Source organism: Arenibacter sp. F26102, assembly GCF_023015865.1.
Taxonomy (GTDB): domain Bacteria; phylum Bacteroidota; class Bacteroidia; order Flavobacteriales; family Flavobacteriaceae; genus Arenibacter.
Genome location: NZ_JALKBC010000011.1, coordinates 57,672 through 173,014, shown reverse-complemented (window position 1 = coordinate 173,014; position 115,343 = coordinate 57,672). Strand labels below are relative to the sequence as shown.

The 115,343-nt window shown below is 38.8% G+C and carries 83 protein-coding genes (2 of these 83 cut by a window edge); 48 read left to right on the top strand and 35 right to left on the bottom strand.

Annotation, left to right across the window (positions count from 1 at the left end):
* Nucleotides 1-511, bottom strand: partial view of a substrate-binding domain-containing protein gene (locus MWU78_RS15955; RefSeq protein WP_246999514.1) — the 5' end (the start) only. It extends 581 nt beyond the left edge of the window; only the first 511 of its 1,092 coding nucleotides appear in the window; it begins with the start codon at nt 509-511; the stop codon falls past the left edge of the window.
* Between the two features lie 380 nt (nt 512-891).
* Between MWU78_RS15955 and MWU78_RS15950 the strand changes: the two genes are divergently transcribed.
* The 3 genes from MWU78_RS15950 to MWU78_RS15940 all read left to right on the top strand — a co-directional run bounded on the left by MWU78_RS15950 (nt 892) and on the right by MWU78_RS15940 (nt 6,060).
* On the top strand, nt 892-3,096 hold the full coding sequence (locus tag MWU78_RS15950; RefSeq protein ID WP_246999512.1) for an acetylxylan esterase: 2,205 nt from the start codon (nt 892-894) through the stop codon (nt 3,094-3,096).
* A 102-nt stretch (nt 3,097-3,198) separates the two neighbouring features.
* Entirely contained in the window at nt 3,199-4,560 is a 1,362-nt protein-coding gene (locus tag MWU78_RS15945) for a Gfo/Idh/MocA family oxidoreductase (protein WP_246999510.1), read from the top strand.
* 471 nt (nt 4,561-5,031) lie between these two features.
* Nucleotides 5,032-6,060 carry a prolyl oligopeptidase family serine peptidase gene (locus tag MWU78_RS15940; protein ID WP_246999507.1) on the top strand — a complete coding sequence of 343 codons (1,029 nt, stop codon included), beginning with the start codon at nt 5,032-5,034 and terminating at the stop codon, nt 6,058-6,060.
* Between the two features lie 582 nt (nt 6,061-6,642).
* Here the strand turns inward: MWU78_RS15940 and MWU78_RS15935 are convergent.
* From MWU78_RS15935 to MWU78_RS15900, 8 genes are all read right to left on the bottom strand, one after another.
* Nucleotides 6,643-9,777, bottom strand: coding sequence for a DUF5107 domain-containing protein (locus MWU78_RS15935; protein ID WP_246999505.1), 3,135 nt, complete (start codon nt 9,775-9,777; stop codon nt 6,643-6,645).
* Complete coding sequence (locus MWU78_RS15930; protein WP_246999503.1) at nt 9,777-10,262, bottom strand: hypothetical protein; 486 nt, start codon at nt 10,260-10,262, stop codon at nt 9,777-9,779. Before MWU78_RS15930 ends, MWU78_RS15935 begins: the two co-directional genes overlap by 1 nt.
* Before the next feature lie 119 nt (nt 10,263-10,381).
* Nucleotides 10,382-11,893, bottom strand: coding sequence for a DUF4832 domain-containing protein (locus MWU78_RS15925; RefSeq protein WP_246999501.1), 1,512 nt, complete (start codon nt 11,891-11,893; stop codon nt 10,382-10,384).
* Between the two features lie 542 nt (nt 11,894-12,435).
* Nucleotides 12,436-13,839, bottom strand: coding sequence for an aryl-sulfate sulfotransferase (locus MWU78_RS15920; RefSeq protein WP_246999499.1), 1,404 nt, complete (start codon nt 13,837-13,839; stop codon nt 12,436-12,438).
* A 142-nt stretch (nt 13,840-13,981) separates the two neighbouring features.
* Nucleotides 13,982-15,490 (bottom strand): RagB/SusD family nutrient uptake outer membrane protein, encoded by a 1,509-nt coding sequence (locus MWU78_RS15915; RefSeq protein WP_246999498.1) that lies wholly within the window; start codon nt 15,488-15,490, stop codon nt 13,982-13,984.
* A 32-nt stretch (nt 15,491-15,522) separates the two neighbouring features.
* Entirely contained in the window at nt 15,523-18,879 is a 3,357-nt protein-coding gene (locus MWU78_RS15910) for a TonB-dependent receptor (RefSeq protein WP_246999496.1), read from the bottom strand.
* Between the two features lie 114 nt (nt 18,880-18,993).
* The gene (locus MWU78_RS15905) at nt 18,994-20,154 is read right to left on the bottom strand and encodes a FecR family protein (protein WP_246999489.1); all 1,161 of its coding nucleotides are present in this window, start codon (nt 20,152-20,154) and stop codon (nt 18,994-18,996) included.
* Between the two features lie 91 nt (nt 20,155-20,245).
* Complete coding sequence (locus tag MWU78_RS15900; protein WP_246999487.1) at nt 20,246-20,806, bottom strand: RNA polymerase sigma-70 factor; 561 nt, start codon at nt 20,804-20,806, stop codon at nt 20,246-20,248.
* Nucleotides 20,807-20,982: 176 nt separating this feature from the next.
* On the opposite strand from MWU78_RS15900, the gene cysQ reads away from it, so the two are divergent.
* Both cysQ and cysC read left to right on the top strand, forming a co-directional pair.
* Nucleotides 20,983-21,816, top strand: a complete 834-nt coding sequence (cysQ, locus tag MWU78_RS15895; protein WP_246999485.1) for a 3'(2'),5'-bisphosphate nucleotidase CysQ — start codon at nt 20,983-20,985, stop codon at nt 21,814-21,816.
* Nucleotides 21,801-22,406, top strand: a complete 606-nt coding sequence (cysC, locus tag MWU78_RS15890) for an adenylyl-sulfate kinase (RefSeq protein ID WP_246999483.1) — start codon at nt 21,801-21,803, stop codon at nt 22,404-22,406. Before cysQ ends, cysC begins: the two co-directional genes overlap by 16 nt.
* Nucleotides 22,407-22,500: 94 nt before the next feature.
* Here the strand turns inward: cysC and MWU78_RS15885 are convergent, their stop codons facing one another.
* The 3 genes from MWU78_RS15885 to MWU78_RS15875 all read right to left on the bottom strand — a co-directional run bounded on the left by MWU78_RS15885 (nt 22,501) and on the right by MWU78_RS15875 (nt 25,227).
* Nucleotides 22,501-23,514: a sulfotransferase gene (locus MWU78_RS15885; protein WP_246999481.1), complete on the bottom strand. Its 1,014-nt coding sequence runs from the start codon at nt 23,512-23,514 to the stop codon at nt 22,501-22,503.
* Nucleotides 23,511-24,728 carry a chromate efflux transporter gene (gene chrA, locus MWU78_RS15880; RefSeq protein ID WP_246999473.1) on the bottom strand — a complete coding sequence of 406 codons (1,218 nt, stop codon included), beginning with the start codon at nt 24,726-24,728 and terminating at the stop codon, nt 23,511-23,513. The genes MWU78_RS15885 and chrA overlap by 4 nt, the downstream gene beginning before the upstream one ends.
* Before the next feature lie 253 nt (nt 24,729-24,981).
* Nucleotides 24,982-25,227 carry a hypothetical protein gene (locus tag MWU78_RS15875; protein ID WP_246999471.1) on the bottom strand — a complete coding sequence of 82 codons (246 nt, stop codon included), beginning with the start codon at nt 25,225-25,227 and terminating at the stop codon, nt 24,982-24,984.
* A gap of 56 nt (nt 25,228-25,283) precedes the next feature.
* On the opposite strand from MWU78_RS15875, the gene MWU78_RS15870 reads away from it, so the two are divergent.
* The 4 genes from MWU78_RS15870 (at nt 25,284) to MWU78_RS15855 (ending at nt 29,843) form a co-directional block, all read left to right on the top strand.
* Nucleotides 25,284-26,222, top strand: a complete 939-nt coding sequence (locus MWU78_RS15870) for an alpha/beta hydrolase (RefSeq protein ID WP_246999470.1) — start codon at nt 25,284-25,286, stop codon at nt 26,220-26,222.
* A gap of 492 nt (nt 26,223-26,714) precedes the next feature.
* Nucleotides 26,715-27,371 (top strand): DNA alkylation repair protein, encoded by a 657-nt coding sequence (locus MWU78_RS15865; RefSeq protein ID WP_246999469.1) that lies wholly within the window; start codon nt 26,715-26,717, stop codon nt 27,369-27,371.
* A 79-nt stretch (nt 27,372-27,450) separates the two neighbouring features.
* Nucleotides 27,451-28,959 carry an alkaline phosphatase D family protein gene (locus MWU78_RS15860; protein ID WP_246999468.1) on the top strand — a complete coding sequence of 503 codons (1,509 nt, stop codon included), beginning with the start codon at nt 27,451-27,453 and terminating at the stop codon, nt 28,957-28,959.
* Between the two features lie 53 nt (nt 28,960-29,012).
* Nucleotides 29,013-29,843, top strand: coding sequence for an alpha/beta hydrolase-fold protein (locus tag MWU78_RS15855; protein WP_246999467.1), 831 nt, complete (start codon nt 29,013-29,015; stop codon nt 29,841-29,843).
* A 114-nt stretch (nt 29,844-29,957) separates the two neighbouring features.
* On the opposite strand, the gene MWU78_RS15850 is transcribed toward MWU78_RS15855, so the two are convergent.
* From MWU78_RS15850 to MWU78_RS15840, 3 genes are all read right to left on the bottom strand, one after another.
* Nucleotides 29,958-30,176, bottom strand: coding sequence for a hypothetical protein (locus tag MWU78_RS15850; protein ID WP_246999466.1), 219 nt, complete (start codon nt 30,174-30,176; stop codon nt 29,958-29,960).
* Nucleotides 30,176-30,751, bottom strand: coding sequence for a hypothetical protein (locus MWU78_RS15845; RefSeq protein WP_246999465.1), 576 nt, complete (start codon nt 30,749-30,751; stop codon nt 30,176-30,178). The genes MWU78_RS15850 and MWU78_RS15845 overlap by 1 nt, the downstream gene beginning before the upstream one ends.
* 574 nt (nt 30,752-31,325) lie before the next feature.
* The gene (locus tag MWU78_RS15840) at nt 31,326-32,237 is read right to left on the bottom strand and encodes an NAD(P)/FAD-dependent oxidoreductase (protein WP_246999463.1); all 912 of its coding nucleotides are present in this window, start codon (nt 32,235-32,237) and stop codon (nt 31,326-31,328) included.
* Nucleotides 32,238-32,895: 658 nt separating this feature from the next.
* Between MWU78_RS15840 and MWU78_RS15835 the strand changes: the two genes are divergently transcribed.
* The 6 genes from MWU78_RS15835 (at nt 32,896) to MWU78_RS15810 (ending at nt 41,664) form a co-directional block, all read left to right on the top strand.
* Complete coding sequence (locus MWU78_RS15835) at nt 32,896-33,732, top strand: hypothetical protein (RefSeq protein WP_246999461.1); 837 nt, start codon at nt 32,896-32,898, stop codon at nt 33,730-33,732.
* Nucleotides 33,729-35,399 carry a metallophosphoesterase gene (locus tag MWU78_RS15830; RefSeq protein WP_246999460.1) on the top strand — a complete coding sequence of 557 codons (1,671 nt, stop codon included), beginning with the start codon at nt 33,729-33,731 and terminating at the stop codon, nt 35,397-35,399. The genes MWU78_RS15835 and MWU78_RS15830 overlap by 4 nt, the downstream gene beginning before the upstream one ends.
* Before the next feature lie 127 nt (nt 35,400-35,526).
* Nucleotides 35,527-37,404, top strand: coding sequence for a cytochrome c peroxidase (locus MWU78_RS15825; RefSeq protein WP_246999459.1), 1,878 nt, complete (start codon nt 35,527-35,529; stop codon nt 37,402-37,404).
* A gap of 305 nt (nt 37,405-37,709) precedes the next feature.
* Nucleotides 37,710-39,701 (top strand): beta-galactosidase, encoded by a 1,992-nt coding sequence (locus MWU78_RS15820; protein WP_246999457.1) that lies wholly within the window; start codon nt 37,710-37,712, stop codon nt 39,699-39,701.
* A gap of 223 nt (nt 39,702-39,924) precedes the next feature.
* Complete coding sequence (gene mgrA / locus MWU78_RS15815) at nt 39,925-40,941, top strand: L-glyceraldehyde 3-phosphate reductase (protein WP_246999455.1); 1,017 nt, start codon at nt 39,925-39,927, stop codon at nt 40,939-40,941.
* Nucleotides 40,942-40,983: 42 nt separating this feature from the next.
* A complete protein-coding gene (locus MWU78_RS15810; protein ID WP_246999452.1) occupies nt 40,984-41,664 on the top strand; it encodes an FAD-binding oxidoreductase in 681 nt (226 codons plus the stop codon).
* A 98-nt stretch (nt 41,665-41,762) separates the two neighbouring features.
* Here MWU78_RS15810 and katG read toward each other — a convergent pair whose 3' ends face one another.
* On the bottom strand, nt 41,763-44,018 hold the full coding sequence (gene katG / locus MWU78_RS15805) for a catalase/peroxidase HPI (RefSeq protein WP_246999450.1): 2,256 nt from the start codon (nt 44,016-44,018) through the stop codon (nt 41,763-41,765).
* Between the two features lie 457 nt (nt 44,019-44,475).
* Between katG and MWU78_RS15800 the strand changes: the two genes are divergently transcribed.
* The 6 genes from MWU78_RS15800 (at nt 44,476) to MWU78_RS15775 (ending at nt 49,974) form a co-directional block, all read left to right on the top strand.
* Nucleotides 44,476-44,913, top strand: coding sequence for a class I SAM-dependent methyltransferase (locus MWU78_RS15800; RefSeq protein ID WP_348647098.1), 438 nt, complete (start codon nt 44,476-44,478; stop codon nt 44,911-44,913).
* A gap of 311 nt (nt 44,914-45,224) precedes the next feature.
* Entirely contained in the window at nt 45,225-46,718 is a 1,494-nt protein-coding gene (locus tag MWU78_RS15795; protein WP_246999449.1) for a YfcC family protein, read from the top strand.
* 186 nt (nt 46,719-46,904) lie between these two features.
* A complete protein-coding gene (locus MWU78_RS15790) occupies nt 46,905-47,321 on the top strand; it encodes an SRPBCC family protein (protein ID WP_246999448.1) in 417 nt (138 codons plus the stop codon).
* 143 nt (nt 47,322-47,464) lie between these two features.
* Nucleotides 47,465-48,001 (top strand): GNAT family N-acetyltransferase, encoded by a 537-nt coding sequence (locus MWU78_RS15785; protein ID WP_246999447.1) that lies wholly within the window; start codon nt 47,465-47,467, stop codon nt 47,999-48,001.
* 72 nt (nt 48,002-48,073) lie between these two features.
* The gene (locus tag MWU78_RS15780; RefSeq protein ID WP_246999446.1) at nt 48,074-48,931 is read left to right on the top strand and encodes a sugar phosphate isomerase/epimerase; all 858 of its coding nucleotides are present in this window, start codon (nt 48,074-48,076) and stop codon (nt 48,929-48,931) included.
* A gap of 35 nt (nt 48,932-48,966) precedes the next feature.
* The gene (locus MWU78_RS15775) at nt 48,967-49,974 is read left to right on the top strand and encodes a phosphotriesterase (RefSeq protein WP_246999445.1); all 1,008 of its coding nucleotides are present in this window, start codon (nt 48,967-48,969) and stop codon (nt 49,972-49,974) included.
* A 104-nt stretch (nt 49,975-50,078) separates the two neighbouring features.
* Here MWU78_RS15775 and MWU78_RS15770 read toward each other — a convergent pair whose 3' ends face one another.
* The 4 genes from MWU78_RS15770 to MWU78_RS15755 all read right to left on the bottom strand — a co-directional run bounded on the left by MWU78_RS15770 (nt 50,079) and on the right by MWU78_RS15755 (nt 53,769).
* The gene (locus tag MWU78_RS15770; RefSeq protein ID WP_246999444.1) at nt 50,079-51,563 is read right to left on the bottom strand and encodes a cryptochrome/photolyase family protein; all 1,485 of its coding nucleotides are present in this window, start codon (nt 51,561-51,563) and stop codon (nt 50,079-50,081) included.
* Nucleotides 51,550-51,696, bottom strand: a complete 147-nt coding sequence (locus tag MWU78_RS15765; protein WP_246999554.1) for a DUF2256 domain-containing protein — start codon at nt 51,694-51,696, stop codon at nt 51,550-51,552. The genes MWU78_RS15770 and MWU78_RS15765 overlap by 14 nt, the downstream gene beginning before the upstream one ends.
* A 183-nt stretch (nt 51,697-51,879) precedes the next feature.
* Complete coding sequence (locus MWU78_RS15760) at nt 51,880-52,968, bottom strand: FAD-binding domain-containing protein (RefSeq protein ID WP_246999443.1); 1,089 nt, start codon at nt 52,966-52,968, stop codon at nt 51,880-51,882.
* 57 nt (nt 52,969-53,025) lie between these two features.
* Entirely contained in the window at nt 53,026-53,769 is a 744-nt protein-coding gene (locus MWU78_RS15755; protein WP_246999441.1) for an SOS response-associated peptidase family protein, read from the bottom strand.
* A gap of 107 nt (nt 53,770-53,876) precedes the next feature.
* Between MWU78_RS15755 and MWU78_RS15750 the strand changes: the two genes are divergently transcribed.
* From MWU78_RS15750 to MWU78_RS15740, 3 genes are all read left to right on the top strand, one after another.
* Complete coding sequence (locus MWU78_RS15750) at nt 53,877-54,134, top strand: hypothetical protein (protein ID WP_246999439.1); 258 nt, start codon at nt 53,877-53,879, stop codon at nt 54,132-54,134.
* A gap of 633 nt (nt 54,135-54,767) precedes the next feature.
* Complete coding sequence (locus MWU78_RS15745) at nt 54,768-56,228, top strand: hypothetical protein (protein ID WP_246999437.1); 1,461 nt, start codon at nt 54,768-54,770, stop codon at nt 56,226-56,228.
* A 959-nt stretch (nt 56,229-57,187) separates the two neighbouring features.
* On the top strand, nt 57,188-58,426 hold the full coding sequence (locus tag MWU78_RS15740) for a PAS domain-containing sensor histidine kinase (protein ID WP_246999434.1): 1,239 nt from the start codon (nt 57,188-57,190) through the stop codon (nt 58,424-58,426).
* A gap of 226 nt (nt 58,427-58,652) precedes the next feature.
* Here MWU78_RS15740 and MWU78_RS15735 read toward each other — a convergent pair whose 3' ends face one another.
* From MWU78_RS15735 to MWU78_RS15720, 4 genes are all read right to left on the bottom strand, one after another.
* The gene (locus MWU78_RS15735) at nt 58,653-59,381 is read right to left on the bottom strand and encodes a head GIN domain-containing protein (protein WP_246999432.1); all 729 of its coding nucleotides are present in this window, start codon (nt 59,379-59,381) and stop codon (nt 58,653-58,655) included.
* A gap of 501 nt (nt 59,382-59,882) precedes the next feature.
* On the bottom strand, nt 59,883-61,976 hold the full coding sequence (locus MWU78_RS15730; protein WP_246999430.1) for a right-handed parallel beta-helix repeat-containing protein: 2,094 nt from the start codon (nt 61,974-61,976) through the stop codon (nt 59,883-59,885).
* A 124-nt stretch (nt 61,977-62,100) separates the two neighbouring features.
* Complete coding sequence (locus MWU78_RS15725; RefSeq protein ID WP_246999428.1) at nt 62,101-62,733, bottom strand: response regulator transcription factor; 633 nt, start codon at nt 62,731-62,733, stop codon at nt 62,101-62,103.
* Nucleotides 62,734-62,804: 71 nt separating this feature from the next.
* Nucleotides 62,805-65,861 (bottom strand): two-component regulator propeller domain-containing protein, encoded by a 3,057-nt coding sequence (locus MWU78_RS15720; RefSeq protein ID WP_246999426.1) that lies wholly within the window; start codon nt 65,859-65,861, stop codon nt 62,805-62,807.
* Nucleotides 65,862-66,434: 573 nt separating this feature from the next.
* Between MWU78_RS15720 and MWU78_RS15715 the strand changes: the two genes are divergently transcribed.
* Complete coding sequence (locus MWU78_RS15715) at nt 66,435-67,874, top strand: S41 family peptidase (RefSeq protein ID WP_246999424.1); 1,440 nt, start codon at nt 66,435-66,437, stop codon at nt 67,872-67,874.
* 40 nt (nt 67,875-67,914) lie between these two features.
* Here MWU78_RS15715 and MWU78_RS15710 read toward each other — a convergent pair whose 3' ends face one another.
* A complete protein-coding gene (locus MWU78_RS15710) occupies nt 67,915-71,367 on the bottom strand; it encodes a PAS domain S-box protein (protein WP_246999422.1) in 3,453 nt (1,150 codons plus the stop codon).
* A gap of 637 nt (nt 71,368-72,004) precedes the next feature.
* Here MWU78_RS15710 and MWU78_RS15705 point away from each other — a divergent pair.
* From MWU78_RS15705 to MWU78_RS15665, 9 genes are all read left to right on the top strand, one after another.
* Complete coding sequence (locus MWU78_RS15705) at nt 72,005-72,544, top strand: dihydrofolate reductase family protein (protein ID WP_246999420.1); 540 nt, start codon at nt 72,005-72,007, stop codon at nt 72,542-72,544.
* 106 nt (nt 72,545-72,650) lie between these two features.
* A complete protein-coding gene (locus MWU78_RS15700; protein ID WP_246999418.1) occupies nt 72,651-73,532 on the top strand; it encodes a hypothetical protein in 882 nt (293 codons plus the stop codon).
* Between the two features lie 206 nt (nt 73,533-73,738).
* Entirely contained in the window at nt 73,739-74,584 is an 846-nt protein-coding gene (locus tag MWU78_RS15695; protein ID WP_246999416.1) for an alpha/beta hydrolase, read from the top strand.
* A gap of 67 nt (nt 74,585-74,651) precedes the next feature.
* Entirely contained in the window at nt 74,652-74,978 is a 327-nt protein-coding gene (locus MWU78_RS15690; protein ID WP_246999414.1) for a multidrug efflux SMR transporter, read from the top strand.
* Between the two features lie 577 nt (nt 74,979-75,555).
* Nucleotides 75,556-76,491, top strand: a complete 936-nt coding sequence (locus tag MWU78_RS15685; protein WP_246999412.1) for an SGNH/GDSL hydrolase family protein — start codon at nt 75,556-75,558, stop codon at nt 76,489-76,491.
* Nucleotides 76,492-76,515: 24 nt separating this feature from the next.
* Nucleotides 76,516-77,004: a YqiA/YcfP family alpha/beta fold hydrolase gene (locus MWU78_RS15680; protein ID WP_246999411.1), complete on the top strand. Its 489-nt coding sequence runs from the start codon at nt 76,516-76,518 to the stop codon at nt 77,002-77,004.
* A gap of 158 nt (nt 77,005-77,162) precedes the next feature.
* A complete protein-coding gene (locus MWU78_RS22590) occupies nt 77,163-78,536 on the top strand; it encodes an exonuclease domain-containing protein (RefSeq protein ID WP_246999409.1) in 1,374 nt (457 codons plus the stop codon).
* A 293-nt stretch (nt 78,537-78,829) separates the two neighbouring features.
* A complete protein-coding gene (locus tag MWU78_RS15670; protein WP_246999407.1) occupies nt 78,830-79,849 on the top strand; it encodes a zinc-binding dehydrogenase in 1,020 nt (339 codons plus the stop codon).
* Nucleotides 79,850-79,868: 19 nt separating this feature from the next.
* The gene (locus MWU78_RS15665; RefSeq protein WP_246999405.1) at nt 79,869-80,753 is read left to right on the top strand and encodes an SDR family NAD(P)-dependent oxidoreductase; all 885 of its coding nucleotides are present in this window, start codon (nt 79,869-79,871) and stop codon (nt 80,751-80,753) included.
* A gap of 137 nt (nt 80,754-80,890) precedes the next feature.
* Here the strand turns inward: MWU78_RS15665 and MWU78_RS15660 are convergent, their stop codons facing one another.
* The 5 genes from MWU78_RS15660 to MWU78_RS15640 all read right to left on the bottom strand — a co-directional run bounded on the left by MWU78_RS15660 (nt 80,891) and on the right by MWU78_RS15640 (nt 86,656).
* Nucleotides 80,891-81,493 carry a c-type cytochrome gene (locus MWU78_RS15660; RefSeq protein ID WP_246999403.1) on the bottom strand — a complete coding sequence of 201 codons (603 nt, stop codon included), beginning with the start codon at nt 81,491-81,493 and terminating at the stop codon, nt 80,891-80,893.
* 426 nt (nt 81,494-81,919) lie between these two features.
* Entirely contained in the window at nt 81,920-83,056 is a 1,137-nt protein-coding gene (locus MWU78_RS15655; RefSeq protein WP_246999401.1) for a hypothetical protein, read from the bottom strand.
* A 32-nt stretch (nt 83,057-83,088) separates the two neighbouring features.
* Nucleotides 83,089-83,931, bottom strand: a complete 843-nt coding sequence (locus MWU78_RS15650; RefSeq protein WP_246999399.1) for a sugar phosphate isomerase/epimerase — start codon at nt 83,929-83,931, stop codon at nt 83,089-83,091.
* Nucleotides 83,932-83,951: 20 nt separating this feature from the next.
* On the bottom strand, nt 83,952-85,220 hold the full coding sequence (locus tag MWU78_RS15645; RefSeq protein ID WP_246999397.1) for an MFS transporter: 1,269 nt from the start codon (nt 85,218-85,220) through the stop codon (nt 83,952-83,954).
* 551 nt (nt 85,221-85,771) lie between these two features.
* Nucleotides 85,772-86,656: an AraC family transcriptional regulator gene (locus MWU78_RS15640; RefSeq protein WP_246999395.1), complete on the bottom strand. Its 885-nt coding sequence runs from the start codon at nt 86,654-86,656 to the stop codon at nt 85,772-85,774.
* Nucleotides 86,657-87,038: 382 nt separating this feature from the next.
* On the opposite strand from MWU78_RS15640, the gene MWU78_RS15635 reads away from it, so the two are divergent.
* The 8 genes from MWU78_RS15635 to MWU78_RS15600 all read left to right on the top strand — a co-directional run bounded on the left by MWU78_RS15635 (nt 87,039) and on the right by MWU78_RS15600 (nt 97,388).
* Nucleotides 87,039-88,124, top strand: coding sequence for a ThuA domain-containing protein (locus tag MWU78_RS15635; RefSeq protein WP_246999393.1), 1,086 nt, complete (start codon nt 87,039-87,041; stop codon nt 88,122-88,124).
* A 23-nt stretch (nt 88,125-88,147) separates the two neighbouring features.
* Complete coding sequence (locus MWU78_RS15630) at nt 88,148-89,197, top strand: TIM barrel protein (protein ID WP_246999391.1); 1,050 nt, start codon at nt 88,148-88,150, stop codon at nt 89,195-89,197.
* Nucleotides 89,198-89,260: 63 nt separating this feature from the next.
* Nucleotides 89,261-90,415 carry a Gfo/Idh/MocA family oxidoreductase gene (locus MWU78_RS15625; RefSeq protein ID WP_187582994.1) on the top strand — a complete coding sequence of 385 codons (1,155 nt, stop codon included), beginning with the start codon at nt 89,261-89,263 and terminating at the stop codon, nt 90,413-90,415.
* A gap of 95 nt (nt 90,416-90,510) precedes the next feature.
* Nucleotides 90,511-91,623, top strand: coding sequence for an alcohol dehydrogenase catalytic domain-containing protein (locus MWU78_RS15620; RefSeq protein ID WP_246999390.1), 1,113 nt, complete (start codon nt 90,511-90,513; stop codon nt 91,621-91,623).
* Between the two features lie 62 nt (nt 91,624-91,685).
* A complete protein-coding gene (locus tag MWU78_RS15615; RefSeq protein WP_246999387.1) occupies nt 91,686-92,705 on the top strand; it encodes an NAD(P)-dependent oxidoreductase in 1,020 nt (339 codons plus the stop codon).
* Entirely contained in the window at nt 92,702-93,673 is a 972-nt protein-coding gene (locus tag MWU78_RS15610) for a Gfo/Idh/MocA family oxidoreductase (protein WP_246999385.1), read from the top strand. Before MWU78_RS15615 ends, MWU78_RS15610 begins: the two co-directional genes overlap by 4 nt.
* A 13-nt stretch (nt 93,674-93,686) precedes the next feature.
* The gene (locus MWU78_RS15605) at nt 93,687-96,896 is read left to right on the top strand and encodes a PVC-type heme-binding CxxCH protein (RefSeq protein ID WP_246999383.1); all 3,210 of its coding nucleotides are present in this window, start codon (nt 93,687-93,689) and stop codon (nt 96,894-96,896) included.
* 285 nt (nt 96,897-97,181) lie between these two features.
* On the top strand, nt 97,182-97,388 hold the full coding sequence (locus MWU78_RS15600; RefSeq protein ID WP_187583002.1) for a hypothetical protein: 207 nt from the start codon (nt 97,182-97,184) through the stop codon (nt 97,386-97,388).
* A 297-nt stretch (nt 97,389-97,685) separates the two neighbouring features.
* Here the strand turns inward: MWU78_RS15600 and MWU78_RS15595 are convergent, their stop codons facing one another.
* The 5 genes from MWU78_RS15595 to MWU78_RS15575 form a co-directional block, all read right to left on the bottom strand.
* Nucleotides 97,686-99,194, bottom strand: a complete 1,509-nt coding sequence (locus tag MWU78_RS15595) for a parallel beta-helix domain-containing protein (RefSeq protein WP_246999382.1) — start codon at nt 99,192-99,194, stop codon at nt 97,686-97,688.
* 20 nt (nt 99,195-99,214) lie between these two features.
* Entirely contained in the window at nt 99,215-100,414 is a 1,200-nt protein-coding gene (locus MWU78_RS15590) for a cytochrome c peroxidase (RefSeq protein WP_246999381.1), read from the bottom strand.
* A gap of 138 nt (nt 100,415-100,552) precedes the next feature.
* Nucleotides 100,553-101,404, bottom strand: coding sequence for a LytTR family transcriptional regulator DNA-binding domain-containing protein (locus MWU78_RS15585; protein ID WP_246999380.1), 852 nt, complete (start codon nt 101,402-101,404; stop codon nt 100,553-100,555).
* A 278-nt stretch (nt 101,405-101,682) separates the two neighbouring features.
* Complete coding sequence (gene dnaE / locus MWU78_RS15580; RefSeq protein ID WP_246999379.1) at nt 101,683-104,691, bottom strand: DNA polymerase III subunit alpha; 3,009 nt, start codon at nt 104,689-104,691, stop codon at nt 101,683-101,685.
* 393 nt (nt 104,692-105,084) lie between these two features.
* The gene (locus tag MWU78_RS15575; protein ID WP_246999378.1) at nt 105,085-107,790 is read right to left on the bottom strand and encodes a putative LPS assembly protein LptD; all 2,706 of its coding nucleotides are present in this window, start codon (nt 107,788-107,790) and stop codon (nt 105,085-105,087) included.
* 129 nt (nt 107,791-107,919) lie between these two features.
* Between MWU78_RS15575 and MWU78_RS15570 the strand changes: the two genes are divergently transcribed.
* From MWU78_RS15570 to MWU78_RS15545, 6 genes are all read left to right on the top strand, one after another.
* Complete coding sequence (locus tag MWU78_RS15570; RefSeq protein WP_246999375.1) at nt 107,920-109,230, top strand: N-acetylmuramoyl-L-alanine amidase; 1,311 nt, start codon at nt 107,920-107,922, stop codon at nt 109,228-109,230.
* Between the two features lie 56 nt (nt 109,231-109,286).
* Nucleotides 109,287-110,243, top strand: a complete 957-nt coding sequence (locus tag MWU78_RS15565) for an MlaD family protein (protein WP_246999374.1) — start codon at nt 109,287-109,289, stop codon at nt 110,241-110,243.
* Nucleotides 110,244-110,254: 11 nt separating this feature from the next.
* Nucleotides 110,255-111,580, top strand: coding sequence for a (Fe-S)-binding protein (locus MWU78_RS15560; protein ID WP_246999372.1), 1,326 nt, complete (start codon nt 110,255-110,257; stop codon nt 111,578-111,580).
* A 16-nt stretch (nt 111,581-111,596) separates the two neighbouring features.
* Nucleotides 111,597-112,388 carry a (Fe-S)-binding protein gene (locus tag MWU78_RS15555; RefSeq protein ID WP_246999371.1) on the top strand — a complete coding sequence of 264 codons (792 nt, stop codon included), beginning with the start codon at nt 111,597-111,599 and terminating at the stop codon, nt 112,386-112,388.
* Between the two features lie 181 nt (nt 112,389-112,569).
* Complete coding sequence (locus MWU78_RS15550) at nt 112,570-113,052, top strand: ABC transporter ATPase (protein WP_187583022.1); 483 nt, start codon at nt 112,570-112,572, stop codon at nt 113,050-113,052.
* A 103-nt stretch (nt 113,053-113,155) separates the two neighbouring features.
* Nucleotides 113,156-115,343: the 5' portion of a glycoside hydrolase family 3 N-terminal domain-containing protein gene (locus MWU78_RS15545; protein WP_246999553.1), read on the top strand. 725 nt of this gene lie beyond the right edge of the window; the window shows 2,188 of its 2,913 coding nt (coding positions 1-2,188); the start codon lies at nt 113,156-113,158; its stop codon lies beyond the right edge, outside the window.

The following is a 115,343-nucleotide window of genomic DNA, read 5'->3' as shown; positions in this document are numbered from 1 at the left end:
GCCCTATATAGCAGAGGTTTTTTTGGTTTGGGATGAATGCATCAATAAAAATATAAGGGATCTTTTTCTCTTCAAGCTTTTTAATGAACAAAATGCTCTCTTCTTCAAAAAGTGGAGCTAATATAACTCCATCAGGTTGCATTTCTAGAACAGCCAACGTTTTTTTGGAGTAACTCGATTCTTCAAACGGATCATAGTCAAACGAATGGTGCGTGATACCATAATCTTTATAATCAGCCGCAGTTTGCTCAATGCCATCTTTAGGGAGTGTCCAGTAGCCTTGTGTGGACGAAGGTCGTGGTAAAAGGCTGCAAATGCGGTACTGTTTACCTAATGCCAACGTGCTTGCCAAAAAATTCGGATTAAAATCAAGTATTTCAATCGCCTCCATTATTTTTTTTCTTTTGGCCGTCGAAACATGCCCCCTGTTGTGGATAACTCTGTCAACGGTTCCTACGGAAACATTTACATAGTTGGCAATGTCTTGAATAGTAGTTTTTTTTGTTTTCACCACGAATTTTATTTTAATACTGAATGAATTTATTAGTGTGTGGGCACACAAAAGTATTATATTTTATCAATATAAACCCTTATAAATCATAATTATTTCAATAAAATAGATTTTTTTTACAAAATTTGTGTGCCCACACATTTTTTTTGTATGTTTGGGCAATCGATGGCATTTACTGGAGAAGATTGCGTGTAGGTTGATTGGATTGATAATTTAAATTATAATAAAAATGGAAAATCCATTTCCTATCAAGGATATCAGTAATAATGGCGATGTAGTAAGGAAGTAATTATGCTTTTGCTTGAAGGGATAAAAGGCAATGCATAGTGCTTATAGAGTACAAAAAAAATACCATTTCAATATTTCATTTACAAAAACCTATGAATAGGAAACAGTTACAAATTAATAAACATACAAATTTCATTAAAGTCATTTTAACGCTATCATTGGTCATATTGCTTGCAGGTGGTGAAGTGAGGGCGCAGGATGATCTTGATTTGTTCCAAAATAATAATTGGATTCATTTCAGTGATGCCCCCAACTCATTATATCATCATCTTGCTGGGCAGGCATACAGTCTTCTTGATAAGCTAGCTGGTGATGTGGCCGGAATACGTTCATTGTCCGATAGGAAGGAAAGGCTAAATGAAACTCTGATTGATGTCATGGGGCCTTTCCCGGAAAGAACCCCTTTAAATGCGAAAGTTTTAAGAACCATCGATAAGGATGATTACAGGGTTGAGCATATTGTTTATGAGTCACAGCCCGGATTTTATGTTACCTCCTCCATGTTTATCCCCGATGGCTTAAAGGGCAAGGCACCAGTTGTGATTTACGCCAGTGGTCATACGCAGGACGGCTATAGAAGGCCAAAATACCAGCATATAATACTGAATCTTGTGAAAAAAGGATTTATCGTGTTTGCTTTTGATCCTGTTGGCCAGGGTGAGCGTTTTGAGTATTACGATTCTGAAACCGGCAAGTCTTCCGGAGGCGATCCTTCAAAAGAACATTCTTATTCTGGGGCTCAGGCTTTTATAACAGGAAGCTCCCTAGCTCGCTATATGATTTGGGATGGCATCAGGGCGGTGGACTATCTACTTACCAGACCAGAGGTGGATCCTGCCAAAATAGGGATAACAGGACGTTCGGGCGGAGGAACGCAATCTGCTTATATCGCTGCGTTTGACGAACGTATTTATGCTGCCGCTCCAAGTAATTATATTACCAATTTCACAAGGTTACTTCAGTCTGTAGGACCTCAGGATGCTGAGCAGAACCTGCCCGATGCAATCGCACGTGGAATAGATCATGCTGATTTGTTGCTTGTCCGGGCTCCTAAACCTGTCTTAATGTTAACAACCACCAATGACTACTTTAGCATTCAAGGGGCCAGAGAGACGGCAAAAGAGGTGTCGACCATATATGAAGCCTATGGTAAGGAAGGGGATTTTAGCATGGTAGAGAGTGATGCGGGCCATGCGTCTACACAGGAAAATCGGGAAGCAATGTATGCCTTTTTCCAAACGCATTTGGATAATCCTGGGGACTCAAAGGATCAAGAAGTTGAAATTTTAAGCGAAAAGGAGATAATGGTAACCAAAACAGGACAGGTTTCAACCTCCTTTGAAGGGGAAACAGTTTTTAGTTTGAACCGTAATTATGCAGAAAAACTGGTCAATGAATTACAAATTTCAAGAAAGGACCTTTCCAGTCACCTGCCCAAGATATTGAGGTCGGCCAAAGAGCTTTCGGGATACCAAGAGCCGGTAGTAACCGATGAGTCCATTTTTATCGGACGCATTCAAAGGGATGGTTATGTAATAGAGAAATATGTTGTACATGGTGAGGGCGATTATATTATTCCTTATCTGTTAATGGTGCCGGATAAGCCAAATGGTAAGGGCCTTATCTACTTGAATCCTCTAGGGAAGGGAGCCGAGGCTTCAGTAGGTGGGGAGATAGAATGGTTTGTTCGTCAGGGTTTTACTGTGATGGCCCCGGATATAATCGGAGTAGGTGAAATGGGGCCGGGTGATTTTCATGGAGACTCATATATAGAAGGCAACTCCTATAATATCTGGTATGCTTCCTTGCTTATAGGCAGAAGCATTGTTGGAATACGAGCAGGGGATGTTGTTAGGCTTACCCGAATGCTAGAGAAAAATACAGAGATAAGCGAGGTATATGGTTTTGCTAGGAAGGAAATGGCGCCTGTGTTATTACATGCGGCTGCTTTTGATTCGGCTATTGCCAGAATAGCCCTTATAGAGCCATATTCTTCATACCAATCCATTGTGATGAACCGTTTCTATAATCCTGACTTTATTCACGGTACCGTTCCTGGATCTCTTAAGGCTTATGATCTTCCCGACCTGGCCGCCAGCTTGGCACCAAGAAAGCTGATGATGATTGGTGTTACAGATGGCCTGGGCAATACCATTGATTCTGGAAATATCACAGATGAATTTACCATGATTAAAACGGCTTATCAAGAGAAAAACGTAGGACGGCAATTGAATATTAAATCTGGGAAATTACCTGAAAAGCAGATGTACGATCTTTTTATGGAATGGATAAAATAATAAAAATGTATATAGTTCAGAAGGTTACTAGTAAGTAGTGGTCTGAATTAAGGTTCAATGTAATAGAAGTAAATATATATTCATAAAAATAATTTATAAATTATGCAAAATTTGAATGATTCAAGAAGGAAATTTATTAAGAAATCTTCTTTGGGTGCAGCTGGGGTTACCATAGGAGCTATGGGATTTCCGGCAAGTAGTTATGCCCGTATTATTGGTTCCAACGACCGGATTAATATTGGATTTCTAGGGTGTGGTGCTCGAAGCGGTGGGCATCAAATTATGGTTGAAGCGTCGGCCAAGAAAAAGAACCTTAATGTAGTTTCCGTTTGTGATATTTGGAAGGTCAATAAAGAAAAAGCAGCTGCAAACTGCAAAAAGATGTTTGGAACTGATGTGAAGCAGTTTAAATATTCCGAAGATATGCTTGAAATGAAAGATCTTGACGCGGTAATGATAGGTACAGGCGATCATCAACATGCAAAGTTGTTGGCGGAAGTTGTTGGGGCGGGTAAAGATTGTTATTGTGAAAAACCTATGGCCACAGATGTGGAGGATGCTAAGCTTGCGAGAAATGCTGTTTTGGCCACCTCACAGGTTGTACAGCTGGGGTCACAATGGCTGAGCGACCCTATGCAGCTCAAGGTGCGCGATATCATTCGTTCCGGGAGATTGGGCCAGATTACAAAAATTGAACAGGTATGGAATGATAATGATCATCGCTGGCATGTTCCAAATGATCCCGATGTTGCTGCTATTAGAGAAGAGGACACTGACTGGAACAGGTGGCTTTTAGGTAAACCTTATGTTCCCTTTGATGCTCGAAAATACTTTGAATTTAGGATATTCCGTGATTATTCGGGTGGAATTACCTCACAATGGATGAGTCACGGGGCTGGATTGGTTCATTTCTACACAGATACGGACATTCCGGATACAATGGTTGCCAATGGTGGGATATTCGGTTGGCCAGACATCCGCCAAAATCCGGATACCTTTCAGGCGCTTTCAACCTATGACGATGAGAAATTTTCTTATTCTTACGCTTCCAATTATGCCAACAAATTCGGTGATCACACTTGTATACGGGGGAAAGACGGAACTTTATTTGCAGCTGGAGGTGAAGGAAGTCCACGCTGGTTTTTTATACCCGAACACCAAAATATTCCTGGGGGGTTTGATTTTTATGGAGGAATGAAAGAGGCAGTAAAGAGTGGAAAAGCGGAAATTGTAACAACGGAAGAATACGATATGAAAGTTGGACCCGTTTATTTGAGCGATAATATGCCTTTTCACCTTGATAATTGGGTTGATTGTATGAGGAACAGGGATCTTGTACCCAATGGTCATATTCATACGGGCTTTTGGCATTCGATTGCTAGTATAATGGCTACACAAGCTTACCGTGAAGGTAAGAAGCTTTATTGGGATCGAGAGAGCGAAAAGATTGTAGATCATCGCTAATTATTTTATTGATTCTACAATTCGTTTGCTAATTAAAAATTTGCTATTGGTCCAGCTATTTATACCCATTAAACATGGCTAAACACTTGAATGGCCACATTGCTATGGTTGAGGTTGGTCATCCAAATTTACATCGAAAAGAAGAATACAATATCAATATAAAGAGGATTATCCCATAAAATTTGTAAATAGAAAATAGCTGGGGAATGCCCAGCTATTTTTTTGTTTAGTTTTAATTATTTACACATTATAATGGTAGGTCTCCAGTAAGTTCGTTTAAAATTTTGAGTTGGTAAGATTCAGAATACCGTACTATGATCTATACGCACGTTTCAGAAACCATTATCAGCGAAATAAAAAAACCGTGTGCTCATCTTTGGCTTCAAATCAAGTTGTATTATAGTATAGATTTTTATGCAATCTGCGATGCGTGATAAAAATGAAGATTACCACTAAAAATTTCACAGTATAATGAAAAACAGACATTTAAAATTAACAACCATTATCCTGATTTTAATATTCGGGGTAGGAATAGGAATTTTTATTAGACACAATAAGACGGCTTGGTCCTTCATTCAAAAGCCATTTGGTGAAACTTATATAAAGTTTGACGATACACGGGAGTCAGATTGGGGTAAAGCATTTGAAATAGTTGAAATTAAATCGAGTAAGGACAATAATTTCCAGAAATCATATTTCTATAAATCAAAGTCACCTGATCCAAAACCATTAATAGTAAGTTTACATACTTGGAGTGGTGATTATTCACAAAAGGACGACTTAGCAGAGCTATGCAAACAGAAGGATTTGAATTATATCCATCCAGATTTTCGCGGGGCAAACAAAACAGTTAGTGCCTGCTGCAGTGAATTGGCATTATCAGACATTGATGATGCAATAACTTACGCGATTGGGAATTCCAATGTTGACACAGATAGAATATATGTTATGGGTGTAAGTGGTGGTGGCTATGCCACGCTAAGTACTTTTATGAAATCTAAACATAAGATTAAAAAGTTTTCAGCGTGGGCATCAATAACAGACTTGATGGCTTGGCATAATGAAAGTAAAATAAGAAATAACAATTACGCAGCGAATATTCTTGATTGCACAGGTTCAGACACCGTACTGAATACCGCAAATGCTCAACTAAAATCACCGCTTTATTGGAATTCCCCAGTAGAGAAATTAGAAAGTTCAAAACTTTTTATTTATGCCGGTATTTTTGATGGAATACAAGGTAGTGTTCCGATAAGCCATTCAATACATTTTTACAATAAGTTATTGACAGATATGTCCGTAACTGACACCTTAAAATATGTAACGACTTCCGAGAAATTGAAGTTGTTCGAAAAACGGGAACCATTGGGAGAATTTGGGAATATTGCCGATAGAAAAATTTGTTTAAAGAAGGAATTTGGAAATTTAAGTTTATCAATATTTGAAGGTAATCACGAAATGTTAACAGAATTTGCATTAAATGAACTACTTGAGGACTAACAATAGACCGTCAAAATCATAGTCTTCAAAGACACTATTCCTATCCTGCAAAGCGGTGTAAATTGAATATAACAGGGGTCCGGCTTTTTTCTAAAGTTCTGACCTTTTTTTCGTCCCTGCGTAGCCGCAACGCTGTAAATGGTCTTGGTGACCTCACATCTTGGGGACGATGCCACCTATTTAAACAATTAACGTAGATATATCCTAACACTGGCTAACTTGACTGTTGTGGCACATTCCCTTTGTATAGCGCGATACGATCGCGTTCTCGAGCCCGTCGATATATGGTCGCGTTTGGGTACTATCATGCAATTGAAGGCGCCTCACGGTCCTTGGAACGGCTATTCCCGATGGAGGTTGCGCCCCATTATGGCAAAATAAACATTATCCATGTTGGAATCAAACGGTCGGCTATGCTTTCCGTAATCCAAATGGGCATAGAGCTCACTGCAGTTTTGAACTGCTTTAGAAATTGATCGGTGAACCCATTTTTAGAAAGTGCAAATAGTTAGGGTTAAACCAAAAAATAGCTGGGGAAAGCCCCAGCTATTTTCTATTTATACACGTTATAAGATAGTCCTTTTATAGGTCTTTTAGCCATTGCAAAAATTCCAATTCGGTATCGGATAATTTAAGTTTTTCACCTAGTTCCTTGGTAGCTTTTAAATCTTCTTTGAAAATGGACAATGCTATTTGGGTCGATGCGTTATTGGTAGATGTCGCTATTAATTGGTCTTCAACCAAATTAGTGCTCCCTCCCATTGTTTTAGCGGCCAATAGACCCGCTAGATGATTGGTGCTATTCATGGAATAGTGTTCTTTTGTATATGTAATAATAGCAAGCATTACCTCTTTGCTCTCGTTGTGTTTTCCCAGTTTGTCAAGGGTTATAGCCGTCAAATAATCACATATTCTTTCATCCGGGGTATAAGGCTTGCCCACACCAATATTTTCAGGCCATTTTTTGGCTTTTTCTAAAACAGCCAGTGCGTTGGTGTACTTCTCTTTTTTAATTTCTTGTACAGCCATTGCTATGTACGCCTTTTCGTATATATTTCGGCTCTCGTTGGCATGTTCATAAGGCAGCACCTGTATGTCCTCAAGTATTTTTGAAACTTGTTGATAGTGCTCAAGGTTTAAAAGCGACTTCGCATATGCTAATCCTATATTGTAGTTTTTTGGGAATTTCTTATAAGCTTTCTTTGAAAGTGAGTAGGCGTTTTTATCTTCTTCGAGTAATTGGTTCAATAGAATGTTTTCTTCCCATACCTTCCAATCATTGGGTTGTAAGTCCAAAGCTTTTTGTAGATCTTCAAGGGCAGACTTAGAAGAATAAGTATCCAAATCAGCTAAATATAGCTTTGCCCTAAAGCGGTAAAATACAGGTGAATCCGGTTCATTCGCCAATTCCTTTAAAATATTGATTCCTTTGGTCTTTAATCCTACCGCAATATAATTTTGGGCCAAGTAATATTTTAATTTCCAGTTTGTGTTTTTCGCTGTGGCCCATTCCAGAACAGGAATTGTTTCTCTACGGTATGGAAAAATAAAATCGATTGGCTCGGATAACATAGCATTCAAAAGTAGTTCGCTCGCATTCGGATCTGAATCTTTTTGCAAGTAAGCGCTCCAAAGCTGGTTTTTAGGACTTTTAAAGCTAGAGGATAAGGTTAAGATCGCTTCAGATTTAAAATTGAGTTCGTTGTACCGCAATGCTTGGGTCAATAAGGTTTCTTCCTTAAATTCGTTTTGAATATTTAGGTCAATTTTGAAATCACTTGATTCGTCAATTAGTCGTGCAGTTTCAATAGCCACTAAATAGTTTAAAGGATCAATTGATAGAATACGTTCTTTTTCTAGATTGAACGCATCTTGATCATTGTTGGCCCTATGTAGTAGAAGTAAAACTTCTCTGGCATTAATGCCGTAAGTATTAAAATCCAGTGATTTATTGGCATAAGTCTCAGCTCGAGAATAATTTTTATCGGCTAGATAGATTTCGGCTATTTGGGCATAGGCAACAGACCTATATTTAATATCACGTGCTGCCCAGCCTAAGGATTCTAAAGAATTGATAGCATCATCCTTCGCCCTGTAAATTATACCTGCCATGTAATTGGCACTAGAATTATAGGTGTCCATTCGTAGAACGGTGTTAGCATATTCTAGCGCAAGGTCATAATTGGTTTTACGGTACTCCAATTCAGCTAATTTGACCAATGCTGCAGTGTTTGATGGGTCAATTTTAACTAGATTGGACAGGTGTTCATGGGCTTTTTCAAATTCACGGGATTCTAGGGTCTCAATACCCGCAAAAAGTAGTTTTTCACTTTCGGAGATATCCAAGTCTTTATCAGAATGAAAAGGCCTTTTTAACGTGTTTTCCGTAGAAGCACTGTTATAAGATAACTCAGTTCCATCTACATAAACTTCTATTTCTTCTGTGCTATCAAGAGTTATTTTTTTTGAAAATATATCCATAGGTTTTAGGTCAATTGCCTCGGTAAGAGCTTTTTGTCCGGCTATAATATGAATTTCCGAATGTAAATCTTGTAGTGCGTTTACACTGATCACCGCTTCTCCATCAACGATTTCAACATTCAAAACCCCTTCTGGTGAAGCATCTACCATGCCTCCTATTTTTTTGAAAGGAAACCAGATTTCACTCCATCTGTCCATTACATAGGGGTCGAATCCTACTTGGCTAATTGGGTTTACAGCTTCTGTTAGTTTGTATTGGTCAAAAAGTCTTCCTGCCTGAAACTCTATATATTGGCCATCAGTGTCTGTAAGTAAATCTTCCCAAATACCTCCGGATCGTGATTGGGACCAAAGCCATAGTTTTTGTCCAGGCATTTCCTCATAAAGAGACCATTGACCAAAACCGAACTCTTTATCATGATAATAACCACCAAAAAAGTCATTAAATTCACCTACTATGTGGTATGATTTATCCGGACCGAAATTATTATTTTTATACATTAAAAGATTTCGATCTTTGTCGTCTATAGGCCAAGAATGAGCATCTCCATTATGCTTTAAATAAGCATTTCCAGGAATAAAAAATTCTAAATCGTTACTAGTTCTTGCAGCCCCAGTCATCCAATTGTAATACGATTCCGTTAGGGGAGAGGCATTGTACCAAGATGCATTTGTTTCAAAATAGGCCTTATCTTTCTCTAATCTAATTTCTACGGTCCATTTTGTGTTTGAAGGCAAGTCTAAGTTACTAACAAAACAACTGACACTACCATCTGCATTGGTGCGCATTAGGTAGTCTACAGGTGTTGCAGTAGACGGATGATGCCCAATGACCCCAAAGTTGAATTCAATGCCTCCAGAGGTCCAAGGACCTCTCATGCCGATATTCCGAAACTTTATAACCTCATTTTTATATAGGAATTCTTCTCCTGTACTTTTTTCAATGGCTCCCCAGATTTTTCCACCTATTTCGGGCAGTACCATTACTTTAATGTAATCGTTTTCTAAGGTGACAACCTTCCAATCTTTTTTCTTTGATTTTTGTTGATAGCCTTCAAACTTAAAATACGGGTAGATTTCGGCATTTTCAGTCAATAGTGGCACAGGATTGGGCTCTCCAAAACCATAGGTGTCTATTGATTTTAATTCTTCTTTAATGGATATAGATTGTGCTTGGGCATTAAAATACAGGCCAACAGCTAAAAGTACTAAGGTTAGGTGTAAATGTTTTGACATTAGAAATTAGTTTTAAATGTGTTAGGAACTTGATTGTTGCTAGAGTAAATGCGTAAGGTCTCTTTGTAAGCTAATGGAATTGCTTTAATATCTCTGGCCTCTACGTTAAGGTCTATTCCGCTTTTTTTTTGATTCAAAGCATTGGGTATTCCTTTTTCTTCGCCGATTAGAAGAGTTCTTTTATTGGAGTCATACCTGCTATTTTTAAACGGAGTCCCATAAAAAATGTCGACTAATATGGCATCCAGATTGGGATCACTATTAAGATACTCTGTATGGATATTATGGATTGGAGCAAATTGATCAGAGGCGGGGAAAGACGGGATTTTAAAGTTATTGTCACTCAGATTTTCTAGATATCCAGTAGCAAAAGTATTTGCTTCCAGAACCACTGCATTGGCCAAATGTCCAAGCTTAAAAATATCGGTGATTTTTTCAATACCATTAAACGTTCTGTTCCCGGCCAATATGGGGTGAGTCGCCATAATTAACACAAGAAATATTAATGTTTTTTTTATCATAGTGTTAGGGAAATTATACATTCTTTGTATCCATACGAGTATATTGATAACGAGCCCCGTAAAATGCATTATAATAAATCCTGTTATTTGGCTACTATGCTAACGTCTCCCATGGTATACCATCCTTCGTCATTAACCCCTTCTATAGCTAATTTTACGCGAGATTCAAACAATACGGGGTCAACAATAGCTACTTCTATTTGATAATCTCCTAATGGCATATCATGTGGTATGTATAGCTTATCTTCTAAATAAACATCTCCAGGTAGCCAATCTCTAATATCAACATTAAAAGAAAATACTTTTGTAGTTGTTTTATTCTTCAATCGAACTGCAAATTTGTAGTCTTTATAAATTGGAGCAACTCCCTTATTTTCTAGCCAACCCTTAATTAATAATTGCCCTTGAGGTTTTACTATGGAGGGATAAGAAAATTTTCTTAACACAAAACGATACCCCATTTTTTTTAACCAGGCATCAACCAAAGGACTCCATTTTTCAGGAACAGGGGAACTCTTGGCGTTAAAGGAAGATACATGCCATTTAAGTGCCTGTTCAAAAATATAATTAACATCTTTTTCATCATATTTTTCCTTTTCCAACCACCTCAAAAAGGTGCCACATATTTCCATTGTAATGGGTGCTTTTTTCCATGCATCGCTCATTCCACTTCTAATAATATCCTGAGGATATATATCGCCCATGTGACTAAATGTGGGCTTATAACCCAAATCGCCCAAACAATCTATTCGCCATCCCAAATTCCTCATATTTGAACCCACTCCATTATTAGTATTAGTGCCATCTGGCCAGGATGCAGCTATATTGCTACCTCTTACCAAAAGTTCTGGTTGGGGAGCGTCACCGTTTAGAGGCTGAAAAACTAAATGCGTTTTCTTGAAATTATCTAAATAGGAATTAATAAGGGATAGTCTTGTTTTATCAGTAAGTAAATGAGTGCCTGACCCTTCCCCATAAAATCCTACAATAGAAACATCAATAGCTTCTATGTCTGGATGCCCGTCATATCTTTGCCCAAGAGCAGCGATCATACCGCCAAAATAACGAACATACTCTGGGCTTTCAGGGTCAACTCTCCAATATTTTATTTTAAGGTCTTCCTCTCCAACAATTTTTTTATACCAAATAGGGGCATCTCTATCACCTTCACTATAATAGGGAGCAATACGAAGCATTAAGGTTTGTCCTCTTTCAGCTGCCGTCTTTAGAGCCTTATCGATAAGTTCCCAATTATAGATTCCTGGCCCCGTTTCAAGGAAGCTCCACGCAACACGATAGTATGCAATAGTTGTTTTTGGGTGGTTTTTATTAGTTAGATCTCCTTTAAATTCTTGATATTCAATAGGGTATCCTTCCGTCCATCCATCACCGGAATTTAATTCATCACCATTAAATCGTTGAAATGTCGTAAAACCAATTCCTGGATTTTGTAAAACGTCATTAATCTCTTTAGGATAAACTTTCACTACTGATTTTGCACTGGTACTTTGTCCGAAAAGCGAAATTCCGTTTACTAAAGAAACCAACAAACAAAAAATTGGTAAAAACTTATATCCATTCATTTTTAAAATCATAGTATTTATCTTGAATTAATTTAATAGGTAAGGTTTTAGCTTTTCCCATGGGACAAACTGAGCTTTCGCCTTCTCCCTGGTCCCTTGTGAGCAAACATACTAGTGTGTGGGCACACAAAAATATTATTTTTATCAATATAAACAGTTATAAACCGTAATAAATTTGAAAAAAATGGATTTTAATTACAAATTTTGTGTGCCCACACATATTTGTGCATGTTTAGATAATCTGTGGCGTGTACCGTAAAAGGTATAGTGCAGGTTTTATATATATCATAGAAGAACAAGTGTAAGTGGGATGGATTAAAAATTTGAATTATTATGAATATGGAAAATCCGTTTCCTATCAATGGTATCAGGAATAATGATAATGTAGTTGGGGATTAATCTTGGTTTATCCGCAAAGGGATACTGCGTTAAGTATATAGATTAATAGACATACAAGTTTTATTGGATTAGAATTATTTTAACGGTATCATTGGTCATATTGTTTGGGGCACAGGGTAAACTTGATTTGTATTGGAATAATAAAATAATTGGATTCAATTCAGTTTTAACTTTTCCCCCGGGATAAACTGAGCTCTATAGGGAGGGATATTGGAGACTAATGTCCATAATATATCACCTTTGGAATTGACCAGAACGGTGCTGTGCCTTTTGGAAGCGCAAGCCAGCACTGTTTCATCATCAACCATATAGGCACTGCCCATTCTTTCGTTGTAAATGCCTAGTGGTAATTTAACCTGTCCCTTTAAGTGGGCAGTTTTCTCCTTGTCATCTATGTCCATCCTAAAAACGGAAGACTGTTTAACTTCAACTCCATTATCGAAAAACATTAATTCTCCTTTTTGGTTAATATGAGCTGCATGTGCTTGGGAAAAGTTGGCATCGGAAGACATCTTTAATGTTCCTCCCTTACCTAGTTTCCAAATTACTTCCCCGGATTTGGAATCTACCTTCCATATTTGTCCATTATTATAAAACGAAATAATAAAGTTTCCATCGGTATCATAATTTAAGCTATTGGCATGCACCCAATCTTTTTTGTTCTCTAGAATATTTATATCTTTTAAAGGGTCTTCGGTGTCAAAAACACTCCATTTCCAAATTTCCTTTCCTTTTTTATCGAGGATTAATATCCCATCCCCGACAATTGTATCTTTTTCCTTGCCTCCTATTGATCGTAGGTCCATTACTTTTTCATCAACAAAAATAGTCACCAATTCATTGGGTGATTTTTTAATGATTTCATGATGAATGGTATACTTGAAATCTTCTTGGCCTTTCTGAAGATGGACTAAGGTATCTCCTGCCAAATTTATCTCTAAAATCTCACTCCCATAACTGGTAGGCTCATCATTCTTGCCCAAAATGGAAATAATGTTTTGCTCTTCTGTGAATCTGGAGACTTTAAAACCTACTCCATCTACAGAATGATACCACCGTAAATTTCCATTATAATCTATAAGATAGGCAACCCCTGGGGTCTCCCTTTTGCTTAAAAGTATGTAGCCTTCTTTAAATCTGTCCGGTATTAGCTCGGCTTGAGTATAATTGGCTTTAAATTGATTTTGTAGCCAACTGGGTAGTTGCTGCGATTTAAAGTGATAAGGTTTGCTTGTTTTTTTTGATACGTTGTCACTGGTAACAACTTGAAAAGTATAATTGGTCAATGGTACAATATTACTTAATACAAGCATATGTTTCAATCCATATGTAGAAATAGGTGTAATAATTTTATGTTTTTCTTTCTTATCTTCAGGCCAATATTCCACAAAAACCGTGGCTTCCTTAGCGGTAGCAATATCAATTTGAATTTTTAATCGGTTGTTGGCATGGAGCCCGATATTAATGGTGTCTATAATGTTCGCATCTTTTTCGACACAACCCATGAAAAGTACCATGGAAAAAATTAAACACCAGTAAATTGCTGACTTATAGTCCATCTAAATAAAATTTCAATAATTAATGTCTTGGCTTTAGGTGCATTCCATAACAATTGATTTACATACCCTAAAAAAAATCAAGAATTGATGGGCGAATAAACGGCCCACCAAATTCTTGATTTCATCTTGTAATTATCCCATATTACCTATCGGCATTGCTCAAATTTGGATTGAGGTCAACTTGTCCTTGTGGGTAGGGAAAATATTTGTTCTTGGGCATAGAAATATTGGAAGGTTGCCCAATTTTATTTAGATGGGCATTTACCAAAACATCATATTTGTTCATCCTTATTAAGTCAGCCCTACGCTTACCTTCGTAGAAAAATTCCCAACCGCGCTCCTGTAAAATAGCATCTCTTAAGATTTCCTTGGATAAGCCAGTTAATGGCAAAGTATTAGCGTTAGACCTACCTTTAACTTCGTTGATCAGATTTATGGCTTCCGTGGTTGGACCGCTAAGTTCATTTATTGCCTCCGCCCTGCTCAAGAGAACATCTGCATAGCGCAATATATTTACACTATGACTATCATAATAGGATTGTGATTCTGGATCCGCATATTTGCTGGTTGGAACATTCTGCATATAAAACTCACCTTCTGGAGGAATGGCGCCAAGACTGGGTGCTTGTTTGTACAACAAACCATCTACACCTACATATTCGGGATAAAAACTTTGTTTGCGCTCATCTTCATCTCCAAAAGTATCGTAAAAATCCCATGCCACGCCATAATAATGCCATCTGTTCTGAATTACAGGATGATTCATTGGGCCAAAATGGTTCAATAATTCCATACCGTTCGTATGGGCATCTCCCATGACAGAGAAAATATTTTCCTCACACCATTGGTTGGCTTCTTTGAACAAACCAGCGTAGGTAGGATAAAGAGCGTACTGATTCAGTTCCATAATATCCTCGGATAGGTCTACCACTTTTTGCCAATCCAAACTACGTAAATGTAATTTCATCAATAAAGTAAGTGCCGAGCCTTTGGAAGCCCTACCTACATCATTACTGCCATAAATGGCATTATCTACATAATTTAACGGCAATACTTCGGCCGCAGCTGTTAAATCGTTTATCAAAAAAGCGTCGATATCTTCTACTGACGTGGGTTCTTTAGGATTGTTGTAATCCGGATCGGTCAAATCGTCCTCGGTCAAAAGAACAACGGGCCCCCATGCATCGGTCAGGTCCATATAGGACACTGCTCTCAAAAATTTGATTTCTGCCAAGAATTGCGCTTTTTCAGTATCGGTAAGCGTGGTCATTTCTTTAATACTATTAATAGCACTGTTGGCATTGGAAATTAATTTATATGCGTATTGATAGTCTTGTCTGAGCAATCCGTTTGAAGCATCCCACAACCCAATGGCTAACTGTCTTGGATCTCCACCAGCTCGGGTATGCCCCAAATCTGTGGGCACATCAGTCAAGGCAAAGTGGCGTGTGGCCCAATAGGTACTATTGCCTCCTACCCAGGGACCTTTTAATTTGGCGTATACCGCATTGACTGCAGAAATAGCGTCTGATTTAGATTGAAAAGCATTTGCGTTAGTCAAAGTGCTATACACTTTAGGGTCAAGATCCTTGTTGCAAGAAAATTGTATCCCTGCTACGAGTACTAGGAAAAGAATTAAGTATTTTTTCATTGTATATAATTTTTATTTTAACAAATAACAGATTAATGAAGAGTAATTTTCAACCCTAATACAAACGTTCTAAACGCTGGGAATGAGTTAAAATCGATGCCCCCTCCAATATTACTTTCAGTTGCATTTTTATCATGGCCATTTACCTCGGGGTCATTTCCTGAATATTTGGTGATTGTTATCAAATTTTGGCCCGATGCATATAATCTCACGGCATCAACGAACTTTACTTGTTTTAATGCGGATTGCGGAATATTGTAGCCAAGGGATACATTCTTTAAACGAACATAGGAGGCATCTTCCACAAATTTAGAATTTACATAGCTGCCATAAACCGAAGAATAGTAACCATCTCTAGGAATGTCCGTATCCTCATTGACATTCGCTACCCAACGGTTTAATACATCGGTGCCAGTAGTGGATTCGGACACCATGCTTCTCATATTGTAAAGGGAATAATCAAATGCTCCTTGGAAAAAGATATTTAAGTCAAAATCTTTATAGGTGATATCGTTACCGAAACCTGCAATGAACTTGGGTATTGTATTACCTAAATAGGTACGATCTCCTTCTGCCGTTATTTCGCCATCATTATTAATATCCACATATTTAGGGTCTCCGGGTTGGGAAGTAGGCTGTGGCGCATAAGTCTCTCCAGATTTGATCACTCCGGCATATTGATACCCATAAAGCTCTCCCATGGCCATTCCTGGCTCCAAACGGGTAAACTCTTGCGAGGTGACCAATCCACTGGGGTTGGCCGTGCTAGAGGAAATTAATGGTACCCCGTCGGAAAGGGATATTACCTTTTGTTTGTTGAAGGCTATATTAAAGGCCGAGCCCCAAGTAAATTTATCTTTTAATATGTTTACAGTGTTTATGGCCAATTCCAATCCTTCGTTTTGAATTTTTCCGGCATTGGTGGTAACGCTACTAAAACCCCATTCATATCCGATAGGTCGATCCAAAAGTACATCGTCCGTAGTTTTTCTATACAAATCTATGGTTGCATTGATTCGTCCGTTTATGAACCCCATATCCAAACCAAAGTTGGTCTGCGTGGTCTCTTCCCATTTTAAATTGGGGTTGGCTAAAATTTTTGGCTCCGTTCCGCCTACAAAGACGCCTGGATTCAGGACCGTTCCGTAGGGTCTATATGTGGCGAGATATCTTAAGTTTCCAATCCTATCGTTTCCTGTAACTCCCCAGCTGGCCCTGAATTTTAAATTGGAAAATACATTCGAATTTTCCATAAAGGATTCGTTTGATAGTCTCCATCCTATGGCTGCCGATGGAAAGGTGCCGTATCGGAAGTTGGGACCAAATCGGTTGGATCCATCCCTTCTCAGAGTAAAAGTTGCCAAATATTTGTCTCCAAAAGCATAGTTTAACCTTCCAAAATACGATTTTAGTTTCGTTTCCTGTTTTACTGAGTAAGGTTTGCCTGCAATGTCACCACTATCAAGAGAGTTAGAGGTTAAAATATCATTAGCAAAACCAGAGGCACTAGCGGATAGAAACTCTGAGTAATCTTTCTGGTTGGAGGTGCCTAATAATGCTGTTAGATCATGCTCGCCCAATGTTAATTTATAGGTTAAATATTGATCTGTAATCCATTTTAGATTGGAGCTTACGGACTGAGTAGCAGTTCCGTTTAAAACCTCTCCAGCGGCAAGTGTTCGGGGTGTATAATAATCTTGGGTGGTAGACGTGTACTCCGCACCAGCGCCAAAATGGTAGGTAAGGTTTTTTAAAATCTTATAATCCACAAACATGTTTCCGTTCGCATACCTATCTTTTTCTGCATTGGTCGGCTCTAGTAATAAAGCCAGTGCATTGTCCCTACCATTATATTTGTAATAAGATCCGTCTTCATTATATACCGGAATGGTCGGTGGAGCGTCCATTAAACGGAATAAGGGAGAGGTGATATTGGCAGTGTAATCACTATTGTCAGCATCTGCAATGGAACCATAGAAATTGAACCCAACCGTAGTTTTATCACTGAATTTTTTCTCCGCTCCCATTCTAGCGGAATATTTCACATAGTCTGTATTGCGTAATACCCCCTCCTGACTTAAATAATTTAAGGACATGAAAATTTTGGACGATTCATCGCTTCCGCTAAAATTAATTGACCTGTTTACCACACGAGCTTGCCGTGTTGCCAAATCAAACCAATCGGTATTGGATATTGGAAAGCTTGTTGGAAAGATAGGGGAGTTGCTGTTTTCTGCTGCAATTGCGTTTTGGGTATCCGCATATTCTTGTCCATTTATTACAGAAGGAACATTAATGATGCTTTGAATACCATCAGATATATCGGCTTCAATTTGCATTTTACCCTTTTTACCTTTCTTTGTAGTAATGAGGACTACCCCATTACCACCACGAGACCCATAAATGGCGGTGGCAGAGGCGTCTTTTAAAACTTGGATGTTTTCTATGTCATTCGGGTTTATATTTTTACCCTCATCCAATATAAAACCATCAACTACATATAATGGTTCATTTGTGGTATTGATCGAGTTGCTCCCTCTAATAACTACGGAAGGGCTGGTTCCTGGAGCAGAACTGCCCTGCTGTACTTGCACACCCGAGGCTCGTCCTTGTAATGCAGTTGCTACATTGGTTGTAGTGCCTCCCAGATTAAGGTCCTCGTTTCCTACAGAGCTAACAGAACCGGTTACATCGGTTTTCTTTTGGGTTCCGTAACCCACTACTATTATTTCTTCAAGCGCCGCCGCATTTTCCTGTAATACTATAATGGGTGTAGTGTTTCCTTCGAGGGGCACTTCTTTGGTCGTAAATCCTAGATAGGAAACCACTAGAGTGGAATTCTGGTCGGTTATAGTTAGTTCAAAATTACCGTCAAAATCAGATTGGGTACCGTTGTTGGTCCCTTTCTCTAGAATGTTGGCACCCGGCAAAGGTTGCCCATTGTCATCGAAAATTGTTCCCGAAATCTCGATACCTTGTATTTCCTTACCGGGAATAATGGTCCTGATTATAGGTGTTGAACTTTCTCTAATAAATATGATGCCATTGTCGGATAACTCGTAGTTCAAATTAATATTATCTAAACTTTTTTCTAATAATTCGCCTACCATAATCTCACCCTTTCTCAATTGTACCTTTGAGGCATCCTTAAATAATGCTTTAGGGTACAGAAAGTTATAATTGGTCTGTTTTCGAATTATTTTAAATACTTGATCCACTGTTGCCAGTTGGTCATGGTCTATAATTACCTTCTCCTGGGAAAATGTGTTCTCTACATTAAAACCGAATACAGTGGTGCAAAATAAAAGGATAAACGTTTTCATTAGAAGGAATAGCAGGCGTTCTCTGAAATAAATACGCGCCTTAGTCTTAGTTAACTTAATTTTCATAAATTTGCTTGGTATTAGTTAAACATTTAATTGATACACTCATTAGGGGCCGAGGTTCTGCACACCGCTAAATGTCAATAACCTCGTGCCCTTTTTTTTAAATTTCTTATTTTTTTATTTTAAAATAACTGTATTATCGATTATTTCGTAGTCTTTAATGATTTTAAAGTTTTTAATGGTATATAAGATGTCTTCTATTTTTTGATCCTTACTTAATATTCCTATAAATTCTTCATTTTCGGTTGCCTTATTTAAGAAAACTACCTCTATATCATACCATCGGGATAAAACCTTCATAATTTCTTTCAAAGTCAAACCATCGAAACTAAAAACACCATCTTTCCATGAAATCTCAATATTAACATCTACAGAGCCCACCGTAAAACTTTTGGTATTTGTGTCCAAAATAGATTGTTGGTCTGGCAATAAGTTCTCTGTTACACCATCAATGGAAACGGCCACTTTCCCTTCTACCAGTGTGGTATAAATATTAGCTTCATCTTTATAAGCCTTAACGTTAAATTCTGTGCCAAGCACCTTAATATTTTGCCTAGAATTGCTTACCACAAAACCGGCCCCTTGGTAATCCTCACTAGAGGTTACATCGAAGTATGCCTCCCCGTAAATTAGCTCAACCTTACGATCCTCACCATCCTTAAAAGTTATGGGATATTTAAGTTGAGATTCGGAATTTAACCAAACCTTTGTCCCATCCGATAATTTTAAAGAAAATTGACCACCCCTAGGAACGGTCAGATAATTATAGGCAACTTCGGACTTTTTGCTTTCCTTGGCATTATAAACAATTTGTTCTCCATTGCTATATACCGTTTTAGTATTAAATGAGTCACCTTTTTCCAAGGTAACATTGGAGCCATCCTCCAATGTTAAGATTGCCTTGTTTGTGCCAACTTCAATAGCACCTGAAATGACAGGCGATTTAACCGAGGACGCTGTGGACAAATTGAACTTAATAAAATAAACTGACATTACAGCAACAACCAAAACAGCGGCTGCTGGGTAGGTCCAATTGCGTTTCTTTGCTGGTAACACTATTTTATTTTTGACAGTTTCCCAGTCTGTCTTAGTATCAATTTTATTAATAAGATCAAGGCGTTCCTTAATTGAGGCATCCTCAGTAAGGCTTTTTATAATATATGCTTTATCCTCATCACTAAACAACTCGGATTGTTCCAATCTAACAGGTTGCTTATCCTTCAAAAGTGAAGATGCAATCTGTTTGGATAAGTGGATAAGTTTATGAAATACAGGCATAAATTAATCTTGTTATAGTGTTATGACGAAAAAAATGCTTGGAAGGGTGAAAAAAACGTTAAGAAATAATTAAAAAAAGTAAATCGGCTAGCTAATGGGTACCAACACCAAATAAAAAAGCGACTAAGGCCACGTAATCCTTTAATAATGGCTTTAATCTTTTGTAGCCTATTTTCTTCTGGGTTTTTACTGTATTTAATGAAATTCCCAATTCCATGGCAATTTCAATATTGGAAAGATTTTTAAAACTCAATCTAATTATGTTGGCGCATTTATTTGGAAGTGTATTGATTGCTCTTTCGATAATGATTGAAGTTTCTATAATAACCACTTCCCGTGAAAAAAAATCTTCGGATTCAAGTTTTTCCAGATTTTGAATGGATAACCGATCTTTCAGTCTATACTGTTTGGTTTGTAGGTAGTCGATAGATTTGTTTTTTACTGAGGTATAGAGGTATGATTTTATATTATTTTCGTTCTGAAATTCAATTTTATCTTCCCATATTTTTATAAATACATCTTGGACTATATCTTTTGAGGTGTCGAGATCCTCAATATATTTATTTGAGAATAAACATAAAGGGGTGTAAAGTAAATTAAAAAATGCCTTGTACTGCTTTAAGGATAAAGTGTATTTTGCTGCGTTTTTCACGTATTTTCTTTTGGGAGAATCCAAATCTAAATAAAACAAATTCAATTTGAAAGATTGAAGATTATATTCATTTTATATTTTCCTATTTTTAAGCAGGTTGCATTTTTTTTACCTAAATAAAATTTATTTATTACTTTTCCGCGGATTTATTATGAAATATTGTACTCGATTTTAATATGAATGATCTTTTGCGAATTGCCATTAATGCTGCTGTAGAAGCAGGTGCTAAAATTGAGGACATCTATAATAACCACGATTTTGAAATAGAAATCAAACCGGATTCTAGCCCATTAACTAAGGCGGATATAGCTGCAAACAATATTATCAATTCCTTTCTAAGTACTACATCCATTCCAATTATAAGTGAGGAAAATAAAGAAATTGATTTTGAAATAAGAAAGAATTGGGAAATGTGTTGGATTGTAGATCCGTTAGATGGTACTAAGGAGTTTTTACGGAAAAATGGAGAATTTACTGTCAATATTGCCTTGGTTTTCCATGGCAAACCTATATTGGGAGTTGTTTTTTGTCCTATTTCCAAAGAACTTTTTTATGGCAATGTCCACGATAAGAAGGGGTACAAATTAATTGTTTATGAAGAATCTCTCCAAACAGAAAATTGGTTTGACGACATTTATAAAATGATTCCTAAAGAAAAGGATGATGCGACTGTTAAATTGGTTGGTAGTAGGTCTCACATGAACGATTGTACACTAGGTTTTATGAAAGAATTAAAATCTCAGTACCCTTCTGTAGAAGTGTTGTCAATAGGAAGTTCTCTTAAGTTTTGTTTAATAGCGGAAGGTAATGCCGATATTTACCCAAGATTTGCACCTACTATGGAATGGGATACGGCTGCAGGTCAAGCAATTTGTGAAGCTGTTGGATTTCATGTGCTTGCAAAAACTACCCTACTTGACCTGACATATAATAAACCCAATTTATTAAATAGTGATTTTATAGTAGTTAATAATACCATTACATTGGACAAAAAATGGATGAGAATTTAAATGATAGTGACAATTCAATTATTAAGGAAGATTGCTCAACAGACAATATGCAAAGTACTTTGCTTATTTTGCTTACTGGGTTATCCGGAGCTGGAAAATCTACTATAGCCGTTAATTTGAAACATTTTCTACTTAACAAAAATATCAAGGCTTACACCTTGGATGGTGATCATGTTAGAAACGGTATCAATAAAGATTTAGGTTTTAGTCCGGAGGACAGATCTGAAAGTAATAGGAGGGTAGGGGAAATTTCAAAATTATTTATTGATGAAGGTATCGTTGTTATTGCCTCAATAATAGCACCGTATAAAAAGGACAGGGAAGTAATTAAACATATTGTTGCGCCTAATAATTATGTAGAAGTATTTGTAAATACTAGTTTGGAAACCTGTGAAAAAAGAGATGATAAGGGTCTGTACAAAAAAGCCAGGGCCGGTGAAATAGAAAACATGACCGGAATTTCATCTCCTTATGAGATTCCTATAAATTCAGATATAGAAATAAATGAGAATTTGTCTGTGAATGAATCTGTGGAATTGATTTTTAAGGTGATTGAGTCTAAATTCGCAAAACGATCAGGTTGTGTTTAGATAACTATTAAAAATATATTAGTCTTAAAATTCTGCCCAAATTTAATACATAATGTTCTTTAAATATCGCAATTAATTTAGCCTAAAACGCTAATTATATCTGGTTTAATTCCTCCAACAGTGCTTTTCTTTGGATACGAAATTCAATATCCACTTTCAGGTGACCGGAATCTAATGCATCCTTTTTTAGTTTCATATTTTGGGCCTCAAATTTTTGTATTTCCTCTTGTGAAAACTCCTTTCTATGGGAATGAGTGTGCAATTCATATCCATTTTCTTTAAGAATTTCACCGGCCACAGACTCAAAAATTTCTATTTCCTCCATGTCCAAGGTCTCTAAAAATTTTCTGGTGTTATTGGCCATAATAGGGGCGGTAAGGTTACTCCACATGGATCCTGCAGCAGCAGTTATCTTCGATTCGTTGGAATTGAAATAACTTAGGGCTGATTCATCTAAATCTAAATTTAAAAAAGTATTAAGTTGCCCTACTACTTGCATTGGATCGGAAATAAGGGATTCATATTTAATAGTTAAACATCTTGTAGGGTCCACATTCCGAAAGACTTCTTGGGCTTTTAGAAAGTTTTTCTTCCAGATATTTGCTAAGTGATAAACGTGTTTCTCTCCTACCAAAGTTTTCTTAAAAGAAGAGGCTACATCCCTTCCATCACGTATTAAATGAATATAATACGGTTTCATTCCGTTGCTTTCAATATCTTTGTAAAAGTTCATATTGGCCATACTTTTACAACCCCAATAAATTGCCCCGTCCTTTTCTGCCATCATTTCGTAAACCACCTTGAATATTTCAATTAAGCTGCGTTGCCTACAACTATCAAAAATTTCTTTACGGCTCAATTCCAAATCCCATTTTACGGGATTGGTTTCTATCAATCTGCATACATCTTGTATTAATTTTACAAAATTATCATCCCTTTGTAAATTTCCGTATTTATTTAAAATAGGATAAAATACGGTTAAAATATGAGGCGGGTGATGTGCCGATATTTTTGGCGACTGATTTAATATTAATCGAAGTAAATTTGAGCCAGATCTTTGGGTTCCGATAATTTGAATAGGTGTTAGCCCTATTTTGGTAGATATCATATAAAACTAAATAATAGTGTTGCTAAAATAACAAATGCTGGATGGGTTTTGGTAAACATAAACAACAAAAGGGATACAATAAAAATTACCCAAGGTAAAAGGCTAAGGTCAAAATGGGTTGCCCCAATGGAATAAGCGCCACTAAAAATGAGTCCTATTACCACAGACCGCATTCCTTTCATAATAGCATCAATATAGCTTAGGTGTTTTATTTTTTGTTGGAAACGTGATAATATGAGCATAAGAATAGAAGAAGGCATAAATATGGATAATGTAGCTACAATAGCACCTGTTATACCTGCCATTTTATAGCCAATAAATGTAACACTTGTCATTATGGGACCAGGTGTAATTTGACTAATGCTTATGGCGGCATTAAATTCTTGAATTGATACCCAATGAAGACCGCTCACTACAGCCTGTTCTATTATGGGTATAATGACATATCCACCGCCAAAAAGGGTCAGGCTCATTCCCGAAAATACGGATGCAAGTTGCAGGGAAATATTAAGTTGATCGGTAAAAAGTGCTAGGGACAATACCAATAAAGCTACGCCTATCAATGTAATCACCCCTATTTTTAGTTCATTCTTATTTGAAAAAGAAGCTTTTCTTTGAGTTTCCTCCGGTTTAACAACTGACTTTTTATATAAAAAATAGCCAGCAATCCCACCAAGAACAATAATTATAATTAAAGTGAAAACATTTGAAGCATTAATCGCAATAATAAATGCGACCAATGCAATACAGGCCTGGCTCAGAAATTTAATCTGCTTCTTAGCCATATTATAACCAACACTGGCAATTACAGCAACCACCGCGGGGATTACAAATGAAATGTGGAAGTCAACATTCGCATCAGCTCCAATTGAAAAATAATAAACCGAAAATCCATACACTAATAAAAAGGTTGGGAGCAAAATCCCTAAAAAGCCGGCCATAGCCCCTTTTATCCCTTTTAAAATAAATCCATAATAAACTACTGCATTAACAGCTACAGGACCAGGTAAAATAGAGGCCAAGGATATTCCATCCAAAATCTGTTCATCCGTAAGTACTTTTTTCTTTTCAACCAATTCCTTTCGCACAATAGATATTAGTGCCATGTACCCTCCAAAAGAATAACTCCCGATCAAAAAGAAATTCCAAAATAAACTTTTAATCGTAATCTGCGTTTTATTCTCTTTTAACTTTTTATGAGCAGTATAATTCAAAGTAGATAATGTATTACGTTAGATATAAGGAAGGCCGGTACTAAAAAGTGTCCTCTTGGGTATTTCGATTGCGAAAATAGAATTAATGAACAAAAGTTTGTTTATTAACCCGAAGTTTTTTTAGCAAGGTTGGCAGTAATTTAGATACTAGCACATTAGGCATCAAAGAACATCAGTTTATTTGAAAAGACGGAGTGAAAGTTTAACTTATTCACTAACCCAATACTTCGTGAGCTGGTTCATTCGCTCAATTTTACATCGAATTGTAAACCTGAGAAACCACCATCTCATTCCCCTCATCCAATACATGGTTGGTAAAGCTTTTTAAATAGATTTCCGTAGTCCTTGAAGAATTATGGCCCAGACCGTCATTGATGACCTCCGCGGGTATCCCCATGAACTCGGCGTTGGCGGCACAGGAATGACTGATGGTATAGGTGTATAGTCCTGAAATACGGATACAAAAACCAAATGTATAGGTGTTATAATAACGTTCCAACTGTGTTGTGTTACCCCTAATTATAGTTAAATTTAAATATATGTATATTACATGCTATGAAACCATTTTTATTGTTGACTTTTTTTGTTTTATGTGTTAATTGTTCTGACAAATACGATAAGTATAAACAACTGCCGGAACATATAACAAAGGCATCTGCTTTAAATGCAGCTTATTTTGAAGCTTATGACGAAACTTTAAAATTATGGAATGTCCCTTTTGAAGAATTATATATTCCAACAACCAACGGAATTGCCCATGTTATTGTAAGTGGCCCTAAAAATGGAGAACCTTTGGTATTGCTTCACGGAATGAATGCCAGTTCTACCATGTGGTATCCAAATATTGGATCGCTTACCAATAACCATCGGGTGTTTGCGATCGACTTTATTTTGGAAGCAGGGAAATCCTATTTGTACAATGATATAGAAAGTGTGGAAAAAGTTACCGATTGGTATAAAGAAGTTTTATTTGCTTTGGAGTTGGAAAGCTTTCATCTCATTGGTGCTTCCCGGGGTGGATGGTTGGCGGTTAAGCTCGCACTGAACGATCAGGAAAAGATAAAAAGTTTAATATTATTGAGTCCGGCACAAACTTTTACATGGATCAAACCAAGCACGGATTTATTAAAAAATATTGTGACGTTATTTTCTTCAAAGGAAAAACAAATTGCGCAAAGCTTGGAAAGCATGTCCAGCAATGTTGCCAATATTAGCGATACCTACTTAAAGCAATATTATTTGGGTTCGGAATTGGAGTCTGAAAATAAATTTATAACCAGCATGCAACCTTTTTCCAAGGACGAATTAATATCCTTACAAATGCCTGTTTTGGTTTTAATTGGTGATGACGATATGATCAATGAAAAAAGAACGGTTGAAATAGCCAATACGCTTCCGAAAGGGAAAGGTGAGGTTATACAAAATGCGGGACATTTTTTATCCATTGATCAAGCTGAAACAGTGAATAAAAAAATGCTGGACTTTTTAAAATAAGGATTCTCTTCCTTTGGCGAGTGACTTGCTTTTTAAGCAAGGAAAGTTGGTCGGAAAAAATCCGAAAGTAGAATTCAGCAGATTAAAACTGCTTCCTAGCCTTTTTATTTCTGCTGCTTCTAAAATTCCTACTACCTCTTGTTAGGTAATGGACCACAACCAGCGCTACACCGATTATAGCCACGGGAATAAGTATCTCGAAAACCTCAATTGGTAAATCCATAGCTATAATATACGAAAAATCGAAATAAAACCTGCTGCAAAACCCTGTTAAATTTATTGTTAGAGCAAGTTTACCTAGCTAAATCCTTCCATACCCAAAAAGCGAGACTGGACCAAATTTCCACGGGCGTTAGGGCAGGTAGGTTTGGTTTTTATTTGCTAAATTAGGAGCTCGACCACCTGTCTACCGAGAGCTAGGACATTGGCTGAATTTAAAAATAGCGAACAAATGATTACGAAAGCAAAATTGTACAATGAATCAATACGATAATGACGGCTAAAGAATTCATTGATACTTTAAAAGACATTGGTCAGCAATATTCGGGAGGTATTCCTAAAAGGGAGATATTTTATTTAGCGAAAGATTTTCAGTACATGCCGGTTACTGAGGTTGTAAAATTACTAATAGACGAAAATTACGATTACCGACTTGGTGCCGTATCCATCTTGGACTGGAAAGCACGCAATAAGAAAACCTCCGTAGGGGAGAGGCAGGATATTTACCTAGCCTATATCGAAAATCATAAATATATAGACGATTGGGGTCTGGTAGATAGGGCCGCACCATATGTAGTGGGAGGATATTTGTTTGATAAGGACCGTAAGCCGTTATACGATTTGGCAAAATCTCCAAATCCAATGGAAAGACGGACAGCAATTGTAAGTACCTACTATTTTATACGAAAGAATGAATTGGATGACACCTTTAAAATTGCCGAAATACTCGCCAATGATTCTGACGAATTTGTCCAAAAAGCAGTGGGTAGCTGGATCAGGGAAGCAGGCAAAAGAGACGAAAATAAACTCAAAGGCTTTCTGGATGTATATGCTCCAACCCTAGCTAGGGTTACCTTAAGATACGCGATTGAGAAGTTCGACCCTGAGACACGAAAGCATTATTTGGGATTAGGCAAAAAGAATACATAAAAACTACCGTCAACAAAGTATATTGCATGCTCTATAGGAAACGTACCATAAACTAAACCAAGCCAACAAGAACTACAGTATGATAAAAACAATTAGTATAACCCTTCTGATCGCCATCCTAATTTCCTCCTGCAATCCCATGGTTCAGGATATTTATCTTGGACAAGGTATTATGGCCGGTGAGGCCACTTCAACATCCGTAATCCTACAATCGAGATTAACGGTTTCCGACAGCTTGATCAAGGGGGATTTAACCGGTATAAAGGGGGTCGCGAGATTTGAAATTGATAAGGATTCTACTTTTGACAATCCACTGTATTCTGACTTTATTGAGGCTACATCAGGGAACGACTATATTATAAAAAAAAAAATTGAAGGTCTTGAGCCAGGAAATAAATACTTCTATCGGCTACAGTTTGGAAAGGACAGGAATACGCTTTTTGAAAGTGAAATAGGGACTTTTAAAACCTTGCCCGGACCAAATAGCAGTAAAAAAGTATCAATGGTAGTAGTAACGGGTATGAACCACTATTTTTTTCATTACGGAAAATATGAGGAAGGTACGGCCTATTCTGGAAAAGACAAGCTTCAGGGGTATCCGGCATTGCTGGCCATCCAAAACCTGAACCCGGATTACTTTATTGGTACAGGTGACAACGTTTACTTTGACCATCCACACAAGTCCAACTTTAACAGAGCCGAAAAAGCTGGGAAGAACCCCAACCCTGGAGGGTATGAGGGCATGGAAGTGGTGGATGAAGAAGGGATGCGCAGAAAATACCATGAACAATTTGCCCAACCAAGGTTTCGGGAACTTTTTGGCAAGCTGGGGACCTACTGGGAAAAGGATGATCATGATTATAGATTCAATGATGCCGATCCGTATCAGGAGTTTCCTATATCCCATGAATTGGGGGTCAATAATTTTAAGGAGCAATTACCCGTGGTGGATTTGGAGGACCTAAATGCCAAAACCTATCGTACCCATCGCATGAGCCAAGATCTTCAGGTTTGGATGTTGGAAGGGAGGGACTATAGAAGTCCCAATGAAATGAAAGACGGCCCAGAAAAAACCCTTTTGGGAACAGAGCAATTACATTGGCTTAAGGAGACATTATTGGAGAGCGATGCCAGTTTTAAACTCATAATTTCACCTACCCCAATGGTAGGCCCTGATGATGCGTACAAAACAGACAACCATGTAAATCATGACGGTTTTAGGCATGAGGGAGAGGCAATTTTCAAATGGTTGGCTGATAATGGTTTTCTCGATAAATATCTTTATATCATTTGTGGCGACAGGCATTGGCAATACCACGCCATGCACCCGAGTGGGTTTGAAGAATTCTCTACAGGTTCCTTGGTAGATAACAATTCACGCGCTGGGCGCTTGGCAGGAGATCCCGAATCGACCGATCCCGATAGTTTGATTAAACAATTCTATATTCAAGGGGATAAGGAGTCCGCAAGTGGTGGATTTTTGTCGGTTACCGTGCAAAGAATAGATAGTATTCCAGTAGCAACCTTTCAACATTTTGATGAAAAGGGAAATTTACTTTATGAGACGGAAAAAACTGGTCGAAATTAATTGACAAGGAAGTTCGTTTCAATTCAGTGCGGGAATGAAGCAATACAAAGGAAATGAGGAAGGTTCTAAAAATAGTGATCATTGCAACTGTCATATTCAGTTTTGGTGTAACGAAAGGGGTCTCCCAGACCAAGGAGACGAAAACGGCTGAATTGTTTAGCGGGAGAACCCATGTGAACATGCAAAAGGATACGCTGAACTATCGCTTGCTTACCCCTTTAGATTACGATCCCAATAAACAGTATCCCTTGGTAGTATGTCTGTCCGGAGGAGCAGGCAGGGGTACGGATAATATAAAGCAGATTGCAGGTTCCAAGGCAGCACAAGTGCTGTCCACTTTAGAAAATAGAAAAAAATATCCTGCTTTTATTTTTGTGCCCCAATGCCCACCTGGCGCCGATTGGGGGAGGTCTCTGGGAAAGATTGAAAGAGAAGGCCTGATCGCACGCGGAAGGTATAATCAACCCAATGTTGAGGCTTTGGTTTTTGAAACCATAGCTGCATTGGATGAAGAATTTAATATAGATACCACTAGACGTTATGTTACCGGTCAGTCTATGGGCGGATTTGGAACATGGCATTACATCCTAAGCCACCCACAAATGTTTGCCGCTGCTATTCCTGTCTGTGGTGGAGGTAATCCTGGTCTTGCAAAAAACATTAAAGATCTACCCCTCTGGGTTTTTCATGGTGACAATGATAAAACGGTACCTGTTGACTTTTCACGAAGTATGGTTGCCGCAACTAAAAAGGCGGGCGGAAATCCAAAATATTCTGAGTTTCCAGGTGTTGGTCATGGGAGCTGGCATTTGGCTTTTGATACCCCGGAATTATTGGATTGGTTTTTTGCTCAGGTCAACGAAAAGGAAACTAACCATAGATAAAATACATTATCGCCTGTATGCCTATGGCACATAAATCGGCGGCCAGGAAAACAGTCGTTTATTCAACCGTTATATGTAGTTTAATCCGACAAAGATATGGGCTGATTATTTTTATTATTTCTTGGATTCTTTCCAATCAAAATACTTTTGAGCATCTGTTATAAGATTAATAATCAATAGCATTTTATCACATTTGGGGCATTCGAAATTCATAACAGCTTCGTGCAATTCTCCATTAGCTTCATTTGCCTTTCCTTCCCAACCACATTGGCAAGAGAGTCGAAGCGATTCAGCTTTCAAATTATATTCGGAAATATTCATATGTATCGCCATCAGGATAATATTACTGTTTTCAGCTCATTAAAATTGCATTTAGCTGGTTTTAGTTTCAAAAGAGAGTTTAATCCTATTGTCTTCTGATTTGGAGCTTTTAGGTCTAAAATCTCAGTTTTTAAAACATAAAAGACCCATTGGTTTAAATTCAAGGGGTTTATGGTCTCTTGGTCCTTATTCTCTAAAACACAAAAAATATAAAGATTACTCCAGCGTCTAGAAGTGCCATCATATAATGGATGAATAGGATCCATTTTTGCGGGTGCTATTCCAAAAGAGATGTCCGAATATTTCTTTTGTTTCCAACTCTGAACATAAGCGGCGGATTTTACTTCAATCTTTAGCCCCTCTTTAGTGATCAAATCATAACTATCCCACTCAATACGAATAGCATTATCAATATTTAGGGCTTGTTTAACAATAAATTCTGCTAAAATTCCCCGTGTTCTATTTTCTAATAAGTTAGATTGATTCCATATCCAAAAATCATTTAATTTAATTTCAAGACAGCCCTCAGCAAACCTAAACCTTTCTTCTCCACTTTTTGGTTGGGCAATAATCGCGTTAAGATTCATATGCAACTGTATATTATGCTGTCAAATATTTGTATATAGCAATCGTGGCTTTTGTTCGTAATTTACAATAATCTATTAATCTATTATGTGGTTGTCCAATTTCGATAAAGTAAGACTAACTTATACAGCTCTTCCAAAACTTAACTTTACTATGTTTCCAAACATCACCACACTAAACCATAGGGTTTTTTGTAAAATACCATACAACGGATATTATCTGACTTTATCGATTAAGCAAATACTAAACCTAATATTTGCTAACTGCGAAGGCTTATAACAAACTCTTGGTTGTCGTATTCCCCTCTCTTTGCTTCCCTAAAAATAATATAGAATTAATTAGATTAATTGTGCAGTAAATGTAATCAAGTAGGTCAAGTAAAAATGGTATTACATGTACCAGCAATAATTCTTTTGTTAGATGATGTCCAAACTTTTGAGTCTTATAAGTGCCTGATTAAGAATGTTGTACTTAAGCAGCTTATATCTAATTCCAGAATGTATTATGTAATAATAACTAAAATTCAAATTGGGGGTTTTAAGCAAAAAATTAAATAGATTTAAATTACTATTAAAATCATTCAAATCTTTCAAAAACAAGCTCCTTGTTTACCATCATCCCAGCCGCCGTACCCATGGCCACGGCATTCGCTACCGTTCGTAAGCGTGATACATTATCTCCACAGGCATAAATACCGTCAATATTGGTTTGTAAATTGGCATCGGTTTTTAGGTAGCCTTCCTCGTTCAACTCGCAACCCATAGTTTCGGGAATAGTGCAATGCTGTTCAAATGGTGTTTTGGTATAAATGGCGGTAACGGCAGCCTTGGAGCCATTTTTAAATAGGATGTTTTGCAGCTTGCCTTGTTGGTGTTCCAAACGTTCTATTTCAGTTTCCACTATCTTAATATTATGCGCTCCAAGTTGGGCTGTTTGTTCCGCATTCAGGGTAGATCTGCCATTGGTGTAAATGGTTAAATGCGGGGTCCAGTTGGAAATCAGTTTCCCAAATTCGAAGGCATAATCTCCATTGCCCAAAATACCGGTCACTTCATTTTTCACCTCATAGCCATGACAATAGGGGCAATGCAATACTGAGATGCCCCAACATTCCGAAAATCCTTCGATATTTGGCATTATATCTTTAATGCCCGTTGCGAAAATTAATTTGTCGCCTGTAAATGTTTCACCAGAGGCTACTTGAATTTTAAAGGCATTATTGGTGCCAGAGCCTTGTACGGCAAGTCCGTTAAAAAATTTCACCGTAGGGTAGGTAGCCACCTGCTTTTTTGCCACGGAAGCTATCTCAGCAGGTGTTTTGCCATCATTGGTTATGAAGTTATGGGAATAGGGGGTTTGCCGGTTACAGGGCGTATTGCTATCAATGATCAAGACCCGTTTTAAGGCCCTTCCCAAAGCCATTCCTGCTGCTAGACCGGAATAACTTCCTCCAATGATGATAATATCAAAATGTTGTTCCTTTTTCATGGTGTCGTGTTTTTATAATGGTTACTGAGCATAAGATTGTTCCAAGAATTAGTTGATCAAACCCTCGAATCCTTACCGCCGTAGGCTCCAATTTTTTTTCATTGGCCTATTGCTTAGATTGCCTTGCTGTCGGATATGGCTTCGAGACTTCCAATACTGAAACTGCCCACCAAGCTTGGCTCTTGATTGCTTTATGGAAGTTACCTTATGGGGATGTCTTGCATATTATATAAATGTTGTTGGACAAGAGATTAAATGCTAGGGAGGAATGCTATTTGCCAATATAAATTTAAGAGAAAGTCTTTATATCTCGCTATATTTTGGGCTAAATGTACATAGACTGTTTAGTGAAAACCACTCCTTTTGGAATGCTTGCCCTAAGACCTTCGTTTCTCTTTTAACAAAAAATTAACTCAGTAGAAAAACTCATGTAATATTGTTTCAATACGTTTGAGAGCGGGGCCTTGGAGCCCTTAGTAAATGACAATATTCCATCTTAAAATGAGCAATTAAACCAAAATTGGGCCTAGATAGGTTGAAAATGTACCTCAATAGCGGTGTCGGTTTCGTAAAGTTAACCTTAAGGAGAAAGTTTTGGTAAAAAGTAATTATGTTAACCATTGGAAATGATTTTTAAAAATTTGAGGTATCTATATTTATGATTAAAAGAATACTTTGCATACTTCTGTTTTTATCATTGTCCATGCCAATATTTGCCCATGGTGACCTAACCATACGGATAGCTGAAAAAACGATCGAGATATCCGAGGATCCAAACAATTTTGAACTTTACTACCAAAGAGGGTTGTTGTATCAACAGCACATGGAGTACGACTATGCCCTGGAAGATTACCTTAAATCCCAGTCCTTGGGAAATACCAACAAAGCCCTACATTATCAAATTGCGGAGGTTCACTTTTTAACCGAAGAATACTCCGAGGCCTCAAAAAGTATAGACTCCTATTTGGAAGTGGACAGCATGGACCTAAGCGCTAAAAAATTGCAGGCCCAAATACACTTCAATCTTAAATCCTACAAAAAATCCTTGGAGGGGTACCGTTATGTTATCCATAATATGAAGGACATTCGGCCCGAGGATGTATTGGAATACTGCAACATCATGCTTACAGAAAACAACAAAAACTATAAGGGTGCCTTGGGGGCCATCCAATTTGGGCTGGACCAACTTGGCCCGCACACCATATCACTCCAACTTAAAAAATTGGACTATTTAAGAGATTCCGGTCAAACCGAAAAAGCATTGGAACAATACAATTATTTTATCCTTGAATACAACAGGAATGAATTCTGGTATTATAAAAAGGCAAAGTATTTAGCGGAAATAAATAGACCACATGAGGCCTTTATATCCTTAAAACTGGCTTCGGTTGCCATTGAGCAATTGAATGCAAAGTTTAAAAATATGAGTCCCGTAATAGAATTAAAAGAACAAATAAAAAGCTTGGAAAGCTCCATTAACAACCAAAAATCATGATCAAAAAAAGTACCTTTTTGCTTGCCGCCCTATATTCGGTGGTTTCAATTGCCCAAACCTCCAATGTAGATCTTCCCAATGTAAGTGCTGTTGCAGTGACCAATGCTGTAGGTCTTCCACAGAGTTCCGCTTCGGTAACTGTAGTAAGGGGCCCTTATTTACAAAGCGGTACCCCAACATCTGTTGTGGTAAAATGGAGAACGGATATCGCAACCCAATCCGTGGTACATTACGGCAAAACATTAAAATCGTTATCCAAAAAGGCAAGCAACACTGCTTTGACCACCGAACATGAAGTTAGCTTATCCGGTCTAAGCCCTAACACAAAATATTATTTTAATATTGGTAATAGATCAGAAGTTTTGTCCAAAAGTGATTCTGGCGAGATGTACATAATTACTGCCCCTACAGCGGGTACCAAACAATTTGTACGCGCATGGATTTTAGGTGATGCCGGTACGGCCAATAACAACCAGAGGGACGTAAGGGATGCCTATTATGACTATGTGGACGATGCTCCCCAAAATAAGGGTAAGACCGATATGATGTTGTTCTTAGGGGATAACGCCTATGGCAGTGGTACGGATGAGGAATATCAAAATGCCCTGTTCGACATTTATGACGAAATGTTGAAAAAATCCGTGGCATGGTCCTGCTTGGGAAACCATGATGGGAAGTCGGCCGATTCGGCTACACAATCCGGTCCTTACTATGATATATTTACCTTCCCTACCAATGCGCAGGCAGGAGGCACTGCCTCGGGAACTGAGGCCTACTATTCTTTTGATTATGCCAATATCCACTTTATAATACTGGATTCACATCATACAAGTCGCGAAGTTGGAGGTGCTATGTACAATTGGACACAGGCCGATATTCAAAACACAAAACAGGATTGGATAGTGACCTTGTTTCATCATCCAATATATACCAAAGGGTCCCATGACTCCGATACCGAAGATCGACTAATTGAAATGCGACAAAACTTTATGCCCATGATGGAAGCCAACGGGGTGGACCTTATCTTAAACGGACATAGTCATTCTTATGAACGCTCGTATTTCTTGAACGGGCATTATGGATTTGCCAATACCTTTAACCAGGATGAAATTTCGAAGGGTGGCCATACCGTGGGATCCAATGGATTTGGGGACGGTAAAGCGGATAGCAATGGTGCCTACCAAAAAACCAGTGCAGCTGCGGAAGGTGCCGTATACATTACTACGGGATCTGCAGGTAAAATATCTGGGGGCGACCTAAACCACCAAGCCATGTCCGTGTCCCTGAACCAATTGGGTTCATGTGTCATGGAGGTGGAAGATGATGGTAGGGGTGGACAGAACCTGACCGTAAAGTTTTTAAGGGAAAATGATGACATTGAGGATTATTTTACTATCAACAAATCAGGTATAGCGCTAAAGGCGGAAGGAACTGCATCCGGGCTAATTAGTGGAGGGCTATTGTATGATGACAACAAGGAAGTGGTGAAGCTTAAATTGGATAAAAATGATCGGTTAAAGAAAGTTAATATATATAATAACATTGGGGAATTGGTGAAGAAAAGTAGAAAGGAATCCATCAATGTCGGTAAGCTGTCAAAGGGCCTTTATATTATTGAAGTCATTACTAAAAATAAAGGGTATACCGAGTCGATTACCATAGAATAGTTTGGCTATAGAGGTTATACTTAAAATAACCTTTCAAGAGTATCCAATGGCATGATTTACCCCAAGCAGAAAAGCAAGGCTAGCGGTAATAAAACACTAATAAAAAGGTGAAAAGCGGAGGTTGAAAATGAAGAAGACAAGCATTTTTTTGGGATCTTTTTTTATTTGTCTGTTGATGTTGTCCGGGAGGCAAATGGCCATTCCGTATCAAAAGGATACTATTCCGGAAAAAGTAGCAGCACTATATGCGGCCAACTTTCACCAATTTCAAAATGAGGTGGATTCTTTGGTGACCCTTGTCAATAAAGCATCTTCCATCAACGAATGGGAGGCGCTTAAAGGGCAGGTTGAAAAAACCAGGTTGATTTATAAGAAGATCGAGTTTATTTTTGATTATTACCGAACCTTCTACAATGGCACTTATATCAATGGCGCTCCTTTGCCCAAGGTAAGCGAGTATTTTGAAGCCGAAAAAGTGATTCCACCTGGCGGCTTGCAGGCATTGGATGAAGCTGTTTATGAAGAGGCCTCGATTGAAAATTTGCACCACATAAAAGTGTTGGCCAACGGACTCAAAGAACGGGTAGATTTTATAGCGAATATACATTTACCGGTTCATTTAAAGTCGAGCCAAATTATAGAGTGCATCCGCTCCGGTATCGTCAGGCTCTTTACTCTGGGACTAACAGGATACGATACTCCTGGCTCTGTAAATGGGTTGAAGGAAAGTGTTGCGAGCTGGCAAAGTATGGAAACCACATTTCTATATTTTGAATTAGGTATTTTCCCAGCTGCCAAGGCCGAATTCGAAGCCATAAAAAAACACTTTACCAAGGGCAGGAACATATTAAATGCCAATATCCATTTTAATGATTTTGATAGGTTGGCGTTTTTAAAGGAGGTGGTCAACCCTTTGTACGCGGCCTTGTTGGACTTTCAAAATGCAAACAAGATTGCGCTGGAGCCCTATAAAAGGCACGCCCAAAACTATAAGGCCAAGAATATATTCGACATTGATTTTCTGAACACGGATTTTTATTCAGAACTGGTTTATCTGCCTTTGGACAACCCTAAGACCATTGCCTTGGGGAAACTGTTGTTCGGGGATCCACAGCTTTCGAAGGACAATGTCATGGCCTGTATAAGCTGCCATAATCCAAACAAAGGTTTTTCGGATGGCTTGCCCAAAAGTGTATCCAATCAAAAAGGTGTTTTTACCGATAGGAATGCCCCAACATTGATAGATGCAGGCTATTCCACACGATATTTTTGGGATATGCGTGCATTTGATCTTGAAAAACAAGTGATACACGTTATAGATAACGATTTGGAGTTCAATACCAATTTTGATGCAATTATTGGTAAACTGAATAAAAATGCCCAATACAATACATTATTTAAAGAGGCTTATGGAGGTATTGCCAAAGAGGATATCAATCAGCGATCTATAAGTAATGCCATTGCGGCCTATGTAAATTCTTTAAAATCCTTCAATAGTCCTTTCGATAAATATGTGCGAAACGAAACCAAGGAGTATCCCGAGAATGGCAAACGCGGATTTAATCTGTTTATGGGGAAAGCGGCCTGTGGAAGTTGTCATTTTGCACCGGTCTTCAATGGCACCATTCCTCCGTTTTATCTGGAATCGGAATCGGAGGTGTTGGGCATTACCCAGGGCTTTGATTCCATTGCCCCTAAGTTGGATACGGATTTGGGGCGCATGGACAGTGGTCTAAAAATGGACAATCATCCTTTTTTTAAAAATTCCTTCAAAACGGTTACGGTCAGAAATATAGCCTTGACAGCGCCTTATATGCACAACGGTTTATTTGATACTCTGGAAGACGTTCTGGCGTTTTACAACCTAGGGGGAGGGGCAGGAATGGGTTTGGAGGTGGAATACCAAACTTTGCCAGATGCGCCCTTGGAACTGTCCCAGCAGGAAATTGAGGATATCATTGCCTTTATGGAAACACTATCGGATTCTCCGGATTATGGGGATTAATTGGTTAATGGAATCCGATTTTTTAAGAGTAGTAGTTAGCGTGAGTTCGATTTTACCAAAATACCGTTTGGGTTTGTTTTCTACAAATTCAATTTGTGTTCAAGCATCCAGGAGATTTATGAGGGATAGTTGATGGTACTATGGTCCTGTTATATGTTGCAACCACTTACCAAGATCTTATATTGTTGTAGTCTGTAACTGGGCATCTACTGGTTTTCTTTGATCTTTGGAAGTAAGGCTTGGAGAGTTGAGTCAGATTATTATTTTTACCTAATAATATCCACTTAAGGATTATTAAAGTTAAAATGAAAAAAGTTTTTACTTGCTGCTTATTTGATAATCCTTACCATTCTTTTCTCCTAATGCTTCTGTTATTTGTTGGGAATGGGTGGGTCCATGCCCAATCCAGGGCAGAAATTAAATGGACAGAAGGTAATCCCTCCCTGGTAATTGACGGTGAAACCTATCCGCCATATGCCTATATGTCCTATTTGGGGGAGGAGCAATATTACAAGGAAATAGCGGCAACCGGCATCCATATCTATAATATTCCGGCCTATCTGGGAGAAGGAGGAATAAATACCATTTCAGGTATTGGTGCTTTTAGGGCTCCCATTTGGTTGGGCGAAGGTAAATACGATTTTACAGGATTGGTTAAGGATTTTGAAAAGATCATAGAAGCTGATTCCAAGGCAAAAGTTATTATCCGTTTTTATCTGGATCCCCCGAAATGGTGGACACAATTATATCCAGAAGCTTCGGCCCATTTACCGGACGGCACTACTTTTCGCCAATGCTTCGCCTCGGAAATATGGCGGGAAAAAACAGCGGAGGTATTCCGTGACTGTATGGATTGGCTAATTGGTTCCCCATACTCCAAATATTTGGCGGGAATACATGTTGCAAGTGGGTTTACAGAAGAATGGTTTTATCACCCCAAACAATATCAGGATCAAAACCCCGTTCGTTTACAAGCTTTTAGGAAATGGTTAAAGGAAAATTATAAGAACAATGGTGCCTTGCGAAAAGCATGGAACAAGCCTTCACTTACTTTTGAAAATGTCCAATTGGCCAATATAGATGAACCTGTAAAACACAGGGAATGGAGGAATCCCGATCGGGATCGGAACTATATTGATACCTATCGCTTCCAGGCCGAGGTCTTGGTAGATAATATCGCCTATTTCAGTAAAATCGTCAAGGAAAAGAGCCGTGGCAATCTTTTGACGGGTGCCTTTTCCGGATACCATTATTTTGTAGGGGACGCTAGGCGTGGACACGGTGCCCTGGCAAAGTTGTTGGATTGTCCAGACCTGGATTATCTGTCGAGCCCAAATGTGTACAATCGAGTAATAGGGGAGGACTGGCCGGCAATGGCAGCGATAAACTCGGTTCACCTCCATGGCAAGTTATGGCTTACGGAAAACGATACCCGAACCTCCATAACCACATTGTTGAAAGATCGCTCAACCGGCATAGCACCTCCCGGACAGTATGAGAGCGGTGTATGGTTGGGTCCGGAGGAAATGGATACCTCGGTATCCTTTTTATGGAAAAATACGGCAAGAATGCTGGCCTATGGGTATGGAGGCTGGTGGTTCGATATGTGGGGTGGATGGTTTAGTGACCCAGAACTATTGAGGGTATTGGAGAAAACACAGCAATGTCACACCATATTTCCCCCATCAACAGGAGAAAAGATGAAACCGCAAGTAGGAGTAGTGGTGGATGAAGAAATCTCCTTTTGGGATCCGACCTATGGTCATCTGACGGAAAATATTTTATCCAACCGCTATCCATTGGCAAAAACAGGGACTTCATACGACCTATTTCTTCGTACGGACCTAAAAAGTATGCCAACATCGCAATACAAGGTAGTCTGGCTTATGGGCTTGCTTGAAATTAATTCAAAGGAGGAATCTAGAATTAAAAAGTGGACCAAACAGGGAATAACCGTTCTATGGACCAATGGTAAGGGAACAAAAATCTTCGATCCAAATGGAGGGGAGCTGTTTCTGGACGGAAAACTTAAATGGTCGGCCTCTGAATTGGGGGAGATATGGGCCAGAGCAGGAGTACACAGGTATGTTGATACCGAGGATGTATTCTATATTGGCAGAAACAGGATGGGCATACACACCAAAAAAGGCGGTGAACGTACCATCAATTTTCCGTTTAACGCCCAGGTGATAGATCCATTGGAGAATAAAATATTGTATGATTCCACCAGACAGTTCAAATTGACATTGAAACCAAAATCAACTGTGCTATTAAGGGTAAACCCTTTGGAAAATTAAAAGCTAAACTTTCAAAAAATATTTATAGCTATTAATGGCCTTTACCGTGGTCAGTAGTTGAAACTAAATATTGCCTATGTAATGCATTGAGTGAATCCGGCGGAAATTTCCGGTCATGGCAATAGGTTTTACAATGTCGATTATTGGGATACATGAATCCTGCCTTAAATTAAAAGATTTGTTAACTTAGGGGTTCGTTCAAATTAATTAGATAAAAGTAAAAATGAAAATAAACGACTCCTTCGATCCCGGCCATTATAGAGCCAATGATAAACGTTATGATACAATGCAATACCGTCGCTGTGGCAATAGCGGTATCCTTCTGCCCTTAATATCATTGGGGCTTTGGCACAATTTTGGTCATACCGACAATCTGGAGATGGGCCGAAATCTATTGCGTTGTGCCTTCGATAACGGGATAACCCATTTTGATCTGGCCAATAATTATGGACCTCCCTATGGTGCCGCGGAAGAAAATTTCGGACAGATTTTTAAAAGGGATTTTCAGCCCTATCGGGACGAACTTATAATCTCCAGTAAAGCTGGTTGGGATATGTGGCCAGGACCCTATGGTAATTTCGGCTCACGTAAATATTTGATTGCATCTGCAGACCAAAGCCTGAAAAGAATGGGGCTGGATTATGTAGATATTTTTTACCATCACAGGCCAGATCCGGATACCCCCTTGGAGGAAACCATGGGAGCCCTGCACCATCTGGTTCAAACAGGTAAGGCACTTTATGCGGGCATATCGCAGTACCCTGCAGAATTAACTGCCAAGGCCGCTAAAATCATGAAGGATTTGGGTACGCCCTTATTGATCCATCAACCACGATATAATATGTTCGACCGTTGGGTGGAAGATGGTTTATTGGATGTATTGGAAGAACAGGGGATAGGCTCTATTGCTTTCTCCCCATTGGCACAAGGTGTTTTGACCAAGAAGTATTTAAAAGGTATTCCGGAAGATAGTAGGGCTATTAAGGATGGTCGCTATTTGAAAGAAGACCAAATTACCCCGGAAGTTTTGAACAAGGTAGGCAAACTTAATACACTGGCTGAAAATCGGGGCCAAAGCCTCGCCCAAATGGCGATTGCCTGGTTGTTGAAAGATCAGCGTATTTCCACGGTTCTCGTTGGCGTTAGTCGCACAGAACAATTGCTGGACAATATTGAAGGATTAAAGAATATTGGTTTTAGCGCAACGGAATTAAAGGAGATAGAGGGAATTCTGGGATAATGAATAATTTATTACCTTGGAATATACAACTAAAGAATAATTATGGCGAAAGCGAAGAAGACCCATATTGTTAAGATATTGGAGACACATTATATTACCCATGACGTGAAACGTTTTGTGGTGGAAAGACCCGCGGATTATAATTTTATTCCGGGGCAGGCAACGGATGTTGCCATTAACCTGCCGGAATGGAAGGACCAATTGAGGCCTTTTACCTTTACCTCAATAATGGAACATGGCTTTCTGGAATTTATGATCAAGATCTACAATGATCATGAAGGCGTCACCAATATGTTGGGCCGTACCCATGCGGGGGCAGAGCTTATTATTCATGAGGTATTTGGGGCCATACAATATAAGGGACCTGGTATTTTTATTGCCGGTGGATCTGGAATTACGCCCTTTATATCCATTTTTAGACACCTTTATACCCATAAGAACCTTCATGGCAATAAATTGATCTATTCCAATAAAACGTCGGAGGATGTGATTATGGAAGAAGAATTGCAGAAAATGCTCGATGGTAATTTTATAAAAATATTTACCCGCGAGAATGTGGTGGGATTTAGGGGAAATAGAATAGATCGAAAATTCCTCATCGATAATATTTCCGACTTTGGTCAGAACTTCTATTTATGTGGTCCCAAAAAGTTCGTTTCAAATATTACAGATCTATTGTTAGAGCTTGGAGCCACGGCAGAGACGGTCATAATTGAAGAATAAGCACTAGATAACCGTGGCCAATGGAACATACCGTCAACTATTAATAAAAAAGGTGGTCCATATTTAGACCACCTTTTTTTATATGTATCAACTTAAATTTATGCTAAATCAAAGCGATCCAAGTTCATCACTTTGTTCCATGCTGCTACAAAATCCTTTACAAACTTGTCTCCAGAATCTTCGCAGGCATACACTTCTGCAATGGCACGGAGCTCAGAGTTGGAACCGAAAATAAGATCGGCCCGGGTGCCTGTCCATTGTACACCTCCAGTCTTGCGGTTGCGTCCTTCAAAGACATTTTGGGAATCTGAAACCGCTTTCCATGTGATACCCATATCAAGCAAATTTAAAAAGAAATCGTTCGTCAAGGTTTCTGGCCGCTTGGTGAAAACACCGTGTTGCGAACCGTCATAATTGGTGTTAAGTACCCGCATTCCACCAAGGAGCACCGTCATTTCGGGAGCGGTCAAGGTCAATAATTGCGCCTTATCTACAAGCATTTCCTCTGTCGTTACCTTGTAGGTGTCCTTTACGTAGTTTCTAAAACCATCTGCCCGTGGTTCAAGTACTTCAAATGCTTCAACATCGGTCTGTTCTGTGATTGCATCGGTACGTCCTGCATAAAAAGGTACATTAACAGTCTTACCAGCATTTTGTGCAGATTTCTCAACAGCAGTATTTCCTGCCAAAACTATAAGGTCCGCCAAGGAAACTTTCTTATTTCCGGATTGTGAATTGTTGAATTCCTTTTGGATACCAGCTAATTTTTCCAACACATGGGCCAATTGAGTAGGGTTATTTACCTTCCAATTTTTTTGTGGAGCTAAACGAACACGTGCTCCATTTGCTCCCCCTCGTTTATCCGAGCCTCTAAAAGTTGAAGCAGATGCCCAAGCAGTTGATACTAATTGTGAAATAGAAAGACCTGACGCCAAAATTTTTGATTTCAAATCGGCAATGTCCTTATCATTGATCAATTCATGATCAACCGCAGGCACCGGATCTTGCCATATTAATTCTTCCTTAGGCACTTCTGGTCCAAGATAACGTGATACCGGACCCATATCACGGTGAACCAGTTTAAACCAAGCACGTGAATATGCATCAGCAAATTCCTCGGGATTTTCTAAAAAGTGTCGTGATATTTTCTCATATGCAGGATCCATGCGTAGAGACAGATCCGTAGTCAACATAAACGGGGCGTGCTTTACGTTTGGATTATGCGCATCAGGTACAGTTTCAGCTCCAGCATTGTTTTTCGGCTTCCATTGATGTGCTCCAGCAGGACTTTTGGTCAATTCCCATTCGTAACCAAATAGATTTTTAAAAAAGGTGTGACTCCATTTGGTTGGGGTATTGGTCCATGCGCCCTCTATACCACTTGTAATGGTGTCCGCACCTACCCCGGTTCCATAGTTGTTCTTCCAACCCAGTCCCTGTGCCTCAATACCTGCTGCAGCGGGTTCTGCTTCCACATATATATTGGGATCGGCGGCACCATGGGTTTTACCAAAGGTATGTCCCCCGGCAATAAGGGCAACCGTTTCGTAATCGTCCATTGCCATACGGCCGAACGTCTCACGTATATAATGTGCAGACTCTACAGGGTCTGGATTAGCGTTATGCCCTTCAGGATTTACATAGATCAACCCCATGTGGGCAGCTCCAAGCGGGGATTCCAATTCTCCGCTTTCGGAAAAACGTTCCTTATTTCCCATCCATTCCGTTTCCGAACCCCAATAGACATCCTGTTCGGATTCCCATATATCCTCACGTCCTCCGGCAAAACCGAACATTTTTAATCCCATGGATTCGTGTGCACAGTTCCCGGCCAATATCAATAAATCAGCCCAGGATAATTTCTTGCCGTATTTCTTTTTAATGGGCCACAGTAACAAACGGGCCTTGTCAAGATTGGCATTGTCCGGCCAGCTATTTAGAGGAGCAAAGCGCTGGGACCCGGAACCTGCACCACCCCTACCATCATGTATACGATAGGTGCCTGCACTATGCCAGGCCATACGAATAAAGAAAGGGCCATAGTGTCCATAATCAGCGGGCCACCAATCTTGACTGGTTGTCATTAATTTGTAAAGATCATTTTTTACCGCTGCCAGATCTAACTTCTTAAACTCCTCTGCATAATCAAAATCCGGATCCATGGGATCTACCAAAGAAGAGTTTTGACGAAGTATATTCAATTTTAATTCATTTGGCCACCATTCTCGGTTGGTAGTACCTCCACCAGCTACTTGATGTAATTCTCCATTTAAAAAAGGGCATTGTGCACTCGATTCGTTTACATCCCATGCCTTACCATTTGATGAAGGGTTTGAATGTGTCTTATTTTCCATTTTCGATAGTTTTTATGTGATTGTTCCTTTAAATTTACGATAATATTTTCTGATGGATTTGATTTCTTGATAACTAAAACTTATGGGAGTTCAAGAAAACTTATGACCCGGCCCGGAAAGGAGTATTTCTTCAGCTGGGAGAACAATAGAATTGAAAAATGCAATAAATCTCGGGAGGAAAATAATCTCTACGGGAAAATAAAGGATTTTATAACTTTAGGTTTCACTGGCTCCTATTTCATTGGCAGATTTATTGTGTTGTTTTAAGATTGAATAAACCAAGCTGGATTAACAATATAGAAATACATGAACGGCATTTGCAACCTCCACCTTTCGTGCTACAGAGGTAAATTTAAGCAAGGATATTTTTGCCCATTTATGGAGTAACCCCAAAACCGAAAAATGGATACAGGAATATCTAAAAAAGGTTTCTTCAGAGGAAACTTATACCCATTGCTTGAGGAACAGATATTTTTTAGAGAGTATTAAGGAGAGTATAAAGGAGAGTATTAGAACAAGCGGCATTGAGGTATTAATTAATTTCGGAGCTGGATTTAGCATGTATCCATTTCTGTTGGACAAAAAAATAATCAACATTGAAATTGATAAACTGGAGGTTGTAGAATACGAAAAATCCAAAATAGATCAATGGCAAAGAACCAACGTGCTTCCCAAGCGAAATTTGCATTTTATAGGAGTTGATTTTAGTACGGAATATAAGGATGTATTATGGATTACCTTAACCACAATTAAGGGCAGCAAAAAATGCATTATACTCATTGAAGGGGTTTTGTTCTTTTTGGAGGGGAAGAAACCAATAATTTGTTCAATCTCTTCAACATCATTCAAAATACGGGCGATATCATTGGCAGTGCATCCTTTAAAGATGAATTAAAGGAATCTTTGGCCTTTAAACGACTGCTTCTCTTTTTTGGGGAGAAGGTAGCTAAGACCAAGGCCATCGACTATCAAACTGTTTAGGACGAGTTTTACCAAAAGAGAGGGAATTATTCCGTAATGGATTATCAGGATTATTTTAGTCTTTCCATGACGTATAACCATAAAATTAAACTCCAAAAGGAACTTATCTTAAATGAACATTTCTACCTCTTGAAGAAAATGTAATCCTGAACAATAAGCTCAGCATAAAGGGTATATGAAAATTATGTACCTTAAGCTCTTACCAAACTTTGACCAAACCTGAACATGAAAAAACTTAAGTTTCCAACGGCCCAAACTATTCTTATTCTCATCGCTGTATTGGTTACCATATTAACCTGGCTTGTTCCTGCTGGCAAATATGATAGTCTGGCATATGATGCCAAAAGCAATAGTTTTACTAAAATAAGCCCTGAAGAAAGTGTGGAATTACCGGCGACACAAGCAACTTTGGAAGACCTGGGGATAAAAATTCCTATTGAGAAATTCACAAACGGCGATATCTATAAACCTATAGGCATTCCATATACTTATGTAGAAATGCAGGCTCAACCACAAGGACCTGCCGCCTTGGCAAAATCGCCCATTAAGGGGATAATAGCCGCGGCCGACATTATTTTTTTGATTCTTATTATTGGCGGTCTCATCGGCATTATGAACCTAACAGGTGCCTTCAATGCCGGAATTTCCTGGATGGCGAAAACGCTCAAAGGTCGGGAGTATATTCTTATAATTGCAGTAACCACTCTTATTGCCCTTGGGGGGACGACCTTTGGTCTAGCTGAGGAAACCATGGCGTTTTATCCAATTTTGATTCCGGTTTTTCTAGCGGCCAAGTATGATGCCATGGTTGGTCTTAGTTGTGTATTTCTAGGTTCTGGAATAGGTACTATGTGTTCTACCGTAAATCCCTTTGCGACAATAATAGCTTCGGATGCCGCGGGAATAAATTGGACCACAGGGCTTAACAATCGAGTGATTATGTTGCTTTTATGTGTTACAATTACCATTCTTTATATTCTTAGGTATGCAAAACGGGTAAAAGCCGATCCATCAAAATCACTTATTTATGACCAAAAAGAGACTATCAACAAGCTGTTTGGATTGGATACTATGGATAATACCGTGAAATTTACCAATAGACTGCGGATTATTACAATAGTGTTTTCATTGTGTTTTGTTGTTATGATCATAGGTGTTTCCTTTTTGGATTGGTGGTTTGTAGAAATGACGGCCACATTTCTAGTAGGGTCCATAATCATTGGTTTTATTGGCAGAATTAAGGAAAGCGATTTCGTGGAGGCCTTTGCCAAAGGTGCTGCCGATTTGCTTAGTGTGGCATTTATAGTGGGAATCGCTCGGGGAGTAACTATTTTAATGGAGGATGGACTTATTAGTGATACCATTTTGTATTATGCCAGCACCATTACCGAAGGTATGCACAAAGGCATATTTGCGAATGTTATGCTCTTTATTTATGGGGGACTGTCATTTTTTATGCCATCGTCCTCGGGTATGGCGGTGTTGACCATGCCTATTTTTTCCCCCTTGGCAGATACAGTTGATATAGGTAGGGAAATAATAGTAGACACTTATTTATATGGAATGGGCTTATTTCATTTGATCAATCCCACGGGTTTAATTCTGGCAGCTTTGGCAATAGTAAAAATTGGTTTCGATAGGTGGCTAAAATTTATTGTTCCCCTGCTTTTAATACTAACCGCTACCACTATGATTTTTTTGACTATTTCTGTGTTATAAAATAGAAATCAGAACACGGAAAGTTGCGTTGAACGCCTTCCCAAATTTTTTATAAAAAATTCCTTCCGATAATTAACTTTAGTAATTTTGATAGATACCCCCTAATCATAACTATGGGTATCCTAGTTGGCAGGGTGGAAGAGATTTTACAATAACTACGGAGCAACCTAATAAAGAAAAGTAAAGATGGAGAAGACAAAAATTTTGGTCCAAGAGACCATCTCTGCAGAAAAAAATAAGGTTTGGGATTACTACACCAATCCGGATCACATAACAAAATGGAATTTTGCTACGGACGACTGGCAATGTCCTCATGCCTCAAATGAAATGCATGTGGGCGGAAAATATTCGGCACGAATGGAAGCCAAGGATGGTAGTTTTGGGTTCGATTTTGAAGCCATTTATGATGAAGTGGTTCCAGGAGAGAAATTTTGCTATACCCTGTCCGATGGGAGACAAGTAAAGGTCACCTTTAATAAGGTAGGGGACAGGACAGATGTAAAAGTAAGCTTTGATGCTGAATCTGAAAATTCATTGGAAATGCAAAAGGGAGGATGGCAAGCCATCCTAAATAACTTTAAAAAGTATACAGAGTCCAATTAAATACTGGGCTATTGTTATTTGATAGGTAGGAGGTGATATTCGCTTTTCCTTCCTACATATATTTTGTACTTACTACAAATACGAGGAGAACTTATTATAGCCCTACCAATCTAAACCTAAAAAGAAGATTATATCTTTATGAAATGACCACAACGGAGAATTTTCAGGAATTGGAAACCAACCGACTTCTCTTACGTAGGTTGGAGGAGACGGACTGGGAGATGATATGTTATCTACGTTCGGATAAGGAGGTAAACAAGTTTGTTAAAAGACAGCCTGCGGAAACTAAGGAAAAGGCACGCGCCTTTATAGCAAAGACCAACAACGGAATAATGAATGGGCAGCTGTACCAATGGTGCATTTCCATAAAAAATAATCCTGCAATGATAGGAAATATCGTCCTCTGGAATTTTTCCAAGGATCGTAAAACAGCAGAAGTGGGGTACGACCTTAGTCCGGAATTTCAGGGCAAGGGCATAATGGACGAGGCTATGAAAGCAGTGCTCCACTTTGGGTTCAACCAATTGAAGTTGGAATTCGTGGAAGCGTTCACCAGTAAACAAAATGAAAGCTCAAAAAAATTGCTGCTTAGAAATCATTTTAAGTGGAATGCAAGCAGAAAGGACTCCGCCGATGAGGACAATATTATTTATGAGCTAGATAACTCCAATCGTTTATAGAACACAAAAGATTTTATATCTTACGGTAATATTAGGGACAGTTCTAATAACCACACTTTAAAACCATATCCAATGCAATACTCAAGAAATTCATTTTTAAAAACACTTGGTCTTGGTGGCCTATTGGCTACTAGTTCAGTTTTGACCGCTAGTCCGTTCAAGGATATTTTAGGGTCAGGTCATGTAGGCACGGAAGCAAGAAGCCTTACCCTGGGATTGGCATCCTATTCCACTCGAAAATTTAGTTTGGATGAAACATTGGCAATGGCCAAGCGATTAAATCTTAAGCAGATTGCGCTCAAAAGCATGCATATGCCATTGGAGAGCAGCGAGGAAGAGATCCAAAGCATAACGGCAAAATTCGATAAGGCAGGAATAAACCTTTATGGAGCCGGAGTGGTCTATATGAAAACGGCCCAAGAAGTTGAAAACGCTTTTCGTTACGCCAAAGCGGCCAAAATGAAAATGATTATAGGAGTACCCAATCACGACTTATTGCATTTGGTTGAAATGAAAGTAAAGGAGACCAATATAAAGTTGGCAATACATAATCATGGACCAGGAGATGAGGTTTACCCTACACCTGAAGTGGTTTACAATAAAATTAAAATGCTCGACTCCCGTATTGGACTTTGTATAGATGTAGGTCACGTACAAAGATTGGGGTTAGATCCAGTAAAGAACATTAAAAAATATGCTGACCGCTTGTATGATGTCCATCTTAAAGATGTGGACAAATCGGAGGCCGATGGCAAGTCGGTCGAGTTTGGAAGAGGGGTGTTGGATATTCCAGCAGTTCTCAAAGCCTTGAAAGGAGTTAACTATACAGGTGTAATGGCCATGGAATTTGAAAAGGATACCGATGATGTTTTTGCAGGCCTTGCCGAATGCGTGGGTTATGTAAACGGAGCATTGGACGCCATGAAATAAGTGGGCTTAGATGTAAAAAAAATGTTGTTTAAAAAATGAGCGCGCCTCCAAAATGCTTTATTCTATTTTCATTTGTTGTGATAGCCTTTGGAGGTTCATTTTTCGCGCAACAACCATACATTCAGGATGTACAAGGAATTCGCCCCGTAGACTCCTCCCAAATATGGTTGTCACACGAGCATATTTTGGTCGATTTTATTGGGGCCGATAGTATACAACCCAATTCCTGGAACCATGATGCCATTATTGCGGAAGTATCTCCTAATTTGGATGAACTGGAAGCCTTTAAAGTGAATTATTTTGTGGATGCCACTCCTGACTACTTAGGTAGGGATGTGCTGCTCTTGGAAAAACTGGCAGTTAAGACAGGACTGAAAATCATAACCAATACCGGACTGTATGGTGCACGCAATAATAAATTCCTTCCCAAATATGTCCAAGAAATAAGCGCTGTAGATTTAGCGAATAAGTGGATCAATGAATTTAAGAACGGAATAGATGGTACTTCTATAAAACCTGGCTTTATCAAGATTGGCGTAGATACTGCCGACCCTTTGGATACCCTACACCAGAAATTGGTTAAAGCGGCTGCCCTTAGCAGTTTGGAAACGGGATTAACCATAGCCTCCCATACCGGAAAAGCCGTGGGCTTGTGGCCGCAACTGCAGATTCTTAAGGAAATAGGAGTTTCCCCAAACTCATTTATATGGGTACATGCCCAGGCGGAAGATGATAACAATACTTACCTAAAGGCGGCCGCCATGGGCTGTTGGATAAGTCTGGACGGATTGGGCTGGGATGTGGACAGGCACTTTGAGAAATTGCTGTTTGCCAAAGAACACAGTATTTTAGATCGCATTCTCATATCCCATGATGCAGGTTGGTACGATCCCCAAAAGCAAGAACAGACCCTTGCCCCCTATACCAATATTTTTACCAAACTCCTTCCTGATCTTAGGGCCGGGGGTTTTACGGAAAATGAAATTATGCTATTGATTTCCGTAAACCCGGCTAGGGCTTTTGCGATAGAGAAAAGTAATTAATCCTACCAATTACCTGTTAGTATTTGTATCTGGTTTGAAATTCTTAAATTACGCTTTCTTCGTTTAATTGAAGGCTTTAGGGAAGGAATAACACAACGGCTTGGCTAATCAGCACGCATTATTTTTTCTATAAACTTTTCGGCATTTTTAATATGCAGGCTTCTTTTATCCTCGGACATCCGGTTATAGTTATAATATAGCATGGAGGTTCTTGGATTTGATTTAAAAAATTCCTGATGTTCGGCTATAAAACGCCAAAATAGGCCGTCCCAAATTTTTTCCCAATCACCTTTGGGGTAATTGCTCATTTTATTGATATAGTTGGAAGCCCCTACATAAGGTTTGGTAGCAAAGGTGCCACCATCTGAGAACTGACTCATGCCATAAACATTGGGGACCATTACCCAATCATAGGCATCAATAAATAGCTCCATGAACCATTTGTATACTTCATCTGGATCAAATTCGCACAAGAGCATAAAATTACCTAAGATCATCAATCTTTCTATGTGGTTACAATAGCTAGTCTTCAATACTTTTTTAATGGTCTCGTCAATTGGCGCCACACCGGTGCTTCCATCGTAAAAGCTCTTTGGTATTTTTCTTTCAAAACCCCAAAAATTCTTCGTTCTGGAGTAGCTGCCCTTGCATTCATACATTCCTCGGATAAATTCTCTCCATCCAATAAGTTGCCTAATGAAACCTTCGGTGGAATTAATAGGGATATTCTCCTTTTCTGCAAAAGACAAACTTTGGGTCACAACACGGTTTGGCAATATCAGCCCCACATTTAGAAGGGGGGAAAGGATACTGTGGTTTAAAAAGGAATGCTGTTTTACAATCGAATCTTCATAAATGCCAAAATCAAAGAATCGATACTCTAAAAATTGAACAAACCAATTCTCGGCTTGTTCATGGTTTATGGGATAAATGGGTTCTTTTGATAATAGTCCTGGATTGTCCTTAAAGTGTTTTTCTGTATACGATACGGATTCGGTCCAAAAAGAGGTTGCCTCAGGAAAATGGATGCTCGGAGGTGTTTTTTCCTTAGGATATTTTTTGCGGTTATCCGTATCGTAGGTCCATTTTCCACCTTTGGGTAGGTCCTCATCATCTAAAAGAATATCCATCTTTTTGCGTTGCTGTTTATAAAAAGTAGTTTGGAAGAATGATTTTTTATCCGCCCTAAAAAAAGTGGAAAGGTCTTCTTTTGTATTAATAAATAACGGACTGTTAAAAATATTGAGCTTATAGTTTTTGGCAATGATTCTAATCCTCTTTTCTAGCCAATTATCAACAGGGTCAATAATGTTTATTTCAGTTATTTCTTTACTTTTTATTTCTTCATGAAATATACTGATATCGGATAATTTGTTGTTGGTTTCTATATAATTGACCTTAATGCCTTTTTCTTCCAAAAAATGCTGATAATATTTCATAGAGGCCCTATGGAAAGCTATTTTTTGTTTGTGGAAGAGGTATTGTTTGAAGAAAAGATATTCTTCAATTAAATAAACTTCATTGCCATTTGTGGTTAGTGTGCTTTCTTCGAAAAGCTGATGTGGAAATATGAGGTTAATTGCTTTCATAATTGTTTTTATTTCGTCTACACCTTTCGCTACAGTATTTTACATCTTCCCAATTTTTTTCCCATTTCTTACGCCAAGCAAATGGTCTTTTGCATACCGGACATATTTTTATGGGCAGATCACTTTTTTTCATTGTAGTAATAGTACATGTTCTTTTGTTTTCAACGCAAAATCTCCCATAGGTAATGTTATAGGCTACTAAAAATAGGTCAGAACTCCAAGGGGCGTTGCCTTTTCTTTTTATGAATTCCAGGATCATAAATTATGAAGTCCCGCACACCTATAAACTATGGCTCCGGCAATTATTTTTTGAAACCTACAATTCCTTTTTGCATTTTTTCCAGAAAGAGAAAAATGAAGGGTAAAAACCTGTTAAAGAACTCATCCATTTCCTGGGTACTTCCTTACCTTGGTAATGACGGTTACAAGGGTGCTCTTTAAAAATAATATGGTCAGGATTTACGAACTCGGTTAATTTGGAAAATTCCCCAACAAATAGTTTTGTGTCTTCTATATTTTTTGTCAGTTCAATGGCGAAATTAATACATTTTTGATTCACCGGGTTTTTGGCGAAAAAGGAGGGTTCTATTAAAAAAACCCGTTGTACCTCTTGGTCTTTATACCAATACGGATCAATATTGTAATAGTTATAAATTAAAGTTGCTTTATTCTTTTCCAGCGTCGGGTTTCCAGTATCGGGAAGCTTCATATCAAACTCAAAAGGAACGGTTTCCTTTAATATCTCGGGGATGTCAAGGTTACCAAATGCGCTATATTCAACATCCAAAAAAGTGTTTTGTTGGGTGCTTTTAAAAAAGTTGTTAATGTTGTTCTGATTGGCATAGTATTTTTTGTTGGAAAATGCACCTGACACCCATTGCCAACTTAAAAAATTACTGGCCAGATCACCATCCAGTAGATGACTATACATCCATTTGGCAGGCTCTAACCAATGTGAATTGGCAATGTTGCAACAAATTGATGCCACATACATGCGCATATGGTTATGCATATATCCCAAAGTGTAGAGTTGTTTTATGGCAATGTCCACCTCCTCAATACCGGTGTTGGCATGTAGAATAGCCTTTGGTATTTGATAATTTGATATGGGAGTTTGTATGTTTTTTAAATCTTGCCTGATATCCTCTTTTTTTGCTACCCAAACTTGTTGCCAATAATCTCTCCAAGCCAACTCTTGAATTAGTTTTTCCGTTTTGTACCAAGGTAGGTCCAACGTTTTTATGTGCTGATAAACCTGTCTTGTTGATATTACACCTCTGGAGATATAAGGGCTCAAGTGGGTTACCGCTCCATCTTTATGATTTCGGGTGTTGGAATATTTTACAGGATCTATTTGTCGTATCCTGTTTTCTATTGCCAGTATATCTGTAGGAAAGTTTATCACTGCGGTATTTTGGTTTTTGTAAGATTCATGTGCCTATCTATCTTTTGTGTAGTAATCCTAATACTCAATCTCCAATTCCTCGTATTGTACTTTCTCAATAATATCTTCCCTGTTGGAATCTACTTTTGGATTGTAAAGATCCTTGCTTATAGGATAGGCCTTTATGGCCACATCCTCCATATCATCTTCCATGACATTACGGATTTCTTCTTCGTTTAGGTCGTTGTTCAACCAAACGTCCACATCCTCGTCCCTTAAAATTATGGGTCTCCTATTTTTGGTATTGTGGATTTTCTTGAAGAGGGGAGTGGCGGCCTTGGTCAAGATGGTAAAGGTGTTATAACCGTCCTTGGTTGTAGTGTAGAGTCCGGCCAGGCTCATAAGGGCCTCATTTTTTCGTTCAAAATAAAAAGGAATCTTAAACTTTTTGGGTGCCGTATGGGGTTCATAAAATCCGTTTACGGGAATTACACAACGCTTGGTCATGGCACTGAAGCGGTAAATAAAATGATCAAAAAGTTTTTCCGATCGGGCATTTAGTCCCGCCCCAAACTTGGCGGCCTCCTTGTAATAATTTTTGTAATCGGCCCCTGTGGAGTTCTGTGGCATTATGCCCCACATAGAGGGGGTAATATGGCCACTACTTTCTTGGGGAATGATCCATAACAAGGGATGTGCCCATCCATTGGCATGGTGATAGGTGAGTTCTCTTTCTATTGGGGTCTTGCCCATTAATTTGGAAACATTATAAAATTTCTCCACATCCTTTATGGAGGTGGTTACCCTGGTACCGAAACACATAATAATAGTTTTACCCTAATTTAAGAATTTAACTTTTCTGGATTGACTTCAAAATCAAAAAATCGTAAATTTGGAAAATATCCATAAAATAGGATTATTTCCAAATAATGAAAAATATTGTGTACAGAAATCATGATCGATATGCCATTAAACGCCTGCTAATGGAAATAGGTGCGCACCAATTGAACAAGGAATGCGAGTTGATGCGACTCCCCTTTCCAAAGCGCTTGGGCCTATTTTATATTGAAAGTTCGGATGATTGTGTGTATTTGGTATATAAATATTACGATGGAGAAAGAAAGGTAATGAAATTGGATCGCTACGAACTCCCTGAAGCGGGATGGGAACGGGTTTCTTTGGAATGAAACTTATTTGGCATTGGATGGATGGTATTGAGAATTGAGTAGTGCATAATTTTCAGTAATCGGTGGTCGGTGTTTTTCAGGCAAAAGCCATTAGCCACTAGGCAATATTAATATGTTAGTTTAATATTATTAACAGCCGTCAGGTCCTCTATATATTGTCCTAATCCCAAGGCCCGCACTTTCAATCCCTTCCGTCTTCGCTTATGGCGAAGCCACCTTGTCCTCCCGCGGAAAACGCGGGACAGGCTTAACCAAGGGAAGGAGCCCTTGCTGTCGTCGTTGCGAGCGCAGCGCGGCAATCTGTTTGTTATCAGAACGCAACAAATTCCCCTTTTAAGAGAACATGTACCGTTTTTTTAGTGGAAGTACCTGCCCTGTATTTTGGCGGGGTTCGGGAGTGTTCAGTAGTCAATATTCTTCTAAGGTATGTTCATAAGAAGTTTTGACCCTTGATGGAAACATGAACCGACTTTAATTTTGTTCTGCGTTGTTCCACTAAAACAACGTATGTTTACGTTCATATAAAACCAACCCCATCTTTAAACCAAATATGACCCCAATATTCCCGGGATATAAAGGAATTAATTCCATCTTCCAACCTATCCTATCTAGGGTAACCTACCAACCCAGTTAATGAAAAAACTACTACTTTATACAATACTGTTATTGATTATTGCTTGTAATTCGGACAATGTTATCCCAGTGACAAATGTAGAAGAAATACCAACAGAGGAAGAAACTTTGCCAGAAGAAGAGGAGGAGGAAGTGCCTGTGGAAGAGGTATTATTGCCAGAAGAGGTTTTTCCGGCCGGGAGTTTGAACAGCTTTTTTTCCAACAGTCTAATCTCCGACAGATCCAGTAATATCGACAGAAAGTACCCCATTCAGATAACAGAATATGACCAGGTAAATAACAGGATCAAAACCAATTATTCATACTTGGAAAACCTATTGGTGCAGGGCACCAATAATCAAAGTTGGTTTGTAACCCAAAATGGTGAAGCTTCAACTGTAGTTGAAATTGTAAGTGTAAATACAACGGAGGGTTGGATCAGCTTAGGTAATACCTATCTGGGAAGTTTAAATACCAGAATAGGTGCGACCTTGGAATTTTTTAATCCTTTTGTCAACTACGAAATTATAAATGATAGGCCAATATTTAGCCCTTATCCTACCGTAGCATCCGAAGAAAATCTCCATTATATTCAACCAGGCGGTATCATTGAAAAATCAGATGGCACCTATATTCTATTGACTCCTGTAGTATTCGGTCCACATACCAAAAGAAGTATTTATTATGCCAGCAGTACTAATTTAGAAGATTGGACCTTTCATGATGACTTGGTATTGGAGACCATGACCATTCCCTTTGCCATAGCAAATGGTAACGTGTTTTCCACGGGTAATCCGTTTAGGTTGGAAGATGGTAGTTTACTGGTGTTGCTAGGGGTACAGCAGCCGAACAATAATTATACTTCTGCCTATATGATTTTGGATGAAGATTTGAACATTTTGCAGCAGCCAACCGAAATTATGATTCCGGAATGGAACGGCTTGGATCAAAACAGTTTTCCTTTGGCCATAACAAAATTTAATAATGAGTACAGAATATTATTTCACCGAAGAAATCCAAGTTTTATTGATCGGGAAATCCATGAGATCGTTGCTTCAAATTTGTTGGATGCCCTGAATTTTAATCAAAGTATTATCTCTTCCAATATTATTCACAAAGGAAATACTAGCAGTGGTTATTTAAGGGGAAAAGCGGATGATGCGGCATATTTGGAATTTAATTCGGAACTCTACATACTCCTTGGGGGTGAAGAGTTAGGGTCTACCTATTTAACTTCGAGGAATAGGGAATACGGACTGGTGAAGTGGAACGGAGGTAGCTGGGACCATGATAGTAGAAGTCCATTATTGGTAAACCCAGTGCAATTGCACAACAAGTACCCTGAATATGATTGGGCTTGGGATCACCTAGGGGCCTTTGTCTCCCCAATTATCAAAAATAATACGCTGTACGTTTTTATGGCTTTTGGGACGGACAATCCAGATTATTTTATTTCAGGCATAAAGGTGTCCTTAAATTAAGGATATCAAATGGTATCTATTAGATTCTTATTGGGTACATCGCTATCTATAAGTCAAAAGTCCTCACGAAGATTGAGCCAGCCTATCGGCAGACAGGCGGAGTAGAAATCGAATAGGTGGGGTAGTAGAGAGTAATGAGTAATGAGTAATGAAAATTGAGTAGTGAGAGAAGTAAGAATCTAGAGTATAGATGCTAGGGCCTAGACTAAAGACTTATATTGAAAGTTTAAAAGTTGAAAGTTGCCGAAACAGTCATTTCGAACGAACGATAGTGAGGAGAAACCGTAGCTTTAGCGAAGGTTCACGAATACCCCTAGAATAAATACGGCATGAGCTAAATTGCACAAGTAGCTCAACCGAAAGGTCCGGAATACTCCTAAAATAAATGCAGCATGAGCTAAATCACACAAGTAACTCCAGCCTATTATGTGTGACTTCTCGTCGTCCCGAAAAGGGACTCTGTCGAAGTGACCAACAATTTCCGTTCGAGGGTAATGCAATGATTATTGGGAGAGAAATCATTGAGTGTAAATCAGCGAACGGCTCCCCTCTTTGTTCCAAAAGGGGAATGAATTTTGCTCCAGTTGGCGCGAAAGAAAGGGGAGCCTGCCTAGCCGACAGGCAGGTTTACCTGCCGTCAGGAAGGCGCAGCGAAGTAATCTGTTTATTCTTGTTTAGAGAAAATTTATGCCTATGCCCCTTACATTTACGAATCCCTTTTAAAGTCCATTCTTGGGTCAAAGGGACTTTTACAAAGTGATTATCTCGTCCCCGGTAATTTGCCTGCACATTGCTGGACGGTCTATAGAAATTTGGAATGCCATCTAGATATAAACCCATCCAAAACTCTGTGTTGAACTTATTTTTACTCTTAAAGTGGAATTCTATGATAATTTGGTATCATTATAATTGATGAAAATCGTAGCTTTACGGTCTTAGCCTAAAAAAGTAATAATTTGATGTGGTTTCCTTTACACAGCCGATTTAAGCGCCATAAGAAGAATAAGGACAAGTCCTACCGCGAAATGGAGGATCAGATTACTGAACTCCAAAAACAGAATGAAATACTTCAATCTCTTTTATCCTTTCATAGTGAAGAAGAAAAGGAAGAGGAAAGTGATAAATACGCCAATACCATTCTTAATAATATGGGGGACGCGGTATTTGTAAAGGACGATGATAGTAGGCTGCTGCTTGTAAATAATGCCTTTTGCGATCTGTTCAATCTTCCAAGAGCTGAAATAATAGGAAAAACCTTGGCAGAAAATGTGCCTGTTGATGAGAGGGAAAGTTTTTTAAGTATTGATAAGCAGGTACTTTTGGAGGGAACTGATATCATTAATGAGGAGTCCCTTACCATAGAGGAAAACAGGAAGAAAATTCTTTCTACCAGGAAATCAAGGTTTATTGATACCAATGATAAAAAATTCTTGGTTGGGGTAATACGAGATATTACTGAAAGCAAATTGGCAGAACAGGCATTAAAAGATAGTGAAGTTCAATTGAGGGAACTCAATGCTACCAAGGATAAATTGTTTGCAATTATAGCCCATGACTTAAGAAGTCCATTCAATAATATCTTAGCATTATGCGAGATTTTGAATATTGCCATTGAAAAATCGGAAGTTGAAAATTCTGAAAAGTATTTAGGCCTAATAGAATCTACTGCCAGAAATACCCTTGTTTTGCTCGAAAATTTATTGGACTGGGCAAAATCACAGTCCGGACAAATCAGCTTTAAATCAGAGAAAATTAGTATTGCTAATGTTATCCAGGAAATATTGAATCTTTCAAGATCCATTGAGAGAACAAAAGGTATAACTATAAATGTCATCGAATCTGTTGATATTGAGGTGGTTTCGGATATTAAAATACTAAAGACCATCATGAGGAATCTTGTATCCAATGCTATTAAATATAGCAAACCAGGTGGCACTATTAGTATTTCTGCCGTCGAGGAAGAAAACCAAGTCAAAGTGACCATTTCTGATAGTGGTGTTGGAATGGATGACAAAACACTTGATAATTTATTTCATATAACTGCCAATACACCATTGCCAGGTACCTTAAATGAAAAAGGCTCGGGTTTTGGATTGGTGCTCTGTAAGGAATTTATTGAAAAGCTGGGCGGTAGAATATGGGTGGAAAGCGAAGAAGGTAAAGGAAGCGATTTTAATTTTACCTTACCGCTGAACTAATTTAATAAAATAGCAAAGCCCATGCAGATTGCTACTAATTGCAAAATACACGGGCGCTATATTGCTCAAGTTTTCTTAGGGATATTATAACCACCTATTCCCAGGTACGTATTACTTATGATTTGGGTTTGAGCAAATATATCTGCATTATACCTTCATCAATGGATATTAAGCGTTTGTCTTTTCTTTTTCCACACAGATTGTTGTGATATCAAAAAATTGAATCCTAACCATTATCCTTTTTTACGATTTTAGAACTTGAGGACAATTTCTGATGTATAATGGTGGCATTGCCCTTATAGGATAGCACACTATTTCCACTGGCATCGACTGAAATGGAATTGTTTACCGTAAGATAGGCATTGCTGTTACCGGAGAGGTCAATTTTTAGCGTTTCAATGCTGAGGTCGTAATCTGATATTTCAGAGTTCCCTTTTAGCTCCACATCCATAGTTTTTACACTTCCTGAAAAATCTACCATACAGTTTCCTGTGGCATCCACATCAAGGCTTTCTACCTCCAAAGGGCCGGAAATAAAGGTATTCCCTGTTAGATGTATTTTTAGATTATCTGTTTCCAAAAGATTTTCCAATACCAATTTTGTGTTACCCTTAATAGTAAAATTATTGATTTTCTTGGTGGTAATAAACACGTTTAAGGTTTCCTTTCCTTTTATGCTAAGATCATTGTCCAGTTTCACGGTTAACTTGTTGCTTTCCTTGTTTACTATGACATATTCGTGAAGATTGTCGTTCGCCTGAACTCTCAATTTTTCCTCGGTTTCCGAAAAGTCTATGTATACCTTAAAATTATCATTAACTTCCAAGGAAGTATAGCCAGAGAATTCAAAGTCCTTAGTGGTAATTTCAGAGGAGGCCGTAATAGTATCCTTTTCACAGGACCATAGTAGAATAGAAAAGGCAATTACTAAACTTATTTTTGATGTAGAACCCATTTCTTGTTTTTTTAGATTGATTATTTCTTTGCTGATATCAGTAAATAGATTAGAAAAATGGTATATATAACGTATATACATTTTCTGTAAAATTCAATACCTAGATTTTTCATAGTACATTTATTTTGAGATTTTTTTTAAATTAAAATGGTGCTTAAGACACCACCATTTTTCTATTTTTAATAAGCGGCCGTGAAACGTCTTAAGGCCGACCATTGACTTCTTTTGCCGTATTTCGTTTTTGAAAAGAAGACATGTTTATTAGATTCTGTGGGTATTCTTCGGTAATTATCAAATGCTTTCATGACTTTATTTTTTTTGATTAATAATTGAAACAAAGATCGTTTGGAATTCCACGGCCCACAATCGCATATGTATGTGGAAGATTGATGGATCCCTATCCAATTTATGCCGCCAATCACATCCTAAATAACATTTATTTTATACCGCTCATTGTTAATAATGGAAAAAGGATAGGCACGTTATATATACCATATTTCATTAGGGTAGGGATACATTTCCAAGGCTTAGGTCCTCAAAAATATTTACTATGTCATAATCCGAGTTCAAGGACGTTCTGTTGTCTTCCAAGGCAATTCCGTAGCCATGTCCATGAGCAATTTTTGAATTTATGATGGTTAAATTGGCCAAGTAATCCCCGTCAAGACCAATACTAGCTATTTTGCCTACCCCTGGCATTTCAGATTTTCCGGCGTAGAGCACCTCCGTTTGGTCTAGCAGGTTTTTAATGTTGTCCGATTGAATACGGATTCCGTTCCAGAAACCTTTGCTGGCATTGGCCCCAGTAAAAACAATCTTGTTGGTATCTGTGCCTTTGGCAATTAAATATCCGTTTGGGAACACCCCTAACATTTTATCTTCGGCAAACTTAAATACAGCTCCGGGAAGTATTTTTAAGCCGGATTGGATGCCCAAATTGCCACTCACCAAATAGCTAGCGCCAAAATGCAGGGAGGGCCAAACAGTCTCGCTTCCATCCGGACTGAACAAAGTAGATCCTAGAATTTCAACTCCATTATGACCGTTGCCTATAAATTCCATTCCTGTGGCATTGTTAAGTTTTTTCACCTGGTTGGCAGCCATGGTAATGGCCGGACCTTGGTTTTCATGAAACCTAATTTGGTCTATGTGTACAAGTTCAGCGCCGTTTTCAAGGTAAATTCCATTGCCACCACTGCCTACGATTTTGGAGCTAAATAACTTTAATTTAGCCTCATTGGCCCCTCCCAATCCAACGGCAGTCTTATACTGCAATCCGTCCATAATTTCGCTTCCGGCATTGTGTATTTCTACGTTGTCCAATTCGTTTTTCATGTCGTTGGACATAATGGAGATACCTTTCCAATAACCTCCGCTTACGGATTCATTTCCAAGGAATTTAATGGGGTCCTGAGGACTGCCAAGGGCAATTAAATAGCCTCTCTTGGTAATGTTGATTTCAGAGTCCTTGTCCATGTACAATTCAAGGCCACCCAAAATCCTTAGCCCGGAAATAACCTCTACTTTTCCCTTTACAATGTATTTTGCATCTAAAGAAAGACCCGAGCCGTTGTAAAAATCGCTCCATACGGTTTCTTCAGTATCATCGATTTGGTCACCGATGATTTCTATATTGTCTTCTTCATTATTTTGAAATTCGGACAAGCTGGATACAACCCCAAACTGTGAGGCAGGTATCCTCATAATTTTTTTGTTGTTCCTATAGGCATTAAAGGATTCGGTGTTCCACTTAGCTCCAACTTCAACGGCCATGGCAAAGGCAGCACTATACTGAATAATCGAGGAGACTAGGTTAAGGTGGCCCGGACCCTCGTTGGCGATACCCAAACCAGTAGCAACCTCCATACCATGGGCAATGGCACCACCTCCGTATTCAATGGTAACCCGGTCTAACTTGTTTAAGGGACTATTGGAATTTATAATCAATCCCTTCCAATAGCCAGGAACCTTATTCTTACCCGTAAAGGTGATAAACGAGCTGGCCGCTGGGGTTGTTATGATGGCCCCAGGATTGTCTATATACATAGCGGTATTTTGTTCAAAGGCAATAACTACGTTTGGATCTATGGTAAGTAGGGCCGTTACATGTATATCACTTGTTACCAAATAATCGAATTTGCCAGGGTCCTCAAATACATTGGCCAAATGAAGACGTTCCGTAATGTTTTCCGAAATAATTATAGTTTCCTGTAAGGGAGGGTTTTCTCTGTCTTTTACTAAAATGGCAAGTTCATCCGTATCATAGAATTCGGAATTGAAAATTTTTAGTTCCACCGAATAATTCCCCGCTTTGTCTGGGGTAAATTTAGGTTTGGCCGTTACTTCTTCCTCCAACTCGGTTAAACTGCCGTTGGGCTTGGCCTTTATTTTCCATAAGTACTGGAATGGTTTACCAGCCTTATCCTTGGATTTGGATCCATCCAAGACCAAGGTCTCACCGGTAAGGATTTCTCCTTGATACTCGCTGACAACCTTTGCCTCCAAAGTGTTTGCTGGAATTTCACTGCTGTCGTCCTCAGAACAGCCAATTATCATTAAGAAGAAGATGGTAAGTAGAATTAGATTTGTTTTCATTATCCTGATATTGAGTTATTGTTTCAATTTTTTTCAGGACAAAGGAAGTCAGGAACTTTAGTACCTACAATCGCATAAGTATGTGAATTTGAGCGCTAATTTGTAGGTTTAAATCAAGTTTATGTTATAATAGCCTATCCTTAAAAGCCTTTGCTACAGCTTCACTCTTGCTGTTAACATGAAGTTTTTCGTAGATTTTTTTAATGTGCGACCGTACGGTGTCTATTGCGATGAAGAGCTCTGCAGCAATCATTTTATAGCTGAACCCATCTACCAAAAGTTGCAGTACCTGTGTTTCCCGTTCACTAAGGCAATAGTCCTGGTTCTTGGTCTGCGGAATTACCTGGAACATCTTTAGTACTTGTGTGGCAATGGAGGAGGTCATGGGAGCACCCCCCAAGGTGGCATCTTGTATATATTCCAATAGTTTGGCCGGAGGGGTCTTCTTCAACAAATAACCATTGGCCCCGTTTCTCAAAGCCTCAAAAACATTTTTATTGTCGTCAAAGACGGTTAGCATCAATACTTTAACTTCTGCATCTACTGCCCTTATTTTCTTAAGGCCTTCCAGTCCGTCTGTCCCTGGCATGTTGATATCCATCAATACTACATCGGGTGACCATTTTTTCACTTCTTCGGCAACATTGTTGCAATTTTTGTACGTTGCCAAAACGGAAAATCCATCGCTACCATTGATCAACATGGTAAGTCCCTCACGAAATTGGGGATTATCCTCATAGATTACTACACTTATCATAACTGTCGCTTTTTGTAAAGTTAAGTCCGAATCCCATAAAATAAAATCACATAAATATGTTAAAAAGACCTTTATCTTACCGGTATGCCCAAACAGATTTCTGTTCCCAGATCTGTCTTACTGTCTATTTTCAATTGTCCTTTTAGATTGGATGCCCTTTTAGCCATATTGTCCAGACCATTTCCATTATCTACTTTTTCTACCTCGAAGCCTATTCCGTTGTCCATGATCTGCAATTTTAACCACCTATCCCGATAGGTAAAAAGCACCTCTGCCCGTTTGGCTTGGGAATATTTAGCAATGTTGTTGATGGCTTCCTTGAAAATTAGAAAGAGGTCGCGCCTAGCTTCCATATCCAGTTTTAAATCATTTATTTTATCATCTACCTCAAAGTTGAACTCTATGTTCCGCGCCTCCAAAATCCCAGTAGCGTATTCCCTCATCCTTGCAATTACCCTGTGCATGTTATCGTTGTCCGGTTTAATGCTCCAAACAATATCATCCATGGCCTCCATCATCCTTTGGCTGTTATCGGTAATCTTAGAAAGGTAGTTGCCACTGGTTACGGTATCATGGTTCATTTTGCTTTTGGCCATAGAACTGAGGATGTTTATAGTGCTCAGGGTAGAGCCCATGTCATCATGTAGGTCTCTTGCCACTTTGTTCCTTAAGTTTTCAACCGCCAATATGCGGTTTACCTTAAGTCGATACATAAAATAGGCAATTCCAATTACCGTTAATGAGATTAAGGAGATAAACCACCAAGTGAGATAGAATGGCGGCAGTATTCGGAAATCGACACTGGTGATCTCATCGGGCTCAAGTCCCTGCAGGTTCATACATTTTACTTGGAAGGTATATTTTCCTGAGGGCATAGTGGTATAGGTTGCTGCCAGATCTCTTTCGGCCTTTACCCAATCTTTGTTAACTCCCGGAATGCGATAGAAGTATTGTAACTTTTTTTGATGGGAAAAGCTCAGGGCGGAAAAATAGAAAGTAAATGAATTTTGATAGTGATTAAAAATGATTTCTTTTTGGGTCATTATCGAATCTACAGGCAAGTAAGTATTGAACAGCTTAAAATCGGTAATGCTCACTTTTGGGGGTTTATGTTTAAAATTCAGCTTTTCGGGCGAAAAACCAAACACTACATCCTCACCACCAAACCATATCTCCCCGTTTTGCATCATCCATTTGGCACTGTTGGTCTTTTCCGCATAGATTACCCCATGGAGGTTGCTATAGGAACTAATGATATTCTTGTCGTAGTTATAACTGCTAAGACCATTGCTGGTAATCATCCAAGCAATGCCTTCGTGATCAATCATCAGTTGCAACACCCTTGATCCATATAAGCCTTCGTAGGAAGTAATTTTTTTAACCTTGGCAGTTTTAATGTTGAGTATATTCAATGCCTCGGTCCCCAAGAAAAAAACACTGTCATTATATTGCTGGATATCGAAAATAGTATTGTCCGCAATCCCATAACTGTCACTAAACTCCTTATTAAAATGAAATAAGATCTCATTGGTGTTCACATCAATAACATATACGCCTTGCTTGTGCGTCCCCACCCATAACCTACCTTGATCATCTACATGGAGTCTGTAAATAATGGTGTTGAAATGATGTAACTCCTCAAAGTTTTCATCGGCAATGGGATCGCTTTTGTTCCATTTTACCAAACGCCCGCTTTGGGTACCAAACCAAAGGTTTCCATTGTGGTCTTCTTTTAACTGCCGAATGGTAGAATTACTAAAAACAGGTGGAAGCAACCAGTGTAAAGCCTTTTTATTATTAGGGTCAAAAACGGCCAATGCGCCTCCTTGACAGGCAGACCAAACATATCCGGATTCACTGTGCTGTTGAAGGTCCCAGATGGCAGAGAATTTGGTTATGGATTCATTCCCCAGTCCCACATAGGGATTAGCATCCAATTTTATGAAATTATCATTATAAAATAGAATACCCTTGCCCCAAGTTCCAATCCAGTTTTCCTTGTCCTGGGTTTCCAGTATGGCATTTACAGGTGAGTCCAGCCCTAGGCCATCAATGACCACAAGACTGTAAACATCCTTCTGGTTGGGATTCATAACATAAAGCCCATTCTCCGTACTCAACCAAATATTGCCTTCCCTGTCCTCAAAGATATGTCTTGTCTGATTACATTTAATGTCGAACTCGAGAGGGTTTGACTTAAGATGTTGGTAAAAACCTTGAAGGTCATTGTCATAGCTCAACAATGAATTTTCCCCTCCTATCCATATCTGTCCGGAACTGGTCTCCAGAATTTGCTTTAGAACCGTATATTTATTTGTAGCCCATTTGCTTCCCAAGGTATCCGGTAGGATTTTGTTGGTATTTGGGTCGAAATGTAGAAGAACGGGGTGTTCCTTGTGTGGACTGTAGTCCCAATACGTAAGCCACCAAGTACCATTTTTGTCTTTAATAAAATCCCCGGAGTTTGTAATTGCCTTGTCGTTCAATAGGGGTATGCCCTCCGGATTATTGTGCCTGTGAAATACCTCCCCACTGGCACTACGGTATACGGCAAGACCCTGTTCACTACAGATCCAATATTCCCCTTTTTCCTTATCCTCAAAAAGGGATATAACTCCCCAACCTCTGGGAATTTTTATAGGTAAATTGGATTCTACAAATGACTTGGAATTGTCATCGTACCATAATAGGCCATATTTGGAAGCGCATAAGAATACTTGATTCTTACTGTCTACATAGAGCTTGAATTCTGATCTAGGGGGGATGCTGCCAAAACTTCGAATTGGAACGGAGGTATAATGAAAATCTACAGTATTGAATTTCCCGATCTGTCCTCCTTGCAAGAGCCATAGGTCGCCATTGCCAGCATCTAAAATTTGATCAACGCCGATGCTTGGAGGTAGCTGGTAATTTTCAGGACCAACATAGGATAAAAATTTTCTGCCATCAAAACGCTGTATACCCACCTCGGTGCCAATCCAGAGAAAACCTTTTGGGTCCTGCCAAACACATTTCACCTTGTTGGTGGCCAAACCATCTGCGGTAGAAAATCTATTGAAAACATAAGAGTTCTGTCCAAAAATATAGGTTTGGAAACATAACAAGCAAAAAAGAATTCTTATGCTCATGCAACCACATGGTTTATATTAAAATTACGCAAAGATTTGACATCCAATCTATAAAAAATCTTAAATGATTTGTTGTCTAGGAAGTCGTTTCATGTGGTTATAGATTCAAGTTTTATTTAAAATAATATTGTAATCCACAGGTCCATTAATAATTTTAATAGAAGAATAAAAAGTGCTAACATGATGGTGATTTTTTTTGATTGATGAATAAACCCTTTTCATTTTAATGAGCTTAGCTGTTTAAGGAATTTTTTTCAATTTACTTAAACAACCAAGCAATCGAACAGGACAAATGTAGACCAAGTTGGCAATTCAGGAAATAGCATATATATGTGAAAATGGACTTTCTCAAATCTGGAAATAGATTATGGCGACATAATTATTTAATGATTATTTGCCAAGTCTTTAATCCCCCTAATTAAATACCACATTCTTATGTGATTGCATGGTCTTACCTATATCTTGACCTTTGTAAACTTGAATATTAGTTTTCTCTACACTGGGGACGTCCATAAGATGGGATTATGTGAAGAGGGTATTTTTTGGGTGTAATCATTTGAAATATTAAAATTTATGAAAGCAAAAGTAATATTACAGTGTGGTTTTATGTTTGCTCAACTCTTTGGCGGCCTGAACGTAGCAGGACAAAGTGTCTTAACACTTCCCCAGTTAAAGGAAGATTTTCAACTATTCAGGACGGCATTGGAGGAGGCACACCCCGGGATCTATAGATATGAAGACAAATCTGTTTTGGATGACAGCTTTAATGTGGTTGCCAAAGCGCTCGCTGGACCACTGACCCAGCAGGAGTTTTATAAGAAATTGAATCCTATAGTGGCAAAAATTGGATGTGGACACACCAAGCTAATGCCTTCAGAGGATAATGGGTTTATATATTATTACAATACGGAAAACCTATTTCCCTTAAAATTATTTTTGGAAGGACATAAAGCTTATGTGCTCTCCAGCTATGACAGTTCCATTAAAATTAAACCAGGAACGGAAATTATCGCTATAAATGGTATGGCGATAAAGGATATTATTAACGGGTTGTTGAACAATCTGTTTTCTGACGGACATAACCAGAGCTTCAAGTATTATGAACTGAATAGATACTTCAGCGCCTTATTTTCTAATTTTTATTTGGAGGAAGGAAAGGGCCAAGACAAAATTAGTATTACATATATGGACCACCGGCGGAATGGTATTATGGATCTACCGGTGGTCTCTTACCAAAGGATAAAGGAAATTGATGACGAAGAAATGAATGAAATACCTTATCAATTGGAGTTCAAGGATGGGAATACCGCTCTCTTGACATTACGAACGTTTTGGCCAAACGACGAGAAATATAATTTTGAAGGGTTTTTGAAGCAATCTTTTGCTACTATCAACGATAAAAACATTCAGAATTTAATATTGGATTTGAGAGGTAATGAAGGAGGGAAGGATGGCTATGGAACCTTGTTATTGTCCTATTTAATGGATACCGAATTTAGGTATTACGATAAACTTGTACTGGCAACCAACGAAAGATTTTCTTTTATGGAGCATGCCCAATTACCAGAGGGTTATGATCAGTTAAGGTCATTGATTACCCAGACCGAGGATGGGGAGTTTCGATGGGAACACAATGAAAACCTACATATTCAAATCCCTCAAGAGAATCGGTTTACCGGTGAGGTATTTGTACTAATAGATGGCGCATGTTTCTCGGTAACCTCCGAGTTCAGTGCCGTAGCACATTACTTACATAGAGCCACATTCATAGGGGATGAAACCGGTGGTGGATATTACGGGAATAATAGTGGCGCATTTGCCATAGTAACCCTCCCGAACTCCAAGTTGAAACTGGGGATTCCTTTGATGGCCTATTATACAGCGGTTAAAGATTATGAATTTATAGATAGAGGAATTGTACCCCATTACCAGGTGCAACCAACGATTACAGGTGTTTTATTGGGTAGGGATGAGGTTATGGAGAAGGTTGTTGCAATTATCGGAGAACGATAGAGGTCCCTAGAGGTGAAATTTACGGACCTTTAAATCAGGGCTATGATTCATTCTTATTTTGAATATTGATAATCGATCTGGACTTTTGAACAATATCATTGATTATATCATCAATTTCATGGGCTGAATCTAGAATATGATCCAGCATTTTTTCTTTTTCCGAGAATTCAAGCATGTCCTCCTTGAACAATTCAATTATTCCCATCAACCTTGCTACCGGTGCCCGAACAATATGTGATTGGGTCCATGCAATTTCCTTGAATTTTTTGTTTTGTTCTTCAATATTAAAACTGTATTCCTTTAATTCCTGATTTAACTTCTTTAATGATTCCTCATGCATTTTGCGCAGACCAATATCGGAAATGGCACCTACGATACGGATTGCTTTACCTAATGGGTTTCTTACCAAAATGGCCATGTCTCTTACATGGGTATATTCACCATTTGCTTTCTGAAATCGGTATTCTGCCTCCCATTTTTTGGTTTGTTGGTTGTTTAGGGCTTCATTAAAGGATACCTGCACCAATTGAGCATCATCTGGATGTAGTAATCTTTTCCATAGTTGAAGGTTATCCGAACTGTTGTTTATATCGTGACCAAATAAGGTTTTAAAGCCTTTGCTAAAGAATAAAATATTATCATTTAAGTTCCTGTCATAAATGGCATCATTGGTGGCTTCAGTTGCTTTTTCAAAACGTTCGTTGGATAGTTTAATATTTTCTTCTGCAGCTATACGAGCACTAACATCTTTAATAAATATGGAGATTCCGTTTATGGAAGGGTAGGCATTGACCTCGAACCATAAATTAAATTCAGGATGAAACTCTTCAAAGGTTATCTTCTTTTTATTATGCTGTGATTTCTTTAAATTTTTATAAAAATCATAATCTGAACTATCCGGGATTATTTCCCATAATTGTTTACCTAGGATATCTTTTCTACTCATACCAAGTAGTTCTTCTGACTGTTTGTTCCAATAGTTAACAGCCCAATTCTTATCCACGGAAATAAAGGCATCCCCTATACTTTCCAATATTTTATGGTTTTCGTTAAAGGCTTTTTTGTATGCCAACTGGGCCACTTTAAGTTCGTGTATGTTTTGGATACTTCCGTAAATCCGGATACAATGGTTATTTTTGAATTCAGAATTTCCAATCATTCTTACCCATTGTTCCAATCCATTTCCCGTAACAATAGGCATTTCAATATCCCAGGCTTCCCCTTTATTTACTGCTTCTTTAAAATAGGCCGATAATTTGCTGGCATAGGGTTCTATTTGATAAAAGCCTTTGGCCTGTTCAGAACTTGGTTGGTATTCATTATCCACGCCATAAATTTTCTTGGTAATATCGGACCAGTAAACTGTATTGGTTAGTAAGTCCAATTCCCAACTGCCAATTTGTGCCAATTTATTGGCCATATTTAATAGTTCACGTAGCTTTTTATTTTTTGTAATGTCCTTGGCAATGGCAAAAATTAATCCATCTTCAGGAGAAGGACTTGCGGTCCAACTTAGCCAAATGGTTTTGCCACTTTTGGTGATATATCGATTTTCTTGATTTTTAATTTTCTGCTGGTCCATTAGCTTACTGTGGGCTTCAGCAGTGTTCGGACGGTCGTCCGGATGAATTAATTCCAGATAAGGTCTGCTTAGCAGCTCTTTTTCTGAATATTCCAATAATCTTGCTCCAGCAGGGTTTATCTTCTTTATATATCCGTCCGTTCCTGTGACGCATACGATATCTGGGGCAAATTTAAAAATTTGATCCAATTCCAGTTCTAGGCGCTTCCGTTTAATTTCAGCCCCTAGATGAGTTTCCAATTGAATAAATAATTCCTCATTTAAGGATAGGGGCTTATTTTCGGTTTCATAACCTAGAACAAGAACTCCTATTATAGTATTATTGTGGGTTAAAGGTACCCCAATAACCATTTCCATTCCTGATATTTCCGCGGCTTTTCCCCTTAAAAAAGCCTGGTTGCTAACTATGTTATCCCAAACCTCCACTTGCTGTGTTTGCCAAACCGTTCCCGGTAAGCCCTGACCATAGGCTAATGGGTCGACAGAGTTACAGTTCTTGTAGAATTGATATCCGGCCTCCTTGTCAGTGTATTTGGCAGTAAGTTTTAATAGGTTGGCATCTATATTTGGCAGCCAAATTTCTCCAAATGTGTAATTTCCAAATTCCACCAAATGTTCAAGAACTTTGGTCAAACAAAGATGCAAAGTTTCTTCCTGATTAAAATGTTGACTTATGTCTGCCAATAATTTTCTTTGGAGTTCTTGGTTTTTTTGTTCGGTAACGTCCCGCTCTATGGCAATCCAATGTGTATACCAACCGGTTTCATCGGCAACTGGATTTAGGGAAAAGTTGGACCAAAATTCTTCCCCGTTCTTTTTATAGTTGATTATGGTAAGTTCGTAGGGTTTCCATTTTCGTATTGCCTCACCCAACCTTTTTAAAGCCTCTCTATCCGTTTTTGGACCCTGTAGGATTCTGGGGGTTTTTCCTATAACCTCTTTGGCCGTATATCCTGTCATTTTGGTAAAGGCCTCGTTAACAAAGATAATTCTAGGTCCTGGCTTATCAAAGGGTTCTGCTTCGGTAATCAAAACTGCATCCTTTGTGTTGGTCACAACAGATTCAACCAAACGCCACTGATGTTCTTCTCTTTTTTGTTGACTGATGTCCTGTACGGTGCCCTCAAATACTTTGGGTTTACCTGCTTTATCCAAGACCAGCAATCCCAATTCATGCACCCATTTAATGGAACCATCCGGCAAGATAATCCTATGTGTGAAATCGTGAATCCTGTTATTTGATATGGCCTCGTTCGTTACTCTTGCAAAGGTTTCTTGGTCGTCCGGATGAATCGTATCTAAAAAATTGGCATAGTTCAATTCGAAACTGTCCTTGTCCCTTTCCCATATTTTGTGAACTTCTTCCGACCAAAACAGTGAGGAATCTTTTAAATTTAGACTCCAATAGCCAAGTTTGGGAACTAAGGTCTTTTTTTTAGGTTTTTTTTCCTTCCCCAGGCCTATTAAGGTAGCCGTTTGATTGGCCAAATTTTTAAGAGCGTTCTTCTGTCCTTGGGTAAGTTGTTTTGGATTAATATCCTGGATACAGAGTATTCCTGCCACCGAGCCATTGGCATTGGGAATAGGAACAACGGCAAGAAACTTCATGTCGGCACAGTCCATATTGACCGTACAATTTTGTATGCTCTGGTCCTTTTGGATGTCCTCTATGATGAATAATTCATTGGGTTGTTTAGACAGATGATCAGAAAGCATATCCTCCATATGGGGCACTTGATCATCGGAACGCCCATTTGCGATTGACAGCTTTTTGGGTATCTCCAGTAGTATTAGCTTGGCGTTTGGACTGCCGCATATAAAATTGGCCAATTGATATATGTCTTCCGATATTTTGACGGGTAGGATTAGTGGAGGAAAAGAAGGGAAGGCTGCAACTTTGTTGTTGACCATTAATTTACAGTTTTTTTAAAGAGGTCTACCCTAGTAATATTATTGGTTCCAAGCGACTTAAAGCTAAAAAGTTGCAAAATTATGATTTCTTTTTACGATACTGTTTTAAATATAGATGAATTGGCAATTTACTATTTCATCCTACAATCTAAAACAATTTAATTAAAGCTTTGTTTTAGTGATTATAATTCACTTTTTGCAGTAATAATCAACATATCTTTTAAGTATTTTACCACAACAATTAATATATAACATTTGTAAATTAAGGATTAATACGATAAAGCACACAAATTAATCGATGAAATACGCTGTTCTTGGCCTACAAGACCAATACACATGCTTGAGTTACTTTCCGAACTGATGAGTGCTTATATCCTATTCCATTAATTGTCAACTTAGACAAGATTTACATATTGAACCTAACAGTGGCAAAGGGGTACTTCTTAGTTTTACCCGATAATATTGGTGGCGTGGATTATTTTGGGAAAGGATTATAAGACAGGAGCTTATAAGGTTCTATTCCTTAATCCACAATTTTTTTCTTTAGGGAATAACAAGATGGTCAAGTGTAGCAAGTGGTACTATTTTAACAATATTTATTAAGGTCGTATGGTATCTTTATTAATAAATTTACGCTATGGAAAAAAGAAATTTGGTCTTTATCGCAACAAGCTTGGATGGGTATATCGCCGATAGGAATGGTGGATTGGATTGGCTAACCTCCATTCCCAATCCAGAGCAAACGGATATGGGTTATAATGAATTTATGACCCAGGTGGATGCTCTTGTGATAGGGCGTAAAACTTTTGAAACAGTCTGTGGTTTTGAAGTGGATTGGCCATATGCAAAACCGGTTTTTATAGTAAGTAGCACCATGGAATCACTGGCAGCGGAATATAGGGATAAAGCCGAATTGGTTAAAGGAAGCTTAACGGAAATCTTGAAGCAAATACATGATAAGGGGTACCACAAGCTTTATATAGATGGTGGTGTAACCATACAGAATTTTTTAAAGGAAGATCTCATTGATGAAATGACAATTACAACCATCCCCATAGTTTTGGGAGGAGGAAGTCCGTTATTCTCGCAGCTTTCCAAGGAATTGGAATTTACTTTGGTAACTTCAAAAGTCTTTTTAAATGAGCTTGTACAGAATCGTTACACCCGAAAACGGTAGTGATGTAAAGAATCGTGTTTTAGAAAGAGGCAGGAACAAAATTTCTTCAGTTTAGAAGAAGTTGAATGTTATTTATTAGATGACTTGGCATAATCAAAAGTATTACGTGATGAAGTATTTCGCTTTAACACTATTGATTGGATTGTCGGCAATGGTATATGGTCAAACTTCTGTTGACTGTAAAGATCTTTTACTGGATTACTCAAATTTTGTCGAGACTGATAGTACTATATGGCAACTAGATCTAAAGGATGCTTCTGGCACAGCAATACTAATGTATTACGGGGCCTTTCACTCCAAGGACATGTCCCATCCTCAATTTGAGGAAATAGAGAGTAAATGGAACGCGGATAAATTTGATATAGCACTTTTTGAAGGGCCAAATAGAGGAATTCTTCCAACCAAGGAAGAGACGATTGCTAAATTAGGGGAATCTGGCTATGTTCGGTTTTTGGCCAATGAAAAAAACATTCAGGTGGCCACTCTAGAACCAAGTCCGATGTCAGAAATAGAATACCTGACGACTTTATTCCCTATAGACCAGATAAAACTTTTCTTTTTATTGCGTGAAGCACAGCGGGTTAGGGAAACATTGGGAATGGACAAGGACCAGATTATTGATCATATGGAGAAATTACTGGTCAAGGCAAATGCCATATCCCAATTGGAAGATACCATTACCACATTAGCTGATTTGGAGGAGGCTTATACTCATTATTGGGGGAATGATCGGGAATGGTGGCAAGCCCCCAAAGAATGGTTTACCCCATCTGGAAATTCTTCAGAAACAGGTGGAATTTTTACAAATGAAATTAATAAGCATTCAAGTAGTTTCCGCAACCTTCACATGGTTGAACTAATTACTGGATTTTTAAAGGAAGAGAAGAAAATATTCGCAGTAGTGGGAAGAAATCACATACCCATGCAAGCTGCTGCCTTGGTTTGTGAATGGGAAAAATTGATTGGCATATTCCATAGAGGAAATTGAATTCCAGTTTAATAAATTGAACCATTTTAGGAAACAGGTTTAGTAGTGTTTTGACTACCTTAGGGATAAAACCTGCAGTCATTCAGAAGTTTCCTATCCGCATTATTTTTTGGTTGTATGGTTTACAATTCATTTCCTATCTTAGAAGCTTAATTTAAGTTGATGAATCTACCCATTTTAACTTGCCCATTCTAAAAAAACTGTAAATGCGTTTAAAATTATTTTTTGCACTAATGATTGGTACTTTAATCAGCACCCAAATTTGTAATTCCCAAGAGGAAATTCTTTATAAGAAAGTGGATACTACCCAATTGTTTTTGGAAGTACATTATCCGCCCAATATGAAATCTACCGAAACTTATCCGGCCATGGTTTTCTTTTTTGGCGGAGGTTGGGTAGGTGGCAAAAGGTCCCAATTCCTTCATCAGGCACAATATTTTGCCAAAAGAGGGATAGTTTGTTTTTTGGCGGATTACCGTACTTCAAAAATAAATGGAACAACTCCTTTCGAATCTCTAAAAGATGCTAAGTCGGCCATCAGGTTTATAAGAAAAAATGCGACCAAGTTTAACATAGACGGTAACAAGCTAATTGCTTCTGGTGGCTCTGCAGGTGGACACCTAGCGGCTGCAACGGCATTGATTGAAGGGTACAATGATTCAGCAGATGACGCATCCATTGATTGTATCCCCAATGCGTTGGTACTTTTTAACCCTGTTGTAGATAATGGTCCCGGAGGCTATGGTTATGAAAGGATTGGGGACGAATATAAAAGTTTTTCCCCCCTTCACAATATTGAAAAAGATGCTCCTCCCACGATTCTTTTTCTTGGAACCAAGGACCACTTGGTACCAGTTGTGACTGCCGAGTATTATAAAATAGTAATGGAAAAAGTGGAAAGTAGGTGCGACCTTAAATTGTATGAAGGGGAGGGGCATGGATTTTTTAATTATGCCAATCTTAAAGCCTATAAAAATACTGTTTCAGAGGCAGATCAGTTTTTGGTGTCATTGGGATATTTAAATAAGGAACCAGTAATTAACATTGATTAATATAATTTTGCCGACGGGAAGGTTGTTGAAAAACCTTATTATAAACTACACCGACTAAAGGATATTTATGAATTGGTTTTTTCTGATTATTGCAGGCCTGTTTGAAGTGGCTTTTGCCGCCTGTCTTGGCAAAGCGAAAGAGGCTGCTGGAGTGGAGGCAACCTATTGGTACATTGGGTTTTTGTTATGCTTGGCCATAAGCATGATCCTGCTAGTTAAGGCCACACAGGAATTGCCCATTGGGACGGCTTATGCCGTTTGGACAGGAATTGGGGCTATTGGAACTGTATTGGTTGGTATCCTGATTTTTAAAGAACCTGCCACCTTTTGGAGAATGTTCTTTATAATTACCTTAATATGTTCCATTATTGGACTGAAGTATGTATCCAATTAGTTTAAAGTCAATTGTTTAATTAATAGTTATGGTTACATCTGATAATGATAATAGGTAGACGTTAACATCTGGTTTACGTGTAAAATGAATGCAGCGAATCGGCTTCTTTTAATAAAATGGGTACATACCTTGATCTGGCTATTTTTTGTGGTCGTGATTTTCTATATTTTGTATTCAGGAATTTTCAATGATGTCAATATATATACCTGGGTCGGTATAGGTTTGATTGTAGGGGAGGGTATAGTTCTTTTGGTTTTCAAAATGTTTTGCCCCTTAACAGTAATGGCAAGGAAATATTCAGATTCTACAAAAGATAATTTTGATATTTTTCTTCCCAATTGGCTGGCTAAATATAATAAACTGATTTTTACCACCCTGTATGTTTTTGGGCTGATTATAGTATTGATACGAACCTTATTTTGAGACTATTTTCTTTGTAGTGAGGATAGTTACATATGTTTTCTAGGATAGAGGACTTAATTGAATGAAACAAAAGGCTCTTTCATTATAATATAGTATAAAGTTAGGATTGATAACAAAAAGGGAGTGAGTTTTTAAATATACAAATCGAACACAAATGATGAATACCAAATTTTCGACAGTGCTTTTCTTCTTGTTGATTTTGTCACAATTCCATGGTAAGGCCCAAAATTCTTATGTAATTCCACAGGGTGTTAAACGAATCCTATTTGTGGGCAACAGTATCACCTATTCAGGTCAATATGTGTCCTATGTTGATGCCTATTTAAGCTTGCGATACCCCGAAAGGGATTTTGAAGTTATTAATGTTGGCTTGCCAAGTGAAACCGTATCGGGGCTGTCGGAACCAGGACACGCCGATGGAAAATTTCCACGTCCCGACCTTCATGAACGCTTGGACCGCATTCTTACAAAAGTAAAACCGGATTTGGTATTTGCGTGTTACGGTATGAACGATGGAATATATTTGCCTTTTGATGAAAAACGTTTCCAAAAGTATAAGGAAGGTATAAATTGGTTGAATCAAGAAGTCCAGAATAATGGGGCGTCCATTGTACATATAACCCCTCCCATTTACGATGAGCGCATGGGCGAAGCCTACGCCAATGTACTAGACATTTATGCGGATTGGCTTATCAGTAAACGGTATTCAGATCAATGGAAGGTAATAGACCTCCACTGGCCTATGAGAAAATATCTGGAATATATGCGCCTTACCGATGATAATTATTTTTTGGCCAAGGACGGCGTTCACCCCAATGATACGGGGCATTGGATAATGGCCAAACAGCTGCTTTTATATTTGGGGGAAGAGCAGGTATCCAAAGCCAATAGTATGGAAGAGGTAGTGCCCCAATTTACTAATGGTAAGGAAATATTAAAGTTGGTAGAGGAGAGGCAAAAGATAATGAAGGACGCTTGGCTTACTTCAATTGGCCACAATAGACCGGGAATGAATGTGGGACTGCCATTAAAAGAGGCGCTGGGCAAATCTGAAATGTTAGAAAAGGAAATACGTAATTTGTTGGAGTAATACGAAAATCATATAAACATTTAAATGAATATTCTTTATATACATGGCCTCAATGGTAGTTTAAGTGAAGAAAAGAGAGCAATTCTTCAAACTTATGGTACCGTAAAATCTCCATCGATAAACTACGAATTGGACGATGATAGTATTGAAAATTTAAAAAAGCAATTCCAGGATAAGGATGTAAATGTGATTATAGGAAGCAGTATGGGTGGTTTTGTAGGTTATTATTTGTCTATCGCATTTAAAAAACCATCCCTATTGTTCAATCCGGCCTTGGTTTCCCGTTCCGTATTTCAACGTGTGCCTGATTATAGCAATCCCGATCGCTCTTATAAGCGCTTGGTCCTGGGGGCCAAAGATGAAGTAGTGGACCCAAGTGGAACCCTTCAATATATAGCAAAAACAATAAAGGATAATACGGATTATCACATTAGCCTTCGGCAAGATTTAGCGCATCGTATTCCTTTGGAAATATTTAAAGAGGAGGTAGGAGCTTTTTTCAAAAGTTTGTGAAAGAATAAATTCCAAATGATGTTTTTCATTTTATTAAATGGTGGGCAGTTAGCCCCGCCGATTTTAAAGGTAGTAGTAGCTTAAAAGTTAAATCTGCCAAAAGCCATCCCATTGCCCTGATTATTCGTTAATTTTCACTCCCAAAATATAGTTGCCTAGTGTACGCCATAGTTGAAACAGAAACCACAGGATTGAGGGGAGAAGATAATAAGATTACTGAAATCTGTATCCTGATTCACGATGGCGAAAAGGTAGTAAAGGAATTTTCTTCCTTAGTAAATCCCGAAGTGTCCATAAAATATAGGGCATCGCGTCAAAACGGAATTAATGACGGGATGGTTTATAATGCACCAAAATTCTATGAAATAGCAAAGGAGGTTGTTGAGCTTACCAATGACTGTATTTTTGTTTCGCACCATGTGAATTTTAATTTCAACGGGATAAAAAATGAGCTGGCATCCCTTGGTGGTGCTTTTAAACGCAAGAAAATTTCAACCTTAAGATTATCCCGAAAAGTTATTCCAGGTCAACAAAGTTATAGTTTGGGCGCCATGTGCAACTTTGTGGGCATTAATATCAGCCAAGGGCAAAATGCCAAGGATAAGGCGGAGGCTACAGTTGGTTTGTTGGAGAAACTATGGGCAATGGACAAGGACGGAATTTTTAATTTCATGTTGGGGCCACAACCGGGGCAGTCAGCCGTACCTCCTCTATGGCCTAAATTAACGGTGGCTGCCCTTCCCAATGCTACCGGAGTGTACTATTTTAAAAATGCAAAAGGAAAGATTATATATGTGGGCAAAGCTAAGGACATTAAACAACGTGTTTTGAGCCATGTCTACAGTAATTCGCATAAGGAAATGCGACTTTGTTTTGAAACTGCCCATATTGATTATACGCACACTGGCAGCGAGCTTGTGGCATTGCTTTTGGAATCCGACGAAATAAAAAAACACCTCCCAAAATTCAATCGAGCTCAAAAACGAATCGGATATCGCTATGGGGTTGGAGCACAAATAGACAAAAATGGTATAACCAACTTATTCTATGATCGATTGGGCGAGATAAATTCTCCTTTGGCTTGTTTCTATAATCAAGGGGAATGCATATCATTCTTGGAGGAATTGTGCAGTACCTATGACCTTTGTCCACGTTTTTGTAGTCTGCAGCAGATTTCAGGGGCCTGTTTTCATTTTCATATTAAAAAGTGTCGGGGTGTCTGTAGGGCATTGGAAACTGTGGAATCCTACAACAAACGAGTTGATCAAGCTTTAATGCCGATCGAGGATAATAAAAATACCTTCATCATAAAGGCCGAGGGAAGAAACAAGAATGAAAAATCGGTCATTGTGGTGGAAAATGGGGTATACAAAGGATTTGGTTATATGTCCAAAAGAAAAAGAATAAAGGCTTTTATGGATTATGGTAAACTGATTACTCCTTTAGCGGATAACAATGACGTCCAAAAAATTCTTAAGCGATATTTAAGGAGAGCGGATGGGGAGCCTATTTTTATAGAATATGGGCAATAAGTACCTTCTATAGATGAATGCCCACAATCTATGGTTGGTCTGACAGAAATGTAACTTATGAGAACCTTTTTCATCAAATTATGGTAACAATTATAATTAAGAAGATGGGCTTTACATTTCCTAATCGGGTGAAAATTTTAGAAAAAAATGTCCCTCTTTTTTTATCCTTATACCCATACCAGTGTAAAAGAATTAGCTAATATTTAATCTTTTCAAACCCAAACTAATGTTGGTAACGACTTTTCCCATTATATAATTGATTACCTTACTGTTTATATCCTATAATTGAAGCAATGAAGGCCGTTTATTTGGTGAAATATGGCAAATCTAATACTGCGTTTGAAATTCGGGAGGTCGAAATCCCGGAAATATCAAATGGTCAGGTACTGATAAAGGTAGAAGCTTTCGGAATTAATTTTGCCGATGTAATGGCCAGGCTTGGACTTTATAAAGGGGCACCACCATTACCAGCTTTGCTTGGTTATGAGGTAGTTGGCCGTATAGAAAAATGTGGGGACAATGTTAAAAATGTACAGGTTGGAGATCGTGTTAGTGCCATAACCCATTTTGGGGGATATGCGGAATATGCAATAGCTCAAAATGAGGTGGCCAACCAAATACCGGAATCCATGTCCGCAGGAACAGCAGTTGCACTTGCCACGCAATATACCACTGCTTATTTTTTGTCCCATGATATGGCCAATATTCAAGAGGGGGATAAGGTGCTTGTTCATGCCGCTGCCGGCGGTGTCGGTACTGCTTTGGTGCAATTGGCGCTACATAAAAAGTGTCTCGTTTTTGGGACCTGCAGTTCCTCGGATAAAATAGAATACCTCAGGAGTTGCGGGGTACAACATCCTATTAATTATACAAAAAAGGATTTTGCATCCGAGATTAAAAGCATTCTGGAAAAAGGAGGATTGGATGTTATTTTTGATCCCGTTGGTGGCCTTTCTGTAAGAAAAGGATATAAACTTCTTGCAGCTGGCGGAAGATTGTTGACTTACGGCGTATCCTCTATGAATAAAACAAAGTCAATTTTTGGAAAAATAAGAGTGTTGGCCCAATTTGGAATTTATCACCCACTCCAATTTTTAAGCAATTCTAGGGGAATGATAGGGGTAAACATGCTTAAAATGGGCGAAGAGAACCCTATGAAAGTGGCCAGGGCAATGAAGGCGGTTATCAAATTGGCCGAAGAAGGCATTATTCAACCCTTTGTAGGGGGGGAGTATGGGGTGGCACAATTGGCTGAGGCCCATGAGTTTTTAGAATCGCGAAAATCTAAAGGTAAAATAGTGGTGAAATGGTAAAGCGTAAAGACATAAAGATATGAAGAACCACTCATTAAAGGATAAGGTGGCCTTGGTGAGCGGATCCAGCATGGGCATAGGAAAAGCCATTGCCATGGAATTGGTACTAAGGGGTGCAAAAGTAGTATTAAATGGAAGGGAAGAGGATAGGTTGGGAACGGCCCATGAGGAATTTTCGAAAATGGGTTATGAGGTAAAGGCTTTTGTTGCAGATGTTCGTATTCCTGATCAATGTGCCTACCTTATTCAAGAGACTATTAGGAGTTTCGGTCAACTGGATATCCTAGTCAACAATGCAGGTATTAGTAGTAGGGGTTCAGTAGAGGATATGGCTACTTCCAATTTTATTATGCTTATGGAAACTAATTTTAATGGCTCTGCCTATCTAAGCAAATACGCCCTTGACCATTTAAAAAAGACTCGAGGAAACGTGGTTTTTATTAATAGTGCAGGTGGTTTCCGGGGAATGCCTTATAATTCTGCCTATACGGCATCAAAATTGGCCCAGGCGGCCTTAGTGGATGCTTTGCGGATAGAGTGGTATGATTATGGTATACATGTGGGAATAGCCCATGTTGGCTTTACGGTGAACGATCCTGAAAAAAAAATACTGGACGTAGATGGTTCATGGATCTATCTGCCCCAAAGAACAAATGTAAATTTGGCATCGCCGCAATCCGTAGCGAATAGTGTTTGTGATATGATCATCAAAAGAAAAAAGAGAATTACCTTAACAAGTTTGGGGGTTCTGGCCAATTTAATAATTCGCTATTTACCAATACTTACAGAATGGATTGTTTGGACAAATAGAAAAAAAATCAAGGAAGAATTTACATTAATAGGAGGAGAAAAAGTATATGAAAAGACATCGTCCTCCCTCTTGCCCAAGGAAGATCGGAATTAAATTTTATAATCTTTAAGGACATTTCCAACGTATTGATCCTAACTATAGTCAATATCACATCCCTTCCCAAAATTGTTGGGGATGGATGTGATAATTGAACCCTATTATTAAAATTATTAAAGTCGTTTATTTAATATCTATTTGGCTTCCAATGGTTGAGGTGTAGATAGTATGGCTGCCGGTACTACATTATCAATCGGTTTAATCGATTTTAAATAAGCGAAAATAGCAGCAAGGTCCTCATCAGAAAAATTACGATATTCGGTCCATGGCATGGGCGGTAACATAGGTCTTGTGCCATCCATACCTTTAAACTTCCCTTCCTTTATAGCCTTTAAGAATTGTGCTTCCGACCAATTGCCGATTCCGGATTCATCAGGAGTAAGATTAGCCGCAAAAGAGGTCCCCCAAGGCCCAACAGCGGCAGTAAGACCCATACTAAATAGTACATACGATTTTGCAGTTTCCTTGTCATAAGGTGGTAGGTGCTCATCGGATGGATGTCCGGATAGTCTTCTATCCGGGTCGACTTCCGGACCTCTGTCAGTCATTATTTTTGGGGAATGACAATCGTTACAACCAACAGAAGCCACAAGCTGCTCCCCTCTTTTTACTTTGTCGACCACAGGTATGGTTTCGGTCTTCGCCATTTCTTTGGTGGCAATTTCTTTTTGTTTAGGTGAATTACAGGCTATAAAGATAATTCCCATCATACAGAATATTAAATGACATGTTTTCATAATCTTTTGAATTAAATTGCTTAATACGAATTACTTGTAGATTTTTCTCGATCTACTTCTGAGCAAACATACTTCCTAGACTTAAGGTGGTATGTTGGTGCCAACTTCCTATTTGTTAGCGTGCATTATTTGATAATTCCATTTATAAAAGCTATAAAAAACTTTATACAATCGATCGGCCTGAAGTGTCCGTAAAATAAAATTAATATCAAAAAAAAGAGGGGGGTAGACTAACAATCCAAATTAAAAATTGGATATAAAATACTTGATAAAATCGCCTTGTTCTAGTTTGGGCAATTACCTAAAATTAATAAATATTCCAATATGAAATTGAAATATTTTTGGCATCGCTGAGGTTCTAGGAATAAAAAAAAGCCAATAGAAGTTATTCTATTGGCCTAGTAAAGATTGGTTGGTTAATTAGTATTATTTAAAGTCGGATACTTTTAATTGTTTTTGATCCCAGTATTCGTCCTTCCTAAATTCATAGTTAGTGGGATTATAGGAACCTACCAATTCTACATTGGTCTTGGTCGGTACCGGTAGATCTAGCGTCCAATACACGGCGTTTACAACCAATCGTCGGGTTCCTTCTATGGTGAAATCTACTGCCGAAAAAACCGTAGATGTAAAGGCTTTTCCTTCCTTACCCCCTGGAATCTGATAAGACTTGGTCCAGGCTACGGGCATTAGGGGAGCACTAACATCTTTTCCCGTGTTGTTGGTTTTGGCTGCCTCGTCATCGGTTGGCCGCATACCATAGAAAATATCGTTTTCGTCATAATCGCCTTTTCTATTCATTACCTTGCCCAAGATAATGGGCTGGGCATCCCCAGGAAGTGGAAGGCGGACTTCATATACATCGGCCGAAGCCCATACATCCCCATCAGAGATACTATTGGTTATTCCTGTAGATGTACCGGCCTCTGCGACAAAGCCTTTGGTACTTTGATGTTTATGGTGTCCGTGATGGCTAACCCAATTTTCTCCTAGAACGAGTCGGCCGAAACCACCATTCCATTCCTCTTTGTCTCCTTTATAGCCGTTTCCGTAATGTTTGTAATTAGAGACATCTTCCTCCTTAAAGTTGAAGGCATGTGTTGCCGTTCTAAGTCCAATAACAGGTTTTCCCATTCTGAGATAATCATCTATATGTTTCATTTGGTCGTCCGGCAAAGCTCTAAATCTTGTGGCAATAATCATTAGATCAGCACTGTCCAATGCTTCCAGTCCAGGTATGTTTTTAACATAATTAGCGTCTATTGTTCCAGGGAGCGCCGGATCTTGTGCGAACAACACGGTACAGTTAAAACCATGGTGCTTGGACAAGATTTTTGCCAATTGAGGCATTGATTCCTCAGAGCGATATTCTTCGTCTCCCGAAATAAGAACTATATGCTTTGCATTCTTATCACTACCTTCAAAAGTTAGCCATTGCTTTGGTGTATCCGTAGTTTCCACGGTCACTGCTTCATTGGACTTGGCCTCTTTTTGTTCTTTGCAGGCAAACATAAAAAGGCAAACAAGAATAGGTAATAGATTTTTCATTAGATGATTTTTCATTATTTTATTTTAGATGTAAAGAATTGGATTTATTATTTAATGCCCATTCCTTCTTTGATCAATTTTAAACCTTTGGTATAGATTTCTTCCGATGGGGAGTAATCCCGCCACACATTAATGGCATTGGCAAATTCAGGAATAATGGTGCTAAAAGCCTCTATAGTCAACCAACCGTCGTATTTAACTTCCTTTAAAGCCTTAAATACTTCGTCCCAATGGACTTGTCCCTCACCTGGCGTTCCTCTGTCGTTCTCACTAATATGTACATGTTTTAGATAAGGCGCAATGGTTTTAATGGCTTCGGACTGACTTTTTTCTTCAATATTCGCATGGTGGGTATCGAACATTGCTCCTAAATTAGGATGATTTACTTCCTTGGCCATGGCCCCTAAATCGGCCATGGTATTGTATAGATAACATTCAAATCTGTTAACCGCTTCGGGAGCAAGTATTATATTTGCCTTCTGGGCATAATCAGCAGCTTTTTGCAACATTTCATTACTCCATTGTTTTTCCTGCAAAGTGGGTGGTTGCCTTGTAAAATAGGCAAAAGTGGAATGAAAAGGCCCGCAAATTACTTCTACATTGGCCGCAGCACCCACATCAATGGACCATTTTAGTTTATCAAGACCGGCCTCTCTTGTTTTTTGATCGGGACTTGCTATATTCTCTTCTGGAGCCAAAGCTGCCACTGCTGTAACCCCCATATCCATATTGGAGAAATGATTGCCCAATTTGGTATAGTGTTTTTCATCTCCCTCACCTAGAAATAATTCAACTCCATCATACCCAGTTTTTTTTAGGGTATCAACAATATCAAAGTGTTGCTCTGTGACATGGTTAGTCCAGAGCAACATATTCATTCCAATTTTCATACTTAAATTTTATGTAATTTCTAATAGTCAGTAACGGGTTGGCCACTAGTAGCTTCAGCGGCATCTGTGCTTTTTCGTTTTTTAACCCAAAACCACAGTACGGTAAATAGGACGATCAAGATAGATGGAAATGCAACCATTGTCCCTAACGTAGCTTGTCCTGCTACCAATTCGAGCTCATCGCCTGTAAGTCCAGCTGCAGCTGCTTCTGCCTTATCAGCATCGATCCATCCACCAATGATTGGTTGGAATATGGAAGAAGAGAACATTCCTACAGCACCAATAATAGACATTCCCAAGGCGCCACTTTTTGGTATTTTGTCAGCTACAAAACCAATCATGTTTGGCCAGAAATAGGCTATTCCCAATGCAAAGAAAATTGCAGCAACATAGGCCATAGTTCCAGTTTGAGTGCTAAAAAGATAGATACCTATGGTAGCTAGAACAGCTGAGCCTAAAAGAACCCCCGTTTGATCGAATTTATGAACGACTTCTCCCCCAAAATATCGGGCTACAGCCATTAATCCTGTAACCAGTGCCAATATGATCATAGGTTCTGCACCACTCTTGGCCAAAATAAGACCCACCCATTGTTGCGGCCCAAATTCGGAGATAGCGGTAAGGGACATACAAATAATCATAAATATAAATAAGGGGGATATCATGGCTTTCAAATTACCACCAAGAGTGGCGGCTGCTTCAATTTTGGCTTTTGGCCAAGATTGTCCGAAGTACAAATAGGCATAGATCAGTGTCGGAATCATTATCACCCAGATCTGCGTCTCCCAACTTAAGCCTGCATCGGTCATGAATTTGGATACCAGACTACCTATAACAATTCCGCCTGGGAACCACATATGGAAACGGTTCATCATTCTACTCATCCTTGTACCCGAATAGGCGTCTGCTATCATGGGGTTACATGCTGCTTCTGTACAACCATTACCAAGACCTATTAATAAGGTGGATATGAGTAGGCCTATGTAGCTGCCAGAATATATGGTCAAAATAATTCCCAGAGCATGCGCAAAAAAGGCAAATTGCATAATCGCTTTTCCACCCACTTTATGGTAGATCAATCCTCCTATAACCATTGATATTGGAAAACCAAAAAACCACATAGAATTTATGAAGCCTAGTTGTTCCCCGGATAAGCTTAGTTCCTCACCCAGCTGAGGAAGAATCCCCGCCCTTATACTAAAAGAAAATGCTGTGGTAATTAATGCAAAACAACTACCATAAAATAGTCTATTGGCATTAGTTTTTTGTTGATCATTTGAATGTTCCATTGGTTTGATTAAAATTTTAATTAAAAGATGATTGATTATTCTATTTAAATTTCAGCGTATAAGTTTAATCTCTTTTTTACAATAATCATAATTTATTTTCAATTGTTTTGTCAAATGAAAAATTTAAGTCCACTTATATTACACTATTGGTACCTGTGCCTTGAGTCATTTGTTACCAACAATTTCATGATTCGATATATCTGAATTAATAAAGCTGATAAATTTAAACCTAATTGAATTTTCAAAGTTCCTATATCCTACTAAATAATGGTACTTTTTTGCCATAGGGTCAATTTAGGGTCATTGTATCGGAAAAGTACATGCCATATGGCTATAATTAGGTATACATATAGGGACAAGCTAATTTGTGATTTAAAAGTTATTGATTACGGGTTTAATGGATGGGATAAAATTTGCTTATTATTTGAAATTTTCTTCAATTAAAGCTCTTCTCGATAACAGGTCCATTAAAATGAATGGTTCCTTTGGGATTTTACTTCGAGGCCAAGAGCGAAGGTTTCGGGGATATGTTTGTACGGTTTTTGTTGTTACTAAGAAATACTGGTCTTGATATTCAGGAACAACTTGCGATACTCATGGGGGCTCATATGCACAATGGCTTTAAACTGCCTATTAAAATTGGACAACGCATTAAAACCGCATTCGTAACTTATTTGGGAAATATTGAAATTGTCCTCTAGCAATAATTTGCGGGAATGACCTATGCGAATTTCGTTTACAAAGCGAGTAAAAGTTTTATTGGCCCTAGGTTTAAAGTACCTGCAGAAGGAGGTAGTGGTCATATTCAGCATTTCAGCAATTTCTTCCAAGGATATTTTGGTTTTAAAATTGGTCATGACATATTCATAGACGATACGCATTTTGTCAGCATCGTCGCCTTTAAAGACATTGGTATAGCCTGGGCTGGAAAGTAGAAGGTATTCCTCACTATTGGCGAGGATATCTATTATTTCCAATAATTTTATAATTCTTTTGAACCCTTGTTCGTTATTTATTTTAAGGAGAAGTTTATTGATTTTATTTTGGGTTTCCCCATAAAATTCCATGCCCCTTACAGAATTTTCAACAAATTTATTTATGTTATAGAATTCCTCCTTACCCAACAAGGCTTCGCTAAAAAGTTCGTGGTCAAAATAAATGACCAAACCTCTGGTGGTGAGTTTACTGTTTTTTTTAAAATAAATTTCGTCGCTCCGCCATAAATGAGGCAGGTTGGGGCCTGTGACCACTAAGTCTCCTTTTTCAAAAGACTGTACGTGATCTCCAACAAATCTAGTACCCTTCCCTTCTGCAATCAAAGATATTTGGAAATCTGGATGAAAGTGCCAATTAGGATTAAAGTAGGGGCCTTCCATATCTTTAAAGATAAAAGTTTCCTTGGTAGTGAGTGTTTTTTCAATGTTGGGAGTACTCATAAATTACCGTTTTGGATTTCATTTTGGCTAAATTAAGACAAAAAAGTGTCATCATTTAGTAAAATATAGGGAATATCAATCCCGATAGTATTTTAGATTTGTAGAGCTAAGTTTCAATAGTCAGTTTTTATAGCAATAAATTTTACGGATAGTGCATAAAATGTGATAAAAAAATTGGATATTGATAAACTTTAGGGCTCGGAAATGCTGAGTATTTTTTAGTGCATTATTCAAACTTTGAATTCATATAATAACGGCAAGTTTAGGTGGGAAAAAAATGATAAATGAGTGTTTTTAGATTTGTATTATTATGTTAGAATCATTAATTTTTGCGTCTTCTTTATTTTCGATTATCCAGCGAAGAACAATATGGTATTTCGCAATGGTTTTTTTTCTTTGTTCATGTGCCGATCACGACAAGAAAAATTCCTTGGGTTTTAATTCGAAGCTGGTTGCTCAGGTAGGTGGAGGAGAGAAAAGGCAGTCGTTGACAGCACTGGGCAATGAAGATAAGTTCCGCATAACATATAAAGGAGAAGATGGTCCTGGGAAAGGTAAACATATTGTGTTTATTGCTACCGATCACGAATACAGAGGAGAGGAGACATTGCCTGCCTTGGCTAGGATTTTGGCAAAAAGATATGGTTTTACCTGTACAGTGGTATGGGCTTTGGATGATAATGGCAATATTTTTCCAGGTGGCTCAAACTTGAAAGGTTTGGACGTACTTAAAGTTGCAGATCTTATGGTAATATTTACAAGGTTTGCAAATTTTGAAGATAAGCAAATGCAATATATAGATGACTATCTGCATAAGGGACGTCCAGTAATAGGTTTAAGGACTTCTACCCATGCCTTTAATAACTCGGATAACCCCAATTGGAGGCACTATGATTATAAATACGAAGGGGAAAAAAAGGCTTGGCACGGTGGATTTGGAGAGGTGGTTTTAGGAGAGACCTGGGTGGGACATTACGGAAAGAACCATCAACAGGCATCCAAGCTAATTTTGGAGGAATCCAATAAAGATCATCCAATACTGTTAGGAGTAGCTAGTGCATGGGCACAGTGCGGAGGCTATAATGCATATCCCCAAGGAAAGGATTTAAAAATCCTAGCTCGCGGAAGGGTTTTGAACGGAATGACACCCGATGCTGAACCGGACACTACCAAAGAAGAACTTCCGGTAGCTTGGGCGCGCACTTACCAATTGGAATCAGGTGAGCCCGGACGTGCCTTTACTACTACGCATGGGGCTTCAGAAGACATATTGAGTGAAGGTTTTAGAAGAATGCTCATTAATGCCTGCTTATGGGGGCTGGAAATGGAAAAGGATATCAAAACGGACAATCCGATTGATTTTGTAGGAGGATTTGAGCCAACTACCTTTAAATTTGAGGGTTATCAGAAAAATGTAAAACCTTCCGACCTCGATGGTTGGGAATCTGTAATAATGCCAAGAAAATAATAAGAACAATTAAAATTAATGTTATGCCAGAAAATAACTATCCTAAACTCCACAACGCTTCGTGGCCAGGTGTGGTAGGAAAAGGACCTGATTCAGAGCCACCAATTTCTATAGATACCATGATCGAGTTAACGGCCAATGCCGAGGTAGATGGAGTTAAATTTGATGGATTTGATCTATTTGCCGCCGATCCCCATTTGGATATAGATTCCAATGATGACGGTATCAAGAAATTGGCAGATAAGGCCAGTGCAAAAAATTTGGAGATTGGAAGTTTGGTTGCTCCGGTATGGGCAGGAACTGGAGGGGGGTCGGCTATGGGGTCCCGGGAGGAACGAAATCAATTTGTAACACAGGTACGTAAAGCCTGTGTAATAGGAAAAAAATTACGGGATCTAGGAATACGTCCCAATGGTGTTATTCGCATCGATTCGTCCGTTGACCCACATAGTTGGGCAGCTGATCCTGTAGCCAATACAAAATTAATTGCTCAAACTTTCCGCGAGGCTTGCGATGTAGCCGCCGATTACGGAGAATCGCTTGCCGCTGAAGGTGAAATTTGTTGGGGTGGAATGCACGGTTGGAAAACCATGGTGAATACCCTTGAGGCCGTAGATCGTCCCAATATAGGATTTCAGGCCGATATGGCGCATACTTTATTGTATCTATTGGGGTATAATAAAGAGGATGAGAGAATATTGCCTAAAGATTTTGATTGGAGCGATAGGGCAACTTTAACAGAAGGTCTTAAAACCATAACCGCCGCTCTTCGGCCATGGACCATTGATTTTCACGTAGCCCAGAATGATGGCACGGTGTTCGGATCCGGATCACATGATAAAACAGGTAGACATTGTCAGGCCTCGGACCCGAACGGAAAATTGGATATCGCTGTGGATGCAGGCCATTGGTTGCGTGATGAAAATGGAATCCTGACCAAAAAAATAAGACATATCTGTTGGGATGGATGCATGTTCCCCAACGAGGTAATGATGCAGCCTAAAACTTGGAACGATATTTTAGGGGCTATGATCAAAGTACGCCAACTTCATGGGTGGTACGAAGCGACTTAAAATATATAGTCATTTCTCGATTGTTCAATATAAATTCAATTTAAAATAAAAAATAGAGTACACATGTCAAGTAAGAAAGAATTACGAATAGGAATGGTAGGATATGGATTTATGGGAAGAACCCATTCCAATGCCTATAGGAGGGTTGGCAATTTTTTTCCAGAACTGAAATATCAACCTATATTAAAAGCTATTTGTGGGCGTAATCTAGAACGGACGCAAGCATTTGCCGATCAATGGGGCTATGAATCAGTAGAAACCGATTGGAAAAAGCTGATTGCCCGTGATGATATTGATGCCATTGATATCTGTACTCCCAACAATATGCACGCCGAAATTGCCATTGCAGCCGCGGAAGCTGGAAAAATGGTTTTATGTGAAAAACCTTTGGCACGTACTGTTGCGGAAGCGCAACCTATGGTAGATGCCATTGAAAAGGCAGGAGTGCCAAATACGGTTTATTTCAATTACCGAAGATTGCCTTCCGTTAGCCTTGCAAAACGACTAATTGATGCGGGCAAACTGGGTAAAATATTTCATTATCGTGCCAATTTTTTACAGGATTGGACCATAAGTCCAGAACTTCCACAAGGAGGGGAAGGGTTATGGCGATTGGATAATGACGCAGCCGGATCTGGAGTTACAGGTGACCTATTGGCACATTGTATAGATACTGCAATGTGGTTGAACGGTGGTATAAAGGATGTTTCTGCCATGACCGAAACCTTTATTAAAGAACGGGTGCATACGGGTACCGGCGAAAAACAAGAGGTAACTATTGATGATGCCTGTATGTTTCATTGCCATTTTGATAATGGCTCTTTGGGACTTTTTGAATCTACTAGATACGCTAGGGGTCATAAGGCATTATATACTTTTGAAATAAATGGGGAGCATGCCTCCATAAAATGGAACCTGCACGACCTTCAGCGTTTAGAGTATTTTGACCATAGGGATGAGTCTCAGGAAAGAGGATGGCGTTCAATCCATGTTACGGATGGTGATCATCCCTATATGGACAAATGGTGGGTACCAGGCTTGTCCATTGGTTACGAGCATAGCTTTGTACATCAAATAGCGGATTTTCTTAAAGCTTTGGAAGAAGGTAAGCCATGTTCGCCTACCTTTAAGGAGGCTCAAGAAACACAGAAGGTATGTGAAGCTGTTTTGGATTCTGCCAAAACTAAAAGTTGGAAAGATACTGGTGTTGAATGGTAGCTTAAAATTTTCCCAAAGGAAAAGCATTAGTGTAAAGTTGGAGGCTAAATTTTTCAACTTGAATTTAACTTGAATTAAATTAATAAATTATCCCGATGAGTAATTCTATAAAAGGCTTTTGTCTTCAGAGCAACGAAAAAATATATCCAAACTCGGGCCAATCGGTACTGAGCAATTCCTCAGTAGTAGACATGGAAATCCCGCCATTAAAGGAAGGGGAAATATTGGCAAAAACACTGTACACAGGCATTTGTGGTTCAGACAATAGCGCAACTATTGGCAAGGCCAATTTTGACTGGGTGCAACGTCCCCGTGTTATTGGTCACGAATTTAGTGCCGAAGTATTGGAATTGGGACCTGGGGATCATGGAGACCTTAAAGTAGGCGATATTTTTACTCCTTTGGCCATGTTGGGTTGCCGGGAAGAAGATTGCCCTGCCTGCAGTGTATCCAAATGGAATTTATGTTCCAAAAAGGAAATAATAGGTTTCCATAGAAACGGCGGATTTGGACAACAAGTGGTGTTGGAATCAGATCGGGTTGTCCCTTTAATGAAGGGGCTAACACCGGCCCAAGGTGCCTTAGTAGAACCTTTGTCCATTATTACCAACGCACTTTACAATAAGTGCGATATTAAACCTGGTCAGGATGTGGTTGTAACAGGTTGCGGCATCATTGGAATGATGTCTGCCGAAGTGGCTAGGGCGGCAGGAGCAAGGGTTGCTGTTACAGGTATTGCACACGATCGCGATATCCGTTTAAAAAGAGCAAAGGAAAGAGGGTTCATTACTATAGAAGTTTCACCGGAAAACTCCTTGACCACGCAGTTGCAAAATGGCATCACAGATGATAATGGTGTTCCGTTTGGCTCTAACGGGAAAATAGATTTGCTTATAGAATGTTCCGGTGTACCACCAGTCCTAACAGAAGCTGTTGGTGTTGTAAAACCGGAAGGGGACATATGTGTTATTGCTACCTACGGAACCGATGTGCAGATCAATGCTACGCACCTTACCCGTACCTCATTGAATATGAGGGGATCTATGGGGTCTTGTAGGGCAGACTATATGGCAGCACAAAAACTGATGGTTACTGGAATTTTCCCTTCTGAACACTATACGGATTACTATGATTTTAAAGACATCAATCAAGCTTTTGAGGATTCTATAAAAGCTAATAATATGAAGGCGGTTGTAAAAATGAACTAAAAATTCGTTGGGTCCACATAAGACCTACAACATAATATCTAAAAAAACAAGCATTAAAGATTATGCACAAAATATTTATTACCGGAGGTACAGGCTGCATAGGTTCGGTCACAATTTACAAACTTTTACAATCAAATGAGGTTGGAAAAATTGTTATTGCAACACGCTCAAATAATACAGATCCATTGAAATTGTGGATGGGTGAAGATTTGGATTCCCGTTTGGAGTTCGTTACTCTCGATGTCTCCAATTACAAGGAGATTGAAAGGGTATTGTTTGAAGTGGACCCTACGCACATTATACATTTAGGGGCGTACCAAAGTCCAGATTGTTCCCGGGACCATATTGGTGGAATGGAAATAAATACCGGAGGTACAATGGCACTTTTTGATGCAGCTGAAAAATTGACCAACCTGAAACGGTTTGTGTTTGCAAGTTCTGCCGCAGTTTATGGTATGCGATTTATGTATTCGGAATCCATCATTCCTGAAAATGTCCCTTTAGCTCCACCCAATCATTATGGAATTTGGAAATTGGCCGGTGAGCATCTTGCTCGTTTATTTCATGACAATACCAAAGTACCAACGGTATGTCTGCGGTTAAATACTACTTATGGGAAAGGTAGGGATAAAGGAAAAACTTCTGCGCCCACCAATGCCTTAAAGGCTATAGTCCTAGGTCAGGTGGCAGGAAAGGTGATTCCCTTTGAAATGCCATATCAAGGACGGGAAAACTATCATTTTGTTGAAGATGTGGGTGCACAATTTGCTGCCTGTGTATTACAGCCCTATGAGGGCTTTGGTGCGTTTAATATACAAGGTGAAACTATTCCGATCACCTCATTTTTAGAAATTATTAAGGAACAGGCTAAATCTTTGGGCATGGGAGACTATGTTTCGTTATCCATTACCGAAGGAGCGCCACCTAACCTTTTTGTATGCGATTTAGATCATTCAAAAATAGCAAACACATTTAAAGATTTACCATTGACCGAAATAGCCGAGGGAATAAAAAATTCATTATTGGAGTTTAAGACCATGGCAGAAAAGGGCACTCTAAAATATTCTACTGCTGCCTCATGAAAAATATAGGAATAGGATTAATAGGAGCAGGGGATATTGCCGATTTACATGCGGAGGCCATTAACAGCTTGCCAGGAGCGCAACTCGTGGGACTTTGGAATAGAACCTTTGAAAAGGGAGCAAAAAAAGCCGAAAAGTTTGGGTGTAAGACCTACAGTTCCGTTGATGATTTGTTGGGTGATGCTGAAATAGATGCTGTTTTTGTATTGACCAATATGGAAACCCATTGCGATTATACCTTAAGGGCAGCAAAGGCAGGAAAGCATATATTGGTAGAAAAACCCGCGGCCTCCAGTATTTCTGAACTGGAACTCATGCAGGAAGCTGTCAATAAAGCCGGGGTGAAATGTATGCCCGTGCATAATTATATCTATGAAGCTGGTATAAAAAGGGCTAAATCCATGATTGAAAGTGGTAAACTGGGCGACATTTCCCAGTTTTATATGATGTACAATATTCATCATTCCGAAGAAATCAGGGCGCGCTACCCAGGAGTCATCCGTCAGATATTGACCCATCATAGTTATACAATGTTATATTTGGCCGGGCAACCTAAAACCGTATCCTGTCTAAAACATACCGTTGATACCACTATAGCTCCACAAGAAAATGTGGCAATGGCCAATATTCAAATGCAAAACGGTACCCTGAGTCATTTATCGGCTAGCTTCGCAAATGATGACCATGCTGGGGACCCATGGACTTGTATCATAAAAGTAATTGGAACCAAAGGTAGTACGCGTTATAGTTATCGTGATTGGGTCATAAATGAGCGCAATGGTGCGCACTCACAAACGTACCAATCCTACCCGGAATCCATCAAAAATACAGCGACACATTTTATCAACAATGTCCTACGGAATAATGAGGCGCCACTTTCAAGTCTTGAAGATGCCATTACCTGTCAACGAATTATAGAAGCTTGTGAAAAGTCTGTAAAAGAAGGAATTCACGTGAAAATCAATTAATTATATATCAAAAATGATGAATATTAGTAAAAAAGTTGCTTGGGGAAAGATTTTCCTGATGCTGTTCCTAGTCCTTGCCGTTTACAGCTGTAGTAAGGAGGAGGACAATACCTTAAAAATCGAACCTAACTCACATATAGTGTTGGTGGGTAATAATTTGGGATCTCGTATGATGAACTTTGGACATTTCGAAACCGAAATGCATCTTCGTTACCCTAATGATTCGCTTTATATCCGTAATATGTGTGATGGTGGTAACACACCTGGATTTAGGCCGCATTCCTCAAGAAATTCGCCTTGGGCGTTTCCTGGTGCTGATAAATATCAGCATGAGTCGGGGCAAGCCATACATTTCGTTGACGGTGAAGACGGACGCCGGTCAGGTCCTATTGGCCATTTTCCTTCTCCGGATGAATGGATTACTAGCCTAAAAGCAGATATTATTATCGGGTTTTTTGGGTATTCCGAGTCTTTTGAAGGGCAAGAAGGCCTGGATAATTATAAAGAGGAATTACGGGCGTTTATTAAACATACTTTAAGTCAAAAATATAATGGTGCCACACCTCCGCAATTGGCACTTGTATCGCCCATTGCCTTTGAAGATCTGTCCGATAAGATGGACTTGCCCAATGGACAAAAAGAAAATGGGAACCTAGAGCTATACACTGCGGCAATGAAAGAAGTAGCCGCGGAAGAAGGTGTTCTTTTTGTGAATGCTTTTGATCCCACTAGAGAATGGTATCAATCCGAAAGTACAGATTTAACCCAGGACGGTTTTCAGCTAAACGATTTGGGATACCAGAAATTTGCCAAGTTGTTGGCGGATAAAGTTTTCGGTACCCAAGAAAGTAAGGCCGAAGAAAACCGTGAATTGGTGCTGGATGCCGTAAATGAAAAAAACTGGTTCTGGCATAACGATTTTAAAATCCCCAATGGTGTTCATGCCTATGGAAGACGTTATGATCCATACGGTCCGGATAATTATCCTTTTGAGATAGAGAAAATACGTCAGATGACCGCAATTCGCGATACGGCGATTTGGGAAGCACTACAGGGCAAAAAAATGGATTTGGCCAAGAGTGATGCTCAAACCGTGGAACTACCTGAAGTACAAACCAATTATAAGGCCAGTGATAAGAATGGAACACCAGAGTATTTATATGGGAAAGATGCACTGGATAAAATTAAGACGGCACCAGGGTATAAGATAGAACTTTTTGCCTCTGAGGTAGAGTTTCCTGATCTGGCCAATCCCGTACAAATTTCCTTCGATAATAAAGGAAGGTTATGGGTAGGGGTAATGCCCAGTTACCCCCATTATAAGCCTGGCGATAGTAAACCCAATGATAAGTTGTTAATATTGGAGGATACGGATAATGATGGTAAGGCTGATAAGCAAACTGTCTTTGCGGACGGACTTCATCTTACTATAGGATTTGAATTTGCGCCAGAAGGAGTATATGTTTCTCAAGGAACCAACTTGGTATTATTAAAGGATACAGATGGCGATGATAAGGCCGATGCAAAGGATATCATTTTAAGTGGATTTGATGATCACGATACGCATCATGCAATTAGCGCGTTTACAGCCGATCCTTCAGGAGCAATCTATATGGGAGAAGGGGTGTTTTTGCATACAAATGTGGAAACTGCATATGGTACCGTTAGAGGAACTAATGGTGGGTTCTATAGGTATAGCCCACAAAGACATCATTTGGAACGTACTGCACAATTGCCCATTCCAAACCCATGGGGTATTGCTTTCGATGATTGGGGGCAACCATTTTTTGAACATACTTCAGGTCCATCAGCTACTTGGATGATGCCGGGAACAATTTTACCACGTTATGGGGTAAGTTCACCATTACCTGAAAACCTTATTGAAAAGAAACATTTGGTGAGACCAACTTCTGGATTGGAATTTGTATCAAGTAGGCATTTTCCTGATGCCGCGCAAGGCAATATGTTGATAGCCAATACAATTGGTTTCTTGGGTATTAAGGAGCATTCAATGGTAGATGACTCTAAAACTGCTGGTTATGTAAGCAAGCATCAAGAGGACCTAATTTCTGCAACCGATAAAAATTTTCGACCTGTAGATATGGAGTTTGCTCCTGATGGTTCTTTGTACGTCATAGATTGGCACAATGTGCTTATTGGGCATATGCAGCACAATGCCCGTGATCCCCTTAGAGATCATGCACACGGGAGAGTATATCGCATTACCTACCCATCTAGACCTTTGGTGGAACCTGCCAAGATTGTTGATGCCAGTATAGATGAATTATTGGAAAACCTTAAACTTCCTGAATATCGTACCCGATACAGAACTAAAAGGGAATTAAGAGCAAGGGATGCCTCAGAAGTTTTGTCAAAATTAAAGACTTGGGTGGCAAGCTTGGATAAAAGTGAGCCCAAATATGAACACTATCTGCTGGAAGCTTTATGGGTTACATGGGGCTTGAATAAAGTAGATGGACAATTACTAGAACAAGTACTCAACGCTAAAGATTTCAAAGCCCGTGCGGCTGCAGTAGGTGTTCTTCGCTATGCAGGACATCAGATCCCGGATCAAGCAGACCTTCTAATGGAAGCAGCCAAGGATGACAATCCTCGCGTAAGACTGGAGGCCTTGGTTGCTGCTTCTTGGTTGGGTAGGGATGTTGGAATTCCTATTATAACTGAAGCTGGAAAAAAGGGATTGGACAAATGGATGGAAAAACCCTATGAATCGGCCCTGGCACATTTAAATGGCCACAAAGCAGGGGAAGAACCCAAAGAGGTAATAAAGACCGATCTAAAGGGAAAAGACTTAGAACTTTTGGTTGCAGGAAGGGAAATATATATGAGGGATGGCTATTGTGCCACATGCCACCAACCGGATGGCCAAGGTCTGGAAGCTTCCGGCTTTCCTCCACTTGCTGGATCTGAATGGGTAACTGGTAATGTTGATAGACTTATAAAGTTAACAACAAATGGACTAATGGGACCTATAGAGGTTAATGGCAAGGCCTATCCTGGACAAGTGCCTATGACACCATTTGGAAATTTGCTTACTGCAGACGAAACTGCGGCCGTATTAACATATATTAGAAATACTTTTGGAAATAAGGCCTCCGTAATAACTGCAGATAAAGTAAAGGAAGTTCGTGAGCAAATAAAGGATAAACAAGGCTTTTATTCCCCAGAGGAATTATTAAAAGAGCATCCTCTCGGAAAATAATAAGTAAGGAAGTTAATTTTATAATTTAGGTTCAAAGGCTGTTTAAAGAGTTTTTCTTTTAACAGCCTTTTTTCTATTTTAAGGGTTTTTTTGAAAACTGCACTTTCAAATTTTAAATCGTGTGTTTCTGCCAAGATTTTGTTAAAAACCAATGTTTTTTAGGATTATACATTAATTAGCCATATTATTCGAGATTATTGTGTTAAGTTTTCATACGTTTATACGACTAATGGATTTTTAGTACAGGATTAATTAATAGTTGAACAGTAAAAATAGTTATTAAATATGGGAAGGCCGGCGACAAAACCAACGGAACTAAAGGACGGATATTATATTGAAGTTCGAAATAAAAATCAAAAAACTGGAGGTATAAAAATCAGAAGGGATACGGAGGAGCAAATGTTATATGCTTTGGAAGAATACAAGAAAAGTAAGGACGTTACCGTACTTGGTAAATTAAAGAATGGTAAAATGATGGATTTGGCAGGCTAGCCTGTGGAAAATCTAAAAGTTTAGTTTTAAACCCTGCCTTCTAAGGGCAGGGTTAATTTTTTGAACAAGGACTTATCTTCTTTTTTGTTCCGCTGTTCAAATAGAGTTTTTGGGAATAAATCAAAGTAAGACAAGTAGTTTCTTCCTGAATAAATAACTGCAACAACGGTTGTGGTATAGAAATGTTATGCTCTAAATATTTCCTTTTCTTCAATATTCAGATCGGGTACAGGGGTTATCTTTTATTCCAAAATGTGATTTCATTTTACTAAAATATAATTGAACCTAAATTTTACACTAGTCCTTCATGGCCAGGATATATTCCGCCACGGCCATTTTGGCTTCATGTGATAAATAGTCCTGTGGTGGCATTTCGGGATAGTCTTCCCTGAGATTTTTTGGTGCAGTTATATAGTCTACAATTCCCTGCGGATTGTTCTGGTGGATGGCCTGTATAATTTCCATGGGAGGACCAATTAAACGATTTCCAAAGGCATGACAACCGGCACACACACCATAATACGTTAGTTCGCCCAGTTCTTCTTTGGAAACCGATCTAGGTGGCACTGGAGACGGAGTCATCAATGTCGGTATATCTTTGGTGTCGGTCATTTGTGCGATACCGTAATTATCCAAACCAAAGGTGCGATACCTATTCTTATCCCTAATGGTACTTCCAGAACCTCCGCCGTATGCGAATATATCCGGTCCCTTGGTATCCATCTGGGTAAGCATTATGGCCTTTATTTCACCAGTTGGAGCGTTTCCATTGTTGAACATAATATTGTCAAGAATTACAACCCTGTCAGGGTTTCCTTCAGAATTGGGGTCATTGGCCTTGGGAGCCCCGGTGGCAAGATCTACTATGGTAATCCCGGTATTATTATTCCCTGTTATGATATTGTTTTCAACAACAACATCGTCGGCTGCCATTATAAGGATTCCCGTTCCGGCGGGAATTCCTGAAACGGTAGACCCTGGAGCACCAAAGTTTTCATGATTGTTGTTTACCACAAAATTGTTACGTAAAATAACATCAAAAGTGGTTTTTATGGGTAAACCAGGTGTTACAAAGGCCAGAAGGCCTGCGGTATTATTGTGCGCATAATTATTCTCGACCAAACAGTGCCTGGAATTTTCTATTTCTATGCCCGCAACATTGTCAAATACTTCGTTATGTAACACATCAACATTATCGCACATACCAACGTAAATGGCCGCATCCGCTATTTTACTGAGAACATTGTGTTCAATAAGTCCGTTTTTGCCATATTGCGGAAAAATGCCGTAAACACCGGTATCTATGATCCAGTTATTGCGAATTATAAAGTTGTTGCCAGCTTGGCCCATGACACCATTGCCTTTGTAATTAATGATTTTAAAATTCTCTATTAAAATGCCATTGCCCGAATAGAGGAACGCATCATTAATTTCCTTTTTTCCGTCCAAGGTTGGCCATTCACCATTGATTACCACCCCTTGTAGGCTAATATTGTCCTTGTCAATATAAACGTTCTCCGAGTACGTTCCGGGATAAACACGTATAAGATCACCGGGAATTGCTTCTTTTACAGCATTCTGAATAGAAGACCCCTTTCTTACTTCTATTATCTTTCCTGTAAATCCTTGGTGGGAAGCTACATCGGTATTATCGTTGGAAAGACCAATGTTTCTATACTTCATAGTAGAGGGTATAGGAACTGTATTTACATTCTTTTGACCAAAAAACGATTTTCCCAAGAACACTCCAATACCCAATAGTACTATAGATCCTATGATTTTTAATAAAGGTGATTTTTTCTTCATTTTATTTTATTGATGGTTAATTAAGTTGATGATTTTGATGTTCTGAGTCCGGAAGGGAGTGTCTCAGGTATAATGGGCTTAAAAGATTCATCTGTCAGGGTTTTAAGAAAATCCACCAGGCGGTCCAATTCATAATCGGTTAAATTGGGTTCCCAAATGTGCCAATGGATCAATAAATTCTCTCCTTCAGGAACCGCATGCCCACGACCGTCAGTATAAAATTGCACCGTTTCACGAAGGGTTTTGAATGTCCCCGAGTGCATATAAGGAGCTGTTTTTGCTATATTCCTAAGACTCGGAACTTTAAATGCTCCTCTTAGGCTTTTATCTTTATAAGGTATTTCGGCACCTGGATCCAACGCAAGGCCATCGGGTTCAGGTGTGCCAATAACGGCAAATTGTTGATTTGTAAAGAGGGGAGGGGTGTGGCACTCTGCGCAACGGGCCACAAAAGACCTAAATACGTTAAGTCCTTCGATTTCGTGCTTATTTAACGCTTTATCATATCCATGGGCATATTGGTCATATTTACTATTTAGGGAAAGCAAAGAGGATTGGAAAGCTGCTATGGCCCTTGTAATTTCGCTGAGCGCTATAAGTTCGTCCCTTTGCCTTTTTGGAAATGCTTCTGCAAATAATTTTTGGTAATTTTCAATTCCATTAATAGTCCGCAGTAAATTTTCCGGAGTATTTCCCATTTCTTCCTTGGAAAACAAGGGTTCCAACATTTGTTCTTCCAAAGTTGTGGCACGACCGTCCCAAAAGAGCCTTTTTAAATAGCCCACATTGTACAGTGAAGGGGCGCCCCTTTTTAGATTAACACCGTCCACGCCTTTGCTAACCGGTAAACCATCACCAAATCCTTTGTTGGGGTCATGGCATGTTGCACAGGAAATGGTTTGGTCGGCAGAAAGAGCGGGATCAAAAAACAAGTACCTACCCAAGTCTATTTCTTGGGGAGAAAAACCATCGCGAACTTCAGGTAGTGCGGATTTCAAACCTCCAACACCGGCCTTGTTGGTTATGGCATATTGATTATAAAGATTCCGGGCAATACACTCATTATTCGCATTCAATTTAAATCCAGGAGGGCAGGTACTCATTAAAAGCGGAACTGGGTAATAGGGCGTGGATTTTTGCCCGGAAAAGAACACTCCCGCTAGGGTTCCTATAAGTAAACCTGATAGAATTAATTTTAATGTGAACTTACTTTTTTTCATTGGTTCAATATCCCTCTATAATTTGACCATTTGTCTTGTAATGGTTAAAAATTAGCTCGAATTATCTCAAAATTAATAATGTTGTATTAACAACTTACTTATTCTAATTTCTTTGTGATGAAATAACCCTATTTGGGATTAATGGGATATTGTTGAGTGTATGGCTTTTTCAAAATCGGCCTTGTAACCGGAAGAAACAGGAATTGTTTCATTGTCAATATACTGCACCCTTAGGGCGTAACCTTTTTTGGTTTTTTTAAAGGAGGAGATGTGAGCGGTATTTACCATATATGACCTATGGATACGGATTAGGTTCGGGTCGTTTATCATGCCTTCCAATTCTTTGAAACTCAACCTCACCAATTCCCTAACGGTTTGTTCTCCTTGTATGTAAAAAAGTTCCAGATAGTTTCCTGCAGATTTAATATACAATAATTGGAAATATTTAATTGCTATGATTAATTTGTTATTTTCTCCGTTTATGACCAGCAAATCCTTATTGCCCGATGTATTGGAGCCAAGATTATGGTGTTGGACTTCCTGAACAAAGGGTGATTTTTGTTTGATTTTGGCATACCATAAAAACATTGTATAGGGCACCGCCACTACTAAACCTATTTGCCAAAAGCTAAGTATGAATTCCGAAATTTGTTCTTGCAGCGCTCGCATAGGCGGACTATAGGCAATCTCAAATATTAGGGCAATTAATCCTATTTCCATAAGTCCCCAGAGAAGTAAACTATAGATTTTAAATCTTATGGGCCCAAATATTGTACGCAGTACAAACTGACTGAAAATAAGTACACTAAAGCCTATTAGGACAAACTCCCAATAATAATTTTCTCCCCATTTATTGATGTTGTAAGGCGCATAAATATTGATAAAAATGAAAGAATACAGACTAATAAAGCCAATCAATAAGAGTTTGTTTCTGGCAGAATTCAGAAAGGGCAGATCTTGTTTTAATATGGCTGCTATACGTTTCATCATAGGTTGGACCGGTTACAAAATTAAATCGCCGTAATTTTTTAGGATTACAGGTTCAAAATAATAACTACATCGAATCTAGTAAAAATAGTCGTAACTGCTACTTTCTCTGATTAGTTATACGTTGAATATGGCAATCTTATATGCAATGAGGAAATTTTGTCTACTGTATTATGGTAATATGATAATTTAAATGGAGGGTGTCAATTAATGGGTTTGAAGGTAACAAGGTTTTATTTGCGTTCGTACAGTCGTTACATGATCTTGGGTTCTGACCATTTCTATTTTTTGTCCGAATTTAACTTCAAAACACTGGTTTTCATGTCGGCATACCTGGGGTCGGAAATATGATCCTGCTTTTGCATTTTAATGACCTCGATACTTAAGAATCCAAATTCGCTCACTACTTTACCATAAAATCTATAAATGCCCTTTCCCCTGAAGAAGTATTTTGCAGCTATTGGAGGAAACAGTACGGTATCAAAAACTTCTCCGTGTTGATCTACCAATGTGGCAAAATTCATACGGGTTCCTTTATGGGTGCGGGTATTTTTTACGGTCACCAAGTATCCATAAATATCAATATTTTTCCCTAGGTAGGTTTCCATATCTCTTTTGCCAAGTAGGTTTGTTGGTGGGACTGCCAAAATATCAAACGGGCTACAAAGGGTAAACCCCATGAGTTCCAGTTGGGTAAAGGCCATTTCCAGATCCGTTGAGTACAATTTAGGGATTTCAAAATGTTGATGTTTGGCAGTAAACAATTTGGGGTGCTCCAATTTGGTGTCTTTGGAAATGGACAGATGTGCTTGCCATAAAAGTTCGTGTTTATTTATCCCAGTAAACCTAAAGGCATCAATACGGATTAGGATACTTAATTGTTCGATGGATATGGATATCCTATCCAAAAAATTAGTCAAAGATAAATAAGGTCCATTTGCATTTCTTTCAGTTGTAATTTGATCTGCCACCCGTCCTTCCAGTTCCCTTAGGTACATAAACCCGAGGTACAGTTCTTTTTCATAAATGCAGTTAAGCATAAAGCTTTTGTTTATACAAGGGGAATGTATCTTGGCTCCCAACATCCTGGCTTCATGGATATAGAATTCGGCGCTATAGAATCCTCCTCCATTGTTAAGCACGGCCACCATATATTCCAATGGGTAGTAAGCTTTAAGGAATAAGGTTTGATAACTTTCGACGGCATAGGACGCCGAATGTCCCTTGGCAAAGGCATAACCGGCAAAGCTGGCCACTTGGTCCCATATTTCAAAAATTAGCTTATCCTCATAGCCTTTTTTTCGGCAATTGTCCACAAACTTATCCTTTACTTTCTGGAACTCTTCCCTGGACCGGAACTTACCACTCATTCCTCTTCTAAGAACATCTGCCTCACCCAAGGTAAGATCGGCGAAATAGTGGGCAACTTTAATCACATCTTCCTGATATACCATTACACCGTAGGTTTCGGGCATAATGGAGAGCATTACGGGATGTGCCCTTTCCTTGGCTCGTTTCGGATCCCGATGGCGTAGTATGTATTCTCGCATCATTCCACTTTTGGCCACTCCTGGTCTGATAATGGAACTTGCTGCTACCAATCCCAAATAATTATCGACTTCCAATTTCTTTAACAACATTCGCATCGCTGGGGATTCAACATAAAAACAGCCCATACATTGGGCGCTCTTTACCAAATTGTTGATGTTGGGGTCATTTTTAAATCGGGCAATATCATGAATATCAAAGCTGTCCCTTTTCTCTGGTTGGTTATAGTTTATGATTTCCAATGTTTCCTCAATTTTTGCCAAACCGCGCTGGGACAGGATATCAAATTTAAATAGGCCTACATCTTCGGCAATCACCATGTCAAACTGCGTCGTTGGATATCCTTTTGGAGGGAGGTGGGTGGCGGAAAAATAATGAATGGGTTTTTCGGTAATTAGTATACCACCGGCATGGATACTTAGATAATTGGGCATTCCTTTGATCAATTGTCCGTACTTAAGTACCAATAACGCTACTTTGTCCAGTTGGGAAATATTGTATTTTCTATCACACAAAATATCTATTTCCTCTTTGGGTAGACCAAACACCTTGCCCAATTCGCGTATGACGCCTTTTTCTTGGAAAGTAACATAAGTTCCCAGTAGGGAAACGTTGGGGAAGCGTTCAAAAATATATTGTGTCATGGCTTCGCGATCCTTCCATGAAAAATCTATATCAAAATCAGGTGGGTTAACGCGGTATAGATTAATAAAACGTTCAAAATAAAGGTCAAGCTCAATAGGGTCCACATCGGTAATATGAAGTAGGTAGGCCACTATACTATTGGCACCACTACCACGACCTACATAAAAGAAGCCTTGTCTCCTGGCATGTGAAACAATATCCCAATTAATAAGAAAGTAGGACACAAATCCCATTTTCTTAATTAAGTCCAATTCCTTTTGGAGGCGCTCCAGAATTACTGAGCCTATTTCGGTATGTTTGTACCTTTCAGGCAAGCCCTTCTGACATAATTCTTCCAATAGAGCCTCGTCCTTAGTGGTGTCGCCAAGGTAAGTAACTAGGTTTTGAGGTTTTCGTTCTTCTGAAAAATCAAAATAGATGTTACAGGACTTCATTAGCCGCTCCGTGTTTTCCAGTATAAACGCGTATTCTGAAAAAGCTGATTTCAAATCATTTAAGGGAAGCATTTTTTCTTCCGGATCTGCTTCTTCTGCCGGGGTCAGTTTACTTAGCAGTATGTTATTGTCAATGGCACGTAACAAACGATGTGCATTAAAATCGCGTTTATTGCGAAAAGTAACAGGTTGTTGAACAACTAATTTATCCCTATACTCCAAAATCTCGGAAAAGGGAAGTCGTCTTAAGTCTCTGATGGAAATCCCAATATACTCGTGTTCCAAAAAGCTTTTTTGTTCATTCAATACTACTTTTTGGAATGGATAAATTACATAGGCATCTTTAAATGAAGGTGCTTGGGATTTAAATGTTTTATCATGATGCAGGTGGTCGGATAGGAAATTGTTCAGTTCTTGATATCCATTATTATTTTTGGCTATACCCACAAAACATTGGTCGACCCCATTTCTAAAGTCGATTCCTAAAATAGGTTTTATGCCAAATTCCGGTGCTTTTCGGACAAAATTTAATCCTGCCGATGTATTATTGATATCCGTAAGTGCTAAATGATCCACATGGTTTTCTTGGGCCAATTTCAAGAGTTCCACCTCGGAAAGGGTGCCAAATCTTAGGCTGTAATATGTGTGGCAGTTTAAGTACATTTTTTTGTATTCAACAAGAACATATAAAAATTGCTTTTTGGAACATTGTTTTGCCGATATGCAATACCTCGGGAATAGATATGTAACTCAATTTCTGAGGCATTTATTCGAATAATTCTCGCTGCAGGAATTGATTATTTTGCACTTTTAAGCATTTGCCATTTTATCATCGCAGTGGCACATCACCGGCAATTTATAAAGTCAAAACTCCAACATAACCCTATTGATAAAGGTAAGGAATTATTAACCCACCTTATTGTTAGTCAAGAGATTTTAATGGTTCGCCACAGTCGATGGGAATGGCCATAAAAAGAAATTGAAAAAATAGCGATTAAAGTCGTAGTCTATGGATAGGCGACCTTTATGGGAATATCTGATAAATTTTATCGCCTACTAGTTGGATTTACTCCTGTTTTCCCATTTCAAATCTTTTAAAATGGAACTCTTAATACCTATAAAGAAGTACCAACGTTTATAGGTGCCAAATGGGGTCCAGTTGAAATTCATCCTAAAACTTTTCAGATCACGTTCAAAGCGCAATTGGGTTAAGGTAAACCCTTTGTTCTGGAAATCGTAACCAGAAGATCCTCCTATTTTCCATCTTGGGGAAAGTTGGATGTTTCCAGAAAACATCAGGGAATGACTGCCTATGGTGTTTTGGCGGTTGGAATTACTGTAATTCACCGCATAAGACAATCGTAGGTCCCAAGGCAATTTAGTTCCATAAATAGGATTTTCTACATCTTCAGAGTCTTTTTCCCGTTCATCGCTGGGCCTATTTTCATTAAAGTCATTGGCCCTACCAAAAAGATCATCATCCCTACCTCCACTAGATGCAACATAGTCGTATTCATCCTTATCATCCTCCTCTTTTTCATCTTTCTTTTTTCCAAAGGTCTCACTGCTCAAAGAGTAGCTAAGATTTGCCCTGGCAGAAGTAAGTCGGAATAAACTACCCCCATTATCCACATTAAAGGTATTTATACGCGTTCCATTATTGTCTATGGCATAGGGGTCCAAACTGGCACCAAAGTTAATAGCCATTTTGTTGTTGAGGATATTGGTTCCACCTGTCAAGTTCAAGGCACTTAGTTTTAGCGAATCCGCTTCAAAATTGTATCCCGTAGAGAGGTTAAGATTGCTCAACAACGATATTTTTTTCGGTTTTGTGGCCGTAGTATCTTTGTCACGGACTTTCGCCTCAAACTGATTGCCCAAGGAAAAGCTCATAGAACTGGATTTAGTTAGGCCCGGCGCACCGTTCAAAGTACCTTCGAACCTACTGTACAATTCCAATTCGTCATCGGCACCAATATAAGTGTCGTAATATTGTTCAAAGGATGGTGCGTAGCCATAACTAACGGACGGACGCATGACGTGCCGTATGGCCTGAATTTTTTTGTCCTCGCCAAAATTGACAAGTCCATATAAAGTGGTCCCAATACTGGCACTAAAATTATATTTATTGTAGCGGTCAAATCCATTAAGGGTATCTGTTACTACTTCATTCTTGGTATCTTGGTCATAACCTCTTTCATAGGTCTCTATGGCCCACACGTCTTCATAGGAACCACCAACACTTACACTAAAATGCTTGGCCACTTTAAAATTGGTACTAAGTGGAATGGTATGCCTTGCCCCAAAAAGAGAATTCTCGAACATTTTAGCGGTTAAAAAATCTTCTTCCGTGGTACTGATACTATTTCTGGCATTCAGGTTGTACTGAAAGTTTACATTTTGAATGATACCCTTTTTTATGCCTTCACGTGGTGCAAACGGAAATATACGCTCCATACTCGCCTGCAAGGTAGGCAAGGTTACATCAACCACACCGGTATTGGTATTTTGATTATGCGTGGCCGTTAAACTTAGGTTTACGGAGGGATATTCCGGAAACGTTTTGGAATAGGATATGGACGATGATAAATTGTTTACTTGGGTATTTGGCAAGTTCTGTTGTAGTAGGGAGTTTCTATAATAAGAACTACTACCAAGGTTAACCGATGCCTGAAACCTGGAATTGGGATTACTTTTTTGGTCTTGGGAATGTGAAACTTGAATGTTATATATAGTGCTTCGGCTATAATCACTGAACCCTTTTTGACTCGTTACCAAATTTTCATATCTAAAGTTGACATTCCCCCTAAATTTATATCTTTTGGTATAGACAGATTGTGTTCTAAGACCATAACTGCCGTTGGTATATAAATCCCCTGTAAGGGTAAGGTCAACATAATCACTAATGGGAACGTAGTATCCACCATTTTGTAAAAAATATCCTCTGTCCGGATCACTTCCGAAAGTAGGCATCATTAGTCCCGCCGATCTGCCAACGGTCAAGGGAAAATAAGCAAAGGGAAGAGCTACCGGGGTGGGTACATCGGCAATATATAGATTGCTGAATCCGGCGATCACCTTCTTTCCAGGTACAAATTTGGCTTTTTTTACACGAATATAATAATCTGGGTTAACGGTGTCTTTGGAGGTGGTAAGCTTACCTTCACTTAGGAAATACACGGAATCGTTTTCCTTCTTGGTAATCTCTGCGTAGACCTTCATGGCATCGCTGCCCAACTGTCCCAAACCAGCCTGTTGCTCAGTTCTGGAGTTCCATATAATAGCTTTTTGAGTGTCAAAGTTGAACCTGATGGAGTCTGGTATTACTTCATTTGTTCCTTGTTTAAAAAATGGCAGTTGGGTATAATTTCCAAGGGAATCTTTTATTCGCCCAGCATAGACTTCATTTTTTATATAGTCCATTATTATTATCCCGGCCTTTAATTCGGTATCCTGATAATAGAGTTCGGCTTCGTTATAAAGATATATTTTTTGATCTTTTTGGCTCATCTTTACATAGTCCTTGGCCTTATACTTTATTTTGTCCAGGAGAAGTGGTTGTTTGCCGTTTAAAGAGTCTATTTTCGTAGTGTCGTTTAAAATGGTGTCCTTTAATTTGGGATCGGGCAGAAGTGGTGCAATTATTGTATCTCTATGAGCTACAATGGGCAGTGGCTTAATTTGGTCTTCTTGGGCAGATGCAGTAATGGCACCAAATAATAGGAGCAATAGGAAAAGTACATGATGTTTATTTGATTGCAAAGCTATATATCCTATTTTTGTAACGGTTTAGCTACATTTTGGGTTCAAACTTACATATATTTTTTGTTCTGCCTGTAGGGTATTGCGATAAATTTAACCTAATTAAAAGATCAAATTATCTCTAGTGATATGAATATGAAACTGTTTTATATTATTCCTTTTATAATTTTAACATTTTTTCTGACTTCTTTTGGCAAAAATATCAAGGCCGATGACAATGACGGAAAATTTGTTGTTGTATTGGATGCCGGGCACGGTGGTCATGACCCTGGCAACCTGGGGAACGGATATTTGGAAAAAAATATAGCCCTAAGGATTGTTCTAAAAGTGGGTGAGATATTGGAGAAGAACCCCAATATCAAGGTTATTTATACCCGAAAGGACGATACCTTTGTAGATCTATACCTCAGGGGGGAAATTGCCAATAAGGCCAATGCAGATTTATTTGTTTCGGTACATTGTGATTCACATAGTTCCGATGCCCATGGAGCTGGTACTTTTGTTTTGGGACTTCACGCCAATAAACAGAACTTTGAAATAGCGAAGAAGGAAAACTCGGTAATTTATCTGGAAGATAATTATGAGAGTAGATATGCGGCATATGACATAAACTCTCCGGAATCTATCATTGGTCTTACTATAATGCAGGAAGAGTTTTTAGATCAAAGTATTAATCTTGCCAAATTGATGCAGGATAATTTTTCGAACAAGTTAAAGAGAACCGACAGAAAGGTTAAGCAAGCTGGTTTTATTGTCCTTCACCAGACTTTTATGCCGAGTGTTTTGGTGGAAACAGGATTTTTGACCAATAAAAACGAAGGTGCCTATCTAAATTCGCAGAAAGGGCATAATGAAATGGGAAAGGCCATAGCGGATGCAATTTTAGCCTATAGTGTAGATTTATTATCAAACACCGATCAGATAGCCCTAAGAAATTCTCCGGCTGATTCTGAACCAAAGCAGGAAGAAGCTGTAGAAAAAACGGTTGCCAAGGGGACCGGGGCAAAGGACAAGAAATCTGAACAACTTGTTCTGGAACAGAAACCCGTTAAAAACATTCCAAAAACGGTACTTGTGGTAAAGAATGAAACAGATAATTCTACCAAGGAGATGGTAAAGGAGCCAAAAAAGAAAGAGCAGCCCCAAGTTGTTGAAAAATCGACCAAAAATTCTGAAAACATTGTTTTTAAGGTTCAGATTTTTGCGAGTTCTAAAAATATTCCATTGCATTCTGAAAACTTTAAAGGACTAAACACCCTTTCCAAAGAACCTTATAGCAATTTATATCGTTATATGTATGGTAATACGGATTCCCATTTTCAGGCAACACTTCTAAAGAGCAATGCCGACGCCAAAGGATATACCACCTCTTATATTGTGGCCTATAAAGATGGTGTACGCATCTCGGAAACGGAGGCTCTTAAATACGTATCGGAATAATAGTCACTCTTCTAAAAATTATTTCTAATTTTGTTAGCAACTGAAAATAAAATCTTTTGAAAATATCTAGGGAAATAAAAACCGGTATTGTAGTCTTAGGGGGTATCCTTTTGTTTATACTTGGTTTTAGTTATTTAAAATCTACACCACTATTCGATAACAGTAAAACCTTCTATGCGGTATATAATCATGTTGGAGGATTACAGTCCGGTACACAGGTTACAATAAACGGATTCTCCGTTGGGAAAGTAAATGATATTAGGTTTAATGATGCCTCCGGCAATCTATTGGTAACCTTTACTGTTGATAATAGTTTCTCTTTTTCTAAAAATAGTAATGCGGAATTATATGACACTGGAATTATAGGAGGCAAAGGAATCCAGATCAAACCTGTGTTTGATGGTGCTGTTGTGGCCAAATCAGGGGATACATTGCCGTCAAGTTCAAGACCGGGGCTTACAGAATTGGTTCAACAACGTTTGACTCCTTTGCAGGCCAAAGTGGAAGGAGCCGTTACCAATGCCGATTCCTTATTGATGAATGTAAATGATATTTTGGATCCTAAAACAAAAAAGGACTTGAGGGAAAGTATCGCTGGTCTAAACACATTGGTGAAAAGTTTTCAGGGCAGTGCCAATTCGCTGAATAGTCTTTTAGCGGACAATCAGGATAATCTGAATAAATCCATTACCAATTTAGGTGTCATTACAGAGAATTTTAATAAGTTATCCGATACACTTGTCAATGCCGGTTTGGGTGGGACCATAAAAAATTTACAATCCACTATGGGCAACATTAATGATATGATGGCCAAAATTGAAGGGGGCGAAGGCTCTTTGGGGAAATTGGTAAATGATAAAGTACTGTATAACAATCTCACCAATGCCTCCAGGGAATTGGATTTACTATTACAAGATTTTCGCCTTAATCCAAAACGTTATGTAAATGTTTCAGTTTTTGGTAAGAAGCAAATAGATTACGCCCTTCCTGAAGAAGACCCGGCCGAAAAATAGAGAATTACATTATGGATTATATTCCTAATATTATTTTTGCAATTATACTTTTTGCTGGAATAGGATTTTTTGCAAGAAATGTAAAAAAACTATCCCGAAACATTAAATTGGGCAAAGAGGTTGACACAAGCGATAATAAATCGCAACGGTGGAATAATATGTTTAGGATAGCCTTGGGTCAGACAAAAATGGTAGTACGTCCTATACCTGGAATTCTACATATCATAGTTTATCTTGGCTTTATCATTATTAATATTGAGGTATTGGAGATTATTATCGATGGTCTATTTGGAACCCATAGGATTTTCTCATTTTTCGGGGGATTCTACAGTTTTTTAATAGGTTCTTTTGAAATTCTTGCCTTATTGGTTATTGTAGCGGTAGTTATTTTTTGGATTCGCAGGAACGTTATTAAATTGAGGAGATTTTTGAATCCGGAGATGAGCGGTTGGCCAAAAAAAGATGGAAATCTAATTCTTTATATAGAGTTGGTCCTAATGGTGCTTTTTTTGACCATGAACGCCTCGGATTATCAATTACAACAAATGGATGCGGCACATTACACCAAGGCAGGAGCGTTTCCTATAAGTCAGTTTATTGTCCCCCTGTTCCAAGAGATGTCAATGTCGGCCATAATCATGATTGAACGATCTGCATGGTGGTTGCACATTGTAGGTATTCTATTATTTTTGAATTATCTATATTATTCCAAACATTTACATATTCTGTTGGCTTTTCCAAATACTTATTTTGGAAAACTGAAGCCAAAAGGACAGTTCGAGAATTTGGAAGCGGTGACCAAGGAAGTGAGGTTAATGATGGATCCAGGTGCGGATTCCTTTGCTGCGCCGGATGAGAATGCGCCAATACCAGAGAAATTTGGAGCGTCGGATGTAATGGACCTTAAATGGGTGCAATTGCTGAACGCCTATACCTGCACGGAATGTGGACGTTGTACCAGTGAATGCCCGGCCAGCCAGACCGGTAAAAAATTATCCCCTAGGAAAATTATGATGGATACCAGGGATAGGTTGGAAGAAGTTGGCAAGAATATTGATATTAATAAAGGAGAGTTTGTTCCAGACGGCAAACAGCTCTTGGGAGATTATATTTCCCATGAGGAGCTTTGGGCATGTACCTCGTGTAATGCTTGTGTTGAGGCGTGTCCCGTAAGTATTGACCCCTTATCCATCATTATGGACATGCGTCAATATTTGGTAATGGAGCAATCTGCCGCACCATCGGACCTGAATAATATGATGGGGAATATAGAAAATAATGGGGCACCTTGGCCATTTAACCAAATGGATAGGCTTAACTGGTCCAAGGAATCATAAAGTAATTACCACTAAAATGGAAAATGAATTGAAAGTGCCCACAATGGCAGAACTTTTTGCAGCAGGCCAACAACCGGAAGTTTTATTTTGGGTGGGTTGTGCAGGAAGTTTTGATGACCGGGCCAAAAAAATAACGAAGGCCTTTGTAAAGATTTTGAGCAAGGCGAATGTTAGTTTTGCTGTTTTGGGAACCGAGGAGAGCTGTACCGGCGATCCGGCAAAAAGGGCAGGAAATGAATTTTTGTTTCAAATGCAGGCAGTTACCAACATAGAGGTTTTAAATGCCTATGAGATAAAGAAAGTTGTAACGGCTTGTCCCCATTGTTTCAATACCTTAAAAAATGAATATCCAGGCCTTGGAGGAAATTATGAAGTGGTACATCATACCCAATTCCTTAAGCAACTTTTGGAAGAAGGACGGATCAGTGTGGAGGGCGGACAATTTAAAGGCAAGAAAATTACTTTTCATGACCCGTGTTATTTGGGAAGGGCCAACAATGTGTATGAAGCGCCCCGTGATTTGATACGAAAGTTGGATGCCGAGTTGGTAGAAATGAAGAATTGTAAAAAACGAGGACTGTGTTGTGGTGCCGGAGGTGCACAAATGTTCAAGGAGCCTGAAAAAGGAAATAAGGATATTAATATTGAACGAACGGAACAGGCATTGGAAACGCAACCTGATATTATAGCTGCAGGCTGTCCTTTTTGCAATACAATGTTGACCGATGGGGTGAAGAATAAAGAAAAAGAATCGTCTGTAGCGGTGATGGATATTGCCGAGTTGATTGCCATGGCAGAGGATTTATAAATTTTTCCTAACCGGGATAATTATAGGATTATTGTCAATATGAAGATTTGACCTTATCAAAATAAAAGTAAATAACAAGACCTTAGAAAGACCGAGATTAAAACCAGGTAAAATAGAATCAAACGATGAACTATATCAATTTAGGAAATCAACGTTTGGGGGAACATTAAAAATTTAATAAATGCTCGTAGAATTTAACACATTGCCGGATGAATCTAGAGTTTGGATCTTTCAAGCCAGTAGAAGTTTTTCAGAGGAAGAATTGCAACAATTAAGAAAGGAACTGGATGCCTTTATAGCGGATTGGACAGCTCATGGAAGCGATTTACGCGCTGGTTATGAAATTAGGTATAATAGGTTTATTGTCCTTGCCCTGGACCAATCGCTTAATGCTGCTTCCGGTTGCTCCATTGATGCCTCTGTACATTTTATACAAGGGTTGGAAAAGAAATACAATATGGAACTTTTGGACAAAATGAACGTTTCTTATAAACAGGGCGAATTTGTTGCTTACAAATCTTTGGTCGACTTCAAAAAAATGGCCAAGCAAAAAGCGGTTTCCAAAAACACTATAGTCTTTAACAACTTGGTAACCAATAAGCACGAATACCTTAATCATTGGGAGGTGCCCGCTGAGGAAAGTTGGCATGCCCGTTTTATGTAGGTTACGCTGCCAAGAATGCAGCTTAGCCCTATATAAAGGTTGCCATTCGAATAAGTACAATAATTCAATTAATTGTAAGTTACCATCAATGATGGATTTTTTTATGCGCATAAAACTCGTAGTCTTAATATCTTTTATTACAATTTGTACAGTTCAAGGTCAAATAAATCCTTTGGTTACCAAGGATGCCTCGTCACAACAGAGCTGGGTAGATGCAACTTATGATCAAATGTCCTTGGATGAAAGATTGGGGCAGTTGTTTATGGTTATGGTTACCTCTGATCAAGATAAAGCGAGTACCGAAAAAACTAAAAAACTAATTAAGGAACATCATATTGGAGGGGTTATCTTCTCCACTGGTGGACCTGTCCGACAGGCACAATTGACTAATGACTTTCAAAGAAATTCCAAAGTTCCGCTAATGATCGGCATGGATGCCGAATGGGGTCTGGCTATGAGATTGGATTCTACCTATGCCTTTCCTTGGAACATGACCTTGGGAGCTATAAAGGATAATGCCATAGTAGAAAAAGTAGGGAATCAAATAGGCAAGCATGCCAATAGATTAGGGGTGCATATTAACTTTGCGCCGGATATAGACATCAACATCAACCCGCAGAATCCAATAATAGGTAATCGTTCTTTTGGAGAGGACCGCGAAAATGTGGCCCAAAAAGGGATTGCTTTTATGAAAGGAATGGAGAGTGCTGGAGTTTTATCCAGTGGAAAACATTTTCCAGGACACGGAGATACTGCTGTAGATTCCCATAAAGCGCTGCCGGTAATCGATTTTACCAGGGAGCGTTTGGATAGTATTGAATTATACCCCTACAGACAATTGATCAAAGAAGGGTTAAGCAGTGTTATGGTGGCGCATTTAAGCGTGCCAAGCCTTGAAATAAAGGAGGGTTATCCATCATCCTTGTCCGAACAGATTATTGGAGATGTATTGCAAGAGCAATTAAATTTCAAGGGATTGGTGTTCACAGATGCCCTTAATATGAAGGGGGTGTCCAATTTTGCCAAGGAAGGTGAGGTGGAACTTTCCGCATTTTTGGCCGGGAATGATATTCTACTAATGCCGTTGGATGTGGTAAAGGCCAAAGCCAAACTTTTGGAAGCATTTAATAGAGGTAGAATTTCTGAAAGTAGGCTATCAACTTCCGTAAAGAAGATATTGATGGCTAAATATAAGGTGGGTCTAAATAACTATAAGCCAATAGATACAAAAAATCTCTATAAGGATCTAAATTCTTTGGAGGATGATGTTATTTACGAGGAGGCTATTGAGAGTGCAATAACAGTGGTAAAGAATGATTTTTCCTTGATGGCCATCAAGAAGTTGGAAAATAAGAAAATTGCCTATGTAAAGTTCGGGGATGCTGATAGTGAACCATTTTTGAATGAATTGAATAAATACGCTACCGTAACACAAATTAACGGGAAAGACATAAGCACGCTTAAACAAAAATTAAGCGATTATAATTTGGTGATCATAGGGTTGCACAAAAGCAATGAAAGTCCTTGGAAACCCTATGAATTTACAAAAAATGAACTTTTCTGGTTAGGGGAAATCGCCAGGGAGCGTACTTCCAATCTAATACTTGCTGTTTTTGCAAAACCTTATGCCTTATTGGAGGTGCCAACTTTTGATAGTATCGACGCAGTGGTTATAGGATACCAAAATAGTAAAATAGCCCAAGAGAAAACGGCACAAGTAATTTTTGGTGCCATTTCGGCCAAAGGGGTTTTACCAGTTACCTCCCATCAAGAATTTCCTGTAAATACAACTATTCCCGTGGAGTCCTTAATGCGTTTGGGATATAGTTTACCCGAAAGGGTGGGTATGAGTTCGGCAAAATTGGCTAGAGTGGATGAAATGGTAAAGAATGGTTTGGACTCACTGATGTTTCCTGGTGCCCAAATTATTGTAGCCCGGAAGGGGAAGGTGGTCTACAACAAAGGTTTTGGGAATCCAACATATCAATCCGAGGAAAAAATAACTCCGGAACATATTTATGATTTGGCATCCATAACCAAGATCTTGGCAACCTTGCCCATGGTAATGAAGATGGAGGAGGAGGGTAAAATTGCCCTGGATAATACCTTTGAGGAACTAATACCTGACTACTCCAAATCCGAACTTAAAAACGTCACTGTCTTAAAAGCCCTTTCACATTATGGCAGATTACCGGCCTGGATTGCCTTTTATATAAATACTTTGGATGAAAAAAGAAAGCCTTCCCCTGAGTTTTATAGAAATCAGTTATCCAATGGGTTTTCACTTAAGG

What these genes read in the sequence shown, in the direction of transcription:
- MWU78_RS15705 (WP_246999420.1), top strand. Translation starts at nt 72,005, where the DNA reads ATGGAAAAAAGAAATTTGGTCTTTATCGCAACAAGCTTGGATGGGTAT.
- MWU78_RS15930 (WP_246999503.1), bottom strand. Translation starts at nt 10,262, where the DNA reads ATGGCGACTCACCCCATATTGGCCGGGAACAGAACGTTTAATGGTATT.
- MWU78_RS15600 (WP_187583002.1), top strand. Translation starts at nt 97,182, where the DNA reads ATGGGAAGGCCGGCGACAAAACCAACGGAACTAAAGGACGGATATTAT.
- MWU78_RS15715 (WP_246999424.1), top strand. Translation starts at nt 66,435, where the DNA reads ATGAAAGCAAAAGTAATATTACAGTGTGGTTTTATGTTTGCTCAACTC.
- MWU78_RS15595 (WP_246999382.1), bottom strand. Translation starts at nt 99,194, where the DNA reads ATGAAGAAAAAATCACCTTTATTAAAAATCATAGGATCTATAGTACTA.
- MWU78_RS15945 (WP_246999510.1), top strand. Translation starts at nt 3,199, where the DNA reads ATGCAAAATTTGAATGATTCAAGAAGGAAATTTATTAAGAAATCTTCT.
- MWU78_RS15830 (WP_246999460.1), top strand. Translation starts at nt 33,729, where the DNA reads ATGATCAAAAAAAGTACCTTTTTGCTTGCCGCCCTATATTCGGTGGTT.
- MWU78_RS15560 (WP_246999372.1), top strand. Translation starts at nt 110,255, where the DNA reads ATGGATTATATTCCTAATATTATTTTTGCAATTATACTTTTTGCTGGA.
- MWU78_RS15620 (WP_246999390.1), top strand. Translation starts at nt 90,511, where the DNA reads ATGAGTAATTCTATAAAAGGCTTTTGTCTTCAGAGCAACGAAAAAATA.
- MWU78_RS15860 (WP_246999468.1), top strand. Translation starts at nt 27,451, where the DNA reads ATGATAAAAACAATTAGTATAACCCTTCTGATCGCCATCCTAATTTCC.
- MWU78_RS15935 (WP_246999505.1), bottom strand. Translation starts at nt 9,777, where the DNA reads ATGTCAAAACATTTACACCTAACCTTAGTACTTTTAGCTGTTGGCCTG.
- MWU78_RS15820 (WP_246999457.1), top strand. Translation starts at nt 37,710, where the DNA reads ATGAAAAAAGTTTTTACTTGCTGCTTATTTGATAATCCTTACCATTCT.
- MWU78_RS15855 (WP_246999467.1), top strand. Translation starts at nt 29,013, where the DNA reads ATGAGGAAGGTTCTAAAAATAGTGATCATTGCAACTGTCATATTCAGT.
- MWU78_RS15735 (WP_246999432.1), bottom strand. Translation starts at nt 59,381, where the DNA reads ATGGGTTCTACATCAAAAATAAGTTTAGTAATTGCCTTTTCTATTCTA.
- MWU78_RS15795 (WP_246999449.1), top strand. Translation starts at nt 45,225, where the DNA reads ATGAAAAAACTTAAGTTTCCAACGGCCCAAACTATTCTTATTCTCATC.
- MWU78_RS15765 (WP_246999554.1), bottom strand. Translation starts at nt 51,696, where the DNA reads ATGAAAAAAAGTGATCTGCCCATAAAAATATGTCCGGTATGCAAAAGA.
- MWU78_RS15630 (WP_246999391.1), top strand. Translation starts at nt 88,148, where the DNA reads ATGCCAGAAAATAACTATCCTAAACTCCACAACGCTTCGTGGCCAGGT.
- MWU78_RS15685 (WP_246999412.1), top strand. Translation starts at nt 75,556, where the DNA reads ATGATGAATACCAAATTTTCGACAGTGCTTTTCTTCTTGTTGATTTTG.
- MWU78_RS15750 (WP_246999439.1), top strand. Translation starts at nt 53,877, where the DNA reads ATGAAAAATATTGTGTACAGAAATCATGATCGATATGCCATTAAACGC.
- MWU78_RS15710 (WP_246999422.1), bottom strand. Translation starts at nt 71,367, where the DNA reads ATGGTCAACAACAAAGTTGCAGCCTTCCCTTCTTTTCCTCCACTAATC.
- MWU78_RS15905 (WP_246999489.1), bottom strand. Translation starts at nt 20,154, where the DNA reads ATGCCTGTATTTCATAAACTTATCCACTTATCCAAACAGATTGCATCT.
- MWU78_RS15570 (WP_246999375.1), top strand. Translation starts at nt 107,920, where the DNA reads ATGAATATGAAACTGTTTTATATTATTCCTTTTATAATTTTAACATTT.
- MWU78_RS15680 (WP_246999411.1), top strand. Translation starts at nt 76,516, where the DNA reads ATGAATATTCTTTATATACATGGCCTCAATGGTAGTTTAAGTGAAGAA.
- MWU78_RS15915 (WP_246999498.1), bottom strand. Translation starts at nt 15,490, where the DNA reads ATGAAAAAATACTTAATTCTTTTCCTAGTACTCGTAGCAGGGATACAA.
- katG (WP_246999450.1), bottom strand. Translation starts at nt 44,018, where the DNA reads ATGGAAAATAAGACACATTCAAACCCTTCATCAAATGGTAAGGCATGG.
- MWU78_RS15920 (WP_246999499.1), bottom strand. Translation starts at nt 13,839, where the DNA reads ATGGACTATAAGTCAGCAATTTACTGGTGTTTAATTTTTTCCATGGTA.
- MWU78_RS15885 (WP_246999481.1), bottom strand. Translation starts at nt 23,514, where the DNA reads ATGATATCTACCAAAATAGGGCTAACACCTATTCAAATTATCGGAACC.
- cysC (WP_246999483.1), top strand. Translation starts at nt 21,801, where the DNA reads ATGGATGAGAATTTAAATGATAGTGACAATTCAATTATTAAGGAAGAT.
- MWU78_RS15925 (WP_246999501.1), bottom strand. Translation starts at nt 11,893, where the DNA reads ATGATTTTAAAAATGAATGGATATAAGTTTTTACCAATTTTTTGTTTG.
- MWU78_RS15665 (WP_246999405.1), top strand. Translation starts at nt 79,869, where the DNA reads ATGAAGAACCACTCATTAAAGGATAAGGTGGCCTTGGTGAGCGGATCC.
- cysQ (WP_246999485.1), top strand. Translation starts at nt 20,983, where the DNA reads ATGAATGATCTTTTGCGAATTGCCATTAATGCTGCTGTAGAAGCAGGT.
- MWU78_RS15835 (WP_246999461.1), top strand. Translation starts at nt 32,896, where the DNA reads ATGATTAAAAGAATACTTTGCATACTTCTGTTTTTATCATTGTCCATG.
- MWU78_RS15550 (WP_187583022.1), top strand. Translation starts at nt 112,570, where the DNA reads ATGCTCGTAGAATTTAACACATTGCCGGATGAATCTAGAGTTTGGATC.
- MWU78_RS15745 (WP_246999437.1), top strand. Translation starts at nt 54,768, where the DNA reads ATGAAAAAACTACTACTTTATACAATACTGTTATTGATTATTGCTTGT.
- MWU78_RS15730 (WP_246999430.1), bottom strand. Translation starts at nt 61,976, where the DNA reads ATGAAAACAAATCTAATTCTACTTACCATCTTCTTCTTAATGATAATT.
- MWU78_RS15950 (WP_246999512.1), top strand. Translation starts at nt 892, where the DNA reads ATGAATAGGAAACAGTTACAAATTAATAAACATACAAATTTCATTAAA.
- MWU78_RS15625 (WP_187582994.1), top strand. Translation starts at nt 89,261, where the DNA reads ATGTCAAGTAAGAAAGAATTACGAATAGGAATGGTAGGATATGGATTT.
- MWU78_RS15725 (WP_246999428.1), bottom strand. Translation starts at nt 62,733, where the DNA reads ATGATAAGTGTAGTAATCTATGAGGATAATCCCCAATTTCGTGAGGGA.
- MWU78_RS15775 (WP_246999445.1), top strand. Translation starts at nt 48,967, where the DNA reads ATGAGCGCGCCTCCAAAATGCTTTATTCTATTTTCATTTGTTGTGATA.
- MWU78_RS15610 (WP_246999385.1), top strand. Translation starts at nt 92,702, where the DNA reads ATGAAAAATATAGGAATAGGATTAATAGGAGCAGGGGATATTGCCGAT.
- MWU78_RS15870 (WP_246999470.1), top strand. Translation starts at nt 25,284, where the DNA reads ATGAAACCATTTTTATTGTTGACTTTTTTTGTTTTATGTGTTAATTGT.
- dnaE (WP_246999379.1), bottom strand. Translation starts at nt 104,691, where the DNA reads ATGTACTTAAACTGCCACACATATTACAGCCTAAGATTTGGCACCCTT.
- MWU78_RS15555 (WP_246999371.1), top strand. Translation starts at nt 111,597, where the DNA reads ATGGAAAATGAATTGAAAGTGCCCACAATGGCAGAACTTTTTGCAGCA.
- MWU78_RS15785 (WP_246999447.1), top strand. Translation starts at nt 47,465, where the DNA reads ATGACCACAACGGAGAATTTTCAGGAATTGGAAACCAACCGACTTCTC.
- MWU78_RS15660 (WP_246999403.1), bottom strand. Translation starts at nt 81,493, where the DNA reads ATGAAAACATGTCATTTAATATTCTGTATGATGGGAATTATCTTTATA.
- MWU78_RS15825 (WP_246999459.1), top strand. Translation starts at nt 35,527, where the DNA reads ATGAAGAAGACAAGCATTTTTTTGGGATCTTTTTTTATTTGTCTGTTG.
- MWU78_RS15940 (WP_246999507.1), top strand. Translation starts at nt 5,032, where the DNA reads ATGAAAAACAGACATTTAAAATTAACAACCATTATCCTGATTTTAATA.
- MWU78_RS15645 (WP_246999397.1), bottom strand. Translation starts at nt 85,220, where the DNA reads ATGGAACATTCAAATGATCAACAAAAAACTAATGCCAATAGACTATTT.
- MWU78_RS15780 (WP_246999446.1), top strand. Translation starts at nt 48,074, where the DNA reads ATGCAATACTCAAGAAATTCATTTTTAAAAACACTTGGTCTTGGTGGC.
- MWU78_RS15585 (WP_246999380.1), bottom strand. Translation starts at nt 101,404, where the DNA reads ATGATGAAACGTATAGCAGCCATATTAAAACAAGATCTGCCCTTTCTG.
- MWU78_RS15605 (WP_246999383.1), top strand. Translation starts at nt 93,687, where the DNA reads ATGATGAATATTAGTAAAAAAGTTGCTTGGGGAAAGATTTTCCTGATG.
- mgrA (WP_246999455.1), top strand. Translation starts at nt 39,925, where the DNA reads ATGAAAATAAACGACTCCTTCGATCCCGGCCATTATAGAGCCAATGAT.
- MWU78_RS15770 (WP_246999444.1), bottom strand. Translation starts at nt 51,563, where the DNA reads ATGAAAGCAATTAACCTCATATTTCCACATCAGCTTTTCGAAGAAAGC.
- MWU78_RS15590 (WP_246999381.1), bottom strand. Translation starts at nt 100,414, where the DNA reads ATGAAAAAAAGTAAGTTCACATTAAAATTAATTCTATCAGGTTTACTT.
- MWU78_RS15910 (WP_246999496.1), bottom strand. Translation starts at nt 18,879, where the DNA reads ATGAAAATTAAGTTAACTAAGACTAAGGCGCGTATTTATTTCAGAGAA.
- MWU78_RS15840 (WP_246999463.1), bottom strand. Translation starts at nt 32,237, where the DNA reads ATGAAAAAGGAACAACATTTTGATATTATCATCATTGGAGGAAGTTAT.
- MWU78_RS15865 (WP_246999469.1), top strand. Translation starts at nt 26,715, where the DNA reads ATGACGGCTAAAGAATTCATTGATACTTTAAAAGACATTGGTCAGCAA.
- MWU78_RS15740 (WP_246999434.1), top strand. Translation starts at nt 57,188, where the DNA reads ATGTGGTTTCCTTTACACAGCCGATTTAAGCGCCATAAGAAGAATAAG.
- MWU78_RS15615 (WP_246999387.1), top strand. Translation starts at nt 91,686, where the DNA reads ATGCACAAAATATTTATTACCGGAGGTACAGGCTGCATAGGTTCGGTC.
- MWU78_RS15695 (WP_246999416.1), top strand. Translation starts at nt 73,739, where the DNA reads ATGCGTTTAAAATTATTTTTTGCACTAATGATTGGTACTTTAATCAGC.
- MWU78_RS15670 (WP_246999407.1), top strand. Translation starts at nt 78,830, where the DNA reads ATGAAGGCCGTTTATTTGGTGAAATATGGCAAATCTAATACTGCGTTT.
- MWU78_RS15845 (WP_246999465.1), bottom strand. Translation starts at nt 30,751, where the DNA reads ATGAATCTTAACGCGATTATTGCCCAACCAAAAAGTGGAGAAGAAAGG.
- MWU78_RS15755 (WP_246999441.1), bottom strand. Translation starts at nt 53,769, where the DNA reads ATGTGTTTCGGTACCAGGGTAACCACCTCCATAAAGGATGTGGAGAAA.
- MWU78_RS15655 (WP_246999401.1), bottom strand. Translation starts at nt 83,056, where the DNA reads ATGAAAAATCATCTAATGAAAAATCTATTACCTATTCTTGTTTGCCTT.
- MWU78_RS15850 (WP_246999466.1), bottom strand. Translation starts at nt 30,176, where the DNA reads ATGGCGATACATATGAATATTTCCGAATATAATTTGAAAGCTGAATCG.
- MWU78_RS15635 (WP_246999393.1), top strand. Translation starts at nt 87,039, where the DNA reads ATGGTTTTTTTTCTTTGTTCATGTGCCGATCACGACAAGAAAAATTCC.
- MWU78_RS15640 (WP_246999395.1), bottom strand. Translation starts at nt 86,656, where the DNA reads ATGAGTACTCCCAACATTGAAAAAACACTCACTACCAAGGAAACTTTT.
- MWU78_RS15720 (WP_246999426.1), bottom strand. Translation starts at nt 65,861, where the DNA reads ATGAGCATAAGAATTCTTTTTTGCTTGTTATGTTTCCAAACCTATATT.
- MWU78_RS15690 (WP_246999414.1), top strand. Translation starts at nt 74,652, where the DNA reads ATGAATTGGTTTTTTCTGATTATTGCAGGCCTGTTTGAAGTGGCTTTT.
- MWU78_RS15810 (WP_246999452.1), top strand. Translation starts at nt 40,984, where the DNA reads ATGGCGAAAGCGAAGAAGACCCATATTGTTAAGATATTGGAGACACAT.
- MWU78_RS15790 (WP_246999448.1), top strand. Translation starts at nt 46,905, where the DNA reads ATGGAGAAGACAAAAATTTTGGTCCAAGAGACCATCTCTGCAGAAAAA.
- MWU78_RS15650 (WP_246999399.1), bottom strand. Translation starts at nt 83,931, where the DNA reads ATGAAAATTGGAATGAATATGTTGCTCTGGACTAACCATGTCACAGAG.